This is a genomic window from Rothia terrae, assembly GCF_012396615.1.
Lineage (GTDB): Bacteria > Actinomycetota > Actinomycetes > Actinomycetales > Micrococcaceae > Rothia > Rothia terrae.
Genome location: NZ_JAAXPV010000008.1, coordinates 1 through 115,343 on the forward strand (window position 1 = coordinate 1; position 115,343 = coordinate 115,343).

Annotated in this window: 100 protein-coding genes, 2 tRNA genes, 1 pseudogene and 1 riboswitch (1 of these 104 running past the window's edge); of the genes and pseudogenes, 34 read left to right on the forward strand and 69 right to left on the reverse strand. The window is 53.3% G+C overall.

Translation table 11 applies throughout. The features are described 5' to 3' along the window. The first annotated feature begins 192 nt into the window (after positions 1 to 192). Positions 193 to 1,128 carry an alpha-1,2-fucosyltransferase gene (locus tag HF984_RS05590; protein ID WP_168614701.1) on the forward strand — a complete coding sequence of 312 codons (936 nt, stop codon included), beginning with the start codon at positions 193 to 195 and terminating at the stop codon, positions 1,126 to 1,128. After that, positions 1,121 to 2,080: a glycosyltransferase family 2 protein gene (locus tag HF984_RS05595; protein ID WP_168614702.1), complete on the forward strand. Its 960-nt coding sequence runs from the start codon at positions 1,121 to 1,123 to the stop codon at positions 2,078 to 2,080. The genes HF984_RS05590 and HF984_RS05595 overlap by 8 nt, the downstream gene beginning before the upstream one ends. A 26-nt stretch (positions 2,081 to 2,106) precedes the next feature. Here HF984_RS05595 and HF984_RS05600 read toward each other — a convergent pair whose 3' ends face one another. From HF984_RS05600 to HF984_RS05625, 6 genes are all read right to left on the reverse strand, one after another. Continuing rightward, entirely contained in the window at positions 2,107 to 3,918 is a 1,812-nt protein-coding gene (locus HF984_RS05600; RefSeq protein ID WP_168614703.1) for an ATP-binding cassette domain-containing protein, read from the reverse strand. Positions 3,919 to 3,928: 10 nt separating this feature from the next. Next, complete coding sequence (locus HF984_RS05605; protein WP_168614704.1) at positions 3,929 to 5,017, reverse strand: acyltransferase family protein; 1,089 nt, start codon at positions 5,015 to 5,017, stop codon at positions 3,929 to 3,931. Next, complete coding sequence (locus HF984_RS05610; protein WP_168614705.1) at positions 5,014 to 5,979, reverse strand: glycosyltransferase family 2 protein; 966 nt, start codon at positions 5,977 to 5,979, stop codon at positions 5,014 to 5,016. Before HF984_RS05610 ends, HF984_RS05605 begins: the two co-directional genes overlap by 4 nt. Before the next feature lie 259 nt (positions 5,980 to 6,238). Further along, a complete protein-coding gene (locus tag HF984_RS05615; protein WP_168614706.1) occupies positions 6,239 to 7,225 on the reverse strand; it encodes a ribose-phosphate diphosphokinase in 987 nt (328 codons plus the stop codon). Further along, positions 7,225 to 8,706: a bifunctional UDP-N-acetylglucosamine diphosphorylase/glucosamine-1-phosphate N-acetyltransferase GlmU gene (glmU, locus tag HF984_RS05620; protein ID WP_168614707.1), complete on the reverse strand. Its 1,482-nt coding sequence runs from the start codon at positions 8,704 to 8,706 to the stop codon at positions 7,225 to 7,227. Before glmU ends, HF984_RS05615 begins: the two co-directional genes overlap by 1 nt. Positions 8,707 to 8,775: 69 nt before the next feature. Next, positions 8,776 to 8,847, reverse strand: a tRNA-Gln gene (locus HF984_RS05625). A 148-nt stretch (positions 8,848 to 8,995) separates the two neighbouring features. Between HF984_RS05625 and HF984_RS05630 the strand changes: the two genes are divergently transcribed. Both HF984_RS05630 and HF984_RS05635 read left to right on the forward strand, forming a co-directional pair. After that, positions 8,996 to 10,825, forward strand: a complete 1,830-nt coding sequence (locus HF984_RS05630; RefSeq protein ID WP_168614708.1) for an ATP-binding cassette domain-containing protein — start codon at positions 8,996 to 8,998, stop codon at positions 10,823 to 10,825. Between the two features lie 9 nt (positions 10,826 to 10,834). Beyond that, entirely contained in the window at positions 10,835 to 11,944 is a 1,110-nt protein-coding gene (locus HF984_RS05635; protein ID WP_168614709.1) for a glycosyltransferase family 4 protein, read from the forward strand. Between the two features lie 23 nt (positions 11,945 to 11,967). Here HF984_RS05635 and HF984_RS05640 read toward each other — a convergent pair whose 3' ends face one another. The 5 genes from HF984_RS05640 to rsmI all read right to left on the reverse strand — a co-directional run bounded on the left by HF984_RS05640 (position 11,968) and on the right by rsmI (position 16,579). Next, positions 11,968 to 12,966, reverse strand: coding sequence for a 4-(cytidine 5'-diphospho)-2-C-methyl-D-erythritol kinase (locus HF984_RS05640; protein ID WP_168614710.1), 999 nt, complete (start codon positions 12,964 to 12,966; stop codon positions 11,968 to 11,970). A 15-nt stretch (positions 12,967 to 12,981) separates the two neighbouring features. Continuing rightward, entirely contained in the window at positions 12,982 to 13,869 is an 888-nt protein-coding gene (gene rsmA / locus HF984_RS05645; RefSeq protein ID WP_400680757.1) for a 16S rRNA (adenine(1518)-N(6)/adenine(1519)-N(6))-dimethyltransferase RsmA, read from the reverse strand. Between the two features lie 43 nt (positions 13,870 to 13,912). Further along, entirely contained in the window at positions 13,913 to 14,509 is a 597-nt protein-coding gene (locus HF984_RS05650) for an arsenate reductase/protein-tyrosine-phosphatase family protein (RefSeq protein WP_168614712.1), read from the reverse strand. Between the two features lie 19 nt (positions 14,510 to 14,528). Next, positions 14,529 to 15,602, reverse strand: a complete 1,074-nt coding sequence (locus HF984_RS05655; RefSeq protein ID WP_168614713.1) for a TatD family hydrolase — start codon at positions 15,600 to 15,602, stop codon at positions 14,529 to 14,531. Positions 15,603 to 15,679: 77 nt separating this feature from the next. Continuing rightward, complete coding sequence (gene rsmI, locus HF984_RS05660) at positions 15,680 to 16,579, reverse strand: 16S rRNA (cytidine(1402)-2'-O)-methyltransferase (RefSeq protein ID WP_343947476.1); 900 nt, start codon at positions 16,577 to 16,579, stop codon at positions 15,680 to 15,682. A 128-nt stretch (positions 16,580 to 16,707) separates the two neighbouring features. On the opposite strand from rsmI, the gene HF984_RS05665 reads away from it, so the two are divergent. Then, positions 16,708 to 18,333, forward strand: coding sequence for a dolichyl-phosphate-mannose--protein mannosyltransferase (locus HF984_RS05665; RefSeq protein ID WP_168614714.1), 1,626 nt, complete (start codon positions 16,708 to 16,710; stop codon positions 18,331 to 18,333). 141 nt (positions 18,334 to 18,474) lie between these two features. Here HF984_RS05665 and HF984_RS11845 read toward each other — a convergent pair whose 3' ends face one another. The 4 genes from HF984_RS11845 to HF984_RS11710 form a co-directional block, all read right to left on the reverse strand. Continuing rightward, complete coding sequence (locus HF984_RS11845; RefSeq protein WP_168614715.1) at positions 18,475 to 19,641, reverse strand: TIGR01906 family membrane protein; 1,167 nt, start codon at positions 19,639 to 19,641, stop codon at positions 18,475 to 18,477. Between the two features lie 88 nt (positions 19,642 to 19,729). Continuing rightward, positions 19,730 to 20,965: an Ig-like domain-containing protein gene (locus HF984_RS05675; RefSeq protein WP_168614716.1), complete on the reverse strand. Its 1,236-nt coding sequence runs from the start codon at positions 20,963 to 20,965 to the stop codon at positions 19,730 to 19,732. A 120-nt stretch (positions 20,966 to 21,085) separates the two neighbouring features. Further along, a complete protein-coding gene (locus HF984_RS05680) occupies positions 21,086 to 21,343 on the reverse strand; it encodes a DUF3499 family protein (RefSeq protein WP_168614717.1) in 258 nt (85 codons plus the stop codon). Positions 21,344 to 21,362: 19 nt separating this feature from the next. Next, on the reverse strand, positions 21,363 to 21,845 hold the full coding sequence (locus tag HF984_RS11710) for a WhiB family transcriptional regulator (protein ID WP_281727787.1): 483 nt from the start codon (positions 21,843 to 21,845) through the stop codon (positions 21,363 to 21,365). A 346-nt stretch (positions 21,846 to 22,191) separates the two neighbouring features. On the opposite strand from HF984_RS11710, the gene HF984_RS05690 reads away from it, so the two are divergent. The 5 genes from HF984_RS05690 to HF984_RS05710 all read left to right on the forward strand — a co-directional run bounded on the left by HF984_RS05690 (position 22,192) and on the right by HF984_RS05710 (position 27,660). Beyond that, a complete protein-coding gene (locus tag HF984_RS05690) occupies positions 22,192 to 22,929 on the forward strand; it encodes a TIGR03089 family protein (RefSeq protein ID WP_168614718.1) in 738 nt (245 codons plus the stop codon). 136 nt (positions 22,930 to 23,065) lie between these two features. Continuing rightward, positions 23,066 to 24,199 (forward strand): 5-(carboxyamino)imidazole ribonucleotide synthase, encoded by a 1,134-nt coding sequence (locus HF984_RS05695; protein ID WP_247596491.1) that lies wholly within the window; start codon positions 23,066 to 23,068, stop codon positions 24,197 to 24,199. Between the two features lie 60 nt (positions 24,200 to 24,259). Then, positions 24,260 to 24,922, forward strand: coding sequence for a 5-(carboxyamino)imidazole ribonucleotide mutase (gene purE / locus HF984_RS05700; protein WP_168614720.1), 663 nt, complete (start codon positions 24,260 to 24,262; stop codon positions 24,920 to 24,922). A gap of 106 nt (positions 24,923 to 25,028) precedes the next feature. Further along, on the forward strand, positions 25,029 to 26,567 hold the full coding sequence (locus tag HF984_RS05705) for an LCP family glycopolymer transferase (protein WP_168614721.1): 1,539 nt from the start codon (positions 25,029 to 25,031) through the stop codon (positions 26,565 to 26,567). Positions 26,568 to 26,631: 64 nt separating this feature from the next. Then, entirely contained in the window at positions 26,632 to 27,660 is a 1,029-nt protein-coding gene (locus HF984_RS05710) for a lipid II:glycine glycyltransferase FemX (protein ID WP_168614722.1), read from the forward strand. Positions 27,661 to 27,733: 73 nt separating this feature from the next. On the opposite strand, the gene HF984_RS05715 is transcribed toward HF984_RS05710, so the two are convergent. Next, complete coding sequence (locus tag HF984_RS05715; RefSeq protein ID WP_168614723.1) at positions 27,734 to 29,485, reverse strand: hypothetical protein; 1,752 nt, start codon at positions 29,483 to 29,485, stop codon at positions 27,734 to 27,736. A gap of 277 nt (positions 29,486 to 29,762) precedes the next feature. Next, positions 29,763 to 30,767, reverse strand: coding sequence for a class II fructose-bisphosphatase (gene glpX / locus HF984_RS05720; protein WP_168614724.1), 1,005 nt, complete (start codon positions 30,765 to 30,767; stop codon positions 29,763 to 29,765). Between the two features lie 245 nt (positions 30,768 to 31,012). Here glpX and HF984_RS05725 point away from each other — a divergent pair, with 245 nt between their 5' ends. The 4 genes from HF984_RS05725 (at position 31,013) to HF984_RS05740 (ending at position 36,094) form a co-directional block, all read left to right on the forward strand. Continuing rightward, positions 31,013 to 31,720: a DUF4245 family protein gene (locus tag HF984_RS05725; RefSeq protein ID WP_168614725.1), complete on the forward strand. Its 708-nt coding sequence runs from the start codon at positions 31,013 to 31,015 to the stop codon at positions 31,718 to 31,720. Positions 31,721 to 31,810: 90 nt separating this feature from the next. After that, on the forward strand, positions 31,811 to 32,440 hold the full coding sequence (locus HF984_RS05730; RefSeq protein ID WP_168614726.1) for a carbonic anhydrase: 630 nt from the start codon (positions 31,811 to 31,813) through the stop codon (positions 32,438 to 32,440). A gap of 100 nt (positions 32,441 to 32,540) precedes the next feature. Further along, positions 32,541 to 33,950: a class II fumarate hydratase gene (locus tag HF984_RS05735; RefSeq protein WP_168614727.1), complete on the forward strand. Its 1,410-nt coding sequence runs from the start codon at positions 32,541 to 32,543 to the stop codon at positions 33,948 to 33,950. 389 nt (positions 33,951 to 34,339) lie between these two features. Next, on the forward strand, positions 34,340 to 36,094 hold the full coding sequence (locus HF984_RS05740; protein ID WP_168614728.1) for a pyruvate dehydrogenase: 1,755 nt from the start codon (positions 34,340 to 34,342) through the stop codon (positions 36,092 to 36,094). Positions 36,095 to 36,171: 77 nt separating this feature from the next. On the opposite strand, the gene HF984_RS05745 is transcribed toward HF984_RS05740, so the two are convergent. From HF984_RS05745 to HF984_RS05755, 3 genes are all read right to left on the reverse strand, one after another. Continuing rightward, the gene (locus HF984_RS05745) at positions 36,172 to 36,657 is read right to left on the reverse strand and encodes an NUDIX hydrolase (RefSeq protein ID WP_168614729.1); all 486 of its coding nucleotides are present in this window, start codon (positions 36,655 to 36,657) and stop codon (positions 36,172 to 36,174) included. 71 nt (positions 36,658 to 36,728) lie between these two features. Then, a complete protein-coding gene (locus tag HF984_RS05750) occupies positions 36,729 to 37,247 on the reverse strand; it encodes a prepilin peptidase (protein WP_168614730.1) in 519 nt (172 codons plus the stop codon). Further along, positions 37,247 to 38,008, reverse strand: coding sequence for an isoprenyl transferase (locus HF984_RS05755; protein WP_168614731.1), 762 nt, complete (start codon positions 38,006 to 38,008; stop codon positions 37,247 to 37,249). Before HF984_RS05755 ends, HF984_RS05750 begins: the two co-directional genes overlap by 1 nt. Before the next feature lie 229 nt (positions 38,009 to 38,237). Here HF984_RS05755 and trhA point away from each other — a divergent pair, with 229 nt between their 5' ends. Beyond that, a complete protein-coding gene (trhA, locus tag HF984_RS05760; protein WP_168614732.1) occupies positions 38,238 to 38,954 on the forward strand; it encodes a PAQR family membrane homeostasis protein TrhA in 717 nt (238 codons plus the stop codon). A gap of 95 nt (positions 38,955 to 39,049) precedes the next feature. On the opposite strand, the gene HF984_RS05765 is transcribed toward trhA, so the two are convergent. Both HF984_RS05765 and mca read right to left on the reverse strand, forming a co-directional pair. Next, positions 39,050 to 39,403: a hypothetical protein gene (locus tag HF984_RS05765; RefSeq protein WP_168614733.1), complete on the reverse strand. Its 354-nt coding sequence runs from the start codon at positions 39,401 to 39,403 to the stop codon at positions 39,050 to 39,052. 12 nt (positions 39,404 to 39,415) lie between these two features. Next, positions 39,416 to 40,387, reverse strand: coding sequence for a mycothiol conjugate amidase Mca (gene mca, locus HF984_RS05770; protein WP_168614734.1), 972 nt, complete (start codon positions 40,385 to 40,387; stop codon positions 39,416 to 39,418). Between the two features lie 155 nt (positions 40,388 to 40,542). Here mca and HF984_RS05775 point away from each other — a divergent pair, with 155 nt between their 5' ends. Together HF984_RS05775 and greA are read left to right on the forward strand one after the other, a co-directional pair. Further along, complete coding sequence (locus HF984_RS05775) at positions 40,543 to 40,950, forward strand: DUF4307 domain-containing protein (RefSeq protein WP_168614735.1); 408 nt, start codon at positions 40,543 to 40,545, stop codon at positions 40,948 to 40,950. A 164-nt stretch (positions 40,951 to 41,114) separates the two neighbouring features. Further along, complete coding sequence (greA, locus tag HF984_RS05780; protein WP_168614736.1) at positions 41,115 to 41,618, forward strand: transcription elongation factor GreA; 504 nt, start codon at positions 41,115 to 41,117, stop codon at positions 41,616 to 41,618. A gap of 255 nt (positions 41,619 to 41,873) precedes the next feature. Here the strand turns inward: greA and ilvA are convergent, their stop codons facing one another. The 25 genes from ilvA to sdhC form a co-directional block, all read right to left on the reverse strand. Continuing rightward, positions 41,874 to 43,124, reverse strand: coding sequence for a threonine ammonia-lyase (gene ilvA, locus HF984_RS05785; protein ID WP_168614737.1), 1,251 nt, complete (start codon positions 43,122 to 43,124; stop codon positions 41,874 to 41,876). Positions 43,125 to 43,169: 45 nt separating this feature from the next. Beyond that, positions 43,170 to 44,423 carry an AI-2E family transporter gene (locus HF984_RS05790; RefSeq protein WP_168614738.1) on the reverse strand — a complete coding sequence of 418 codons (1,254 nt, stop codon included), beginning with the start codon at positions 44,421 to 44,423 and terminating at the stop codon, positions 43,170 to 43,172. 143 nt (positions 44,424 to 44,566) lie between these two features. Continuing rightward, complete coding sequence (locus HF984_RS05795) at positions 44,567 to 45,478, reverse strand: Bax inhibitor-1/YccA family membrane protein (protein WP_168614739.1); 912 nt, start codon at positions 45,476 to 45,478, stop codon at positions 44,567 to 44,569. An 83-nt stretch (positions 45,479 to 45,561) separates the two neighbouring features. Then, a complete protein-coding gene (locus HF984_RS05800) occupies positions 45,562 to 46,446 on the reverse strand; it encodes a Cof-type HAD-IIB family hydrolase (RefSeq protein WP_168614740.1) in 885 nt (294 codons plus the stop codon). Between the two features lie 325 nt (positions 46,447 to 46,771). Continuing rightward, a tRNA-Leu gene (locus HF984_RS05805) sits at positions 46,772 to 46,845 on the reverse strand. Positions 46,846 to 46,918: 73 nt separating this feature from the next. Then, positions 46,919 to 48,304, reverse strand: a complete 1,386-nt coding sequence (locus HF984_RS05810; protein WP_168614741.1) for an NAD(P)/FAD-dependent oxidoreductase — start codon at positions 48,302 to 48,304, stop codon at positions 46,919 to 46,921. A gap of 260 nt (positions 48,305 to 48,564) precedes the next feature. Next, a complete protein-coding gene (locus HF984_RS05815) occupies positions 48,565 to 49,935 on the reverse strand; it encodes a S8 family serine peptidase (RefSeq protein ID WP_168614742.1) in 1,371 nt (456 codons plus the stop codon). Positions 49,936 to 49,952: 17 nt separating this feature from the next. Further along, positions 49,953 to 50,888, reverse strand: a complete 936-nt coding sequence (locus HF984_RS11490) for a Ppx/GppA phosphatase family protein (protein WP_168614743.1) — start codon at positions 50,886 to 50,888, stop codon at positions 49,953 to 49,955. Between the two features lie 30 nt (positions 50,889 to 50,918). Continuing rightward, positions 50,919 to 51,497 (reverse strand): DUF501 domain-containing protein, encoded by a 579-nt coding sequence (locus HF984_RS11495; RefSeq protein ID WP_168614744.1) that lies wholly within the window; start codon positions 51,495 to 51,497, stop codon positions 50,919 to 50,921. A gap of 37 nt (positions 51,498 to 51,534) precedes the next feature. After that, positions 51,535 to 52,164, reverse strand: coding sequence for an FtsB family cell division protein (locus HF984_RS05830; protein WP_168614745.1), 630 nt, complete (start codon positions 52,162 to 52,164; stop codon positions 51,535 to 51,537). A 153-nt stretch (positions 52,165 to 52,317) separates the two neighbouring features. Then, positions 52,318 to 53,598 carry a phosphopyruvate hydratase gene (gene eno / locus HF984_RS05835; RefSeq protein ID WP_168614746.1) on the reverse strand — a complete coding sequence of 427 codons (1,281 nt, stop codon included), beginning with the start codon at positions 53,596 to 53,598 and terminating at the stop codon, positions 52,318 to 52,320. Positions 53,599 to 53,976: 378 nt separating this feature from the next. Next, entirely contained in the window at positions 53,977 to 54,669 is a 693-nt protein-coding gene (locus HF984_RS05840) for a MazG nucleotide pyrophosphohydrolase domain-containing protein (RefSeq protein WP_343947479.1), read from the reverse strand. A 2-nt stretch (positions 54,670 to 54,671) separates the two neighbouring features. After that, on the reverse strand, positions 54,672 to 55,898 hold the full coding sequence (locus HF984_RS05845) for an adenosine deaminase (RefSeq protein ID WP_168614795.1): 1,227 nt from the start codon (positions 55,896 to 55,898) through the stop codon (positions 54,672 to 54,674). Positions 55,899 to 55,992: 94 nt separating this feature from the next. Further along, positions 55,993 to 58,290 carry a midas domain-containing protein gene (locus tag HF984_RS05850; protein ID WP_168614747.1) on the reverse strand — a complete coding sequence of 766 codons (2,298 nt, stop codon included), beginning with the start codon at positions 58,288 to 58,290 and terminating at the stop codon, positions 55,993 to 55,995. A gap of 89 nt (positions 58,291 to 58,379) precedes the next feature. Next, the gene (locus tag HF984_RS05855) at positions 58,380 to 59,684 is read right to left on the reverse strand and encodes a thymidine phosphorylase (protein WP_168614748.1); all 1,305 of its coding nucleotides are present in this window, start codon (positions 59,682 to 59,684) and stop codon (positions 58,380 to 58,382) included. A gap of 83 nt (positions 59,685 to 59,767) precedes the next feature. After that, positions 59,768 to 60,178 (reverse strand): cytidine deaminase, encoded by a 411-nt coding sequence (locus tag HF984_RS05860; RefSeq protein WP_168614749.1) that lies wholly within the window; start codon positions 60,176 to 60,178, stop codon positions 59,768 to 59,770. A 143-nt stretch (positions 60,179 to 60,321) separates the two neighbouring features. Continuing rightward, positions 60,322 to 61,602: an ABC transporter permease gene (locus HF984_RS05865; RefSeq protein ID WP_168614750.1), complete on the reverse strand. Its 1,281-nt coding sequence runs from the start codon at positions 61,600 to 61,602 to the stop codon at positions 60,322 to 60,324. Next, complete coding sequence (locus HF984_RS05870) at positions 61,602 to 62,882, reverse strand: ABC transporter permease (protein WP_168614751.1); 1,281 nt, start codon at positions 62,880 to 62,882, stop codon at positions 61,602 to 61,604. Before HF984_RS05870 ends, HF984_RS05865 begins: the two co-directional genes overlap by 1 nt. After that, the gene (locus tag HF984_RS05875) at positions 62,879 to 64,597 is read right to left on the reverse strand and encodes an ABC transporter ATP-binding protein (RefSeq protein ID WP_168614752.1); all 1,719 of its coding nucleotides are present in this window, start codon (positions 64,595 to 64,597) and stop codon (positions 62,879 to 62,881) included. Before HF984_RS05875 ends, HF984_RS05870 begins: the two co-directional genes overlap by 4 nt. 205 nt (positions 64,598 to 64,802) lie before the next feature. Beyond that, positions 64,803 to 65,900: a BMP family lipoprotein gene (locus tag HF984_RS05880; RefSeq protein WP_168614753.1), complete on the reverse strand. Its 1,098-nt coding sequence runs from the start codon at positions 65,898 to 65,900 to the stop codon at positions 64,803 to 64,805. 282 nt (positions 65,901 to 66,182) lie between these two features. After that, complete coding sequence (locus HF984_RS05885) at positions 66,183 to 67,409, reverse strand: amidohydrolase (protein ID WP_168614754.1); 1,227 nt, start codon at positions 67,407 to 67,409, stop codon at positions 66,183 to 66,185. 237 nt (positions 67,410 to 67,646) lie between these two features. Continuing rightward, positions 67,647 to 68,444 carry a succinate dehydrogenase iron-sulfur subunit gene (locus tag HF984_RS05890; RefSeq protein ID WP_168614755.1) on the reverse strand — a complete coding sequence of 266 codons (798 nt, stop codon included), beginning with the start codon at positions 68,442 to 68,444 and terminating at the stop codon, positions 67,647 to 67,649. Between the two features lies 1 nt (position 68,445). Next, positions 68,446 to 70,209, reverse strand: a complete 1,764-nt coding sequence (gene sdhA, locus HF984_RS05895; protein WP_168614756.1) for a succinate dehydrogenase flavoprotein subunit — start codon at positions 70,207 to 70,209, stop codon at positions 68,446 to 68,448. Positions 70,210 to 70,248: 39 nt separating this feature from the next. Further along, positions 70,249 to 70,734 carry a succinate dehydrogenase hydrophobic membrane anchor subunit gene (locus HF984_RS05900; RefSeq protein ID WP_168614757.1) on the reverse strand — a complete coding sequence of 162 codons (486 nt, stop codon included), beginning with the start codon at positions 70,732 to 70,734 and terminating at the stop codon, positions 70,249 to 70,251. A 3-nt stretch (positions 70,735 to 70,737) separates the two neighbouring features. Further along, positions 70,738 to 71,121 carry a succinate dehydrogenase, cytochrome b556 subunit gene (sdhC, locus tag HF984_RS05905; protein WP_168614758.1) on the reverse strand — a complete coding sequence of 128 codons (384 nt, stop codon included), beginning with the start codon at positions 71,119 to 71,121 and terminating at the stop codon, positions 70,738 to 70,740. A 303-nt stretch (positions 71,122 to 71,424) separates the two neighbouring features. Between sdhC and HF984_RS05910 the strand changes: the two genes are divergently transcribed. Continuing rightward, positions 71,425 to 72,534, forward strand: coding sequence for a mannose-1-phosphate guanylyltransferase (locus tag HF984_RS05910; RefSeq protein ID WP_168614759.1), 1,110 nt, complete (start codon positions 71,425 to 71,427; stop codon positions 72,532 to 72,534). Positions 72,535 to 72,632: 98 nt separating this feature from the next. Beyond that, positions 72,633 to 73,985 carry a hypothetical protein gene (locus HF984_RS05915; protein ID WP_168614760.1) on the forward strand — a complete coding sequence of 451 codons (1,353 nt, stop codon included), beginning with the start codon at positions 72,633 to 72,635 and terminating at the stop codon, positions 73,983 to 73,985. Positions 73,986 to 74,084: 99 nt separating this feature from the next. Here the strand turns inward: HF984_RS05915 and HF984_RS05920 are convergent, their stop codons facing one another. The 3 genes from HF984_RS05920 to HF984_RS05930 all read right to left on the reverse strand — a co-directional run bounded on the left by HF984_RS05920 (position 74,085) and on the right by HF984_RS05930 (position 76,247). Then, entirely contained in the window at positions 74,085 to 74,660 is a 576-nt protein-coding gene (locus tag HF984_RS05920) for a 2'-5' RNA ligase family protein (RefSeq protein WP_168614761.1), read from the reverse strand. A 2-nt stretch (positions 74,661 to 74,662) separates the two neighbouring features. Then, the gene (trpS, locus tag HF984_RS05925) at positions 74,663 to 75,724 is read right to left on the reverse strand and encodes a tryptophan--tRNA ligase (protein ID WP_168614762.1); all 1,062 of its coding nucleotides are present in this window, start codon (positions 75,722 to 75,724) and stop codon (positions 74,663 to 74,665) included. Positions 75,725 to 75,785: 61 nt separating this feature from the next. Next, a complete protein-coding gene (locus HF984_RS05930) occupies positions 75,786 to 76,247 on the reverse strand; it encodes a hypothetical protein (RefSeq protein WP_168614763.1) in 462 nt (153 codons plus the stop codon). Between HF984_RS05930 and HF984_RS05935 the strand changes: the two genes are divergently transcribed. Beyond that, positions 76,246 to 76,395 (forward strand): hypothetical protein, encoded by a 150-nt coding sequence (locus HF984_RS05935; RefSeq protein ID WP_168614764.1) that lies wholly within the window; start codon positions 76,246 to 76,248, stop codon positions 76,393 to 76,395. The two genes, HF984_RS05930 and HF984_RS05935, sit on opposite strands and share 2 nt — an antisense overlap. A 263-nt stretch (positions 76,396 to 76,658) precedes the next feature. On the opposite strand, the gene HF984_RS05940 is transcribed toward HF984_RS05935, so the two are convergent. Further along, positions 76,659 to 77,537, reverse strand: coding sequence for a bifunctional methylenetetrahydrofolate dehydrogenase/methenyltetrahydrofolate cyclohydrolase (locus tag HF984_RS05940; protein ID WP_168614765.1), 879 nt, complete (start codon positions 77,535 to 77,537; stop codon positions 76,659 to 76,661). Between the two features lie 3 nt (positions 77,538 to 77,540). Further along, positions 77,541 to 78,818 (reverse strand): serine hydroxymethyltransferase, encoded by a 1,278-nt coding sequence (glyA, locus tag HF984_RS05945; RefSeq protein ID WP_168614766.1) that lies wholly within the window; start codon positions 78,816 to 78,818, stop codon positions 77,541 to 77,543. Between the two features lie 174 nt (positions 78,819 to 78,992). Here glyA and HF984_RS05950 point away from each other — a divergent pair. Beyond that, positions 78,993 to 79,507 (forward strand): annotated as a pseudogene (locus HF984_RS05950) (gamma carbonic anhydrase family protein). 180 nt (positions 79,508 to 79,687) lie between these two features. Further along, entirely contained in the window at positions 79,688 to 81,382 is a 1,695-nt protein-coding gene (locus tag HF984_RS05955; RefSeq protein WP_168614767.1) for a substrate-binding domain-containing protein, read from the forward strand. 289 nt (positions 81,383 to 81,671) lie between these two features. Here the strand turns inward: HF984_RS05955 and purH are convergent, their stop codons facing one another. Both purH and purN read right to left on the reverse strand, forming a co-directional pair. Beyond that, positions 81,672 to 83,282, reverse strand: coding sequence for a bifunctional phosphoribosylaminoimidazolecarboxamide formyltransferase/IMP cyclohydrolase (gene purH, locus HF984_RS05960; RefSeq protein ID WP_168614768.1), 1,611 nt, complete (start codon positions 83,280 to 83,282; stop codon positions 81,672 to 81,674). 131 nt (positions 83,283 to 83,413) lie between these two features. Next, positions 83,414 to 83,980 carry a phosphoribosylglycinamide formyltransferase gene (gene purN, locus HF984_RS05965; protein ID WP_168614796.1) on the reverse strand — a complete coding sequence of 189 codons (567 nt, stop codon included), beginning with the start codon at positions 83,978 to 83,980 and terminating at the stop codon, positions 83,414 to 83,416. Positions 83,981 to 84,018: 38 nt separating this feature from the next. Here purN and HF984_RS05970 point away from each other — a divergent pair, with 38 nt between their 5' ends. Next, complete coding sequence (locus tag HF984_RS05970) at positions 84,019 to 84,435, forward strand: hypothetical protein (RefSeq protein WP_168614769.1); 417 nt, start codon at positions 84,019 to 84,021, stop codon at positions 84,433 to 84,435. 152 nt (positions 84,436 to 84,587) lie between these two features. On the opposite strand, the gene HF984_RS05975 is transcribed toward HF984_RS05970, so the two are convergent. Then, on the reverse strand, positions 84,588 to 84,935 hold the full coding sequence (locus HF984_RS05975) for a MazG-like family protein (protein WP_168614770.1): 348 nt from the start codon (positions 84,933 to 84,935) through the stop codon (positions 84,588 to 84,590). Beyond that, positions 84,925 to 86,700 carry a cell division protein PerM gene (locus tag HF984_RS05980; protein WP_168614771.1) on the reverse strand — a complete coding sequence of 592 codons (1,776 nt, stop codon included), beginning with the start codon at positions 86,698 to 86,700 and terminating at the stop codon, positions 84,925 to 84,927. The genes HF984_RS05975 and HF984_RS05980 overlap by 11 nt, the downstream gene beginning before the upstream one ends. A gap of 116 nt (positions 86,701 to 86,816) precedes the next feature. Between HF984_RS05980 and HF984_RS05985 the strand changes: the two genes are divergently transcribed. After that, the gene (locus tag HF984_RS05985; RefSeq protein WP_168614772.1) at positions 86,817 to 87,590 is read left to right on the forward strand and encodes an SDR family NAD(P)-dependent oxidoreductase; all 774 of its coding nucleotides are present in this window, start codon (positions 86,817 to 86,819) and stop codon (positions 87,588 to 87,590) included. Here HF984_RS05985 and HF984_RS05990 read toward each other — a convergent pair. Then, positions 87,587 to 88,021, reverse strand: a complete 435-nt coding sequence (locus HF984_RS05990; RefSeq protein ID WP_168614773.1) for a type II toxin-antitoxin system VapC family toxin — start codon at positions 88,019 to 88,021, stop codon at positions 87,587 to 87,589. The genes HF984_RS05985 and HF984_RS05990 overlap by 4 nt on opposite strands. After that, positions 88,018 to 88,224, reverse strand: a complete 207-nt coding sequence (locus HF984_RS05995; protein WP_210729598.1) for a nuclease PIN — start codon at positions 88,222 to 88,224, stop codon at positions 88,018 to 88,020. Before HF984_RS05995 ends, HF984_RS05990 begins: the two co-directional genes overlap by 4 nt. Positions 88,225 to 88,260: 36 nt before the next feature. After that, a riboswitch (SAM riboswitch) is annotated at positions 88,261 to 88,393 on the reverse strand. 376 nt (positions 88,394 to 88,769) lie between these two features. Here HF984_RS05995 and HF984_RS06000 point away from each other — a divergent pair. The 3 genes from HF984_RS06000 (at position 88,770) to HF984_RS06010 (ending at position 94,951) form a co-directional block, all read left to right on the forward strand. Beyond that, on the forward strand, positions 88,770 to 89,567 hold the full coding sequence (locus tag HF984_RS06000; RefSeq protein WP_168614774.1) for a hypothetical protein: 798 nt from the start codon (positions 88,770 to 88,772) through the stop codon (positions 89,565 to 89,567). A 94-nt stretch (positions 89,568 to 89,661) separates the two neighbouring features. Continuing rightward, positions 89,662 to 93,270 carry a DEAD/DEAH box helicase gene (locus tag HF984_RS06005; protein ID WP_247596483.1) on the forward strand — a complete coding sequence of 1,203 codons (3,609 nt, stop codon included), beginning with the start codon at positions 89,662 to 89,664 and terminating at the stop codon, positions 93,268 to 93,270. Positions 93,271 to 93,730: 460 nt separating this feature from the next. Then, positions 93,731 to 94,951: an MFS transporter gene (locus tag HF984_RS06010; protein ID WP_168614775.1), complete on the forward strand. Its 1,221-nt coding sequence runs from the start codon at positions 93,731 to 93,733 to the stop codon at positions 94,949 to 94,951. 233 nt (positions 94,952 to 95,184) lie between these two features. On the opposite strand, the gene rbsK is transcribed toward HF984_RS06010, so the two are convergent. The 8 genes from rbsK to HF984_RS06045 all read right to left on the reverse strand — a co-directional run bounded on the left by rbsK (position 95,185) and on the right by HF984_RS06045 (position 102,838). Then, the gene (gene rbsK, locus HF984_RS06015) at positions 95,185 to 96,102 is read right to left on the reverse strand and encodes a ribokinase (RefSeq protein ID WP_168614776.1); all 918 of its coding nucleotides are present in this window, start codon (positions 96,100 to 96,102) and stop codon (positions 95,185 to 95,187) included. Then, positions 96,099 to 96,353, reverse strand: coding sequence for an aldose epimerase family protein (locus HF984_RS11500; protein WP_247596484.1), 255 nt, complete (start codon positions 96,351 to 96,353; stop codon positions 96,099 to 96,101). Before HF984_RS11500 ends, rbsK begins: the two co-directional genes overlap by 4 nt. Then, a complete protein-coding gene (locus HF984_RS06020; RefSeq protein ID WP_247596485.1) occupies positions 96,350 to 96,925 on the reverse strand; it encodes an aldose epimerase family protein in 576 nt (191 codons plus the stop codon). Before HF984_RS06020 ends, HF984_RS11500 begins: the two co-directional genes overlap by 4 nt. Beyond that, the gene (gene fucP / locus HF984_RS06025; RefSeq protein ID WP_168614777.1) at positions 96,925 to 98,307 is read right to left on the reverse strand and encodes an L-fucose:H+ symporter permease; all 1,383 of its coding nucleotides are present in this window, start codon (positions 98,305 to 98,307) and stop codon (positions 96,925 to 96,927) included. The genes HF984_RS06020 and fucP overlap by 1 nt, the downstream gene beginning before the upstream one ends. Before the next feature lie 253 nt (positions 98,308 to 98,560). Beyond that, positions 98,561 to 99,433, reverse strand: a complete 873-nt coding sequence (locus tag HF984_RS06030) for a sugar-binding transcriptional regulator (protein ID WP_168614778.1) — start codon at positions 99,431 to 99,433, stop codon at positions 98,561 to 98,563. 317 nt (positions 99,434 to 99,750) lie between these two features. Next, a complete protein-coding gene (locus HF984_RS06035; RefSeq protein ID WP_168614779.1) occupies positions 99,751 to 100,794 on the reverse strand; it encodes a DUF808 domain-containing protein in 1,044 nt (347 codons plus the stop codon). 218 nt (positions 100,795 to 101,012) lie between these two features. Further along, positions 101,013 to 102,335: an MFS transporter gene (locus HF984_RS06040; protein WP_168614780.1), complete on the reverse strand. Its 1,323-nt coding sequence runs from the start codon at positions 102,333 to 102,335 to the stop codon at positions 101,013 to 101,015. 197 nt (positions 102,336 to 102,532) lie between these two features. Then, complete coding sequence (locus HF984_RS06045) at positions 102,533 to 102,838, reverse strand: YiaA/YiaB family inner membrane protein (RefSeq protein ID WP_168614781.1); 306 nt, start codon at positions 102,836 to 102,838, stop codon at positions 102,533 to 102,535. A gap of 196 nt (positions 102,839 to 103,034) precedes the next feature. Here HF984_RS06045 and HF984_RS06050 point away from each other — a divergent pair, with 196 nt between their 5' ends. Together HF984_RS06050 and HF984_RS06055 are read left to right on the forward strand one after the other, a co-directional pair. Next, entirely contained in the window at positions 103,035 to 103,883 is an 849-nt protein-coding gene (locus tag HF984_RS06050) for an aldo/keto reductase (RefSeq protein ID WP_168614798.1), read from the forward strand. 110 nt (positions 103,884 to 103,993) lie between these two features. Continuing rightward, entirely contained in the window at positions 103,994 to 104,827 is an 834-nt protein-coding gene (locus tag HF984_RS06055; protein ID WP_168614782.1) for an aldo/keto reductase, read from the forward strand. Between the two features lie 237 nt (positions 104,828 to 105,064). Here HF984_RS06055 and HF984_RS06060 read toward each other — a convergent pair whose 3' ends face one another. Further along, positions 105,065 to 106,099, reverse strand: a complete 1,035-nt coding sequence (locus HF984_RS06060; protein ID WP_168614783.1) for an ornithine cyclodeaminase — start codon at positions 106,097 to 106,099, stop codon at positions 105,065 to 105,067. A 139-nt stretch (positions 106,100 to 106,238) separates the two neighbouring features. Here HF984_RS06060 and HF984_RS06065 point away from each other — a divergent pair, with 139 nt between their 5' ends. Further along, positions 106,239 to 106,670 (forward strand): Lrp/AsnC family transcriptional regulator, encoded by a 432-nt coding sequence (locus tag HF984_RS06065; protein ID WP_168614784.1) that lies wholly within the window; start codon positions 106,239 to 106,241, stop codon positions 106,668 to 106,670. 175 nt (positions 106,671 to 106,845) lie between these two features. On the opposite strand, the gene HF984_RS06070 is transcribed toward HF984_RS06065, so the two are convergent. Further along, complete coding sequence (locus HF984_RS06070; protein WP_343947480.1) at positions 106,846 to 108,405, reverse strand: amino acid permease; 1,560 nt, start codon at positions 108,403 to 108,405, stop codon at positions 106,846 to 106,848. A gap of 337 nt (positions 108,406 to 108,742) precedes the next feature. On the opposite strand from HF984_RS06070, the gene HF984_RS06075 reads away from it, so the two are divergent. Continuing rightward, positions 108,743 to 109,285, forward strand: a complete 543-nt coding sequence (locus tag HF984_RS06075; protein ID WP_168614785.1) for a GtrA family protein — start codon at positions 108,743 to 108,745, stop codon at positions 109,283 to 109,285. Positions 109,286 to 109,391: 106 nt separating this feature from the next. Here the strand turns inward: HF984_RS06075 and HF984_RS06080 are convergent, their stop codons facing one another. Further along, positions 109,392 to 111,755 carry a Tex family protein gene (locus tag HF984_RS06080; RefSeq protein ID WP_168614786.1) on the reverse strand — a complete coding sequence of 788 codons (2,364 nt, stop codon included), beginning with the start codon at positions 111,753 to 111,755 and terminating at the stop codon, positions 109,392 to 109,394. 323 nt (positions 111,756 to 112,078) lie between these two features. Between HF984_RS06080 and HF984_RS06085 the strand changes: the two genes are divergently transcribed. The 3 genes from HF984_RS06085 to HF984_RS06095 form a co-directional block, all read left to right on the forward strand. Further along, on the forward strand, positions 112,079 to 113,422 hold the full coding sequence (locus tag HF984_RS06085) for a hypothetical protein (protein WP_168614787.1): 1,344 nt from the start codon (positions 112,079 to 112,081) through the stop codon (positions 113,420 to 113,422). A 71-nt stretch (positions 113,423 to 113,493) separates the two neighbouring features. Beyond that, positions 113,494 to 114,294, forward strand: coding sequence for an HNH endonuclease family protein (locus HF984_RS06090; protein WP_168614788.1), 801 nt, complete (start codon positions 113,494 to 113,496; stop codon positions 114,292 to 114,294). A 78-nt stretch (positions 114,295 to 114,372) separates the two neighbouring features. Next, a protein-coding gene (locus tag HF984_RS06095) for an MFS transporter (RefSeq protein WP_168614789.1) crosses the window boundary here: on the forward strand, positions 114,373 to 115,343 show its 5' portion. The gene runs 274 nt beyond the window's last position; 971 of the gene's 1,245 nt are visible here — the first part of the coding sequence; its start codon is at positions 114,373 to 114,375; the stop codon falls past the right edge of the window.

The window sequence follows — 115,343 nt, forward strand, 5'->3', positions numbered from 1 at the left end:
GGAGCAACGGTTCTTCCGGTATGGTTTGAGGTTATTTGTAGTGATTTAATCCTCTTATTTTTGCCGCTGGTGGGGCCGTTGTCTAGTTGGTGGGGTGTGGGTGTGTTCCTACTTTTGAATAAGCCTCCAAGTATTATTTATGGTTTTTATTGAATATACAATGTTTGAGTGTGATTGCGAGGACAACCGTTCATGACGGATTCAGCTGCTGAAGCTAAACGTTTAAAACACGTACCCAAAAAATCGTGGCAGGCCCAAAAGTACACTCAGCTTAAAGCCACAGGACGTAAGTATCTAGCAAAACTTCTTTCGAAAGTTCGCACGGGACCCGAACACTATATGTTCTCACCGCCCCTAGCCAGAGGTGGAAACTGGTTATATGAATGGCTTAAAGCCTACGTTATGCAACAGCACGGGGAAAAATACTTCCTGGTGTTTGAAACGAGCATGGAACCGTGGATCGAAGAATTCCCCAAGCTGAAAGAGCTCACTGCATCTAAGGACCACGTTAAATTTAGAAGTCAACGTTCCATTGCCTTCCACCAAAATTTAGAGGAACATTTTCCAGCTGAATTGCATCGCAGATTCATTTCTGAGTATCTGCTGTCTTCGCCTCGATTCTTCGAGAGAGTCACCAACGCTCAAAAGTATCTAGGCAAAAATAGTCTTGTAATAAATATCAGACGCGGAGATTATTATTCGGTACCTGAGATTAAATCGGAATACGGCATACCGACGGTTAGGTATGTTCATACCGCTTTAGAGAAAGCGCTTTCTCTTTATACTCCCAGCTCAATATTTATCGTGTCTGATGACCTCAAATGGTGTTCAGAAAATTTGGATTTCCTCAAAGACATTGCTCCTACTTCTTTTACTAAGTATGGGTCAACGATGTACGACGACTTGGCAATGATGGCGGCTGCCCCAGCACTAATACTGACTAATTCAACGTTTAGCTACTGGGGCGGATACATCGCGCACTGCGTTAACAAGCCCCTTACTGTCGCACCTGCTTTCCACTCAGCAAGTTCTACGAGTCTTTACCAGCCGCAATCCCCTATTCAACATATGCCGGATTGGGTTCAGATTACTTCAATTGGTTCTGCATGGATCGAGCAAGATGATTAATATTTTACAAAAAGCACGTGACCTCAAACATCGTCGTTATCTTGAGTCTCTCAATGCTCAACGCGCAAAACAAGCCCAGAATATTCGTTCTAGCCAAGAATTCAAGAACATCTATTCTTCTTTATCTTCGACTTTTACTATTCCCTTTTTGCCAAATGGCCATAAGATATGGGCAATCGCAATGGTCAAAAATGAGGCGGATATTATTGAACAGACAGTGACCCATCTATTTCACCAGGGCATAGATGCTGCACTGATTGTAGACAACGATTCCACCGACGACACCTACGAGGTTTTAGAACGGCTGAGTGAAAAATATCCGATTTATCTTGGTAGGGACCGTGAAAAGGCCTACTACCAGTCTGAGAAAATGACATGGTTAGCGGATCAAGTAGTCAACGTTGGTGCTGAATGGGTCATTCCTTTTGACGCCGACGAATTCTGGTATGGAGTGAGACAACCGTTAGATACACTACTCCGCAAGAACACCAGCTCAGTTTTGTATGCGCCCATTTATAACCAGTTCCCGCTAGAACAGGGTAGTTGGGCTCTTGATAGTCAGCCTCACGCGGAAGGCAAAATTTGTTTCCGAGCTTTCGAAGGTGCAGTAATTGAGATGGGCAATCATTCGGTGCTGAGACCTGGTCTCCCAGCTAACGGTGAGATAGCAATTTTGCATCGCCCTTGGCGCTCATTTGAACAGTTTAAGCGAAAGCTAAGTGAAGGAGCGCAGAGCCTGAGCTTAACAGATATTGCAGCAGAAAAAGGCTACCACTGGCGTGCCTTGGGGCAATATAGTGATCAAGAGCTAGAGGATGTATGGAATAAGTTGATAAGCGGAGAAGACGTCCCCGATGCGCTCGCTTGGCGCCCAACAGGTACGTTACGCCCTCTAAAAGCCGAAGTTCCTGGTAGCTGGTCAGATCTTGGTATAAGCAACCAGGACCTGTGAGTCCGTCGAACAGAGGGTGTTCCGATTTATCCGAGCTTGCCAAGCTCAACAAGATGAGCAAATTCTGAGTTTGCTTGATAAACCTGCTCAAACGTACCGATATTTTGGATTCTGCCCTGTGAGAGAAAAACTAGCTGGTCTACGTTCCGTACCGTTGAAAGACGGTGAGCAACCACAATGACTGTGATTTCCTGAGAGAGCTTGTTGATAGCCTGCGTAATTTTATGCTCGGTATCATTATCTAACGCAGAGGTGGCCTCATCGAGCACAAGCAAAGAAGGACGACGATAGATAGCGCGAGCGATTCCAAGACGCTGACGTTGGCCACCTGAAAGCCTTGTTCCATGCTCGCCAATCATCTGGTCGAGTCCATGTTCCATGGAGTTCACAACGTCTTCAAGTTCTGCCATACGAACGCATTCCCAAACGCGTTTCTCATCGATTTCCTCGTCTTTAAGACCAAAAGCAATAGCTTCTTTAATAGTCGAATCCCCCAAAAATACGTTTTGAGGTACGTAGCCTACGTGTGAGAACCATCCAGATAAATCTGCACTGATAGGTTTCCCGTTACAGAAAATCTCACCAGCAGTAGGTGTAAAAAGCCCCAGAATGAGATCGACAAGGGTTGTTTTGCCAGAACCAGAGCTTCCGACAAACGCAAGTGAAGAGCCATGAGGAACTCGAAGATTAATATTTGATAGCACCTCTTTATCGCTATCAGGATATCTAAAGTAAAGATTTTTAACATCGAGTGTTACAGGTTGCGATTGTTGATTCACAAGAGCAAAAGACCCAATAGTAGGCTCACCGGATAGCAACTCTAACGGTTCATTCCCGTTCATCCGATGCAGTTCCTCTTCTACGATCTCCATAGCTTTAGAACCGATACGAACATTACCAAGTGACGCTACAAGGCGGGTAAAACTTGGCAAAACGCGCACGCATGCACCGGCGAAGAGAAGCAAATAGGGCGCCGATGAGACGCCATCTTTAGCAACAAGATAGCCTAAAATTAGAGCGATACCTACAATAAAAATAATCTCCAATAGATATTTAGGAACATCTTGATAGAAAGCAGATTTGCGAGATGCATCAACCGCTATTAGGCGCTTCGTCTGGTACTTGTACACATAACGGTCGGTGACACCATGCATCCGGTTTTCACGGAAACCAACGATTGATTCGAGTGCTGTGTTCATAGCTGCCACAGAGGCTTCCATGGTTTTTACACCTTGCACGGTGTTCTTTTTACGCAGGAAGTGTTGAAGCAGAAACGCTACTATTCCAAAGTAAGTAAAGGCTAATAAAGCAGTTGTGGGCATAACAGCAAGTAATAAACCGAGCAGGGTAATGATGCTGAATAGCTCACCACAAGCTGCCAGAACCCCTCCCGCGTAAGCGGTATACGCTTGCCCAGTGGCATCGTTAATTGTTCGCAAAACCTCAGCAGTAGTACGAGTCCGGTATACGAGGTAGGGTTCGTGCATCGTCCTTCGCAACAGGGCAACAGAAGTAGCTGCTTGCTGATGGGAGGTGAAGCCAGTACTCCACCACTTAACGGCGAGAGAAAAGATCCCCTTAAACACAAAGCTCAGTACAAGGAATACGCTCATATAAAGAATAAGCGTTTCGCGCGCAGGGTTGCCAAGCAGCTGAGAAATACGTTGCAAATATCCCGTAAGTTCTTCATCTGTTGCTAGCTGGATAATAGGCATAATGACGGCAATGCCGACCATATCGAGCAGTGCCACACAAAAGAGCGCCAAAACGTTAATAATTAGGATGTAAAATTTTTTACCCGGAAACAACAAGCGCATTCGCTGGTAAATCAAAGACACAGTATTATGCCTACTTTCCAGTATGAAGAACTATAGCTCTATGGGCAGGCTTTTCGATGAGAACGTGAGCCATAGCAGCAATCAATGCGGATAGAATCAGAGCCAAGCATGCTAGCACCATTCCTGATAGTTGCCATTGCGATAAGGACGCTACCCATTCTAAGTTAACAATAACTAATTCATGAGCTAGATAAAACGCAAAGCTTATTTCTCCTGCTTTAACCAGAATTTTATGAAAAATTGGCTTTTTAGAAAATTTATTTCCCTGCGATCGTTTAACATCGTTAAAGGCACACATGGCAATCAGTAAAGCAAATGACGGTGTGCAAATATAACTAGTCATAGTCTGGTTAAGTTGTAAATTAGACAGAATATACACTATCAGCAGGGATACTAAACCAGCGCCCATAATGAGGGCTAAAGATTTAAACCTGGTGATGTCTCCAGCACCAGAGTTCTCCATCAGTTGCCGAACTATGTATGCGGTCGCAACTCCCAATATAAATTCAGGTAAACGTGCAATAGGATGAGCGTATGTAAGGACGTCTACATAGTTAGACTGCACCGATAACATCGTTGAAGCAAAAACGATACAAAGACTAACTGTAAGAAGAGAAACTAAGGGATTCCTCTTACCAGTAGAGCTATACAGATACTTCAAAATAAATGGTGTCAAAGCATAAAAGAACACTTCGCAACTGAGAGACCAGCTTACAGAATTATACGAAAATACATATCCCCAATCAGGAATCCAACTTTGAATTAGCAAGATATTGGGAAATAAGCTGAGAATATTTCTGCTATACGAAATTACAGGCAATAGCAGAGCTAGAAATAGAAAAAACAAATGAAGAGGATAGATTCTAGCTCCTCGGCGAATATAATATGTCTTCGGTTTCATTGAAGGTTCATAAGACCAGGTCAGCACAAAACCTGATAGCACAAAAAAGAGAGAGACACCCACATACCCTACTGAAAATAGCTCCTTGTGGGGAAGCCATTGGGTATTGTGGTTGATGTGATATACAAAGACAAATAGGGCAGCAAATGCTCTGATTTGAGTCAAAGAATCCAAACGTCTGACGGGCACGTTAATCACCGATCTCCCTGCATCATATCAACTACGCCTTGCCAAGTTTTAGCGCGGAGAAAACGTCCAGTTCTCATCGGTCCCTCGGCTTTGAAATGGATTCTTGGCTCAGGTTTTCCCGCCACAATTTTTTTCCATACGTCCGCAATGTCCTGATAGGTAAGTCCCGCTCCAGCTGCCCAATGAGGGGTAATAATACTTGTGTCACGCCCAGTCTGCTCGGCACCTTCAAATCCCTGTGCAAACTTACGACGGATTTGGTCTTTACCTCGGTAAATCAGATGAACGATATCTAGTCCAGTGCTACGACTGCCAAGGCGCGCAACATCATGGTTACCTCGTACTACTACAGCCAAAGGATGCGCACGAAAAGCAATCTTTCCGGGGAATGAATTAGCACTATCCATCATTAATTCAGTATTTATTAGGTCAAATGGAGAATCCTGCGTCGGGACAGTGTGATGAAGATGCGCATACACAACAAAGTCAGGGCAGTGAAGGAAAAAATCTTTCAAAGTGCCATCTTGCGCATACCAAAACTCATCTGCATCAAACGGAACTACCCATCTTGCTCCCCTACTCCACGCAAGGAAAGCAAGGTGCGTCATTTTTTCCGATTGAAGATAAGCTACCGTGCTATCACGCAACACAATAATTCTTGAGTCACGATTAGCAAGATCTACTAGATATTCAAAAGTGCCATCATCAGAGAGATTATCTGCAATAAGTAAATAGTCCACTCCTTGCGCCAGAAGGTGTTCAACAACGTAGGGCAAAACGTCCAACTCATTTTTGACCATAGCAATACCCCAGACAGAGCCGCGGGTGGAAGCAAAAGTTGGCATCCTCGTCTCAGTAATAAAACCGCGTGAAGCCTTTATTTGATCTGCTACGGCGCTCACCGAGGCTCGTTGTTTGCAGGAATAACTTATCTGGCCAAGCTCGGTACGGATGGCGGAAAACTTCAACATACGGAATTACTCTTTTGGGCGGGGGAAATACATAGCGTCGTACTAAGGTGCGCTAAGTGTAAGTTTACTCAAGGTTGAGAAACTTTCAGTATTATTTTCTATTGGTGTCCTGCCGATGCGATATCACCTGCTCAGGTAAAAGATAAGTTACTTTCCAATAACATATCTATTTATCGGCCTAGTCACATAACAAATTCTCTTGGACTATTAATAAGGCCCCCGAGCAATTGAAATGCTCGAGGGCCTTACAGGTAAATAGCTAGTTCGAACGCCCGTTGAACAGGCTGGTCACTGAGCCTTCGTCGAAGACTTCCTTGATTGCGCGGGCAATCAGGGGCGCAATTGACAGGACGGTCAGGTTATCGAACATCTGGTCTTCACGAAGCGGCAGGGTGTTGGTAACAACTACTTCGCTTGCGCCGCAGCTGCCCAGGCGCTCTGCTGCAGGTGATGAGAACACAGCGTGAGTTGCCGCGATAATAACGTCCTTAGCACCACGGTCCTTGAGAACCTTGACAGCGCCAGCGATGGTTCCGCCGGTATCGATCATGTCGTCGATAAGCACACAGACGCGTCCTTCAACGTCGCCTACAACGGTCTTTGAAACAGCCTGGTTGGGTACGTTAACGTCACGAGTCTTGTGAACGAACGCAAGAGGTGCACCCCCCAGCAGTTCAGCCCACTGCTCCGCCACACGCACGCGACCGGTATCGGGTGAAACCACGGTGACGTTATTAACGTCGTCCACGCGGCTCTTGATGTGGTCTGCAAGAAGCGGAATAGCCATCAGGTGATCAACGGGACCGTCAAAGAAACCCTGAATCTGCGCGGTGTGCAGGTCAACGCTCATTAAACGGTCAGCGCCAGCAGTCTTGTACAAATCAGACATGAGGCGAGCTGAGATAGGCTCACGGCCCTTGTGCTTCTTGTCCTGACGTGCATAAGGGTAGAACGGTGAAACCACGGTGATTGAACGAGCTGATGCACGCTTGAGCGAGTCAATCATAATCAGCTGTTCCATCATGGCATCGTTAATCGGTGCCGGGTGAGACTGAATCACGAAGGCGTCTTTACCGCGAACGGACTCTTCAAAACGAACGTAGGTCTCGCCGTTAGCAAAAGTGTAAGCAGAGCTGGGCAGAACCTCGTTACCGAGTTCTGCAGCGATCTGTTCTGCAAGTTCAGGATGCGCGCGGCCAGAGACCAACGCCATCTTCTTTTCGCCCGGATTCGTAATCTCAGTCATTACTGGTTGTCGCTTTCCTTAGCTGAGGACGCTGAACCCTTCGCTTCAGCAGCAAGTGCTGCCTCTGCTGCCTCGGTTCCAGCACGCTTTTCAATTACCCAGCGCTCGATATTGCGCTGAGGAGCTTCATTAATCGCCAGGGCACCAGCGGGGACGTCCTTACGAATTACTGTACCAGCGCCAGAGTAAGCTCCGTCACCAACGTTTACGGGAGCAACGTACATGTTGTCTGATCCCATACGAACGTTGTTGCCAACGATTGAGCGGTGCTTATTGACGCCATCGTAGTTAACGAATACAGATGCCGCACCGATGTTAGAGTTTTCGCCGATAGTGACATCGCCTGCGTATGAGAGGTGAGGAAGCTTAGAACCGTTGCCGATTTCAGTATTCTTAGTCTCTACGAAGGTACCGATCTTGCCCTTAACACCGAGCTTGGTGCCGGGACGCAGGTAAGCAAAGGGGCCAACAGTTGCATCGGCTGCGATTTCTGAGTCAGAACCCTCGGTACGGGAAATCTTGACGTTCTCCCCCACCTTGACGTTCTTGAGGGTGGTGTCGGGGCCGACTACCGAACCAGTTGCGATGTGAGTGGTTCCCTGCAGATGAGTACCAGGAAGAATGGTGACATCGTTTTCGATGGTGACGGTAACGTCAATCCAGGTGCTTTCGGGGTCAACGATGGTCACGCCGTTACGCATATGCATCTCAGTCAGACGCTCGTTGAGCTTACGCCCCAGCTGAGCCAGCTGAACACGATCGTTTGCGCCTTCAACTTCCCAGCGATCATCGATGTCGAGTGCAAGAGTGCGGAAGCCATCTTGACGAGCGATTGCCAGAACGTCGGTGATGTACTTTTCGCCCTGTGCATTGTCGGTAGTGACACGAGTCAGTGAGTCGCGCAAAACCTTTGCATCAAATGCGTAAATGCCAGAGTTAATTTCGGTAATCGCCAGCTGCTCTGGAGTAGCGTCCTTTGCCTCAACGATAGCGGTGACTTCACCAGCTTCGTTACGCACGATGCGGCCGTATGAACCGGGCTGATCCAAGTTGGTGGTCAAAACGGTAACAGCGTTTTTGCCTTCTTCATGAAAAGCAATCAGCTTGCGCAAAGTCTCGGTCTTGAGCAAGGGAACATCGCCATAGGTTACAACGACGGTGCCCTCTACTTCGCTACCCTCAGCGTCCAGACCCAACAGACCCACTTCAACAGCGCGTCCGGTACCGGGAATATCATCCTGATCAACGATGGTTGCAGCTGAGTCAAAAGCTGAAACATGCTCAGCCACCTTATCACGCTGGTGACGCACAACAACAGCCAAATTTTTGGGATCAAGTTCACGAGCAACAGCTACCGCGTGCTCAACCATGGAACGGCCACCAATGGGGTGCATTACCTTGGGAGTTGCGGATTTCATGCGAGTTCCAGCCCCAGCAGCCAGAACGATAACAGCAGATGGAACGTTTGCTGCGGTAGTCACAGTCAAGGAACTCCTATAAATCAGTTGGGAGCACTTGCACGTTATCGGAAGGTAAACGTGAAAGTCTTGCTCCGCCACTAGGACTCGAACCTAGAATAACGGCTCCAAAGGCCGCTGTGTTGCCGATTACACCATGGCGGATTAGCTGGAAAAGTAAGCGGTTACTCAACCAACAGATGAAAATACTACCAAAACATACGGTGTTCCCCAAAGCTTGACTCTCAAAGTCACGGAGGAAACTTATCTCACAGGATGTTTATGCCATAGACATACCTAGTACCCTTAGAGGGTGGCACATCTACTAGGCGGCGAAGCGCTGCACCTCGAATTCCCTACCCGCACTGTATTCTCAGGCATCACCGTTGGCCTCAATGAAGGCAACCGCATCGGCATTGTCGGTCGCAACGGCGATGGTAAATCAACGCTACTCAAGCTTTTGGGCGGACGCTTGACCCCTGATTCCGGCAAGGTCACAGTTCGCGGCGGCACCCGCATCGGCTATCTTGATCAGTCAGACGTTCTTGATAATGAGCACACGGTAGGCACCGCCATTGTGGGAGATACCCCGGAATACGAGTGGGCATCTAACCCGCAGATTCGCGACGTTATCTCCGGTCTAGTATCAGACCTCGACTGGAACGCGTCCGTTGCATCGCTCTCCGGTGGTCAGCGACGACGCGTTGCTCTTGCCGCTTTGCTAGCGGGTGACTGGGATGTGCTCATGCTCGACGAGCCCACTAACCACCTCGATGTTGAAGCAATTACTTGGCTTGCTCAGCACCTCAAAAACCGTTGGAACAAGAATGCTGGTGGCTTGCTCACCGTAACTCACGACCGTTGGTTCCTAGACGAAGTCTGCACTGACACCTGGGAAGTTCACGACGGCATTGTTGAACCTTTTGAAGGTGGTTACGCCGCCTACATCTTGCAGCGAGTAGAACGCGACCGCCAGGCTGCCGCCACAGAAGCAAAGCGTCAGAACCTCATGCGTAAGGAGCTTGCGTGGTTGCGCCGTGGCGCTCCCGCACGAACTTCAAAGCCTAAGTTCCGCATTGACGCGGCAAACGCTTTGATCGCCGATGTTCCGCCGGTTCGCAACAAGGTTGAGCTGTCTCAGATGGCTGTCTCGCGTCTGGGCAAAGACGTTGTCGATATTGAAAACGTTGATGTTTCATACGATGACCCAACGCAACCCAATGGCAAGCGTGACGTGCTCAAGAAGGTCACCTGGCGCATCGCCCCTGGCGAGCGTACCGGCATTATGGGCGTTAATGGTGCCGGTAAATCCACTCTGCTCGGTCTCGTGACAGGTGCTACGCAGCCTTCTTCAGGACGCGTCAAGCACGGCAAAACTGTTGTAGTGGCGACTTTGACCCAGCAGCTTGACGAGCTCAAAGACGTTGAGAACGACCGCGTCTCAGATGTGATTGGGCGTAAGAAAACTTCTTACGTTACCGACGGTAAAGAAATGACCCCCGGACAGCTCTTGGAGCGCCTGGGCTTTACATCGGCGCAGCTTTCTACCCCGGTGAGGGATCTTTCCGGCGGTCAGAAGCGCCGTCTTCAGCTCCTTCTGATTCTGTTAGATGAACCCAACGTACTCATCCTCGACGAGCCTTCTAACGACCTTGATACCGATATGCTCGCGGCAATGGAAGATTTGCTGGATACGTGGCCTGGCACTTTGCTCGTGGTCTCGCACGACCGTTATCTCATGGAACGTGTAACGGATCAACAGTACGCCATCATCGATGGCACCTTCCGCCATCTGCCCGGCGGTGTAGAGCAATATCTGCAGCTTTCTTCAGCAGGTGCGGCAGGACGCGGTGCAGGCACCGTCACCTCATCGTCGCCGCTGGAAAAGCAAGGAGCTGCTCAGGGTAACGCGCCCAAGGCATCCGGTGCTGAAATTCGTGCGGCTCAAAAAGAAATGAACCAGATTGACCGCAAGCTCACCAAACTCTCCGATCAAAAAGAGAAGTTGCACGAGCAGATGGCGCAGCACGACCAGTCTGACTACACCGGGCTGGCAGAATTCAGCACCAAACTTCAACAACTTGATGATGAGGTAGAAGAGCTAGAAACGCGCTGGATGGAGCTGTCGGAGGTTGTGGACTAAAGATTAATCATGTCTTTACCAAGATTAGGAATTTTCTCGCCCTGGGATTTTACGGATGAATATGCGTGGTCCGGGGTTGCGCATCATTCGGTACAAGCATTATCGGCTCACACCAAAGTTTCTGCGGTTCAGGTTCCTAAAACCTCCGATGCTTTTATTGACCGAGGTCTTACTAAAGCCAGCGGAAGTATTCTTCACAAAACTTACCTACCTTCTCACGCGCTAACTACAGCCACTCAACAAAGTCGTCTTACGGCGCAACTTGTACAAAAGAAGCTTAGTGATTGCGATGCGTTGATCTCGCTTGCGGCTTCTTCTCAGAGTTTACTTATCCCTAAAGATAGACCGCTAATACAGGTCACGGATTCATCGTTTGAAGCGATGAGCCGCTCTTACTACCGCAATGGGCAACTCTCAAGGTTATCTTTCTATCAGGGAAAAGCTGTAGATTACCTTTCGTCGCGTAAGAGCGACCATTATGTGGTGGCTAGCGATTGGTCGGCTGATGTACTCATGAGAGACCTCGGCCTTGCTTCAGGGAAAATCACGGTTGCCCCTTTTGGGCCTGGGACTCTCCCTGTTAGCCAGCCTCCTGTTAGAGAAGAACACGAAGAGCTAAGAGTTTTATTTATTGCTTCGGATTGGAAGCGTAAGGGCGGAGACACGGTGCTGACCGCCGTTGCAGAAGCCCGCACTAAAAGAAAAATTACCCTGACTGTTGTGGGGCAAAAACCTGCGAGCGGATTACCCGAGTGGGTAAATTTTCTTGGACGCCTCAGCCGCCAAGAGCTTTCCATACAGTATTTTTCTCACGATGTTCTTGTAGAACCAACGCAAGCCAGCGCAGGCGGGGTGGTTATTACAGACGCTATCGCCCACGGGCTCCCCGTTATCGCCACAAACGTTGGTGGAGTACCTACGCTTGTTCAAGACGGAGTGACGGGCTTTCTCATTGAGAATCTTAGATCGCCGAATAATCATTTATCGCACCTAATGAGTTCACTCTCTCAATCTTCGTTACAAGAGTTCTCAGCTCATTGTCTAAAAGACTATTCTCAACGCATGAATTGGGACTCCTGGTCTCGCGAATTGCTCAATGTGGTTAATGAAATAAATTAACTAAATCAGCGGATTTGAACCCGCTAACCCTCCGCCGGTGTTTTCACCGCTACCGCGTAGCGTCCGCGTCGGCGCAAAGATTTAGCGAGTGCTTCGGCGTCCGCCTCGCTTTCCATGAGCAGGGCGATGGTTGGGCCGGAGCCTGACACGAAGGACGCCACGATTTGTGCGTCTTGAAATCCCAGCGTCTTTGCTAATTCAGGTTGCAAAGTTAATGCTGGTTGTTGCAAATCATTGCGCAAATACCGCGAAATTTCGTGCAAACGAGCAATCGGCGCGCCTGTTGAGGTGAGTGCCTCCAGTAGTTCCTCAGGTACGTTCAGCTCCCCCGGTGCAGGGTACTTATTCTGCTCGCGTCCTGCATCAAGTTCAGCGAAAACAGCTGGCGTTGAAAGCCCGGTGGTCGATGCGACCATCACAAGATTCAAGGCGCTATCTTCGCTACCCTCAGACTCGATGTGCGTGAGTTCATCACCTACGCCCATGCCAATGGCCAGTCCGCCAGCGTATGCGAAGGGCACGTCGGCACCTAAGGTAGCCGCAATTTCAAGGATGCGAGGCTCAGCCACCGGCGCATCCACGAGCCCTGCACGTACCAGGTACTCGTTCATTGCGCGCAAGGTAGCCGCGGCGTCCGCAGAACCACCGCCCATGCCACCGGCAACAGGCACAGCCTTCACCAGGTGAATATCGAGGCTGACATCAAGCACCGTCAGATTCTGCTCCAGCAAAATAAGCTCAGCTGCCTTGGAGGCAAGATTCTTGTTATTCAACGGCACAACGGATAAATCAAACTCGCCTGCTTGCGCCATCTGATCCAGCAAAGAGCCCTCAGCAATAGATGCCGATACAGTGATGCCGCGACGCTGTGTTGGGGTCAGCACCACCCGCTCATACATCGACACTGCAGAATACAGGCTAGCCACCGGGTGGTAGCCATCTCCTCTCACGCCACCCACCGCGAAAAATAGATTTACTTTTCCGGGGGCTAACGCCTCAACGCTGGTACTGTCAGAACTCATTTCGTCTAGCTCTCCTTAGCGAGATTCAGTCTCAGATTGCGAAGGGAAATCATGGGCGGCCTCAGCGATTTTCACAAAATCGTGAATATCCAGCTTCTCACCGCGGAGCGTGGGGTCAATGCCCGAAGCCTCAAGAATCTCACCGGCGCGGGCAGAGCTACCCGCCCAGCCACCGAGTGCTGCGCGCAACGTCTTACGGCGCTGAGCGAACGCGGCATCAATAATGGCAAAAACATCTTCGCGCGGCACATCAGACAGCAACTCAGGGCGACGCTTAAAGGCCACCAGCCCAGACTTAATCTTTGGCGCAGGCCAGAAAACATTGGTGCCGATAACACCCGCCTTCGACACCTCGCAGAACCAGTTAGCTTTGACGCTGGGAACACCGTAAATCTTAGAACCGGGCTTTGCAGCAAGACGGTCGGCAACTTCATCCTGCACCATAACCAAAGCGTGGTCGATGGACGGGAACTGCCTCAGCAAGTGAATGAGCACCGGCACAGCCACGTTATAGGGCAGGTTTGCGACCAAAGCGGTGGGGGTCTTGGGCAACTCCATCACGCGCATCGCATCGTTCAGCACCACATCAATGCGAGCCTCTGAACCTGGACGGAACTTAGCGATTGTCGCAGGTAATTGTTGCGCCAGTGGCGGGTCAATTTCAACAGCAACCATGTCGCGGGCGGCATCCAAAATACCCAGCGTCAATGAACCCAAGCCCGGCCCAACTTCAAGCACAGTTTCGTCACTGTCGATATTAGCCGTTGCAATAATGCGACGAATCGTGTTGGGGTCGATTACGAAGTTCTGACCGAGGGTTTTGGTCGGACGTATGCCCAGTACATCCGCCAGTTCGCGGATCTCCTGTGGGCCAAGAAGTTGCTGTTCTATCACGGGCTCTATTCTAGCTAAAAGTAGGGGTTATTGAGGATGCTGTACTGGTAGCTTATGCTTGCGGCGCGTTACGTGTACCGAGCCAGGGCAACAAGATGTCTAGTCCTGCCTCGACTTCTTCCACCGCTTTCTTCGCGGCTTGCGGGCCGAGCCTGAAGGGGTCCGCGATGGAATCTTCAGGGATTTCGAGCAGGTTGAGAGTGGTGAGATAACCCAGCGCATCGTTGCCTTCACCGCCACCTGCGTACGCCCGCTGAATCTGTTTAAGCAGGACTACTTTGCGGTGAAACTGCGGGAACTCACGGATGAGCCACTGGCGATGGGTACTATCCATCGCTACAATGAGCGCCGCATTTTCTGCGAGCGCACACGTCATCTGCTTGGCACGGTAACCGCGAATGTTGATGCCGCGGTGCACGAGTTCACGGTCAATATCGGGGGCTACGCCGGAGCCGACGACGGCGCCTACGCCTGCACTGTCGAAGCGCCAACCGTCGTTGATATCGCGGTGGCGGGCAATGAGTTCTGCTGATGCGCTGCGTGCGATATTTCCGGTGCACACGAACAAGATAGTGTTGCGGTCTTGGTCGATGACCGGGGCGGGGGCGTCCTTGCGCTTGAGTAAGGACGCAACGTTGAATTTAGACATGCTTGTTTTTCTTTTGCTTTTAGTCTGCCCAGCTGCCGTAGACGCGCTGCGTGTTCTCGTAGATGGTGCGGCAGAGTCCTTGAAGGTCTTGTTCGCGGTGTTGCGCCATAAAACGCACGGTGTAGTTGACCATGTAGGACGCGTTAGGGCGGCCGCGGAAGGGGTGCGGGGTCAAAAAAGGTGCGTCGGTTTCGGCGAGGACGAGCTCAGGACGCGCGATTTTCAGGGATTCTTGAATACCGTGAGAGTTTTTGAAGGTGACGGTACCTGCAAAGCTCATGTACCAGCCGTTGGTATTGCAGATTTCGGCAAGCTCGGCATCACCGGAGTAGCAGTGGAAAACTACTTTCTCTGGTGCGCCTTCTTCGTTGAGGATGCGCACAACGTCATCGTGGGCGTCACGGTCATGGATTTGTAGTGCTTTACCGTGCTTTTTGGCGATGCGGATGTGCTCGCGGAAGCTGTACTGCTGTGCGTCTTTACCGTCTTCGCCAGTGCGGAAGTAGTCTAAGCCGGTCTCACCGATGGCACGCACGCGCTCGTGTGACGCCATTTTTTCGATGGCTGCCAATGCGCGATCGAGTTCACCGGTTTCAGCGAGTTTCGGAGCCTCGTTGGGGTGTAGTGCAACGGCTGCTAGGACGCGTGGCTCTACGGAGGCGACCTTCACGGCATAGAGGCTTGAAGGGATATCGCATCCAACCTGCACCACTGACTCAATACCCAGTGCGGCACCGGTATCAAGCGCGTCGTGAACGGAAACCTCGACCTCGCCGTCCAGCAAGTCCATGTGGGTGTGATTATCCATGATGGGATGCGGCAAGGGAGCCGGTGCTGGTGGGAACACGAGGTTGCGTTTGCGGCCGCCGTCGCCCTCGGTTGAACGACGTCGCGTGCCTTCCCCGCTTTCTTCGCCTTCGACGCTGTAACGCTCAGCTTCATAGGCAGGCGGAGTTTCGCCCTCCTCGACAGTTGCTTTCGTGCTGAAGATGCTCGCGTTGATTTCCTGCTGTGTGGGCAGAGTAAAGCTGAACTGCTCGGCAAGTTGAGTCACATCATTCTCGCTCATGCACGGGTTCTTTGAAGTGCACATATCAATCCTTCATACCGGGTCTTCGGTAGTTATCTCTAACGGCTCAGTGGCAAGTAAATACTTACCCAAGCGTCTGTCTAGTTTCGGGCCGCCAGTGTTGCTTCGTAGAGCTCGCGCTTACTCACACCTGTTTCTGCGGCAACTTGTGCAGCGGCAGCTTTGAGGCGCATACCGTCTTCGACCAGAGCGAGGACGCGGTCGGTCAAACTATCTGCCGACTGCGCTTCTGGTTCGGGCGCGCCTTCAACGACAACTGCAATCTCACCGCGAATACGCTCATTATTTTCAGCCCACTGCACCAATTCAGCCAGCGTTCCCCGAATAATTTCTTCGTGCAGTTTAGTAAGTTCACGGCAAACCACGGCACAGCGTTCCTCGCCAAAAGTCGAGGCAAAATCGCGCAAGGTTGCTTCAAGGCGATGCGGCGACTCATAGAACACCATAGTGCGTTCTTCATTCGCCAACGACGCCAAACGTCGGGCGCGATCTGAACCCTTACGCGCTAAAAACCCCTCAAAAGTAAAGCGTCCAGTAGGTAGGCCAGACACTGCCAAGGCGCTGAGCACCGCAGAAGGACCAGGGGCAACAGTTACCGGTAGATCAGCGTCCGCCACAGCCTGCGCAGCAGCATAGCCCGGATCAGAAACTGTCGGCATACCCGCATCCGACAGCAACAAAACAGTCTTACCAGACTCAACAGCCTCCACGATCTGCGCGCTACGCTCAGATTCATTGTGATCGTGGTTGACGATAGTTCGACCGATCGTTTTGACGCCCAAACCCGAGGCAAGCGTGCGCAATTTGCGGGTGTCTTCAACAGCGATTAGGTCAGCAGTTGCCAGATAGTGTTTGAGACGATCAGTAGCATCGCCCAAATTGCCGATAGGAGTACCGCCAAGCACCAGCACCCCGCCGTCTGCGGTTTCGGTGCTGTATCCGTCATCGAGCTGGTCAAACTCTTCGAGTGTCTCGCTCACTGTTTCGCCCCTTATCGTCTAAAACCTTGTACCCGTTCGATTCTAGTCGGTTGCCACCCCAAGAAGAAAAGACCCGCATCATGCCAGATACCGCTGAAAAATTAGGCGGCTTGATACCATAGGCGGTGATGTCTACTTCCACGCAATCCCCCAATTCTCAGGTGCCACGCGTAGTATCTGCACGCGATGCTTTCACCGAAAAAACCCTGCGAGCGCGTCTTGCAGTTGCCGATATCGCACTACCCGCTAACGGCTGGCTGGCACCGTTCTTGGTTGTCGTACTCGCCGGCGTCATGCGCTTTTGGCATTTGGGCTACCCCAATGCTGTTGTTTTTGATGAAACCTACTACGCCAAAGACGCTTACTCGCTGTTGCACTTTGGTTACGAACGCGGGTGGAGCGAAGGCGCTAACGACAGCTTTGTGGCGGGGCACCCAACAGGGATTTTGAGCTCTGCTGAGTACGTGGTTCACCCACCGGTTGGTAAGTGGATGATTGCCTTTGGCATGATGCTTTTTGGGGATAACAACCCGGTGGGCTGGCGTTTTAGTGCCGCACTCATTGGTACGCTCTCGGTTGCCCTGGTTGCTATTGCAGCGTGGCAGCTTTTTAGGTCGGTTTCAGTAGCCACCGTAGCTGCTTTCCTCATTGCCATCGACGGGCATCACTTTGTGCAATCGCGCTTTGCTCTGCTCGATATCTTCCTCATGTTCTGGTTGCTAGCCACCTTCGTGTTACTTCTGGCTGATAGGACGCATGCGCGGCGAAAACTCGCATCCAAGATTGCGGCAAATGCCCGTGAAAACGGCGGTATTCCCGCTGACAGTTTCATGAAGTTCGGCCCTATACTTGAGTTCCGGTACTGGCGTTTTGCGGCGGGTATTACTGCCGCGCTGGCAGCAGGCGTGAAGTGGAATGCGCTGTTCTTCATCGCCATCTTTGGTATTCTCACCGTTCTATGGGACATGAACGCCCGACGCATTGCGGGCGTGAAAAACTGGCTACTGGCAGGCATCGTTAAAGACGGTATTCTCGCCTTCGTGTACATGATCATCTGCGGCATTTTCTGGTACGTCCTGACGTGGAGCGGCTGGTTAGCATCTTCCACCGCCTACCACCGCAACTGGGCGCAAGAGCACCCAGGTGAGGGCGTCCAGTGGTTGCCCGCTCCCCTGCGCTCCTTATGGGAATACCATGTCAGCGCATATACCTTCCACACGGGGTTGAGTTCTGAACACACCTACATGTCGCCGGCCTGGAAGTGGCTCATTCTTGCGCGTCCCACTTCTTACTACTACGAATCCCCCAAAAACGGCATTGACGGGTGCACCGTTGATAGCTGTTCATCGGCTGTTCTCAATATCGGTAACCCGTTGATTTGGTGGTCGTTTATTATCGCGGCGGTCTTTGCTCTTGCCATCATGGTGATTCGACGCGACTGGCGTTTTACCGCGCTATGGATTGTTTTCGCGGTGGGCTATTTCCCGTGGTTCTTGTACCCGCACCGCACCATGTTCTTCTTCTACGCTCTTTCATTCGAGCCCTACATGGTGCTCATGTTGGCTGGTCTTTTGGGTCTTATTCTTGGCCGCCGTAGCGACAGCGTACGACGCCGAAAGATCGGTTTGTGGGTTGTTGGCATTTATCTGATTGTTGCCCTCCTGCTCAGTATTTTCTTCCTGCCCATTTGGACGGCTCAGGTGATTCCCTACGAGCACTGGCGCTGGCGTATGTGGTTTGACGCGTGGATTTAACCGTTGCGTTAGCTAGCCCGGTAGAAAAAGAGTGACATTATAAAAGCGTCGCGCTCTCCTTATATTCCAGGGGAGCGCGACGCTTTTGTGATGCTGAGGCAGTTATCAACCGCGTGAGCACGGTGTAGTAAGTGCTCCTGCCTAGTCCTGCGAGAGCTTCTGCTTGAGCGCTAAACGATCCGCTGCATTCTTGCGGGCACGTTCACGACGGAACTTCGTGGGCCATGACAGCACCATGACCAAAATCGTGAAGAGCAGAGCCAGCGCCGCTACCGCAATACCCGCGTCCACCCAAAACTGCGGCGGGTAAAGACGAATCAGTGTATCGGATGCGCGGAACATCCAGTTGCCCTGCGGGAAGAAGAGCTCGTGAAAGCGGGTAAAGAAGCTTTCCCAGCCCAGCGCACCGAGAACACCAAGGGCAATCATGAGTACCAGGGTTATCCATGAGCCCGCGAAGATGCTCTTGCGGATAGCACCGGGGGCACGTTCTTTGAGGCTGTGTGAGCTGAAAAGAGCCAGTGCCGTCCACACGGTTGCAAGAATCATCGCTACAATCATCACGTGCTTGACGTCTGTCATGTGCGCAACTTCTTTAGCCAAGAACCACTTGTGTCCCTGAGCGTTGGTGAGGTCAGAGAGGTAGGTACTGGGCGCAAAATTGAGAATGTATTCGAGCCCGTAAGATCCCAGACGCATCCTCTCTGCAGTGTCAAAACCGTAAGAATCAGCGGGGAATCCCGGCCGATGGTAGGCAAGCCACAAGAAACCCGTGGTTGCAATCAGGCGCACTGACAAAGCGAGCGTCACCAGCGGCACAGCAAGTGCGATAATGATCTGTCGCAAACGCAAGAAACGCGGACGGTCGTTCACCGCAATCTCGCGAGCATTGGCACGCTCAGCGGCTTCGGTCTGCTGATCGGCGATGCTGGCAGGAGTTTTGGGAGCAGCGGTAGAAGCTGCCACCGCCGCTACGTCAGATTCTTGCCCGCGATGTTGAATGGGACCTTCTGACACCTCGTCAGCTGTAGAAGCCTCACCGGTCGCTAAGCCATCATTTTCCTCGGCTACCGGGGGCTGCTCAGCAGCAGCATCCACGTCGTGCGTCAATGCCGCCGGGCGGTCAACGGTCTTACCAGACTCCGAAACCGTCTCAGCACGACGAGCGCGCAGAAGCTTATCGGTAGCCCGCGCGCTCTCGGCTGCTTGCTCCTTATCGGCGCCAGCACCAGAGGGAGTATCGGCCTGATGATCATTAATTGCCGGTGCGAGGTTCTCCCACTCGCGTCCTTCATTGTTAGGGGCCACTGCAGTGATTCTCCTTGCTGATTACGCTGATATCTAAAAAGTCTCCCGCGCTAGTGCACGGGAGACCTACAAATGTTATGCGCTTGGTTTACCAGTCACCTTTATAGTTCTCATCCGAGTAGGACGCGAAGGGGATATTCCAGTCGCCGTAGCCGTTGTCCGGATCAGCCATAGGGTAGCCGGTGTTAACGGTTTCAACGATGTCGCCCACATCGAAGGTATCGAAGAAGTACTGGGCATCAGCGGGCATCATACCCAAGCAACCGTGCGAAACATTGCCGACACCCACATATGCGTAAGCTGAAGGCAGAGCCTGGTGCACGAACACACCCGAATTAGTCAGACGAGAAGTGTTGTGAGCGGTAAAGGGCTCGTACCAGTGAGGGTCGCCCTTCTTCAGTCCAAGCGTCGTCGGATCAAACTTGTAGGTAGCCTCTTGCTCAATCACCACGAGCTTGCCCACCACGGACGGCCAGTCTTCGTTACCCAAAGTAATAGGCACAGTGTTCACAAGCTTATCGTTGACGAACATCTGCATGGTCTTGGTGTTGTTATCAGCAAGTGCGTAACGCTTATCGCTCGTGGAGAAGTTCACCACGAGGTTAGAGTTACCAATCATGCCGTTGCCCAAGTCAACACCCAGAATATTGGCTTTAGCGGTAATGGCAGTACGCGCAGGAAGGTAGTCTTCGGTACGCCAGCGTGCAACGGTATCTGAGTACCAGCGAATCTTACCTTCGCCAACACCCTTGCCGGTGACGCTAATGAGCTTCTCAATCGCATCCTTATTGACCACAGGCTCTGAGAAGTGGAACTCAAGAATCTGGCCAACGCCATAGACGCCGCCCTCTTGAACGTTAGGAATCCACGCGTCTGCCTGGTTAGCGGCAGTTACAGTGCCAAAGGTGCTCTCGCCCTTGCCCTCAACCTTTTGGGAATCGATGGCGGTGTACATCAGAGTGTACTGAGTATCGAATTCAAGGTCTTCGCTGGACGTCCACGTAGTTTTATCGTCGCTCAATGTGCCCTTGAGCTCGGCACCAGTAGTGTCATTCACCAGCTTTACCGATTTGAGGGTGGTTCCCTCTTCACCGGTTACAGTCGCCGGATGCGTGGGATTATGCTCGGTTGCTTCGTTCTCAGGAACAACGCTGACCTTACCCGCGTACTTCGGTTTCTCCGACGGAGTTGCAGAGGCAGAGGATGATGCGTTGTCTGCTGACGAACCACACGCTACTAGCCCAAACGCCGAGGTTAAACCGAGCGCCGACAGACCCAATGCCTGACGGCGAGACGCCATGCTCTCTTTGGGGGAAAAAGCCACGTTGAATCCTTTACACGAATAGCTCACAGTAAAAACCGTGAGTACCTGTTCTAGGTAAATCTAAAGAAAAGCGCGCACCGCGATGCGCGCTTAGTAATCTGGGGTTACTTAATACTAGTTCTAAACGCCTCGAAGTGGCGGAAAATTATCTGATGATTCTTGTGATGAAGGCGATGCTGAAGAATCAACCCGTACTACCTGCCAACCCTGAGGTGCAGTCAGACGGTCAGCATGAAACTCGCATAGATCATAAGCGTGAGGTTCGCGATGCACAGAAAGCGGGCCGATCACAGCAGTTGAATCTGCATAAGCGTAGGTCAGCGTAAGCACCGCTTCACGAGTGCAGGTCTGACGGGAGCAAAGACGTTGTTGTGCCATGAAACTAAAGTACGCTTTCCTAGATAGCTTGCTTACGAAGACGGCGGCGCTCGCGTTCGGAGAGTCCACCCCAAATGCCGAAACGTTCGTCGTTCTCCATTGCATATTCTAGGCACGCATCGCGCACGGGACACTCGCTACACACGCGTTTAGCGTCTCGTGTTGAGCCACCTTTTTCAGGAAAGAATGCCTCGGGGTCAGTTTGCGCACAGAGCGCGTCGGCTTGCCAGGCAAGTTCCCCATCGTCGCCGTCGGTGCTGTACAGACCAGCTGCCGCTTCCCACAGGGAGAGAGCGTCGGGGTCATTTGAGAACAGGTCGATATTTTTTGCCTGCTGGCTATTGTGAGCCTTTTTAGCGTCCTTCGCTTTATCGCGCGCATCGGCTGCGGTCAGTAGTGAGGTTGCTTGTTGTTCTAGATACTGTGCAGATTGCATAGTGTAACGCTGGGTTGCTACGGAGAAACTTTCCGCTTCACTCCTGTACTGAGTAAACGAACCCATGTTTCGCCCCTTCGTATCCAATGACGGTGAGTAGTGTGGCTCTTATTGAACACGCACGGTGATGCACACGGTGAACGTAAAGAAGAGCTCCCAACAGCTCCTATTTACTTGTAGGCACAACTGTGTCGCGTAAAAACCCTAGAAACTAATTGAACGTGTGTTTACCCCTGTTCGTCAAGCTGGGTTCTCAAATTAACCGATTTTAGACAACGCATATTTCTAGGATTTGTTATTTTTTATGGTATAAGCTATTAGAGTTTTCACTCAGTTTAGTTAACCAAACAAGAACCACCTAGTCACCCCCTGAAACTTTTCAAAGGTAGTAGCGCGGTCGTACAGTGAGACCATGTCTTCACTATCAGTTTCACGGTTCTTAGAAACCCTCAAAAAACGTCAGTCACCTTCTCTGATTTGGTACTCTGCTCCCGGTGAGCGCGTTGAGCTCTCCGGACGCGTCTTCGACAACTGGGTTGCAAAAACAGCCAATTTTCTGGTTGAAGAACTCGATGTAGAAGTCGAAGACTCTGTGATGCTCCCGCCTCAGCTTCACTGGCGCACCCTTGCAATAGCGGTAGCCGGTTTGCAAGTGGGTGCAACTATTGTTCAGCACGCGGAGGACGCCCGTGCGGCTTTTGCTTTTTCGCCAGAAGATCTTGATGGTGCTGATGCCGAATACGCGGTACTCATTGAGCGTTCAGCTTTAGGGATGCGATACATGGGCGAGGTACCTGCATCCCTCGATCCTGTTGATTATGCCGCCGAGGTGTGCAGTTTTGCCGATGTTTATATGGGGTTCAACCAGCCAGAGACAACCACACCTGCTTTTGAGTCTCTCTCGCACGCAGAGATCCTTCACGCCGCAAATAATCTCGCAGAAAAACTCCCCCAGGCTCTCCCGTCAGCGATCCAAGCCGTTGAAATATCCGGTGACCTCACGCATCCCTCAACTCTCACCCAGTTCTTCGCAGCACAAATCGCAGGCTACGCAACCGTAGTGCTAGACCCAGAAATTGACTTTGAGAGCACCGGCCGTCGAGACAAGATTTTCAGCGACGAAAAAGCCCTGCCTTACCCCTCTCTTTAAAAGTTGCATCACCTCAACCACTTTCCTGTGAGGTAGGTTTCACGAAATGCGTTATAACGGTTACCCTAGAAACGTGACTTCATATCCTGTAACCGGACCAAAAATTGGCGTTGTTGGCGGCGGGCAGCTAGCTCGCATGATGGCTCCTGCAGCCACTGAACTCGGATTTGATCTGCGCGTCCTTGCAGAATCCCCCGAAGTTTCTGCTGTAGCAGCTGCAAAAGAGACACCTGTGGGTGACTACAAAGATTTAGAGGCGCTCCGCGAATTTGCACGCGATGTAGACGTACTCACCTTTGATCACGAGCATGTGCCTGGCGAGTACTTGCAGACCCTGATGAGCGAAGGCGTCAATGTACAGCCTCGCCCCGATGCCCTGCTACACGCCCAAGACAAAATCGAAATGCGTAAAGCAGTAGACCGCCTTGGTCTACCCAACCCGCGCTGGGCTGAGGTAACTACCGTTGATGAGCTGGTGGCTTTCGGCGATTCATCAGGGTGGCCTGTTGTTCTGAAAACTCCGCGCGGCGGCTACGACGGCAAGGGCGTGATGGTTCTTAATGACGCCGCAGAAGCTCGCGGTGAAAAACCTCAGCAGTGGTTTGATGGACTGGCAGAACGCACAGATTTCTCATCACTTTTGGTTGAAGAGAAGGTTGCCTTCTCACGCGAACTTTCCGCCCTGGTAGCACGACGCGACTCGGGCGAAGTACGCCCCTGGCCCGTTGCTGAATCCATTCAGGTGAACTCGGTGTGCGATGAGGTCATCGCACCGGCACCCGGCATTGACGACGCTGTTGCCCAGCGCGCGCAGGACGCCGCCGTCAAGCTCGCATCCGAACTCGGTGTTACCGGCGTTATGGCAGCGGAACTCTTTGAAGTTCCCGGCTCAGAACACGGTTTTTTGGTCAACGAACTCGCCATGCGCCCGCACAACTCAGGGCACTGGACGCAAGACGGTTCCGTCACCAGCCAGTTCGAACAGCATCTTCGCGCGGTACTCAATCTGCCCCTGGGCGATACTGCGCTCAAAGGCGAAGTAGCTCTCATGAAAAACTTCCTCGGCGGCGCCAACGAAGACCTCTTTGCAGTACTGCCCACTGTTTTAGAAACGGACGCCCGCGCCAAAGTACACCTGTACGGCAAGAGCGTGCGTCAAGGTCGCAAAATCGGCCATATCAACATGACGGGCCAGGTAGCTGAACTGGATCAGCTACGCGCATCGGCGACACAGCTAGCCTCCTACTTTACCGACGGCATCGACAACTAACACCTTTACGTTGCAACCTGCGCTACACAGCTTGTTGCACACACCCGCAAGGAGAAAACAATGGGATCACCCTATAACTCTCAGCAGCCCATCGTTGGCATCGTCATGGGATCAGACTCCGACTGGCGCGTGATGGAGGCCGCCGCCGAAGTTCTCGAAGAATTCGGCATCGCCTACGAAGCAGACGTTGTGTCCGCACACCGCATGCCCGAAGACATGGTCGAGTACGGCCATAAAGCGCACGAACGCGGCATCCGCGTAATCATCGCAGGTGCTGGCGGCGCCGCACACCTTCCCGGTATGCTCGCGTCCCTCACTCCCCTGCCCGTGATCGGCGTACCCGTCAAGCTCAAGAGCTTGGACGGTATGGACTCCCTACTCTCTATCGTTCAGATGCCTGCCGGCGTCCCCGTAGCAACCGTCTCTATCGACGGCGCACGCAACGCAGGCCTGCTGGCACTGCGTATGCTCGGTAGCGGCAACGACGACTTCGCAGCTCAGGTACGCGCGGATCTTCAAGAATTCGCATCCTCACTGCGTCAGACCGCAATGGACAAGGGCTCTGTTCTGCGCTCACGCGTTGAAGAACGCCGTGAAGACTACGAAAACGAGTCCTCACAGCGCACCACCATCGCATCAGCATCAGGTAAAGCAACTACCCCCAACAATGAGAATCTTCTTCCTACCGCAGATGAAGACTATGTTGGACCTTATGCTCCCTAGCATGCAGATTTAGGAAGATTCCCAGTTTTCTTCGCTACAGTGGTCAGGTAGATAAAACACCTGGCCACTGAAGCATTTAAACGCCCAGAATAAGGACGTTAGAGTTATGGACACACCCAAAAGAACAATCAGCGCAACACGCGTAAAGGGCGATAAACTCACCCAAGCGCGTTATACGGATCCCCTTCACCATCCCGAAGTTGCCTCTGATTCTATTAAGGTGCGTCGCGCCTGGGTTTTTGTGCTGCTCACCCTGTTAGTTCCCGGATCGGTTCAGCTGATCGCTGGCGATAAGAAGCTGGGACGGCGAGCGCTCGCTGTGACTCTTATAGTGTGGGCCTGTATTGCGTTGATTATTGTTGGCAGTTTTACAGCCCGTACCGCGGTGCTTTCGCTCTTTACCAACCGATTTTTGTTGTTGGTTTTTATTGCTGTGCTTATTGCGCTGGCGGCGCTGTGGATTTTTCTATTTCTCAACACCCTCAAGATTATTCAAGTGCGGTCACTGCCGTCTCGCGCTAGGGTTCCTGTTGTTTTGGGGCTGGTGGCGCTCACCGCTATTACCAGTGGCGGGTTGGCATACACCGCCTATATCGCTTCGGTTGGACGCGGCGCGCTGGGCAAGGTCTTCGCTGGTTCGGGTACTTTGACTCAGCATGAGGGACGCTACAACATTTTGCTCATGGGTGGCGATGCGGGTGCTGACCGCGTCGGGCGACGCCCCGACTCTATGACGGTCGTGTCAATCGACGCGTCCACCGGACAGGCGGTCACTATTTCGGTTCCGCGTAACCTGCAAAATGCCCAGTTTTCGGAAGATTCGCCGCTGTGGCAGATTTACCCCGAGGGTTATAACTGCGGTGACGAATGCATTCTTAACGCGCTCTACACCGATGTCACCGCCAACCACACTGACTTGTACCCTGATTCCAACGACCCCGGCGCTGAGGCGACCATGGACGCGGTGTCCGGCTCCATCGGTTTGCAGATCGATAACTACATGTTGATCGATATGGAGGGTTTCGCGTCCCTCATTGATGCTTTGGGCGGCATCACTATCGATGTGGGTGGACGCGTACCGATCGGCGGCGGTACTGACCTCATCACCGGTGAGAAGAACCCGATTGATGGTTACATTGAACCGGGCGTGCAGCACCTCGATGGCTTCCATGCCCTGTGGTACGCGCGTTCCCGTGAGGGTGCATCGGATTATGACCGCGAGGCACGTCAGCGATGTGTGCAGGCAGCAATGCTCAAGCAGTTAGAGCCTGCCAACGTGCTGACCAAATTCGCTGACATTACAGCAGCTGGCGAGCAGATCGTAGAAACCAACATCCCCGAATCTGGGTTGAGTGAACTTGGTGACGTTGCTATTAAGTCGCGTCAGCACGATCTGATTCAGTTCGCTATCGCTCCCCCCTACTTTGAAGATATCTTCCCTACCTACCCGGATTACGATGAGATTCACTCGCGTGTTCAGCAGGTAATTGCAGACTCTGCAGAGGGTAAGACGCCTGAGGCAACAGTGGCTATGGCACCGAAGTCTGAGGCACCTCAGCAGGTCTTCCAAAGCGTAAGCGGTGAAGTAACGACCATCGAATCAGCCGCCGAGCTGACCTCAAACGGTACCTGCTCCGTTCCCTAAAACACTAACGCCCGCCGAGTTTTATACCCGGCGGGCGTTGTTTATAACCGATAGACTAAAGCACATGAGTAATATTCTGCAGTCTTCCATTTGGGCAAAGTTTCAAGAATCAAACGGCCACAAGGTCTTCACCGGTTCAGGCACCGGCTGGAGCTACATGGCTACATTAGAGGGCGGCAAAACCGGCCGTTACCTTTACTGCCCCTACGGCCCCGTCGCATCCTCAGCTTCTGCATTTGATGAAGCTATTGCAGAACTCACCCGCGTAGCCCGCGACAACAAGTGCCTGTTCGTGCGTATTGAACCCACTAACGATGAAATTTTTGAGGGCACTGTGCCTTCCGCTTTCTTGCGCGCACGCGGTTATAAAATTTCACCGCGCCAGGTACAGCCTTCACATACTCAAATCATTGATCTGAACCAGGATGAAGAAGCAATTCTGAAGGATATGAAGTCCACCAACCGCAACCTTCACCGCAACATCCATAAGAAGGGCGTGACCTTCGAAACCTCCCAGAACCCTGCGGACCTCGATATCCTGCTTAAGTTCTTGGACGAGACCGCAGGCCGCACCGGCTTTAACCGTCAGCGCGACGAGTACCTCAAGCAGGTGGCAAAGGTGCTCATGCCCGCCGATGCCGCTACCCTTTACCTCGCTAAGGTTGAGGACGAGCCCATCGGCGCCGCTTTTGTCTACGACTCCAATGACACCCGCACCTACGCGCACGCGGCAACTTCTTTCGAGCACCGTAAGCTCTCAGCTGGCATCCCCCTGGTGACTAACCTGATTGTGGATGCGAAAGCTAAGGGACTGAAGTACGTTGACCTCTTTGGCATCGCACCGAACGATGATCCCAACCACGAGTGGGCGGGCTTCACCAAGTTCAAGAAGTCCTTCGGCGGCCAGTCCGTAGAATTCCCCGGCACTTGGGATGTGCCCGTCAACGCCACCGGTTACAAGGCGTACACCGGCGTCTACGCGGCAAAGAGCAAGGTACCGGTTGTTAAGTCCAAGCTGATGGACGCCAAGGCTAAAGCACTGCCGGTTGTAAAGAACACCGTAGCTAAAGTACGCGCAAAGATCGGTAAGTAAAACCGACTGCGCTTCATAAGAAATGCGTCCTCGAGGCTGATGCCGCGAGGACGCATTTGCATTACGTTAGATCTTAGCCGTTAACAGCAGGAAGCTGAGGGTCATTCGCAGTTAAGCGCGCCTCGCCCAAGGCGTTCAAAGTGATCTCTACCTTTGAATCATCAGATTCAATGAGCCGTGAAGCGGGTACGGCCCATTTGATACTGCCACCTTCAAAGTCCTGGAGGTAGTACTTCTGTCCGTTCTCTTCTACATAGCGACCGTCAGCCAAAGGCAGACCAAGTGCTCCAGCGTTGGTAATTTCATCAGTATAGGGACTACCGTAGACCCAGGCTGAAGCGAAATTGTGGTCCCAGCGACCGTCAAAACGGGTCATCTGGAAACCTAGAACATCAGAGCGAACAGCTTTAGCACCCATCTTTGGAGTACCATCCGGGTTAGCTGCAATAATCAAGGCTGAGTCACCATCTTGAAAGTACAAGGCTTGCTGGTTACCCATCAAAGTTGCATACTTTGACCAGTCAACGGTTGCAGGATCGGTCAAAGAAGCAAGTTCAGGCTCGTTATCGATGATGTAATTGCCGTCTCTGTCAGAGGATACAGTTACAGATTTCGTCATAAAACCGGTAACTTGCGTTTCTCCGCCTTCAGGTTCATCGAAATAGGTAATCATGTAGTTGTAGATGGGGCCACCGCGACCATCGCCGATACTTCCCGAGTACTTAATAGTGCCAAATCTGTCAGGATCTTTAACAAACTCATCGAATACCCTAGGATCCATCCAACCCGCGGTATCTGCTTTGGAGTCGTAAACAAAGATGAACTCAGATGTTTTCTCAATCAGAAAACGGTCATCCAACGGAGTTAGGTTTCCGGTGTAACCTTCTGCGCGAATATCGTATCCGTGTACCTGCGCAGCAGATTCGAGCTTTACAGTACCTTCTTGGGTCAGCTCAACCGTAGGTCGCTCCGAACCTCGAGTCCATGTCACAGTGCCGTAGTCAAAAGTCTGAGTCGAGGTATTGCCGTTCCACGTAGCGGGTGCAATCGGTAGCCCCAGCAACGACAGCTTACCTGAATTATAGTTTTCCCAAGTCCACACCTGACGGGCAGCCTCATTGGTCTTCAACCACTCCACCTCGTACACAGGAGCATTAGCCACGCGAACACCGTTAGCGTCAGCCGCAGTCACATACGCAGTGGTATCTGTCTGCAATAGTAGAGCGTTTTTATACTGAACGTAAGTCGCCTTTGACCAGTCCAAATTAGCAACAAGATTCTCAGGCTGAGCAGGATCAGTCGGCTCAGTCGGCTGATCAACAACCGGAGCATTATCAGGGAAGCATGCATTAGTTTTGACGCGGTCCTTCTTCCACTGGTTACCCTCAGCACTATTGAGATCAACCGATGATGACGGCTGGGTTTTCGCATCAACCACAACCATCCAACGAGTCTTACCGTCGAAGGTGGTCACTGACTGACCACAGAACGTATTGTTCCACGAGTCACTTTCCAAAGCACCAAACTTCTCAACACCACCGGCATTCTTGAATGCCTGAATTTCCTGGGCGTTGGTGAGAGTACGAGTACCGGTGCGCTGACTGTAAGTCACCAGACCGTGCTCAAATTCCTGGGCGGACGCGCCGTTGGCAAACTTCTGCTCATCAGTCACCGGATTGCCAAGTTCCCCTTGATGCGCTTGACCGTATTTACCGATGGCGGTTGATGCATTGATGGTAGCAGCGTTTGCTACGCCGGGCGCTGCGCTGAGCAACATGGCTGCCGATAGGAAGGCAACGCCTAGTTTTTGGGTGGTTTTCCCCATTGTTTTCCCCTAATGATGAAAGTGTGCGAGAGCGGTTCACTTTAAGATGGTGGCTCTCAATAACTACCGAGGGGTAGCTATACTGCTAGCGTATGAAAGCCAGCATAGTTTTACTGAGCGTTCAGCTTCCTTTCAGCATTTTGTCCCCATAACTGTTGGAATAAAACAGTAAATGAGGCTTCATATTACGGGGAGAACAAAAATGCTCCCGCACACAGTACAGGAGCATTTTCATCGCGACTCTAAAATTTAGTCTTCACAATAACTAAATGGAAAACTAATTATTCGGCATGTTCTTTTCGAGAATGCTTTCCCAGCGTGCCAAGTTGTGCTCTGCGTCGACGGTTCGGATAGTGCCTGACTTTGAGCGCATAATCATTGACTGGGTAGTGATGGTGTTGCGACCGTAGCGCACACCGCGTAGCAGCTTACCGCCGGTGATGCCGGTTGCGGCAAAGTAGCAGTTGTCAGAAGTAACGAGCTCATCGGTGGTTAGCACCGCATCAAGATCATGTCCGGCGTCCAGTGCCTTCTGACGTTCCGCGTCATCGGTGGGAGCCAAGCGTCCCTGTATGATGCCGCCGGTTGCTTTGATAGCACACGCAGCCACAATGCCCTCAGGGGTGCCGCCGGTACCGAGCATGAGGTCGATACCTGAATTTTCACGGCAAGCAGCGATGGCGCCAGCCACGTCGCCATCAAGAATCATGCGGGTACGCGCACCGGTTGCACGGATTTCTTCAATGATTCCGCTATGGCGCGGACGGTCAAGAACACAAACGGTCAGCTGGTTAATCTTCTTGCCTTTAGCTTTCGCCACAAGGTGCAGATTCTGTTTAACAGGCAAACGCAAGTCGACCAGATCAGCAGCCTCAGGGCCGGTCACCAGCTTTTCCATGTAGAAAACAGCTGAGGGGTCGAACATTGAGCCACCGTCTGCAACAGCAATAACGGAAAGTGCGTTGTCCATACCTAGAGCAGTCAGTCGGGTACCGTCAATAGGGTCAACAGCTACATCCATCTTGGGGCCGGTTCCATCACCAACAGATTCACCGTTGTAAAGCATGGGCGCTTCATCTTTTTCGCCTTCACCGATGACAACGGTGCCGTTGAAGTTCACGCTTGAGAGGCGGTAACGCATGGCATCTACTGCCGCGCCGTCTGCCTTATTTTTGTCGCCTGCACCAACCCAGGGTGCGGATGCAATAGCCGCCGCTTCCGTTGCGCGCACGAGTTCTAGCGCGAGGTTGCGACCAAAGTTTTCGTTTTTAGCTGCTGACATTATCTCCCCTTTGAGTGTTTTCAGCCCTGCGGTGTCTACCGGTCTCGCGGCGCATCGTTGCGCGCGATATTTCAACAATAACCATTTTCGGGGCTTTGGCGCAGTTTCTGCAGAGCTTTACCGGAAAGATTACCTGTGTCTTGTTTCACTTCTGCTCAATATGACGGGCTAGTACTTGCACCTTTTATCACCTTATTGCGGTTATCGCTTTGGCAACCGCACCATTTGTACGTGACAATAGGGAGGTGACTTCATCGCAGCATCAGAATTCTTCTTCAGCCGGTTCCGTGTCAGCTGCGGAGCAACAAGCTCCCGCGACCGTTGCGGACGGTGTGAAACCGCAGATTACCGCAAAGCAGGCTCAGCGCATCAACGCGCCGGTACGTAACATGATTATCTCCATGGTGGTGCTCGTTGTATGCATTGTTCCCGTTTTGTGGCTGATGCCCCAGCCCAACAAAGACCCGTACCAGGCAGAAGTTGATTTGCCAAAGGTCGCGTATGAGGCGGGTGAAGCATCTTCCTTTGCTGTTGCTGCACCGGAACTTGAGGGCTGGCACTATAACTTTGCGCGCTGGAATTCTAACCAGGCAGACAAGATTAACTACTGGGAAACCGGTCAGATTACCGGCTCAGATCACTTCATTACCCTCAAACAGGCAGATGCGTCTAAGACCAATGACAGCTGGATTGCGCAACAAACTAACAATGCAGCGCCCCAGGGCAACGAGAGCGTGAGTGGCGTAAATTGGGACGTTCGCACCGGTCAAAACGATAAAGATGAAACCGTTACCTATTACATCGGTGAGGTCTCAGGAACCACCGTCATTATGTACGGTAGCGATGTTCCTGGCACCGACTTCGCTCAGTTAGCTGACGCTGTGGTGAACTACCAAAAGCAGCCCACAGCAACAGCCTCTCCCACATCAACTTCCGACACCGGAATTCAATAAGACACAAAATCTGGCACAAGAAATACTCTTGTGCCGCTTTTGAATGCGCTTATAATGAAGCTCACTTACCTCAAGTTTGAAAGGCTTTTGATGAATACCTCAATCACCACCCCCGCTGAGGCTTGGCATCGACTTGAAGAAGGCAACGCCCGTTTCGTGTCCTCTTCATCTGAGCACCCTAACCAGGACGCCCTGCACCGCGCGTCCTTGGCATCCGGTCAGGCACCGTTTGCCGCCATTTTTGGATGCGGTGACTCGCGTCTAGCCGCGGAAATCATCTTCGACCTCGGCCTGGGTGATGCCTTCGTTATTCGAACAGCGGGGCAGGTTATTGATAACTCGGTGTTGGGCTCTATCGAATACGCTATCGATGATCTGAATGTTCCCCTCGTGATGGTGCTGGGTCATGACTCCTGTGGCGCTGTTACTGCGGCAAAGACAGCGCACGATACCGGAACTATGCCTCACGGTTTTGTACGTAACCTCGTTGAACGCATCCTGCCCTCAGTCATCTCACCGGCGCTACCGGCAGAGCCAACCGTCAACGACATGGTGGTGGAGCACACCCGTCAAACAGCTGCCCGCATCGCAGAGCAGTCACACATTATTGCTCAGGCGGTCGCGGCAGAGAACACCGCCGTGATTGGCGTCTTCTATCACCTTGCAGACGGTAAAGCAGAGCTGGTGTACTCTTCATCGCCTGAAATTACTGCGTCCTAAGATTTTATCCCCTCAAGACCGCATATCTCCATGCCGCAATAAACCTACATATTTTCAGCTCGATGAGGTTCACCTCACGCATGGGGTTTATGCTGGTTATATGGCAGAAAACACTGAATACCGTATTGAACACGACACCATGGGCGAAGTCCGCGTTCCCGCTAACGCACTCTACAGCGCGCAGACTCAGCGCGCCGTTGAGAACTTCCCCATCTCAGGTCAGACTCTAGAGCCCGCACACATTCGCGCACTCGCTCTGGTTAAGAAAGCAGCTGCTACAGCTAATGAAGAGTTGAACGTGCTCGACGCTGAGCGCGCGCAGGCTATCCGCACCGCAGCGGACGCTGTTGCGGCGGGCAAGCACAACGATGATTTCCCGATTGATGTTTTCCAGACCGGTTCGGGCACCTCATCAAATATGAACACCAACGAGGTACTGGCAACCCTGGCAAACCGTGAGCTCGAGGGCAAGGGCGTCAACGTTCACCCCAACGACCACGTCAACGCATCGCAGTCATCAAACGACGTTTTCCCGACCTCCGTTCACGTTGCAGCTACCGAGGCCCTGATTAACGACCTCAAGCCTGCGCTGGACTACCTGGCAACTTCACTGGAGAAGAAGGCTAAGGAATTCAAGGACGTCGTTAAGTCCGGCCGCACCCACCTCATGGATGCGACCCCCGTAACCCTGGGCCAGGAATTTGGGGGCTATGCAGCGCAGATTCGCTACGGTATCGAGCGTATTGATGCGTCCCTCCCCCGCGTCGCTGAGGTTCCCCTCGGTGGCACCGCAGTGGGAACCGGCATCAACACCCCCGACGGCTTCTCAGCACGAGTTATTGAACTGCTCGCCGAAGAAACCGGCCTGCCACTGACCGAAGCACGCAACCACTTCGAAGCACAGGCAAACCGTGACGGTCTGATTGAAGCATCAGGTCAGTTGCGCAACATCGCGTACTCACTGATGAAGATCAACAACGATATCCGCTGGATGGGTTCAGGCCCCAACACAGGTCTCGGCGAACTTCATATTCCTGACCTCCAGCCCGGCTCATCAATCATGCCCGGTAAGGTCAACCCCGTAATTTGTGAAGCTGTTATTCAGGTAGCTGCACAGGTTATCGGTAATGACACCACCATCGCGCTGTCCTCCACCAATGGCGCATTTGAGCTCAACGTCGGTATTCCCGTCATGGCTGCAAACCTCTTGCAGTCCATCCGCCTGCTCTCCAACGCAACCCGCGTCATGGCAGAGAAGATGATTGACGGTCTGGAAGCTAACGAAGAACGCGCACGCTTCTTGGCTGAAGCTTCACCGTCAACCGTTACCCCGATGAACAAGCTCATCGGCTATGAAGCAGCAGCGAAGATTGCTAAGTACTCAGTGGCTAACAAGACTACGGTGCGCGAGGCAGTTATTGCTCTTGGCTACGTAGAACGCGGCGAAGTCACCGAGGAACAGCTGGATTCAGCTCTCGATGTTACCAAGATGCTGGGTAACTACTCCTAAGAATCAGCGGCTAAGTTAGAGAGGAATCGAGCGCCGCCTTGTTTCTACTCAATCACTAACGATTTTTCCTTCCAGGTCTTTCGCGCGCACTTGTTGTGGGCGAAAGACCTGGGAGGAAATTTTCGTTTAAAGACTCTGCCGGATAGAGGACGACTCCCCTGTGATCCATTTCTATGTTGCTGCACGTTTACCCCCCATTTTTCGCATCTTTGAGGGCGAGCAGAAGCACCGGAGAAAACTGGTTTCACCGCCTTTATATATCGTTGACATCACATTCAACAGATAGCAAGCTCACTGATATTTCACAGGTGATGACCTTGAAAAGCTTGGCTAACCAGACAAGAATGAAAAGGTAAGAATTACTTGAACTCAAAAGTTTGGGAGATAAAGTGAAGCTCGCAGAGCAAATTGTGAGCCAGCTAATCGAAGCTGGCGTTTCACGCATCTACGGTGTCGTAGGTGACTCATTGAACCCTATCGTTGACGCGGTACGCGCATCCGGTGGCTCGGCCAAGGGCGGCATCGACTGGATTCACGTGCGCCATGAAGAGGCAGCAGCATTTGCGGCAGCAGCTGACGCTGAGATTACCGGTGAGCTCGCCGTCTGCGCTGGCTCATGCGGACCGGGTAACACCCACCTCATCAACGGTCTGTACGATGCTAATCGCTCGCACAACCCCGTGCTCGCTATCGCATCGCACATTCCTTCTGCTCAGATTGGCTCAGGCTACTTCCAGGAGACCCACCCCGAGCGCATCTTCGAAGACTGCTCCGTTTACAACGAGATGGCTGTAGCTCCGGCTCAGACCCTGCGCATCATCAACTCCGGTATCAAGCACGCTATCGCGCTGAATGGTGTTTCAGTGGTGACAATTCCCGGTGATATCGCGGACGCGGACGCTGTTGATCAGGTACCCGCACTTGGCGACCTGCGCCGTGGCGTCCTCACCCCCGATGCGGCAACTATTCAGGAAATCGCTGACCGCATCAACAAGGCTGAGAAGGTCGCTATCTTTGCTGGCGCCGGTGTTAAGGGAGCTCACGATGAGGTAATCGAGCTTGCGGATCTCGCAGCAGCACCCGTTGGTCACTCGTTGCGCGGTAAAGAATTCATTCAGTACGACAACCCCTTCGATGTGGGTATGACCGGTCTGCTGGGTTACGGTGCTGCGGCTGAGGGGCTTAAGGATGCGGATCTCATGCTTCTGTTGGGCACTGACTTCCCTTACGACCAGTTCTTGCCCGATACCGACACCATTCAGATTGATACCGCAGCTGAGGTTATGGGACGCCGCACCAACGTTGGTCTGCAGGTTGAGGGCGATGTTCGCGCAACTATCGCAGCTGTTCTGCCGCTAATCAAGCGCAAGAAGAACCGCAAGTTCCTCAAAGGACTGTTGAAGAAGCACAACACCGTAATGTCCAAGGTTGTTGGCGCATACACCACTAAGCCCAGCAAGTTCCAGAAGATTCACCCCGAATACGCGGCCTCAATCTTGAACGATGTTGCAGCTGACGACGCAATTTTCACCGCCGATACCGGCATGTGCAACGTGTGGACCTCACGCTACATCGAGCCCAACGGCAAGCGCCGCCTGATTGGCTCATTCTTGCACGGCTCAATGGCTAACGCACTGCCGCACGCTTTGGGTGCGCAGTTCTCACAGCCTAACCGCCAGGTGATTTCTGTGTCGGGTGACGGCGGTCTGAGCATGCTGATGGGTGAGTTGCTCACCGCTAAGATGTACAACCTGCCGCTGACTGTGGTTGTTTTCAACAACTCAACTCTGGGTATGGTCAAGCTCGAACAGCTGGTTCAGGGCTTTGAGGACTACGGCGTGGATGTTCCCCTGGTCAACTACGCTGACATCGCGACCGCCGCTGGATTCCAGGCTCAGCGTGTTGAGAAGCCTAAGGATCTTGAGAAGGCTTACCGTAAGGCGCTGGCTCATAACGGCCCGTCACTGGTTGAGATCATTACTGATCCCAATGCGCTGTCCATGCCTCCCGAGGTCGAAGCTAACCAGATCGTTGGTTTTGCAACTTCTATGAGCAAGATTGCGCTCAACCGCGGTGCGGGTGAGGCTGTCGCAATGGCTAAGTCCAACCTGCGTAACGCTCGCGCATGGCGTCAGTTCTCCTAAGGATTTAGTTCTCCTCTAGAACGCGATAAAGGTGCGGCACTCCTTCGTTGGAGCGCCGCACCTTTTTGCTTTTCGTCTTATACCTGTTCGAAGCCGAAGCGAGTGTGGCCGGTGTAGTTCAGCGCTGAGTCGATGCGCTCGCGCATCCTTTCGTTGACCAGGCCGTCTAGCTCATCTACCGAAACCCACTGCACCGCCGAGGATTCCTCATCGTTCACGCGAGCCACACCGCTGACATATTTACACAAAAAAGTGTGATCTAAGAACTGGCACTGGTCGCCATTACCGAAGGTCTGCGGCGGGTCAGCCTTGAGCTGGGTGAGCGCAACAACCTCTACTTCGACGTTGGCTTCTTCTTCAGATTCACGTAGCACGGTCAGCGCCGGGTTTTCGCCGGGATCCACGATGCCGGTGATGGGCGTCCACAGACCGTTATCGCTACGGCGTACCAGCAGGATTTTCTGGTCTTCATCGCGCACGATGACCGCGGTTGCGCCCGAGAGCCACAGCATGTCGTGACCAATTTTGCTACGCAACTCGGTAATAAATTCTGGGGTAGGCATAAGGTCAGTTCCTTTCGCGGAGAATCGTTAGGGTGCGGTGGCGGAGAAGATATCAGCAGGGGAAGGCATTTTTATGCCGGAAAAACCAAAGCGACGGTAGCTCCAGCGAGCATGAAAGGCCCAAAAGGTATATGGGATTTGAGGCTGGCTTTCTTGGTCAGTACTAGATACAGGCCGTAGCAACCACCAAAGACGAAAGCGAGCGTGGTGCCCCACAGTATATTGAGCGCTGAGAAATAACCCATTAGCATCCCGAGCACCCCGGCTAACTTTACATCACCTAGCCCTAAAGAGCGGCGCGAAATCATCCTGAATACCCAGTAGATTCCCAAAAGCACAACGGCACTGTATGAGGTTCTTCGCAGACCTTCAGCGCCTTCCGTCAGCACGAGAACCGTAAACAGGGCAACCCCAATAACGGCGTACATGGGCAGGACGATTTTGTCGGGAAGTCGGTGGATGGCTACATCAATACGCCACAGTTTCACGGCGCAAACCGCAAAATAAACGCTGGTAAGGATCAGCAGTGCGGCGCAGATCCAGCCGGTCGCATTTCCGTACGATGCGAACTCGTAGATACGAGCAAACATTAGGACCCAAAGCGACGCTGACGGTTAGCGTAATCGCGTAGCGCACGCAAGAAATCAGTACGACGGAAGTCCGGCCACAGTGCTTCGCAGAAATGAAATTCGGAGTAAGCGGACTGCCAGGTCAAAAAGCCTGAGAGACGCTGTTCGCCAGAGGTGCGAATCAAAAGGTCAGGATCAGGAAGACCGCGTGTGTAAAGATGACTTGAAATATCTGAAATCTCAAGGTTTTCTGCCAGCTCGCTCATGTCTTTACCTTCGGCCACCGCACCGAGAATGAGGTCCCGCACCGCGTCTACAATCTCCTGGCGTCCGCCGTACCCTACCGCAATATTGACGTGCAGGTCGCTAATGTCCTGGCTCTTCTCCACGGCATCTTCTAAAGTGCATCGCAACGACGAGGGCAGAGCTTCCAGTTTGCCAACACCCTGAATCTTAGCGATGCGAGCGTCCGACAACTCGGTGATAAATCCTTCGATGACTTCAAGAAGGTCTTTCAGCTCTTCTTCCGAGCGCTTTAGATTCTCGGTAGAGAGCATGTACAGGGTGACCATCGGTATTTTGAGTTCGCGGCACCAGCCCAAGAACTCAATGATGCGTTCGGCTCCCGCTTGATGCCCGTGCTTAGTGGTTTCGCCAAGCTGAGCAGCCCACCGGCGGTTGCCGTCGACCAGCACACCAATATGTTGCGGAAGGCGTTGCACAGGAATCGACGAGGTCAGCGCATGCTCGTAGACCTTGTACACCGGCTGCGGTACCTTCATCGTTCCCCTAATGTTCGATGCTCAAAAAGTTCTTGTTTCATTCTATAGGTAGCTACACGCGTTTTCATGATGCGGGCGCTGATCTGCTTCATCGAACACTGGAGTGCGCGAGGTTTATCAAACCTAAAAGTAGCTGATGATTTATTTAATATGCTGGGCTGATTCGCCGAGAGGGTTCATAATTAAAGAAGTGGAAGCAAGCTTCCTTCTTACCGATAAGTGAGCTCTCATGAAAGGTACTGCCATTACAGCCTCAACGCGCGCTCGGCCGGAGGTTCATTCTTTCCTCTCCCCCGACCATCCCTATTATGAGAAGAAGCCGCTGATGCGCGGCTGGCTTCACGCCGGTTTCGCACCCATCGTTTTTATAGCGGGAATCGTGCAAATTGTTCTCGCGGGTGGTGGTTGGCTGAGTCTTGCGTGCGCAATTTTTGCACTCACAGGCATCCTTCTCTTTGGCATCTCAGCGATTTATCATCGAGCCTACTGGTCAGAGCGTCTGCGTATGCTCTTCAAGCGCCTTGATCACGCCAATATCGCACTTGTGATTGCTGGAACGTATACGCCAATCGCTCTGACCTTGTTACAGGGTAGTCAAAGAAAACTGTTGCTGTGGATTATTTGGGGATGCGCGATAGGCGTGGTGCTCTTTCGCGTTTTGTGGACTGCCGCTCCTCGCTGGCTGTACACCCCGATTTACGCAATTATGGGCTTAATTGCGGTCTTTTTCTTGCCCGAATTTTGGCAGATTTCACCGGTTGCTACTGTGCTCATTGCAACGGGTGGAGCAATCTATATTCTTGGTGCGGTTTTCTACGGCACCAAGTTTCCACAACTTTCCCCGCGTCATTTCGGCTTTCATGAGCTTTTTCACGCTTGCACCATTATGGGCTATGTTCTGCACTACATTGCGATCATGTTCGCAATTTTTGCGGTGCGCGGCTAGCCACTGAGCGGGCTATAGGCAGAAGCCACTTAGCGCAAAGCCCGGATGCTGGTTCAACCAGCATCCGGGCTTTTGCATATACAACTAATGAGGCTTTAGCGCTTCTCGGCTCTACGCGATGAACCACTAACGCCGCCTTGAACAGTGTTACGATCAGGCTGGGCAGTAGACTCAACACGAGACTGAGAATTCTTACCCGCGGTTTCACCGTGAAGCTCGGCCTCACGCGCCTTGGCGTAGTCAACACGGTAGCGCAGACGACGCTGGCGGCGAGTCAAGTCCAAGCCCAGCAGGATAATAACGATACCCAGAACCATAGTCACCAAAAAGCCAGTAATGCCCGGTGAACCCAGCGGCGAGCCATCCTGGTTGTATTCCTGAATGGTACTGGTTGCTGTTGAAAGCTCAGCTGCCACAGGTACAGCCACAGTCAGAACAGATGAAAACATAGTTACAACCCTTTATTGTTGGGACGAAAAGTCGATACCGCTGGCAAAGTCATGCTCAGGCAGTGAAGTTTCTACCTTCGAATCAATCAGCACGTAATCATCGGTAGGCCATACTTCTTGTGACTGCACGGGAGTCAGCGCGAAGAACAAATCTTCTGGCCCAACCTGGGTTGCGTGCGCCAACAGCGCCTTATCACGCAACTCAAAATAGTCCTTAGACAAGATGCGCGTGGTCGTAGAGTGGCGCGATACAGGAGGCTGATGACCATCAACATCATCTTCCATACGGCGGGCAATCCACTCAGCAAACGGGCTCTCAAGACCGTTTGCCATCAAGTACTCATGCATAGCGTTCAGACGCTCAGGATTAAAAGCTCGGTCGTAGTAGAGCTTAAGCGGCTGCCAGGGTTCGCCCTCACCCACGTAAGCGTTCGCGTCACCAGCTTTTTCGTAAGCTTCAACAGCTACCTTATGCGACATGATGTGGTCGGGATGCGGGTAGCCACCAATTTCGTCGTACGACAAAATAACGTGCGGCTTGAACTTACGCACTAAACGCACCAGAGGGGCACTAGCTTGTTCCAACGGCAACGACGCAAAGCAGCCAAACGGAAGCGGCGGCAACGGATCGCCTTCAGGCAAACCTGAATCCATAAAACCAATCCAGCGGTGCTCAATACCCAGAATCTCGCGGGCATTCGCCATCTCTTGACGACGTACCGACGGCAAGAAGCGGTAAGCAGCCGGGTTCTCGCGTCCTGCCTCACTCAAAATATCGCCGCGTTCACCGCCAGTCATTGAAGCAACCAGCACGCGGGCACCACGAGCAGCGTAAGCAGCCATCATCGCAGCGCCCTTTGACGACTCATCATCAGGATGCGCGTGCACCGCAAGAATACGAAAACCCGTGTAGTCTTCGTTTAACGGCTGTACGTTACCTGCCGAGTCCTTGACGATAGTGGGGGTATTCTCAACGTCACTCACGTTTGCACTCCGCTTAAATTCGATACAGTAGATAGGTGCCCTAATCTAAGGGCTCACTGTCTTTACAGATAAAAGACAACATCTCTAGTGTAGCGAATCGTTGAGAATGTACTTCTTTCGGCGAAATATACTACGAACAACGGCAAGGAGTGCTCATGAGCAATCAAATGATGGTTGATCGCTACGGCGAAAAACGTACTCGAAAGCCTATCCCTGCGCGGTTTTGGTTCATCATCACAGCCCTAGTTGTTGTTCTAGCAGTCGCTTGGGGCATCTGGGTTCAGAGCACTCAAGACGCCTCGAACCCTGAGTTCCAAAACACAGGTTACGACCTCATGAGCTCTAACGAAGTCACGGTCTCCTTTGAAGTCGTCAAAAAGCCCGAGGCCACTGCAGTGTGCGCACTCAAAGCAATGAACGCATCCGGTGCACCCGTGGGCTGGAAAGAAGTGACCATTGGCCCTCGCGACGACAATGCACAGGTCACCGCACGCACCGAGCACCTTTTCATCACTTCAGCCGCTCACACCGCAGTTGTCGACTCCTGCTGGGGCAAAAATTAACGGGCAACCTTCGTCGATAAGCCAACTTATTGCCCCGCAAAAGCCCGAATCGTTATGATTAGGTCTCATCAGACCGTACAATAAAAATCAGACTTTCTTCAGCAGGCACTGAGCCGCTGAAAACTGATAGAAAGGACGCCCACGCGTCTTTGAAAGGAAAACGTATGACTGAAGAACAGCACGAAGGCGCTTGGCTGACCCAAGAAGCGTACGACCGTCTCTCAGAAGAACTCGAACGCATCTCAGGCCCCTACCGCCAAGAAATCGTTGACCGCATCTCAGCAGCACGCGATGAAGGCGACCTCAAAGAGAACGGCGGCTACCACGCAGCACGCGAAGAACAAGGTAAGAACGAAGCTCGCATCGCACAGCTCAAGCACCTGCTCGAAAACGCACAGGTCGGCGAAGAGCTCAAGGACAACGGTATCGTAGAATCCGGTATGGTTGTTGACGCTGAAATCGCAGGCAAGGCAATGAAGTTCCTGTTGGGTTCACGCGAAGTTGCAGACACCCTCGTCGGCGACTCAGACCTGCAGGTCTTCTCAGAAAAGTCACCCATGGGCGCAGCAATCCACGGCCACAAGGTAGGCGACACCGTTTCTTACGAAGCTCCCAACGGTAAAGAAATCACCGTAAAGATCATCGAGGCTAAGCCTTTCCAGGGTTAATTTCTTCGAGAACTTCGCATACAAAAACCGGGTGGAACGTTTTCACGTTCCACCCGGTTTTTTATCTCTATAGGGTGCTGAAACTTACGTCTACAGCTTTGGAGTGCGGGGAGCGCCAGCTGGCATCAGGTCTGGCGTGAATCACTTCCGAGCGCCCCGCGCGAATGAAGTGAGAGGGACTGCTGGCGCTCTCCGTACTCCAGAACTCCCCAGTACTTTCCTAAAAATAATCTCTGGAAAGCTCTGAAATAACTTTTAGTACACCACGATTGGCTGGTAGCCCGCGTCCTTGAGTGCCCCGAGTACTTCTTCACAGTGCTCGTGCCCCTTGGTTTCCATGTCGATAGTAATGAATACTTCGCCCATCGACAGGGCACCGGATGCGCCGGTGTAGTTCACGCCGGTAACGTTGGCTGAGTTAGCTGAAATGATGCTTGAGATGCTGGTGAGTTCGCCGGGGCGGTCGGTGAGCATCAGACGCACGGTCAGGTATCGTCCGGCTGCACTGAGACCTCGCTGAATGACTTTGAGCATCAGCATGGGGTCGATATTGCCGCCCGACAGCAGACAAACTGTAGTGCCCAAGTCGCCGTATTTTTCTTTGATGGCGGAGTTCATCACCGCCGCAACGGGCACAGACCCTGCGGGTTCTACCACAAACTTATTGCGTTCCATCAAGAAAATCAGAGCACGCGCAATATCGTCTTCAGAGACCGTATGAACATCGTCCACCAGCTCTTTGATGATATCGAAGGGCATTTGACCGGGACGTCCCACCGCAATGCCGTCGGCGATAGTAGTAACTTTTTTGAGCGGTACGAGCGCATCCGCCGCCAAAGAAGGCGGGTAAGCAGCAGCATGCTCTGCTTGCACACCAATGATGCGGATTTTCTTACCGAGCTGCTTCTCTTTAGCGCGGACTGCTACCGAGAGGCCCGCTAACAAGCCGCCACCGCCAACACCTACAAGAATGGTGTCAACGTCAGGCACCTGCTCAAGAATTTCCAGACCGAGAGTGCCCTGGCCGGCGATAATATCGGCGTTATCGAAAGGATGCACGAAGACCGCGCCGGTCTCATCTGCGTAGCGTTTGGCTTCAGCCAACGCCTCATCAACAGTTGATCCGTGCAGAACAACCTCAGCGCCGTGACTACGAGTAGCTGTCACCTTAGGCAGGGCAGCTCCCATCGGCATGTAGATGCGAGCATCGATGCCGAGTTTGGACGCCGCCAAGGCAACGCCCTGCGCATGGTTACCTGCTGAAGCGGCGACAACACCGCGGGCTTTCTCCTCAGCAGACAGCTTGGCCATGCGCACGTACGCACCACGAACCTTGAAAGATCCCGAACGCTGAAGGTTTTCTGCCTTGAAGAATACCGGCGAGCCCAAAGCTGTCTCCAGCGCGCGCGAGTGCGCAACGGGCGTCCTTTCAATAACACCGTCTAAAAGCTCATGCGCTTTTTCGATGTCGTGAAGTTGAACAGGAAGTTCTTCAAGGCGTGTCAACGTAAAATCTCCTCCAAGATCTAAAAGATGTGTATCAGTTTAGAACTACTGAGCCACTTTCTCAGTGTTAGTCTCAGATTCTGATTTACGGTTACGCTTCATGTGTTCCTTCATCTTTTCGTGAATCGCCTTCTTCTTGCGGCGCTCAACTTCGTGAGGGTACAAGAATTCTTCGCTACGAATTTCATCGTCGTTCTCCCAGCCGCGTGCAGCGAGGTAACGTACCACGGTGTTCAGCATCGCCAGCAACGGTACTGAGAACAGCGCGCCGGTGATGCCGAAGAGGATGCTGCCGCTAGCAACAGCAACGATTACAGCGAGGGGGTGCAGTGAAACTGCCTTACCCATGACCAAGGGTTGCAAAATGTTTGACTCGACCTGTTGAACCAGCAGAACCATACCAAGCATAATGAGTGCGTTCACGGGACCGTTAGCAACGAGTGCCAACAGAACGGCGATTGCGCCACTGGCAAGAGCACCCACCACGGGAATGAAGGAGCTCAAGAACACGAGTACGCCCAGCGGGAAGGCCAGGGGAACGCCCAGGAAGAAGGCTGCAAGACCAATACCCACCGCGTCAATGAATGCAACGAAAACCTGAACGCGAGTGTAGTTCACCATGGATTTCCAACCGCGGCGGCCTGCACCGTTGACGGCACGACGCGCAGCACGAGGGAACATACCAACGATGAAGAGCCAGATCTTCTCGCCTTCCATCAGGAAGAAGATGAGGGTGAAGAGGCAGATTACCAGACCGGTTGCAAAGTTACTTGCGGTTGAGCCAACGTTAGCCACACCCGTGAGCACCTTGTCAGCATTGTCTTTCAGGGTGTTCAGACCGTCGGAGAGCACCTGATCAAGCTGACCAGCACCAATATTAATCGGCAAGTCATTGAGCAACGCAATGAGCTGGCGGTAGCCTTCCATCGCCTGGTCAGAAAGCTGGCTGAAGCCAGAAATCATCTGCTGACCCACCAGCGTCAAAAGACCAATCACAATCGCAATAAAACCGATTTCGGTAATAGCGGTTGCAAGGCCGGGCCATAGACCGTACTTACGCAGTACGAATACAACGGGAGACAGCAAACCTGCCAACAGAGCCGCCACCATAATGGAAACGACAATCAGGCTGATGCTACCCAAAATCTTAGAAATACCCCAGGCTACAACCGCTGTAACAATCAGTCGCCACGACCAGGATGCCGCGATCTGAAGTGCATAAGGCACGTCACGGCTTGTTAAATTTTTGTCTCTCACCGATGAAACCACCGACTGGACTTCCATACTCTTTTCGCTCATAGGTTCAATCTTGACATACCACCAAACACACAGGGGGCTTATCGATAATTTATTTAACGGTTGTTCACCACATTTTTGTGAAAAGAGCATATAAAAACTGCCGGCTCTTACACGGGTAAGAACCGGCAGTATAAATACTTTATTTAGTTATCTGAGAGCTGGCGTACAAAGCCGAGTACACGCAGAATCTCGATGTACAGCCAGACCAGTGAGACAGTTAGGCCAAAAGCCAATCGCCATGCTTCACGCTTGGGAGCGCCCATGCGCACAACCTCGTTGGTGTTGGTGTAGTCCATCAGCAGCGAGTAGGACGCAAGCAGAACAGCAAACAGTGAAATGATCAGACCGATACCGGGGTTAGCAGAGTACAGGCTGAAACCTGCAAAGAGGCTCAGTGCCAGATTCAGCAGCAAGAAGATACCGTATGAGATCGTCGCAATTATGAAGAAGCGAGTCAGCTTAGCGGTGGTACGAATCTTACCGTTAGAGTACAGCACCAAGATAGTGGCTGCCACAATCATGGTTGCCACCACTGCCTGAATCACGATGCCGGGGTAGCTCTGCTCGAAAAGCAAGGAAAAACCGCCCAAGAGCATACCCTCAGAAACTGCATAAGCCATCACCAAAGCCGGTGATACCTTGCGCTTGAAGGAGTTAACCAGACCAAGCACGAGAGCCGCTACGAAACCAACGAACATCAGCGGCGGGTAAATGAACCAGGTAACGAGCGCACCGAGAACTACCAGACCCAAGTTGAGCGCAGTCTTGCGCACAACGTCATCCATGGTCACGCGTCCAGCCTCAAAATTAGAAGCGGACGGCGCGTTGTACATGTTGTTCAGATCTTGAGCGTTCGGCTGCGCATAGCCGTAGGGGTTCTGCTGCTGGGCATAAGGGTTACCGTATGCCTGCTGCCCATACTGCTGAGGGGCGCCATAAGGATTACCCTGCTGACCGTACTGAGCGGTTGACGTACCGCCAGCACCGAACTGGCCAAAACGGGGATCGCCTTTTTGCTGGTTGCCCATTGAATTGATAAGGGGGTTACCTGCCACAGGTGTCTCCTAGGTCGTGTTCTAAATGTTCTTACTACCCTATAGTAAAGTTACTAAAATTTTTAGGAGTTTAGCCCAAGGCGTTAAACACGGCCCTCGTCCACCAGTTCAAGAATCTCTTCGAGGTAGGCAAGCACTCCCCCGTCGTTGTTATGACCAATCACAACATCTGCGGTAGCTTTCAAAGCCGGAGTCGCGTTTTCCATGGCCACGCCGGTGCCCACGTAGTTCAGCATTTCAGCGTCGTTCGCGGCATCACCAAACGCCACCATTTCTTCAGGCTTAATGTTGAGCTGCTCGCCCAGCCACTTGAGCGCACTACCCTTGTTGACGCCGCGTGAAATCAAGTCAATAGCGCCAAAGCCAGAGGTCACCGGTACAACGTTCGGGGGCAACTGGTCGATAAGCTGCGCCAGGATCTGTGCGGTCTCGCGGCGCTTAGTCTGCAGTGCAAACTTCACAATCGTGTCTTCACTGAGCACATCGTAGTTGTCAATGTAGACAGCGTTCGGGTACCAGGTACGAATAAAGTCCATAGCACTCACATCGCCGTTGTAGTCAGCGCCCAAAAAGTCCAGATAGTCCTTCATCAAGGATGCGATAGGCTCAGCTCGTTCGATCGGCAAGTACGCGTTCTTATGGCCGGAGAGAATAACGCCTACCTGCGGAAAGTTCGCCAGCGTAGCGATGACCTGGTTAACGGTTTTCTCAGAGAAACCCGAAATCAGAATATCTTTTTCCTGGTCAGCGATGTACGCACCGTTTTCAGCAATGTAGGTGAGAGGACGCTTGCGGTAGCTATCCAAGTAGTGATGCAGCTTGGGCAGCTGGTTACCCGAGGCAACCACAAACTGGATGCCTCGCTCGTCCATAGCATCGAGGATGCGGTTGAAACGCTCGGTGTCGAAGGTTTTGTCGTCCCTCAACAGTGTTCCGTCCATGTCAGTTGCAACGAGTTTGATAGTCATCGGAAAGACCTTTCCCCTGAATAAGTTTAATCAGCTCACTTCTAAGCCTAGCCAATCAGGTGAGTGAGGTCTCTTGGAATCGAGTATGTGACGCCAAAAGTACCTTCAAACGTTGCCCGGAATTAGGGTGATAGCAAACATGTACCCTTGTAAAAAGTACTCCCTAAGTGCGTTTGTACTGACACTAGCGTCAGTACAAACGCACTTAGGGAGTATCTTCTGCCGAATGAGGACGCATCGCTCAGCCACGCGAGCGTGCGAGCGAACTCCCCACTGCTGGCACTAAAAACGCCGCTTCATCGAAGACGAAACGGCGTTTTGAGGGTGCCCCCAGTGGGACTCGAACCCACACTGGGCAGATTTTAAGTCTGCTGCCTCTGCCAATTGGGCTATAGGGGCTGGACGGGCTCACATATATTATGCGAGCACGTACCTAGCTATTTATACCAGAGCTTGTCTCTAAAGTAGAAATTTAGAGCTTTGCCTTGGACTTTTCGGGTGCGGTACCGGTTGCCTGCTGGAATGCAAGACGCGGTGAGCGCTGGTGACGTACCGATGAGGTATCACGACCGAATACCTGGTTGAGTGCCCAAGTTGCCATCACGCGTACGGTGCGTTCGGTGGTGGGGATTGCAGTACCGTGGTATGCGCGGTGCATCATCCATGCAAGGGGGCCACCAATGGTCTTGCCCTTGAAGTTTGCAACGCCCTTCCACAGACCGAGGCCTGCAACAACGCCGATGGTCTCGTGGTAGTAGTCCTTGAGCGACTCGCCGTTGCGTGATGCAAGCAGGTTGTTCGCAAGAGTTACGGCCTGGCGTGATGCGTGCTGTGCGTTAGGTACGCAGAAGCCGCCTACGCCGCCACCGGTGAGGTCGGGAACAGCTGCGTTGTCGCCTGCTGCCCATGCGCCTTCGATAACACCGTTGTCGCCGGTTACGCGGAGGTCTGCGCCTACGCGTACACGACCGCGCTCGTCGATCGGGAAGTCGGTTTCCTTGAGCATGGGTGATGCTGCAACGCCTGCGGTCCAGATAACGGTGTCGGTGTCGAGTTCACCAGCGGGTGACTTGTCGCCCATGTTGATGAGCTGCAGGTGACCGTCGGTCGCATCTGCCAGTGAGGTGTTGAGCAGTACTTCGATGCCGCGTGCGCGGAGCTCTGCAACAACCTTTTCTGCGCGGTCTGCAGGTACCTCGGGCATGATGCGGGGTGCTGCTTCAACGAGAACGAAGTGAAGGTCTGATACGCGCAGACGGTTGTTACGGCGTACTGCTTCACGTGCCATGTCTTCGAGTTCTGAGATGGTTTCGATACCTGCGAAGCCACCACCGACGATAACGAAGGTCAGCGCGCGGCGACGCTCTGCCTCGTCAGCGGTGAGTGATGCGGTTTCGATGCGCTCGAGAACCCAGTTGCGCACTGAGACTGCTTCTTCAACGGTCTTCATGCCGATAGCAACGTCTGAGAGACCGGGAATCGGGAACGCGCGGGTAACAGCACCTGCACCGAGAACGATTTCGTCGTAGCTCAGTTCGAAGGTCTCGCCAGCGTTGATGGGCTCAACTACAGCGGTCTTTGCTGCGTGGTTGATTGAAACGATGCGGCCACCGACGATTTCGGTGTCGCGCAGGTGCTGACGCAGCGGAACAGTTGCGTTGCGACCTTCCATTGAGCCTGCAGCTACCTCGGGCAAGAAGGGCTGGTAGGTCATGTAAGGGTTGGGATCAACGATGGTTACTACGCCGCCGGCGTCCTTGATAACCTTCTGGATCTTCTGAGCTACGGTGAAACCAACGTAGCCGCCGCCAACAATGAGGATGCGCGGGCGGTCCTGCGCCAACTTGGTGAATGCCATTAGAATTGCTTCTCCCTTTGTACTGTGCACGGCTGCGGGTGAGATATTGAAAGTATCTGCTGTAGTCGTCAGCCGTTTATGTCAAGATAACTGCGCAAAGGCAGTAAATCTTGTAGTCCTCTTACTGGGTAGTCCCTGAGCAAGTGGACAAAAAGCTTCATTCTTATTGTGCCATTGTTCTGCCTTTAAAGCTCAATAGCTACTTATTTTCGCGAATTTTTATTGATATGTCACCTATTTTGACGGCGATTTATCACTGTTTACCGCTGTTTTTCGCTATGAACGATACGGTTGAGCTTTCCGATGCTACCGGTGGTGATAATCAGCACCCATAGGGCAAACCCGCCAATAATGATGAACGGTAAGAGACCTGAGTCTTCGGGCGGATCGGTGGGAACAGGGGCTGAGGCGTCTTCGATGGTTTCTGCATCTTTGTGCACCGGCTCAGCTGAGGAGCTTTCAGGAGCCGCCGTTGACTTACGGTGAATAGAGATCCATTCCCGCACTGATCCCAGCGGATTGGTATCAGTGTCATCCGGCGTGTCAGCGGCGAGCGCTTTCTCCGGGTTGAGCACACCGTAACCGTAGAGGGCATCGCGTCCTTTTTCTCCTTCATCATCAGCCGACTCGATAATGCGCTGAATAATTTGGTTGGACGTAAGATCCGGGTATTTTTCTTTGATAAGGGCGGCAGTGCCGGTGACCAGCGGGGCGGCCGCTGAGGTACCGCTCCACACCGCGTAGCCGTCATCGGGAGTGGCTGCAATGAGTTGTTCGCTGGGTGCTGCTACCGCAATGGAAATCCCTTGAGATGAAGATGACCAGGAGTCTTTGCGGTTTTGGTCTACACCGCCCACCGTCAGGACGCCTGGAATGGTAGCTGGTGCGCCGACTTGAGTAATGCCTGAGCCGCGATTGCCAGCAGAAGCTACGATGAGCACACCTTTTTCTTCGGCGTAAGCAAAAGCATCGTCCCAGCTTTGCGGCCACTGAGTCTTTGATGAGCCCACCGAAAGATTGATGATGTCAGCATCGTGATCAACCGCGTATTTCACCGCTTCAGGCAGCTGTTCATCAACGCTTTTAGCGTTGGGGTCAACTGTTCCCAGCTCCAAAGAAATGGGGAGAATAGTTGCCTCGGGCGCAACTCCAATAATGCCGTTAGGGTTTTGTTTCGCGATGGATGCTTTCGATGAGTTGCTCCCCTGCCCGTGACCGTGCCCCGCAATCAAAGATGCGACTAAAGTACCGTGTTCGGGCTCAATGCCCAGGCCTTTCCAGCCATTCGTCGAACCTGCCTCTGACGCATCGTAGCCCTCCTCTACGTTGCCGGTGAGGTCTTGATGCGTGCCGTCGACGCCGGTATCAATCACCGCGACGGTCACGCCTTTACCGGTGGCTTGCTTCCACGCATCCTCAAAACCATAGGACGTCAGCCAGTACTCGCGAGCCCGGATACTATCGCCGGTCGGTGCCTGAATCGTAGGAATCGAAGGCAGGACGCCGGGGCTAGCAGGCGCAGTAGCGGCCGGTGTGGCACCGGTTGGTTGCGCATCCGCTGGCAATAACCACGGCACAGAGGCGAACGCTGCAAGAGCAAGAGTCAGAACTACGCGAGAAGTCTTCTTCATATGATGTAGGCAAGGGGTTAGCGGGTAAGGGACAAAGCTAAACCATCAAGAATATCGTGTTCACTTGCGATAACGGAAGTAATATCGTGTGAGCTTTCCGCGCGAAGGCGGTCAACGATGCGCGACCAAATCGTTGCACCGGTACCGATGACATCCACGCGTCCCTCGTGCATAAAACCTGTTGCCATGCGCTGATTGCGAGTCATGGATGCGAGTTCTTGGGCGCCCTGCATCACCTCGTCAATGGACCGTTCGCTACCGTTGATAGCATCCGAATCGTAGCTGGTGAGACCGAGGGTTTGCGCCATTACAGTGGTCACAGTGCCCGCTACCCCCACGATACGCTGAACCTCAGCAAGATTGAGGTTCTCAGCCACCTCGTCCAAAGCGGTATCAACGTCAGCAAGAATCAAACGTTCTTGCGCCTTTGTCAGCGGAGTATCCACACTGTGACGCTCGGTGAGGCGCACGCATCCAATATTCAGAGAAATCGCCTGCTGAACGCCGTTATCGTTACCCATCACGAACTCGGTAGAACCACCACCCAGGTCAATAACTACGGTATTTTCCTCGGTGTTTCCCACAGAGCTCACCGCGCCTGCAAAAGACAGATTAGCCTCTTCAACACCGGTAATAACCTCCGGAGTTACACCGAGAATCTGCTGAATCCCGCTGATAAACACCTCACGGTTAGAAGCATCACGGCTCGCGCTAGTAGCCGCAAAACGCACCGCAGTAACACCGTGTTCTTCAAGAAGATGCGCGTACTCACGAGCTGCCGCAAACGTGCGATCCAGCGCCGCCTGCGAAAACTGGCCGGTAGCGTCCACGCCCTCGCCCAGACGCACCACCTTCATTTCGCGCACGACGTCCGTGAGCGTACCGTCCAACGCAACATCTGCAATGAGCAGACGAATGGAATTAGTACCGCAGTCAATTGCACCAACGCGCATCTTCTTACCTTCTAACTTTTAGACGGGTTCTTACGCTTCTTCACGCCATGCGGGGTCGCACGCGCACTGCTCAGGAGTCCACCACTGCGCAATCAGATCAAGGGTCTCATCACCCATGGGGTTGATGCCACGACCTACAGACAGGGTATGACCCAAGACAGCGTGCAGGCACTTGACGCGGGTAGGCATACCGCCTGCAGAAATACCCTCAATTTCAGGCACCTCACCGGTCTCACTTTCAACGCGAATACGCTCGCGCTCCGCCAAGTAATTCTCATGAGCAGCCGCATACTCAGCCGCCAACTCTGAATCCTCAGCAATACGATCGGTCATACCGTACATCACGCCATCTGCCTCCAAACGAGAAGCAGCGGCAGTAATAGCAGGATGCGCTAAGTAGAAAACCGTCGGGAAAGGAGTACCGTTCGATAGGCGCGGCGCAGTTGCTGCAACCAGCGGGTTACCGCACACGCAACGCGCAGGAATCTCAGCTACGTCACGCACTTTGCGTCCCAGCTGGGCTGACAGCACGCGGACGTCCTGCTCAGTAGGTTTAACGGTCTGCGCAGTGACGTTGAAACCGCCGGGAACGCGCTCAGATGAAGTCATGATGTCCTCGATTGATTGAAACGAAAAAGTATAAAAATTAGGGGGCGCCAGGTGCAGATTCAGTTGCGGATGCGCTAGCACCGGCAGTCGATTGGTCAGTGCTCTTTTGCTCTGCCCCTTGCTGATCAGTGCCCTGCTGTTGTGCGCCTACGGGGTTACCGTTGACCGCCGACATCTGGAACGAATCCCACAGCTTCTTAGTCCACGAATCTTCCGGTGCGGTCATCGCATCAGCACTGGTCTCATCGGGAATACCAGAGGTGAAATCAGTACCAACCACCACATACGGGGTCTCCCCCTCATTCACGTAGAACAGGCGTCCTTTAGCTTGCTGTTTGACGTAATTATCGTCCTTCCACCACGACTGCTGCTGCTTGAGATCATTATTCTCATCCTGCAACGATGAAATGCTTTCTTGCACCGAAGCCATCTCAGCCGACTGATTGAAATACCGGCTAATAGTGCCAGAAGCCGCCAGCACGCCAATAATCAAAACCGCCAACGTCGCAAGCCACCGGGCAGAAAAGACACGAGCCGCCACAGGCGTCGGACCGGACACCGGCTGCGACTTACCCCGAGACTTTGCAGTACGCGAGCCACGAGACCCAAAAAACCCAGCAAGACGCTCACGGTTTTTAAAAGTATTCCGCTGTTTCTTCTTAGACATACTCACCCTCGCGCCTGAAAATAGATTCGCAACGAACCCCCATTGTACCGCGTCCACCCCACCAAACTAACGCACGAAAATGCCCCGCACCATATCGATGCGGGGCATTTACTGCTAGCTTCAGTCAGAAACTAATACGTTTATCGCGAAGAATTACTTCTTGAAGCGAGGGAACGCTGAAGCACCTGCGTACTGAGCTGCCTCACCGAGTTCTTCTTCGATACGCAGAAGCTGGTTGTACTTAGCAACGCGCTCTGAACGTGCGGGAGCACCGGTCTTGATCTGGCCTGCGTTGGTTGCAACTGCGAGGTCAGCAATGGTGACATCCTCGGTCTCGCCTGAACGGTGTGAAACCATGCAACGGTAATCGTTACGCTGAGCAAGCTCCATAGCATCGAAGGTCTCGGTCAAAGAACCAATCTGGTTTACCTTCACGAGCAGAGCGTTAGCTGAGTCGTTTTCGATGCCCTTAGCAAGACGCTCGGGGTTGGTAACGAAGAAGTCGTCGCCAACGATCTGAACCTTGTCACCGATCTCAGCGGTGAGCTTCTTGTAGCCGTCCCAGTCGTTCTCATCCAGGGGATCCTCGATGGAAACCAAGGGGTAGTTAGCTACGAGATCAGCGTAATAAGCTGACATTTCTTCAGCTGACTTCTTCTGGCCCTCGAAGGTGTATGAACCGTTTTCGAAGAATTCTGATGACGCTACGTCAAGTGCCAGTGCGATTTCTTCGCCGGGCTTGTAGCCAGCCTTCTTGATAGCTTCGATGATGAGGTCAAGCGCTGCTGCGTTTGACTCAAGGTTGGGTGCGAAACCACCCTCATCGCCAAGACCGGTTGCAAGACCACGGTCGTGCAGAACGCTCTTGAGTGCGTGGTAAACCTCAACGCCTGCCTGCAGTGCGCGTGAGTAGGTATCGAAACCGATCGGCGCAATCATGAATTCCTGAATATCAACGTTTGAGTCAGCGTGTGAGCCACCGTTGAGGATGTTCATCATGGGAACTGGAAGTACGTGAGCGTTGGGGCCACCGAGGTACTTGTACAGGGGCAGGTCAGCTGACTCAGCTGCTGCCTTAGCAACTGCCATTGAAACGCCGAGAATAGCGTTTGCGCCGAGCTTGCCCTTGTTGTCGGTGCCGTCGAGCTTGATCATTGCTGAGTCAACTGCGCGCTGGTCAGTTGCATCGATGCCGATGATTTCTTCAGCGATTTCTTCGATAACAGCGGTAACTGCGCCCTGAACGCCCTTACCCAGGTAAACCTTCTTATCGCCATCGCGACGCTCTACAGCTTCCCATTCACCGGTTGATGCACCTGAGGGAACTGCAGCGCGACCGAATGCGCCGTCTTCAAGCAGAACCTCAACCTCAACGGTCGGGTTGCCACGTGAGTCAAGAATCTGACGTGCGTGTACAGCAGTGATTACAGCCATGAAAATGCTCCTTATTGTTTGTGAAGGAATTGAAGTGGCTTCAATCATTAACCGTAGCGAGTTCGTAGTGCTACGAAAACCCTTCAACGGCTAAATCTTGATTAACATTCTACCAAAAATCCCACACAAACACAGGGGGAATGATGAGAAACTCCTGTGTTTTGGTGGGAATCTGCTGGCGATTTTCGATATTTTTCCCACGCGTCCCCACATAAGATGAAGAAGCACGAACCTTAGGAGCATCTACGACGCTTATGAGGGACGTTCCCCGCCAGCAGTCCCTCTCGCGGACTCGCGCGGGGCGCTCGCCGCGATTCATGCCAGCCCCAAGCCAGCTGACGGGGAGCGTCCCTCACAAGCTTCAAGAAGGCAGCGACTTTATTCTAAGTCTCGACGATCCTCGCTGAGTCGCATCATTTCTTTGGTGTAATTGCGCAGCGCTTTCTCAGGATCAATTCCCTGAGCACGAGCCTCCTGCACGAGAGCGAAAACGGTTGCCGCCCAGACTGATTCTGTGTCAGCTTCATCTGCATCAGGCAACTGAACGGGTACGTCAGCTGCGGTCGCTTTTGAGAGTGCTTTATCGGTAAAGGCAAGTGCCGGCAGATGCGGCGGTACGCCATCAAAAATCCCGGTACGCTCGGGTTTCTCGCTCTTTTTAAGCTCATCCCACGCATCGTAAATCTCTTGGGCGCTGAGCTGAGATGCTGTGTCTTGGGCGCTTCCGAAAACGTGAGGGTTGCGGCGGATGAGCTTTTGCGAGAGCCCCTCCACCACATCGTTAATATCAAAGCCGCCTTGGTCGCTCGGGATTTCGGCTGCCATCCGGGCATGGAAAATCACGTTGAGCAACACATCGCCCAGCTCTTCGCGAAGCAGCGGGAGGTTAACCCCGCCCTGCGATTCCACAGCTTCAACGACCTCGTAGGTTTCCTCTACTAGGTAGTGCATGATGCTCTCGTGAGTTTGTGCTACCGTCCATGAGCATCCACCCGGTGAACGCAAAGTATTCATCAGGCGCACCAGTTCGGTAAACGAAGCTCCGGGCTGCTCATCGTGATTTTTTGACACGGCTACTCCCCTGCTTTGCTATCTTCCTGCGGGTTCTGGGCTGCTACGAACTCGTTGTAGTAGTCCTGCAAAATCTGCTTGAGCGAACGCTTTTGTTCAATCTGCATGAAGGACGCGTCGACCGCGTTCATGGTGAGCTCAAAGAATTCGGGCCAGTCGTAGCGGAAGGTTTCATGCAGTTTGATGAACTCGCTAGTGACTGACGTGTTGCTCATCAGGCGGTTGTCGGGGTTGATAGTGACCGCAAAACCGCTACGGTAGAGCAGGTCAACGGGATGCTGAGCGTAGGCGCGAGCGCGCTCCTGTTCACCGCCGTTGACGCGTCCGATGCTGGTGGTGGATGCGGCGGCGTCGGTCTGCAGGTTTGAGCAGGGGCAGACTTCTAGCGGGATCTGGCGATCTTTAATCCATGCGCTCAAAAGACCGAGTTTCATGACTTCTTGGTCGGGGTCAGCACCCTGTTCAACAGCTTCGGGGCTTGCCTCGGCAATCTTGAGGATCGAAAAGTCGTCGGTAATTTGTACGCCGTGTCCCAGTCGTAGCGCGCGTCCTTCGTGGATGGCTGATGCAATGGATTCGAGGGAATCTGCTTCGCCCGCATGCAGGGTGATGGGCATGTAATGCTTAGCCGCATAATCTAGAGCTTCTTGGTGCTGGGCAGGCAAGAATCCTTTTTCGGGGCCGGCAAGGTCAAAACCTGCAACGCCAAGACCGCGGTTAGCGACCGCTAGCTTAGCGATTTCAAGGGAATTGTTGTTCTGACGCATAGCGCACAGAATCTGACGTGCCATTACGGGCTTGCCCATACGGTCGCGCGCCACGGCGGCGCCCTGAGCAAAGCCCTCTGCCACAGCTTCAACAGCGTCTTGCAAAGAAAGACCAGCCTGCAGATGCTGTTCCGGTGCCCAACGAACCTCACCGTACAGTACACCGTCAAACGCCAGCTCAAGTACGTGTTCAGCTGCTACGCGTACCAAATCTTCGCGGCGTTGCATAACAGCAACAGTGTGCTCGAAAGTCTCAAGGTAACGAACCAAAGAACGAGAATCTGCCGCTTCTTCAAACCATTTTTTGAGGTCCTCTGCGTTATCTGCGGGAAGCTCATGACCAATTTCTTGTGAGATATCAATAATGGTCTGGGGCGAAACGCCGCCGTCCAAGTGGTCGTGCAAACATACCTTGGGTAGCTGTTCAATCCACTTGTACGAGGGGGTAGCTGTCTGACTCATCATGTCCTTTGCGTTGTGTTTTCTATGGCCTTTAAAAGAAAAAGAACCGGCACTTCCCTATCGTACGGGCAGTGCCGGCTCTTTTACAGTTGGTTTACAGTGTCCAGGATGCAAGTGCCTCGTTCATGTGCGCCGGGATGTTGGCGCCGGTGCGCGGGAACATGCGCAGCTCTTCAACGTACTGCTGTGCGGGCAGGTGGTCGGTGTACTGCACGAAGGCTTCTTCGTTGGCGTAGTCGAAGGACGCTTCTACCGGCACGCCGGGGGTAAAGCGGAACATCATTGCCAGGGGTGAGCCAAAGCCTTCACGGTAGGAGTCGCTCTTGAGCTGCAGAATATCTAGGATCTCTTCAGGTACGAGCTCGAAGGTTTTCTGCTGATCCCAGAAGCCATCGCGACGCACGTGGGTAAGAGCATCGTAGTACGAGCCCAAGGAACGCACGCGAATCAGAACAGTTGAGACGTCGCGGGCGGTGCCGTTTTCACCAAACAGGGCGTCCTGCGCCTGCTTGAGTCGCTGAGCAACCTCAGCCTCGGTAAGAACCATGTTGCCGGTTGCAAGCTGAGTCTTTGACGGCATCGATACGCTGGTGTTCTGCGCGCCGCTGAAGGATGAGGAAACATCGAGGTTGGTGCCTGAAGTAGGCGCCGACTGGTCAGCCTTTTGCGTTGCCGCGTAGGTAGCACCGGCAACAGCGGTTCCTGCCGTTGCGTCACCGGTTGCAGCAAACGCGTCCTGCTCCCATTCCTGATCATCAACAAGGCTAGGAACAGCAGCTTCACCCTGAACGTCTACGTCATCGCCGTGCGTCACATCAGCCAGCGGAATAGCTTCAGTTTCAGCGGGTGCGGATTCGGTCGCTACCTCATCAGCGGTGTCAAAGTCGGTGTTCGCAAACTCGGTGTTCTCAAACTCAGTGCTGGCAGCGGTATCTGAGAAATCGTCGGTTGCGAGTTCAGCCTCAGCAAGAGCGTCTTTTTCATCAGTCTCGGGAACAATGCCGTCAGTCTGAGCCAAGAAGTCATCATCGGTCAGCTCATCTTCGCGAGTGAACTCTTCATCGAAGGTGTCTTCTTCGTCATAGGGTTCTGCGGATTCCTGCTCGCCAGTGAGCTCAGCCAGTTCCTGATCGTCAGAGAAGTACTGAACGTGGGTTGAGTCTTCGGCATAGGGATCAACATTTGCCAGTGACTCATCGGACTCTACAACCGGTTCATCATCTGACAATGCAGTAAGGTCGCTGTCAGTGGGCTCCTGTGCCTCTAGCGCTTCGTCCTCAACATCAAATTCACGGTCGTTGAGCTCCGCATCGGTAAGAGCAGGCTCTTCATGAACGTAAGTCTCGATCTCAGCGTCGGTTGCCTCGGCATTCTCAACATCAAGTGCCTGACCGCCGGTCTGAGCGATCAACCCGGTGTCAGTTGCTGAGTAGTCGTTGTAGCTCTGCTGAGCAGCTTCTACAGCGTCCTGGTGGGTAAGTTCGTCAGCGGAGTCAGCTTCTTCAGTCGCGCCCTGGACAGTCTCCGCTGATGCATCAGAACCGAAACGAGCGAAGTCAGAAGTTGACTTGGGTTCGGGGTCACTGGCAAATGCAACCTCTTCGAAACTGGGCAGTTCCTGAGGGTTATCCTTATCTTCTTCGATGCGCTTCATGATGCGGTCAAAGCGGTTCTGGGCATCGATATCGCTTGAGTCCGAGCTGACTTCGTTCTCATCGCTCAACAGACTACTGGCCGGTGCTACAGAATCAGCTTGCACAAAGGGATCGTAATCGTCTTCAACCGCTGAGGACTCTTCAAAACCTGCGGGGTTGGTATCTGCAACCTCGGTATCGGTCTGAACGGGAGTGTACTGTTCAGCAATGTAAGCCGACTCTGCCGATTCTGATTGTTCATCTGCCAAGTCCAGCCCGGGCTGCGCCAGTGAGCTTGAAATAGTTGAGACTTCACCCGATGCAGCATTGGTAAAGGACGCGGTAACGGCGCCTTCTTCGCCCAGCGTTGAGCCGGTGACAATCTGAGCGCTCTTCCATGCGCCTCGCTCTGACTTTTCCTCATCGGTGTAGAGTTTGGCTACAGCGTCGAACCAGTCACCGTCGGGGGTTACTACGCCGCGTTCAAGTTCTTCGTGATGATCGCTCAGCACATAGTTCATGTCGTTGCCGTGCTGATTCAATTCAAGGGTGAGGTTGTCAGCACCGTAGCTGCGCATACGTTCGATGACCTGGTGCAGGCCACTGCCCAGTTCGATGCTGAAGGACGGCTGAACTACCTCAACACTCTCGTTGTGGTTTTCAGTTTCCTGAGCAGGTACCGACTGCTGAGTAGGCTCAGCGTGCACCGGCGTGGTCTCTTCTTTAGCACGGTTTTTAAAACGGTCTAACAAACCCATGTTTTTCACTCTTTCTTGGGGGAAGGGGCGTCATGCAACAGTATCTCTATCAACGATACGCCACACAACGCCCCACACCAGATGTTTAATTATCGTGAAGACACAATTCGGTCAATAATAAGCGGATTGTTTTTCTGCTCTCCCCCAATGGTGAAGGCTTCTTGCACCAGTTCTTCTGCACGTTCAAAGCGTTCGGGAGTGTCAGTCATGAGTGTCATCAGAGGTTGACCTTCTGCGACGGTGTCACCGGGTTTCGCGTGTAGTTTGATACCGGCGGCGGCCTGAACCGGATCTTCCTTGCGCGCGCGTCCTGCGCCCAAACGCCAGGATGCGACGCCCACCTTGTACGCGTCCAATTCGGTAAGAACACCAGAAGACGGTGCTTTGACGGTGAGGGTTTCTTTGGGTTGCGGCAGTCGAGTATCAGGGTCACCGCCCTGATCCGCGATCATGGTGCGCCACACGTCCATCGCCCGGCCATCTTTCAGTGCTTCGGCAGGATCAACATCAACGCCCGAAGACAACAGCATCTCGCGAGCCAGCGCCACAGTAAGTTCCACAACGTCAGAAGGTCCACCGCCAGCAAGTACCTCTACAGCTTCTTCAACTTCGCAAGCATTACCCACGGTCAGACCCAGTGGAGTGTTCATGTCCGTTAACAAGGCTGTAGTTTTCACACCGGCATCTCTACCCAGCTCAACCATAATCTTCGCCAACTTGCGCGCGTGGTCCTCGTCCTTCATGAAAGCGCCAGAACCGACCTTCACATCGAGCACCAGTGAACCGGTTCCCTCAGCAATTTTCTTCGACATAATCGAGGACGCAATCAGCGGAATCGCCTCAACGGTGCTGGTCACATCGCGCAGGGCATAGAGTTTCTTATCGGCGGGAGCAAGCCCGTCACCTGCTGCGCAAATCACCGCACCGGTGGAACCAAGAATCTCCACCACACGTTCATTTGAGAGTTTAGCTTCCCAGCCAGGAATCGACTCCAGCTTATCCAAGGTACCGCCGGTGTGCCCCAACCCGCGTCCGGATAACTGCGGTACCGCAACGCCGTAGGCAGCAACCAGCGGAGCCAAAGGCAGCGTAATCTTATCGCCTACACCACCGGTAGAGTGCTTATCAGAAGTTGCAATCTTCTTGCCCTCACCCACAATTGACTCAAAGTTTAACCGCTCGCCCGAAGCAATCATTGCCTTCGTCCAACGGAAAATCTCACGGTGCTCCATGCCGTTCAAAAAGATCGCCATAGCCAGCGCGCTCATTTGCTCATCAGCCACTACGCCACGGGTATAAGCATCAATCACCCAGTCAATCTGCTCATCAGTTAGCTCACCGCGATCACGCTTGGTACGGATAACATCCACTGCATCAAAAAGTTCAGCAGTCATGAGAAAGCTCCTTGGCTTCTTATTTCAGATTCTTATCTTCAGTTTAAAGGACGCGATATTTACGCTAGCGCCAGCTTGGGTAGCTACAAACGCTCCGGCCCAAAAGCATCCGGTAGCATCTGCTCAATCGTCATAATTCCGCTCACCGACTTCAACAGCATTCCCGGTGCAGCGTGTTCGTACAGGAGCTGGCGGCAGCGTCCGCACGGCATCAGTGCATTGCCTTCTTTATCAACGCAGGCAAAAGCAACTAGCTTGCCGCCACCGGTACGAAAGAGGTCAGACACCAAGGAGCACTCAGCGCACAGGGTAATGCCCAGTGATGCGTTTTCAATGTTGCAACCGCTCACAATGCGCCCATCAGAAACCAGTGCCGCAGCGCCTACCGCATAGTTAGAATACGGTGAATACGAATGCCGCATAGCTTCTGTAGCGTGGTCTGTCAGAGTCTGCCAGTCGATAGTGGCTTCTTCAGCAGAAGGCTGGTGCACCATGTGCTCTCCTTTAGTCAGTGGACTACTGAGTTTACTCTGTTCTTTAGGTTTGCGGTGCCTTCTTCAGACAATATAAAAGCTCCCCGCATCTTGCTCGGTGTTACCCGTTGATGATGCGAGGAGCGTGCAAAAGATTGCTAGGTTTACCCCTTGATGTAAGGCTTACCGGATGCGGCTGGGCCGCGTGATACGCCAACCAAACCTGCAACTGCAAAGATAGTTACCAGGTAGGGCAGCATCGCCAGCAACTCGGTGGGTACCGAAGTTCCCAGCAATGACAGTACGAAGTTGAGCTGCAGAGTAAAGCCGAACAGCAAGGACGCGAACAGCGCGCCGAATGGCTTCCAGCGTCCGAAAATCAACGCAGCAAGCGCGATGTAGCCCTGACCCGCAGTCATATTCGCGTTGAATGATGACACCGAAACGAGGGTAAAGAACGCGCCACCCATACCGGCAACGACGCCTGCGAGCAGAACGTTGGTAAAGCGCAGACGGTTGACGTTGATGCCCAGAGTGTCAGCTGCCTTAGGATGCTCGCCCACTGCTCGGGTGCGCAAGCCCCACCTAGTCTTGTTCAGCGCAAACCAAATCAGGGCCACGGTGATGTACATGATGTACACCAAAACCGACTGGTTGAATAGCACCGGGCCAATCACGGGAATCTGTGACAGAACGGGGATTTCAAAAGTCGGAAGCTTAGGCGCTGAGTTAAGGTGCGCAGGGTCTGCCTGCAGGACGCGGGAGTACAAGAAGCCGGTCAGACCTGCAACTAGTACGTTCACCACAACACCAACAATGGTCTGATCGACCAGGTACTTGATAGCGAAGACGGCAAGAATCAGAGAAACCAGAACGCCACCGATCATCGCTGCCAGAAGACCTACCCATGGGCTACCGGTCATCGACGCCGCAAGCGCTGCGGTGAATGCACCCAGCAGAAGCTGAGCCTCAATAGCGATGTTCACGATGCCGGAACGTTCGCACAAAAGGCCACCGAACGAGCCGAAAATCATCGGAATTGACAGGGTAAGTGCACCGGTCAGCAGAGTAACCAGTGAGAGCTCTGAGGAGCGTGCAGCGCCGATAACCCAGACCAGCATACCGGTGATGAAAAAGAACCAGAACAGTCCCTGAAGTCCGCGAGGGATCTCGCGTCCTTTATTCATGGTGATGAATGCGAAGGCAGCGATAGCGACCATAGCGACAACTGATATCCAGCCGTACACACCGGCGTTGAGAGAAAGGTCAGGAATGCTGAAGTTCTTCAGCCCGTCGGATAGTCGGAAGACAACTGTCTTATCGGGTGCGTTCAGGCCGATGAGGAAGAAGGACAGAGCTGCCAGTACCGCATAGATGATGGGGTTCTTCCAGCGACGAACAACAGCGGTTTCTTCAGTTCGTGAGGTATCAAGTGCAACTGACATTACTGTGCTCCCTGAAGTGAGTTGTTCTTAGATGCCTTCTTCTTGCGCGGGTTGGCAGGATCAGGCAGACGGAAGATGGTGCGTACCAGCGGAGGAGCTGCGATGAACAGGACGATGAGTGCCTGGACAACAGCCACGATGTCGATGTTGGTACCGGTGGTAGCCTGCATCATGACGCCGCCTGCGCGGAATGCGCCGTAGAGCAAAGCCGCGAAGAAGGTACCCCAAGGCTTAGCGCGACCCAGCAGTGCAACGGTGATAGCGTCAAAGCCGAAGGACGCTGCAATACCGGTGGTCAGGGTCTTTTCGGTACCCGCTACCTGGGCAACACCAGCCAGACCAGCGAGTGCACCTGCAATTGCCATGACGATGATGTAACCGTTTGCCACGTTGATGCCTGCAGTGCGTGCCGCGTTGGGGTTAGCGCCAACAGCGCGCAGTCGGAAGCCAATGGTTGAACGTTCAATCAACCATGACGCGAAAATAACCGCGATGATAGCTAGAACAAAGCCCCAGTGCAGACGGAAGTTCAGGTCTGATCCCGGGAAAATACGAGGGAGCAAGGCGCTATCGGGCAGAATCGGCGAGATGGGGTTAGAGCTACCTTCGCGCTGGAAGGTAGGGGTCTTGAGCAGAAGCAGAATCAGATTAGCTGCAATGTAGTTGAGCATAATCGACAGAATTACTTCGTGAGCTCCGGTCTTAGCTTTGAGAAGACCGACCAAACCGCCCCAGATTGCACCACCAATGATACCGCCGATAATCACCAGCACAAGGTGAAGGGCAAGCGGCAGGTTGTAGGCAAAGCCAACGTAACCTGATACCAGTGCACCGAGAATAATCTGTCCTTGCGCGCCGATGTTAAAGAGACCGGCACGGAAGGGAAGTGCCACAGCCAAACCAGCAAGAATCAGCGGGGTCGCAACGGTAAGAGTTTCAGTGAGCGGACGAATCTGGTCTGCGAAGGTCTTACCCTTCGGGTTGAAGATTGCGCCTTCGAACATTGCCTTGTACGCGCCAGCTGCAGCTTTCCACGCGGCAGAAAGAGTATCCGTAGGACGCGCGAAGAAGTACCCTGCTGCTTTTTGGGTTGCGGGGTCGGTGGCTGCAATCAGCAGACCGCCCAAGAACAAGGCCGCAATCAATGCACCGAGTGACAGTCCAAAACCGCCACCAGCCAGTCGAGTGGCGAGCGATGGTTTAGCGTGCTCCCCCATCTGGGGGTTAGCAGGTGCTGCGGTAGCTGCGGGTTTTACCGCTTTAGGCTTCTCAGCGCTCATGCTTTCTCTCCTTTGGATGCGTCGGTGTTATCTGCCCACGGTAGGTCTTGGGCTGCCGCTACAGAACCGCGGTATGACGTTGATGCTTGGTCTGTTGCAGTCTGAGCAGAGGAGGACTCAATGATGCTCTGAGCGTGCTGTTCAGAGACAACGCCTTCAGCAGCGTCCTGCTTAGCGAGCAGGACTTCAGGGTCCTCATGCTGATTTGCAACTGCTTCTTCGTAGCTCGCGCCAGCCATCATCTGACCGAGCACAGAACGCGGAGTGTCCTTGGAAGCAATACCCATAAGCTCGCCGTGGAAGAACACAGCGATGCGGTCAGCCAGCGCGTAAATCTCATCAAGTTCAGTGGAAACAATGAGAACCGGAACTCCCTTATCGCGCTCAGCCACAATACGCTTGTGAATGAACTCAATAGAACCAACGTCCACGCCACGAGTGGGCTGAGATGCCACGAACAACTTGAGGTCGCGGGAAAGTTCACGCGCTACCACAATCTTCTGCTGGTTACCGCCAGAGAGAGTAGACGCCGCGTCCTCTTGAGAGCCCATGCGAATATCAAATTCACTACCGGCGCGGTCGGCGTTAGCAGAAATTGCTGCGCGTTTGAGGCTACCACCTGAGGCAAAGCTCTTAGTGTCGAACAAATCAAGAATCAGGTTCTCAGCAATGGAGAATGAGCCTACCAAACCGTCTTTGCTGCGGTCTTCAGGCACAAAGCCCACCCCGCTGTGCAGAACCTGCTTGGTGCTTCTGCCCAGCAGTTCTTCACCGTTCAAACGCATAGAACCGGTCGCCTTGGGGTGCAGACCAATAATAGATTCTGCCAGCTCTGTCTGGCCGTTACCCTGCACACCCGCTACCGCTAGGATCTCGCCACCGTTGACGGTAAAGCTCACGTTTTTCAGAAGGTGCACACCGTTGGACGCCACCAAGCTCAGGTTCTCTACCTCAAAAGCGTTGGAGTTCAAGCGCGGCTCGTCCTTATCGACGGTCAGCTGGACAGCCTTACCCACCATCAAGGACGCGAGCTCGTTGGTGGACGCGCTAGGATCAGCGCTACCGACCACGCGTCCGCGACGAATCACGGTGATGTCATCAGAGATCTGACGTACCTCACGCAACTTGTGCGAGATAAACAATAGCGATTTACCGTCTTTACGCAACTGATCCATGATGCCCAGTAGCTGATCGGTTTCAGCAGGAGTCAGTACCGCAGTGGGCTCATCCAAAATCAGAACCTCAGCATCGCGCACCAACGCCTTAATGATTTCAACACGCTGCTGCACGCCAACCGGCAAATCTTCAACCACGGCATCAGGGTCAACATGAAAACCGTAGCGGTCAGAAATCTCACGAATTTTCACGCGAGTCTCTTCAAGGTTTAAGACGCCACCGCTGGTTTTCTCAGAACCCAGTGCAATATTTTCAGCCACGGTAAAAACAGGAACCAGCATAAAGTGCTGATGCACCATACCAATACCTGCAGCCATAGCATCTGAAGGACCGTTGAACTTAACGGGCTGATCGTCAACGAAAATCTGACCTTCAGTCGGCTGGTAGAGACCGTAAATGACGTTCATGAGGGTTGATTTACCCGCGCCGTTCTCACCCAAAAGGCAGTGAACGGTACCGGGGCGAACCACCAGGTCAATACTGTCATTAGCGGTGAAATCACCAAAACGCTTGGTAACTTCTCGCAGTTCGAGTTTCATCGATGCGCTTTCTGTGAACGATGTTCGAGTGGAAAACTAGCCACGGTGTGTATGAGCACAGACGCGGCAAGAAGATAGATTGCCAGGACTTGCCGCCCTAAAAACTATCTCAACAAGTGTACACATCTTGTCTGTACACCTACATACGAAACAAACCCGCAACCGGTGAAAACTACCGGTTGCGGGGAGATATGTTTATCAGCTGTTATGCCTTGGGCGAGCCTTCGGTCTCAACCTTGATTTCGCCGCTGATGATCTTGGTCTTGATGTCGTCAAGAGCGGTCTTGGTTTCTTCTGAAACCTGATCGTCAAAGTTGTGGAAGGGAGCCAGGGTAACGCCACCGTTTTCGAGGGTACCGATGTAGGGCTCGTTGGTGAAGTTGCCTGCAGCGTCCTGCTTGAAGGTATCAAGCACAGCTTCCTTCATCAGCTTCTGCACTGAAGTAAGGATGATGTCCTGGTAGTCAGGGTTGGTTTCGAAACCGTCTGAGTCAACCCAAACCACTGATGCGGGCTTATCTGAATGTGAGGAGTTGTATTCCTTCACAGCTTCGAGAGTACCGCCACCCACAGGGCCAGCTACGGGCATGATGATGTCAGCCCCCTCTGAGAGGAAGTTCTGGGTGTTGGTCTTGCCCTTTGCCTGGTCTTCGAAGTCACCGGTGAAGGTACCGCTCTTTGACTTGGTGTCCCAGCCAAGAACCTTGACGTCCTTATTGTTCTGCTGGTTGTAGTACTCCACGCCCTGAGCAAAACCGTCCATGAAGATGGTAACGGTCGGGAAGTTCTGACCACCGTAGGTTGCTACCTTGCCGGTCTTGGTCTGAGCTGCGGCCAGGTAACCTGCCTGGAATGCTGCCTGAGCGGTGTCGTATACAATCGGGCGAACGTTATCTGCCTGGATGGAGTTGTCGTCAACAATTGCGAAGTGGCTATCGGGGTTAGCTGCTGCTGCTTCCTTAGTAGCATCTGCCAAACCGAAGCCAACGGTAACGGTCAGGTTGCAACCCTGCTGAACCATGGAGTTCAGGTTGGGGCCGTAATCGGTTTCTGAGGTTGATTCAGCTTCTCCAACCTGCATGCCGAGCTCTTCCTCAGCGGCCTTCAGACCATCGTGGGTGTTCTGGTTGAATGACTTATCGTCAAAGCCACCAAAGTCAGAAACCATGCAACCCTTGTAGTCGCTGTTTTCGCCGGACGAGCTTGAGTTCTCTTCAGGTGCAGCGCCGCAACCGGCGAGAAGAAGTGCTGAGATGCCGAGAACTGAGCCTGCGCTTGCCATGTGCTTGCGTGAGAATGCCATGGGGATCCCTTCAAAAGATCAGGATCTGAGGGTCAATAAGCTGTGTGTGCTTTATAAAAGGTAAGACCATCAGGATTGAGCAATACAGAACACATTCTAATAGCTTTTTCAGCACTGAGCGAAATTTTTAGAGGTTGTTCCTATCTTCGACACAAAGTTCCTCCGCGCACTTTTAAAGCACCTACCCACAACCCTTAAGACCGCGTTTTGTTACTTTGAAGTAATAGTAAATAGCAGACAATACGATGCGTACTCTTATGGGGCTAAGCTACCGGGCAGGTATTACTGCGCACTAGAAAGATGCCAGCGAATTACACGCAAAGCAGTAGAGGTCATCACGCGCACGCCCACACCAATAGCGTCCTCCTGAGGATTATAATCACCCTGGTGCAAATCAAAAGTCTCACCACCTGGAGCACGAGTACCCAAGCGAATCATAGTGCCGGGAACCTCTTGCAGCATCCATGAGAAGTCTTCACCGCCCATTGATTGTTCAACGAGGACCACGCAGTCCTCCCCCAGCTCAGCTCGCGCCGCGTTTTCAATCAGAGCGGTTTCATCTTCGGTGTTTACCACAGGCGGCACACCGCGTTCGTGTTCCAAATCGACGGTAACTCCATAAGGAGTAGCAACTTGTTCCACTACATCGTCAAGAATCTGTCCCGCCTTGTACCAGGCGTCGGCATCCAAACAGCGCATGGTGCCAGCCAACATACCGGTAGAAGGAATAGCGTTAGAGGCCACACCAGCCTCAATTTGCCCCCAAACCACGAGGACGCCGGAGCGAACATCAGTCAATCGAGAAAGTACTGCCGGCACGTTAATAGCAATCTGGCTCATCGCGTAAATCAAATCTTCGGTCAGGTGCGGACGCGAAGTATGACCCCCGTGACCGCTGAGATTAATGCGGACGGTGTCAGAAGCCGACGTAATCGCGCCGATGCGAGTACCAATCTTGCCGACATCCACCTTAGGTTCGCAGTGCAGGGCAAAAGCACGCGGCACGTCCTTGAGCCATCCTGCTTCAATGACGCGCAGGGCACCACCTGGCTGCTGCTCTTCAGCAGGCTGGAAAATCACCCGAATAGTGCATCCCAAAGGCTTGTCATCATTAATTTTCGCAAGACCAAGCGCAACACCGAGCATAACAGTGAGGTGGATATCGTGACCGCACGCGTGCATCACATTAGCTGTTTGCGATGAGCATTCCAAACCTGTCTGCTCCTGCACAGGCAACGCATCAATATCAGCACGGAAAGCCGCTGCCGCAGGACCTTCACCGATATCAACGCGCAGACCGGTCGTTCCGGGCAACGCAACAGGTTCTAGCCCGGCTTGACGCAGACGTTCCGCCAGCTTCTCGGTAGTCCGAAACTCCTGAAAAGACAGCTCAGGGTGCGCATGAACATCACGACGGAACTCAATAAGCTCCGGCAGAAACTCTTCCACCAGGTTTCCCACCGAGGGAACTTTGCCGGACAACTGTGACTCTGCGAATGATGAAACCATATTTCAAGGATAGTGCGAGTTCGCGTTAGCGTCATTTTCGTGTCTGGGAGTGACGATTCCACCCGCTTGTTACGAATTATGACGTTCATATCCCGAATGGAACACAGGTGCACTTTCAATAGCCCTGCACCTGATGTTTACTGCGGGAGCTGACAAGAATCATCCGGAACGCCGCTGAGACGCGCAAAAGGCGGAGTCACTTCTTCAGTGACTCCGCCTTTATAGAGACTCGATTCCTTAGAGTGATCGAGCGATAATTGCCTGCTTTACCTCGGCAATAGCCTTAGTAATCTGGATGCCGCGGGGGCATGCCTCGGTACAGTTGAAGGTGGTACGGCAACGCCACACGCCTTCTTTATCGTTGAGAATCTCAAGACGCATATCGCCAGCATCATCTCGTGAATCAAAGATAAAGCGGTGCGCGTTCACGATTGCTGCCGGACCAAAGTACTGACCGTCAGTCCAGAAAACGGGGCATGATGAGGTACACGCAGCGCACAAAATGCACTTGGTGGTGTCGTCAAAACGCTCGCGGTCTTCTACCGACTGGTAGCGCTCACGTTCAGGCTCATGTCCATCGTTCATCAAGAAGGGCATTACCTCGCGGTAAGCCTGGAAGAAGGGCTCCATGTCAACGATGAGGTCCTTCTCGCAGGGCAGACCCTTAATAGCCTCAACAGTGATCGGCTTGGTGAGATCCAAGTCTTTGAGCAAGGTCTTGCATGCCAAACGGTTGCGGCCGTTAATACGCATAGCGTCTGAACCACAAATACCGTGCGCGCATGAGCGGCGGAATGACAGCGAACCGTCAATCTCCCACTTCACCTTATGCAAGGCATCCAGCACGCGGTCAGTGCCGAACATGGTCAGCTTAAATTCATCCCAGTGAGCTTCTTCTGAAATCTCAGGGCTGTAACGACGAACCTGAAGGGTGATGTCGTAGGTAGGAATAGCGTCAGCGCCGCCTGCCTCAGACTTCAGTTCAACCTTTGATGCCGGTTCGTTGAGTTCTTCAGTAGCTTTTTGACTAGCCATTTTAGTACTTACGCTCCATCGGCTCGTAGCGGGTAAAGATAACAGGCTTGGTATCGAAACGCAGGCCAGCGATTGATTCAGTTTCAGCCTCGGGGTCAAGGTAGACCATGGAATGCTTCATGAACTTCTCATCATCGCGGTTGGGGAAGTCCTCGCGGAAGTGACCACCGCGTGACTCCTGACGGTGCAGTGCAGCAACTGACATCACCTTTGCCAGCTCGAGCAAGAAGCCAAGCTCAACAGCCTCAAGAAGGTCAAGGTTAAAGCGCTTGCCCTTGTCCTGAACTGAGATGTTCTTGTAACGCTCTTCGAGGTTAGCAATAACATTCAGCGCGTTCTTGATGGTGTCAGCAGTACGGAACACCTGCATATCCGTATCCATGACGTCCTGCAGTTCCTTGCGAATAGCGCCGACCTTTTCGGTGCCGGTGCCATCGCGAAGCATACCCAGCAACTCGAGAGTGCGGTTAGCCGCATCCTCAGGAATAGGCAAGAAATCTGCGGTCTGCGCGTACTCAGCAGCTGAAATACCTGCGCGCTTACCGAAAACGTTGATATCAAGCAGTGAGTTGGTACCCAAACGGTTTGAGCCGTGAACAGACACACAAGCTACCTCGCCAGCTGCATACAGACCGGGGATGGTTTCTTCTGAGTTTGCGTAAACTTCAGCTTCGATGTTGGTGGGAATACCGCCCATTGCGTAGTGCGCAGTCGGGAACACCGGAACGGGCTCGGTGTAGGGCTCAACACCCAGGTAAGTACGAGCGAACTCGGTAATATCCGGAAGCTTCGCATCGATGTGAGCGGGCTCCAAGTGGGTGAGGTCAAGAAGAACGTAGTCCTTATTAGGACCGCAACCGCGTCCTTCGCGAACCTCATTAGCCATCGAACGAGCAACGATATCGCGAGGAGCCAAGTCCTTAATGGTCGGAGCGTAACGCTCCATGAAGCGCTCACCCTCTGAGTTACGCAGAATACCGCCCTCACCGCGAGCAGCCTCAGACACCAGAATGCCCAGACCTGCAAGACCGGTCGGGTGGAACTGCACGAACTCCATGTCTTCCAAGGGAATACCGTTACGCAAAGCAATCGCCATGCCGTCACCGGTCAGAGTATGTGCGTTAGAGGTGGTCTTGAAGATCTTGCCACAGCCACCGGATGCGAAGACGATTGACTTGGCCTGGAAAACGTGAACATCGCCGGTTGCCAAATCATAGGAGACAACGCCAGCAGGACGCTTCTTGCCGTCTTCATCCTCAACCATAATCAGGTCAAGCACGTAGTACTCGTTGAAGAACTCAACGTTGTGCTTTACACAGTTCTGGTAAAGGGTCTGCAAAATCATGTGACCGGTACGGTCAGCTGCGTAGCATGCACGACGAACGGGTGCCTTACCGTGATCGCGAGTGTGACCACCAAAACGACGCTGGTCGATGCGTCCCTCGGGGGTACGGTTGAAGGGAAGACCCATCTTCTCAAGATCGAGAACCGCGTCGATAGCTTCTTTAGCCATAACCTCAGCGGCATCCTGGTCTACCAGGTAGTCACCACCTTTAACGGTGTCAAAGGTGTGCCACTCCCAGTTATCTTCTTCAACATTCGCAAGAGCTGCACACATACCGCCCTGCGCCGCACCGGTGTGTGAACGGGTGGGGTAAAGCTTGGTAAGAACAGCAGTGCGAGCACGCTGACCTGACTCAATTGCCGCACGCATACCAGCGCCGCCTGCGCCGATAATGACAACGTCGTACTTATGTACCTGCATTGGAAAAATGCTTCTTTCTCTAAAACTTAGATGTAGCTATTACGGAGCCGGGCAGAAAGACGGCAGCAACTCAGCTGCAGCACCGGTGGGGCAAGGATCAAAGGTGAAGATAACCAACGTGCCCACAAGAATGATGAACGCAGAAGCCAAGAACAAAATGACCTTCAAGAAGGCACGAGTCTTGTCTTTCTGTGCGTAGTCATCGATGATGGTGCGAATGCCGTTGGTGCCGTGCAACATTGCAAGCCACAGCAACAGCATGTCCCAAACCTGCCAGAAGGGGTTAGCGAGCTTACCGCCCACGAAACCGAAGTCAATGCGATGCACGCCCTCGCCCGTCATGAGGTTCACAAAGAGGTGACCGAAGATGAGGATAACGAGCGCAACGCCTGAAAGACGCATGAACAACCACGCAACCATCTCAAAGTTATTGCGCTTTGAGGACGAGCGGTTGTACTTAACACCCTGAACAATGTTGTCGTTGCTACGGGGAGCTGCAACTTTAGCTTTCAAGGGAGTAGCCATAGTTTAGTGACCTCCGAAAATGATAGGAAGGTGACGGAACAGGAAGCCTGCCATAGCGATTGCCCAGAGAATCAATACGCCCCACAACAGAGTCTTGTGGTTTTTGGTGCCACCGCTCCAGAAGTCAACGAGAATAATACGAATACCGTTGAAAGCGTGGTAAACGATAGCTGCCACGAGCGCCGCTTCACCAAGACCCATGATGGGGTTCTTGTAAATGCTCATCACTGCGTTGTATGCCTCGGGAGATACGCGAACCATCGCGGTATCCAGCACGTGGACCAACAAAAAGAAGAAAATCGCAATACCAGAGATGCGATGGGCTACCCACGACCACATGCCTTCACGGCCGCGGTAGAGAGTGCCATTTTTGGGTGTATTCGGCACTGAATAACCTCCTGCGCGCTAATAACTGCGAGTGATCATCTATATATTTTTAGATTCGCACGGCGCAGTTAATCATTGAGTGTTGTTCTTCTTCACAGGTTACCAGCATCACGCGATGTTAAATGACAATATGTCAGCGCCCTAGAGCCCTGAGATTACGGCATATTTTTATTTCCTTAATGCCTTTTTGACCGCTATATAAGGGTTCTAGTCAGTTGCACCTGTAAGTAATGTGAGAAGTATCTGCGCAAAATACTTCTTTATTCATGTCATTTATGACAAACAATAGGTATTCTTTAGACGATGAAAACTCCGATTGAACGCTTTTACCCGCTCATTCCCGCTGGTGGCGTAGGCTCCCGACTCTGGCCGCTCTCACGCGCCACTGCCCCGAAGTTCCTACTCAACCTTACCGGTGGTGAAGAGTCACTCCTGCGTTCGACATACGACCGCCTCACCTCGCTGTGTAACGGTCCAGTTATGGTGGTTACCGGAGTAGCCCACGCCAACCGCGTGACGCAGCAACTGAGCGAACTACGCGCATCCGACCTTGTCCTTGAGCCTTCACCTCGCGACTCAGCGGCTGCAATTGGCCTTGCCTGCGCTATTATTTTTGAACGCGACCAGGACGCTATTATCGGCTCTTTCGCGGCTGACCATGTGATTGAACCCGTTGCAGAGTTCCACAAGGTAGTCACCGAGGCCGTCAACACTGCAGCAACCGGCAAGATTGTCACTATTGGTATCACCCCAACCGAGCCCTCCACCGCGTTTGGCTACATCAAGGCAACAGAGTCGTTGCACCTTGAGGACGCGCCTAACGCTATGTCGGTTGATGAGTTTGTAGAAAAGCCCGACGCTGATACCGCCAGCCAGTACCTGGCTACCGGGGACTACACCTGGAACGCTGGAATGTTCGTGGCACCGGCATCCCTCATGCTGGAGCACCTCAAAAATAATGAGCCGGAGCTGTACGCCGGCGTCACCGCGATTGCAAAAGCATGGGACACCCCCGAGCGTGACGAAATCATGAACAACCTGTGGGAAACTCTGCCTAAAACCGCCATTGACTATGCGGTTGCCGAACCCGCCGCAGCAGCAGGTGCGGTGGCTATGGTTCCCGGCTCATTCAGCTGGGATGATGTGGGAGACTTCGACGCGGTTGCCCGCCTCAACCTTGAAAAAACCGATGATGGCCTGTTTGTTCTCGGCGATGAGCATCAGGTACTAGATCAGAAATCCACCGGCATCGTGGTTAGCGGAACCGACCGCAAGATTGCAGTGATCGGCATGGACGATGTTGTGGTAGTTGATACTCCCGACGCTCTGCTTGTTACCACCCGAGCGCAAGCTCAGAAGGTAAAAAGCACCGTTGCTGAGCTCAAAGATCAGGGACTTCAAGAACTTTTGTAGGAACGTTTTCCTCTCCAGAAAAGGCAGGGCACTCATGTTCTGCCTTTTCTTATACCTTTAGTGTGCAAATGATTCTCATTTAAGTTAGTCTGGTGTTCATGAAAAGCACACGTTCCTCCCTCCTGACAGTGACCGGCATTGCAGGCATCCTCCTACTCTCAGCCTGCGGCGGTCAAAGCTCACCAACCGCAGACGCGTCATCAACCTCAGCCAGCGCATCTGCCTCTTCACCAGCATCAGATTCATCAGAAGAAACCGAGGTCTCAACCCCGACCACTCGCGTAGCACTCAGCTACGACGGCGGCATCATGATCGTTGACGGACGCACCATGGAAATGGTCGATACCGTCGAAAAAGACGGCTTCCTTCGCCTGAGCCAGGCCGGTGACAACCGTCACCTCGCCGTCGCAAACGGCAACAGCTACAGTCTGCTCGACATGGGCCACTGGGGCCAGGCACACGGCGACCACTCACACTACTACTCAGCAAAGCCCACCCTCAGCGACTGGATCTGGGACTCAGAGGAAACCAGCCACGTCATCTCTGACAACGGCAAGACCGCTTTCTTCTCAGACGGCTCAGGCTCCTTTGAGGTTGTAGATCCCCTGACGCTGACCGGCGATGACAAGAAAACCGCCGCTAAAGACTCCATCGAAACCAAGACCGTCACCCTTCCCGAACCTCACCACGGTTTCGCAATTCCGCTGCCTGATGATCAGTACATGGTTGCAGTGGGTAACGAAGACCAGCGCACCGGCGCCGCAATTGTTGACGAAAATGGCAAAACGGTCACCAAAAACAATCAGTGCCCCGGCGTCCACGGTGAGGCAATAGTTGCAAACAATACCTTCACCGTTGGCTGTGAAGATGGCGTACTGATATACAAGAACGGTGAGTTTACCAAGGTTCAGGCAGAAGAGTCATACGCGCGTTTGGGTAACCAGGCTGGTTCGCACGACTCCCCCATCGTTCTGGCTGACTACAAGACTGACAAGGAAGCTGAACTCGAACGTCCCGAGCAGTTCTCACTGGTCAACACCGAGACCGACAGCATCCAGAAAGTACAGCTGCCCGAAGGCGTCAGCTACACCTTCCGCTCCATTGCGCGCGGCCCTGAAGGCGAAGCCCTGTTGCTCACCACCGATGGCAAGCTCCGCGCTTACGACGAAGAAACCGGTGAAGAACTAGCAAGCGTTGACCTCATGAACTCGTGGACCGAGTCAGAGGTATGGCAGGAACCCCGCCCCGCAATCTGGGTACAGGATGACACAGCATACGTAACCGACCCCGCCACCAAGAAGCTCCACGCGGTATCACTTGCCAATATCGCTAACGGTTCAATGGAAGACTTCGCACAGCTCGAACTGCCCGAAACTCCCAACGAAATCAACGGCGTGAGCGCCCGCGACGGTGTAGCTCCCGAAGCTGAAGGCGATGAACACGACCACTAGGACTTAGCCACCTAGATTAGATGTACTTGCAAAGGATGCGGGCGGATAGTGAAAACTATCCGCCCGCATCCTTATATCTACAGGGCAGACGCATGAGGTCTAAAGGTCGATAGAACCGATGCCCCGCCACATCTGACCATCAAATTCATAGACGCGAAGCGTATCAATCTCAAAATGTTTGAGGCGCTCAGGAATCTGCGCAAAATGCTCTAAAGACCGCAGGATAACGTTTTCAGGAACATGCTGGGCAAGGGTGATATGAGGGTGATAGTCAAAAGGAGATGCGCTAGCGCCCGCCGCGTGCTCACTGATTGCATTTAACCGAATGAGCTCGTCAGCGCCTTCATCAATCGTCAGATAGCTCACCGCGGTAATGGGCGAGAAGGACGCGGGTTCCCCTACCGTCACGGGAATGGATCCGGTGCCGCTGAGAGCGTTTCGCAGGCTTTCAAAAACATTGCCCATGTTATCGGGTTCCGGTGAGACCAGAACCGTGATGTGAACACTACCGGAATCATCGATCTCGGGCTGAGCATCGCGCCAAGCAAGCACATAGTGCGCGAGTTCGTCGGGCACTTTGGCCAGAATACTCACGTAACGTTGCTGTGCTAACAGGGTAGGCGAAACAGGTACTGACTGTGTTTCGTCAGCATTCAGCTCCGAAGAAGACGTCATAATTACAGTTTAGCCGCCGGCAAGAAACCTACGCGTTCATACACGTTTTCTACGGTGACGCTTGCAATCTCGCGTGCCTTGGATGCGCCGATAGCTAGCAGGCGATCAAGCTCTGCAGGGTCAGCCATCAGCTCGTTGACGCGCTCACACATCGGGCCGAAGGTCTCAGCGGCAATCTCTGCCAAATCGACCTTGAGGTGACCGTACATCTTGCCCTCGTAACGCGCCACAATCGAGTCGATGCTCTCACCGGTAATCGCCGAGTAGATACTCAGCAGGTTAGACACGCCCGCCTTATTTTCGCGGTCAAAGCTGATCTCGCTACCCGCGTCCGTCACTGCGGACTTAATTTTCTTCGCGGTCTTCTTAGGCTCATCCATCAACCAGATAATGCCCTTATCGGTCTCAGCTGACTTCGACATTTTGGACGCGGGATTCTGCAGATCGTAAATCTTAGCGGTTTCTTTCATGATGCGTCCTTCGGGCACCACAAAGGTATCGCCAAAGCGAGCGTTGAAGCGCTGCGCCAGGTTACGGGTAAGCTCAAGGTGCTGACGCTGATCTTCGCCTACAGGCACCTGGTCAGCTTGGTACAGCAAAATATCTGCCGCCATCAAAATCGGGTAGGTGAACAAGCCAACAGAGGCTGAATCTGCGCCCTGCTTAGCTGACTTGTCTTTGAACTGAGTCATGCGAGAAGCCTCACCAAAACCGGTAATGCAGTTCAGAACCCATGCCAGCTGGGCGTGCTCCGGAACATGTGACTGTGCAAAGAGCGGAGTCTTCTCGGGGTCAATGCCAGCCGCAATGTACTGTGCCGCAGTCATGCGCGTACGCTGAGTCATGATCGCCGGATCCTGAGGCACGGTAATCGCGTGCATATCGGGAATGAAGAAAAGGCAATCGGTGCCCTGCTCATTCTGCATGTTCACCCAGTTGCGCACCGCACCCACATAGTTACCCAGGTGCAACGAGTCAGCTGAAGGCTGCGCACCTGAAAAGACGCGCGTAGCGCCCTGCGAGGCATTGGGGATAACTGACTTGAGGTTCTTTTCTTCACTCATGTTCTTTACTTCTTTTCACTCACGATATTTGTGTGGTTCTACCGAATGCGGCGGTACGCTTTTAGGCTTTACCGGCGGCTTCTTTGACCATGCTCATGCCGTTTTGCGCGGTCACATCAATGGTGTCAAGCGCACGAGAAATCATGGCAGGTGACTCAGAGTCGTTCTTTTCGATTTCCTCTTTAATAACTTTGGACTGAACCAGCACAATCTGGAAGCTGTGCGCAAGCTTGTCATCAAGCATCGCGTCTTCTTCTTCTAGGAACTGGCGCATGCGAGCAGCATTCTGATCCTGTTGAACGTTCAAAGAGCGCGTCACGGTCATCGCAAGGTACACAGCAACACCCAGCCAGCCAGCGATTACAGCCGTCAAAATCCAGCCAAGCACCGATACTTCGTTGGCAGAAGTAATAATCGCCCAGATGAGCAGTATGACGAGGATAGCCATACCAATGCCAGCACCAATCAGTGCTTTTTTGGTGCCGGGGCTGTTTTCGGGGGCAGTGCGCTGTGGAATAGACATGGCTTCTATTATGTCAAAGAACTATGGGACGCGCGAAGTTGTGGTTGAGGCAGTGGGCAACAAGGCACCCTTTGGGCACGTTAAGGATTCCTTGTTGCCCTCAACTTCCCTTAAACGCCAGCCCCGAGCCAGTCGAAGGCAACATTAAGCATTCTCTTTAGCAGTATTAACTTCCAGCCAACTGGTGCCAATACGGCTTCGCCCTTCGGCATCAGCCTCCCCCAATAAACCGCGTCCTCAAACCTCGACCTAAACCGCTGAGATCCTGATTAATCAGGATCTCGGCGTAAGTAGGATACGAGTTAGATGTTGGCTCCCGCATCCATGACTAAGCAGAATTTCTCTCAGTAGAGCCGGCACAAAAAATCCCGCACAGATTATCTGTGCGGGATTTTCTTATGACGCTAGAGACTATGCGGCGTGACGTTCAGCGGTTTCCACCACGTTGACCAGCAGCATTGCGCGGGTCATCGGGCCAACGCCACCGGGGTTCGGTGAAACCCATGATGCTTTTTCAGCGGCTTCGGGGCTGATGTCGCCGGTGAGCTTCTTCTTGCCGGTTTCGGGGTCTTCAATGCGTGAGACTCCGACGTCCAGCAGAATTGCGCCGTCCTTGACCATGTCAGCTTTGACGATGTGCGGCTGACCAACAGCCGCCACGATAATGTCAGCTTCGCGGAGCGCCCCTGCAACGTCCTTGGTGCCGGTGTGCACCAGGGTGGGGGTGGCATTCACGTTCTTGCGAGTGAGCAAGAGACCCAGCGGGCGACCCACGGTGACACCGCGGCCGAACACAGCAACGGTCTTGCCGTTCAGATCTAAGCCGTGGCGTTCGATGAGTTCGATAACGCCGTTGGGAGTACACGGAAGCGGTGAATCGATTTCGCCGCCAGCGTTGAGCACCAGGCGTCCTAAGTTGGTGGGATGCAGACCGTCTGCGTCCTTGTCGGGGTCAACCAGCTCAAGGATGCGGTTGGCGTCGATGTGCTTGGGCAAAGGAAGCTGCACGATGTAGCCGGTGCATGCCGGGTCATTGTTCAGCTTCTCGATTTCTGCTTCGAGTTCCTCTTGAGTGGTGTTCTCAGGCAGATCAACGCGAATAGAGGCGATGCCTACTTCTGCGCAGTCCTTGTGCTTACCGCCCACGTAAGAATGCGACGCGGGGTCGTCACCCACGAGAACAGTGCCCAGGCCGGGAGTGATGCCCTTTGCTTTGAGTGCTTCTACACGCTCTTTCAGCTCTGCTTTGATGGCAGCTGCTGTTGCCTTGCCGTCCAGAATTTCAGCCATAATTTACCACTTCTCGATTCCGTCGTAGAGGGGGAACTTTTCGCACAGTGCGGTCACGCGAGCGCGCTGCGCTTCTACGTCAACACCGGGCTTGAGGGTTTCAGCGATGATGTCTGCTACCTCTACGAATGCTGCGGCGTCGAATCCGCGGGTTGCGAGCGCGGGAGTACCGATGCGCAGACCTGAGGTGACCATGGGAGGACGCGGGTCGTTGGGGATTGCGTTGCGGTTAACGGTGATACCGGCTTCGTGTAGCAAATCTTCAGCTTCGCGTCCGTTGAGTTCAGCGTTTGCCAGTGAGACGAGGACCAGGTGCACGTCGGTACCACCGGAAATCAGTTCTACGCCGGCATCCAGCACGTCGGGCTGGCTGAGGCGCTCAGCGATGATCTGTGCACCTTCGAGGGTACGCTTCTGGCGGTCCTTGAATTCTTCTGAACCTGCAATCTTGAAGGCGATTGCCTTACCAGCGATAGCGTGCATGAGCGGGCCACCCTGCTGGCCGGGGAATACTGCTGAGTCAATCTTCTTCTTGAGCTCTTCGGTGCAGAGAATAAAACCTGAGCGGGGGCCGCCGATGGTCTTGTGCACGGTTGATGAAACAACGTGTGCGTGAGGAACGGGGTTGGGGTGCAGACCTGCAGCAACGAGACCTGCAAAGTGCGCCATATCAACCCAGAGGTATGCGCCAACTTCGTCTGCGACCTTACGGAATGCTGCGAAATCCAGCTGACGGGTGTACGCCGACCAGCCAGCAATGATGACCTTGGGCTTCTCAGCCAAAGCGAGCTCGCGAACCTCGTCCATGTCAACGCGTCCGGTCTTCTCGTCAACGCCGTAGGCAACAACTTCGTACAGCTTGCCTGATACGTTGAGCTTCATGCCGTGAGTCAGGTGACCGCCGTGAGCCAGTGACAGACCCATGATCTTGTCGCCGGGGGTCAGCAGTGCGTGCATCACAGCGTTGTTAGCCTGAGCGCCAGCGTGAGGCTGAACGTTGGCGTGCTCAGCACCGAACAGTGCCTTAGCGCGCTCGATTGCCAGGTTCTCAACGATATCTACGTACTCGCATCCACCGTAGTAACGACGTCCGGGGTAGCCTTCTGCGTACTTGTTCGTCAGTACTGAACCCTGAGCTTCAAGAACCGCGCGGGGCGCAAAGTTCTCTGACGCAATCATTTCAAGGGTGTTCTGCTGGCGTCCTTGCTCTAGCGCGATAGCTTCTGCTACTTCGGGATCTACTTCTGCCAAGGGAAGGTTGGTGACAGAGGAGGTGGTCATGCAACGTCCTTTTTCTTCTGTGGAGTGCGCACTCTCTAGCGGAGTGCGACGTGTTCGTTCAGACATCATCAAGTTTAGGTTAGTTACACCTGATTATGCAGGGTTTGAAAACGCGTGTGGGCTGTTTTAGAGCATTTTCTAGGGACTAAACGTGGTTGGTGATACAACTTCTTTATGAGCACTCTTGAATTCGATAATTTCTCACCGGAAATCGCTGCCGATGCCTACGTGGCTGATAATGCGCGTTTGATAGGACGCGTGAAGGTCGATGAAGGTAGCGGCGTTTTCTTTGGTGCTGTTGTACGCGGCTATACGGAGCACATAACGGTGGGGCGCTCCTCAAATATCCAGGATACCGCTGTGATTCATGCTGACCCCGGCGAGCCCGCGGTCATTGGTGATCATGTGTCTATTGGGCACGGCGCGGTGGTTCACGGGTGCACTGTTGAAGACGGCTCGCTAATCGGTATGAACGCAGCGGTTTTCAATCGCGCTGTGATTGGTGCTGGTTCTTTAGTGGCAGCTGGCGCCGTAGTGCTAGAAGGCAGCATTATCCCCCGCCGGGATCGCTGGTAGCAGGCGTCCCCGCAAAAGTGCGCAGGCCACTCACCGCTGAAGATCAGGAGGGCATCCGTCACAACGCGGAACGCTACGCCAACATCGTCCACAAATACCTGCAACTAGGCTGAGTTGCGATAAATACTTATACAAGAACCTCAATATTCATCACACTTACCACTTGTCAGTAATCGATGCTTGATAATATTTCACACAGCAACTACTTTTAGTCAGGCTGCAGGCGTCCCCCAATCAGCGCCCCATGCATCATCTCTTGCGTGAACCGGCAAGAAGAAAGCACAAACGAACACATGACAAACACTATGTCGCGACGCGAAGCACTTGATCAGCGACGTAAAAAAGACTTTAGAAAATGGATGGCTACCGGCGGTGCTACAGCAGTATTTCTCGGCGGTGGAGTCCTAGCCGTTCATTCTTTCCAGGGCGATCAAAACCCCGAATCAGAAGATGTCTCTACCGAGATTCCCGCAGAATGTTCAACCAGTCAGCACATCAATGTAGTTGCAACGGGAAAAATTGCCGACATCGTCAAAAAAATTCCTGTAAACGCTGAGGACTGTATTTCTCTCAACGTCAGTGAAAGCGCATCCGATAAAACTGCCTCTGACATTATCAGCGGAATCAACGTACCTCATATCTGGATTCCGGACTCTTCGACCAGGGCTAACCTCTACCTGGACAACAAGGCAAAAGTCACGACTGTTTCTGACTCTTTGGCCAACACGCCGGGCGTTATTGTCTCACGCGATTCGAAAGACTTTCAAACATGGTCGGATGTGCTCAAAGACAGCGAGACCATTGGCATGAGCGACCCCAAAACTGAAAGCGCCGCGTTTTCTTCTCTCGTGTCGGTTGCCGCAGAAGTCAACGAAGATAAGGTGTCGCGCGATCAGCTCACGACCGGCTCAGCTATTCGCGCGCAAACTATCGGAGTCACCGGTCCGGTTCTATCCCCCACAGACCTTCTCGATAAGGTTGTAGACGGTGAACACGAAAGCGCTATTGTCACCGAAGCTGACTTCGTGAAATACAAAGATGAGCATCAGGATGCCTCACTGAATGTTGCTGTGCCCAACAGCGGAACCACGGAACTCGATTACCCGCTTTTAGTACCTGAAGAAAACGCATCCAACGACACCGTCTCTGTAGCGGCTCAAAAGATTTCGGATTATTTGGGCTCCGATGCGGGCCGAAGCGCGTTGGAGTCTGAGGGGCTTCGCACCTCGTCAGGGGAAAAGCTCAGCGATGTCTCTCCCCTTAATCAGCCTCTGGAATTGTCGCAGGGCGATTCAAAGATGCTCTCAGATTTGTGGAAGTCGTACGTTACGCAGGCTGCTCCCCTGAATGGTCTGGTGGCCATTGATTCTTCAAGTTCGATGAGCCAACAGGTTGAGGGCACAGATCAAAGCCGTATGCAGATTACCGCTGATGCTGCTTTGGCGGGTTCTCAGCTTTTCCCGTCGCGTGATTCTTTGGGTATTTGGGCTTTTGCGCGCGATATCGGTAAGGATGCGACCGGTCAGACCGTTGATTATAAGGAGCTTGTTCCTATTCGCGGTGTTGACGAGGACGTTGATGGTCGTTCACAGCGTGATCTTGTGCAGGAGGCTATTACCGAACTTGCGGTCTACCCGAATTCTCAGTCTGGTTTGTATGACACGATGCTTGCTGGTTTTCACACTGTGAAGCAGAATTACAAGCCCGGCGCTACGAATGTGGTCATTATTATGACTGACGGTGTGAATGATGATGAGAATTCCATCGATAAGCAGGAGCTGATTTCAACTATTCAGCAGGAGCAGGATCCTAACAATCCGGTGATGTTTTTGCTGATTGGTGTGTCTGATGATGCGGATATGAGTACTTTGCATGAGATCGCACCGCAAATTGGTGGTGAGGTATTTGAGGCTGAAACGTCTGCTGATATTCAGCGAGTTTTCCAGGACGCTTTTGGTGAAGGACCTCATAAGCAATCGGCTCAGTAGATAGAGGGTTTTTAAGTGACACCTGCGTTTGTGCAGGACTTTAGGCCCTTATGAGTAAACCTCGTGATTAGGTTTTAGCGCAGAAAAGCGCCGAGGCCTTCCGGAGTTGTGTCCGGGGCCTCGGCACTTTTTTATGTATTCGCTACCTTGTGTGAGAAGCGACTTAGTGGAAGAAGTGGCGGGCTAGGCAAAGATTTCCCGAGCGCGCGAGGAACCAAGAAACCTTTGTCTAGAATCGCGCGCCAGCGCGAACGGTGGTCGCCACTTCTACCGCTTGAAGCGAAGCGACTTAGTGGAAGAAGTGGCGAGCACCGGTCAAGTACATTGTCACTCCCGCGGCCTTTGCTGCTTCGATGACTTCTTCGTCGCGGATGGAGCCGCCAGGCTGTACGACTGCTCGTACGCCTGCGTCCAGGAGGACTTGGAGGCCGTCTGCGAAGGGGAAGAAGGCGTCGGATGCTGCTACGGAGCCGCGTGCGCGTTCGTTGCTCTCGCCGCCGAGGGTGTTGGCGCGTTCTACGGAGAGTTTGCAGGAGTCTACGCGGTTGACTTGGCCCATACCGATGCCTACTGCGGCGCCATCTTCGGCCAGGAGGATGGCGTTGGACTTTGCTGAGCGTAGTGCACGCCATGCGAAGGAGAGGTCGGCAAGGGTTTTTTCGTCTGCGGCGTCGCCTGCTACGAGCTGCCAGTTTTCGGGGTTGTCGCCTTCTGCGTGGAGGCGGTCTGCGTCTTGGAAGAGCGCGCCGCCTGATACCTGGCGGTATTCGATGGCTTCGCGTGCGAAACCTTCGGGGAGGCGCAGGATGCGCAGGTTCTTTTTGGTCTGTAGGATTTCGAGTGCCTCGTCGGTGAAGGACGGTGCGATGATGACTTCGGTGAAGATGCCCTTGACGGTTTCAGCCATTTTTGCGGTGACTTCGCGGTTGGCTGCGATGACGCCGCCGTATGCTGAGAGAGGGTCGCAGGCGTGTGCTTTAGCGTGTGCGTCTGCGATTGCGTCGTCGGCGTCTGCTGAACCTACTGCGATACCGCAGGGGTTGTTGTGCTTGATGATGGCAACGGCGGGCTCGTCGAAGTCGTAGGCTGCGCGCAGTGCCGCGTCGCCGTCAACATAGTTGTTGTAGCTCATTGCCTTGCCGCCGAGCAGCTCTGCCTGTGCGATGCCGGGGGCAGCTGCGGGGTCGACGTAGAGCGCGCCCTGCTGGTGCGGGTTCTCGCCGTAGCGTAGTGATTCTGAACGCTCGAATGAGAGGCCTGCGAACGGGGGCCAGTAGTTAGCGTCCTCGTCCTTTTCGAACTGGGCTGCGGTCCAGGTAGCCACGGCGGTGTCGTACGCTGCGGTGTGGGCGAATGCTGCAGATGCCAGACGGCGACGTTGCGCCAAGTTGAAGCCGCCAGCCTTGGCAGCGTCCACGACCTCGCCGTACTTGGCGGGGTCAACGACGATAGCTACTGCGTCGTGGTTCTTAGCCGCCGCACGAACCATGGAGGGGCCACCAATATCGATCTTTTCGATGATGGCGTCCTGGTCAGCACCGGATGCGACGGTATCGACGAAGGGGTAGAGGTTCACGATGACGAGGTCGAATGCTTCGATGTCCATCTCGCGCAGGGTATCAATGTGCTCCTGCTTGCGGCGGTCAGCCAAAATACCTGCGTGAACGCGAGGGTGAAGGGTCTTCACGCGTCCTTCAAGGCACTCGGGGAAACCGGTGATATCTGAAACTTCGGTAACGGGCACACCGGCTGATGCGATGGTCTGCGCGGTTGAACCGGTAGATACGATAGCAACGCCTGCTTCGTGCAGTCCCTGCGCCAGCTCTTCAAGGCCGGTTTTATCGTATACAGAAATCAGTGCGCGCTTGAGCGGTACGCGATCGAGCTCAATGAGACTCACTTATACTCCAATGCTTATGCCCCTCGTTTTGTTGTCTTAGATACGGGGCAGGTGGATGGGTTGTCGTGAGCCGGTTTTAGCCCCGGCCCGTGGCCGACCTGTCGGTCAAACTTATGGGGCTATTGCTGGGACTAGACGGTGGGTACGGGCAGGTTAGCGATGGTCTGCACCAGAAGCTGTCGCTCTTCTACCTTGATGCGTTCGTGCAGGGTTTCTTCGGTGTCATCGTCGAGAACGGGAACCGCTGCCTGCGCGAGAATGGGGCCGGTATCAACCCCCGAGTCAACAAAGTGAACGGTGAGGCCGGTAATTTTCACGCCGTGGGCAAGGGCGTCGCGCACACCGTGAGCTCCGGGGAACGACGGCAATAGCGCCGGATGCGTGTTGATAATGCGGTTGGCAAAACGGTCAACAAGCTGGGCATCGACAATGCGCATAAAGCCTGCAAATATAACGTAGTCAGGTGAGTAGGAGGCAATCTTTTCTTCCAAAGCGCGATTCCACTCGGGACGGCTCTCAAAATCTGCCGGGGGTACGATGAAGGTCTCGATGCCCGCTTTTTCAGCGCGCTCAATACCGGTGCAGGGCTTGTCAGCTCCCACGGCAAGAATCTCAGTGTTGAGAGTTCCTTCTGCTACCGCGTCCATAATGGACTGCAAATTAGTACCCGACCCAGAAACCATGACCACAATACGCATGAACTTAAGAATACATGAGGACGCGGTAAGGTAGGTATATGTCTTTACCACCCCCACCTCACACCCCGGCAGTGGATGCTGAAGCGCAGTCCGAGAAGGTCAAAATCTGGCGACGTGCCACATGGCTCAGTATTCTGATTGGCTTCGTCGTACTTACCAATACCACTGCCTTTGCGTGGGTGGGTTCTATCTTCTTCACGCTGGGCATTGTGTGTGCGTCCATCACCATGGCTAAAATCTCAGCTCTTAAACCGCCTGCGACGGTTTATGTGCTGTACTCCATGGTGATTGTCTTTTGTGTGATGATGCTTCTGTCATCGCTCGTGACAGCTATTTTCTCGGGTGTTAGCACCCAGTACCAGGACTGCATTGAGCAGGCAACCACGATCACGCGTACTCAGCAGTGCAGCGGAAAAATGGAAGATAATTTGCTCAATACTCTGACAGGTAAATAATAAAAGCCGACCAATATCTGGTGGCTCAACGTGGTACTGAGCCTGCGATAGATTGTCGCCAATTCTCGTTACTATCTGCACGCAAAATCAGCGGTGGTCTTCACATGGATTGTGAAGACCACCGCTGTTTTTCTTGAGGGGCTTTTAGACCTTTATGAGGAGACCTGCAAGTCAACGCGTTCTAAGGTGGCGCGCAGTTTAGCGTCAAAAGCCTCCATGCTAGAACCGTCATTGCCGCGTAGGTGTTCCAGCACAGCAAGCGCGGTAACAGCCACATCGATGAGTTCACCTTCCACATCGTGCATAGTGTGGGTGGTTCCCTTCCGCGGATTCTGCCCGGTAGCACCGATGTAGGCGGCTACGGTCTCCCCCGCTTCTTCGGTGATTTTGGCGATTCGTGCCCAGGTGGCTGCTTCGTTGTTTCGATCGCTGTTGGCATCGTCGATCCACGCGCTCAAAGTGGCGATGTTCTTACCGATACGTTGCAGATCATGACTCATGCGATGACGGCTTTCTCTTGGCCTTCGGACGGCGGATAACGGCACGCTTTTTGGGTGCTTCTTCTACCGGCTCAGCGGTTTCTTCAGCCGTCTTTGAGGTACCTGACACTTGTTCTTCGGCATCGAACACAGTGTCTGCGGTTTCAGGCTTCTCATCTGTACTGGGAGACTCTGAAGTTTCTTTGCTCTCATCACGCGCTTGGACGTCACCCGCCGAGGCAACAACTGAGGACGCGGTTTCTTCAGCTTTCTGCTGGTCTTCTGCAAAGAGTCGGCGCAGGGCATCGGATGAGGCAGATACTGACCCGCCACTGACGATTTCGCCGTTAATCACCGGGCTTTCAAGAGCATTCACGTCCTTGCCAGACTTTTTCTGTTGCTCACGAAGAGCACGAGCCTTCTGACGCTCCGCTTTCTTAGCTGCCTTACGATTAGCACGAGTTTGCCCGGCAAAGCGCTCGAGCTCAGGGGAATTATCGGGCTCAATCAGGGGTGCCAACGCGCGTCCAAGAATCACTCCTACAGCCAGCAAACCTGCGGCATACAGACCAAATTTAAGAGGGTCAGGACCAATAGCGGTCAGACGTCCCAAACCCAGTGAACCACGAGAGAACTGGCCAAGAGCAACACTGATCAACCCGCCAAGAAGTCCGATAAGAAGAGCTAAGAAAAGTACAGAAATCAGCCAGGAGATAGGACGGATGCGGATTTTCAAAGAAACCCACTCGTCGAAGTGGTCTTCACCTTCTCTGAAGAACCACCAGCCAGCAACCGCACCCGCAAGAATCGGGATAATGCAAGCAATAAAGCTCCACGGCTCTACAGGGTTAGGTAGAGCGCCAAACATGGGCAATGCAGGAAGAACTCCAACATCGGTACGCGTCAAATCAACAGCGGTGCCCTCGCCCAGAGAGAACCCGGCACCGGATGACCAGGCCATAGCGTACACCAAAAGGTTAGGGACAAAACCAAACTGTAAAAGCGTCAGCGCGGTATCACCGACAGCTCCTGCGTGCAGGCTCTGATAGATGCTCACAACATCATTCCAGTTGTAGAACAGTGCGCCCGCAGCAAGGAGTGCGCCACCTGCCATGAAAGCAATAGCACCTACTCCGGCTGCTCGAACCACAGCCCACGCGTAAGAACCGGCCCACCGCGAATACTGGCTGAAACGTGAGACCACCGTTGCCGCGTTGACACCGATCATGCGCACCAGCGACCGTGACTCATAGTAGCCGCCCAAAATCGCCCCGAGCAGAGCAACACCGAAAGGCATCAGCATTGAAAACCATAAAGATGTAGCCACGCGCGAGGTATCTGATACATAGCTCACCGCAGTTGTCAGGGCAATATAAACGAGCAAACCGGCAACAATGGGCTGCCAGAACTGCCCCTCGTACGATGCTTGTGCCAAGCGTCGTCCGGCACGGAACGTGAGATAAAGAGGCAGTAGCGTCAGGCCCAAAGGAGTGAGACTGACTGTTCCTGCAATGGCGTCGAAGATTCCGTTAACCGGAATATTGAGGTTCAACGGAACACCGTGCATGAGCAGCCAGATATTACCCGAGAGCTTAGCCGCCGAGGCAACATCTTGTTCCTTGTTAAAACCATTCGTCAGCGAAATCGCGCCGATGAGCACGAACACAGCGACAAATGAAATTAACGCTGCCACTAAAAATTCAACAGCACCTTGCAACCACAAAGGCATAGGGATGCCGCGTGAGCGCGGTGCGCGTACCGGGGGTGCAGAAACAGTGGTTTTCATCGTTTCTCATCTTGTCACGAACTCGTGGGCTTTGTTGACCTCTGACCTCTGTTTAGCGCGAAATAAGGTGAGATTTTGTGCAAGTTCACAAGGACGCGTGTTCTACAGTGGAGGGTATGAGTCTTTCATCTTCTTATGCGCTGATTACGGGCGCTTCATCGGGCATCGGTGCCGAGTTTGCTCGCCAGTACGCTCAGCACGGTTATTCGCTGGTTATCAGCGGCCGAAATCATGATGCCTTAGAGAATTTAGCGCAAGAGATTCGTCAGGAGCACTCCGTGGACGTTGAGATTATGAGAGCAGATTTGTTGCGGGAAGATGATGTACAGGCGCTGGTAATTCGCATCCGTAGCGCAGAACGCCCCGTGGAAATTCTTGTTAATAATGCGGGCTTTGGCTTAGGAAAAGAATTTTTGAAGGCTTCTGCTCAAGCGCACATGCAACAGGTGGATGTTCTTGCCAAGATCCCGCTCCAGCTCATGCACGCGGCTCTTGAGGTCATGGTTGAGCGGGGTCGCGGGCGCATTATTAATGTTGCGTCGGTTGCCGCGTTTATGCCGAATGGAACGTATTCGGCGGTCAAACGTTTTGTTGTGACAATGAGCGAGTCGGCTCACCTGCAGTACAGCCCCGTTGGAGTGTCGGTCACGGCCGTGTGCCCCGGTCTCACACGCAGTGGCTTTCACCGGACAATGGGAGTCGATGAGCCCCAGCTACCCGCTATTTTTTGGCTGTTGCCCAAGAAGGTAGTTGCCGATGCCATTCAGGCAAACTTTCGGAACAAGGCTTTGATCATTCCCTCAGCAACCTATAAAGCACTGGTGTTCGCTCAACGACTGATGCCGCCAGCGCTCACCACCGCTATCGTGGGACGCACCCGAAACTATTAGTCCTCAGCAAAGGGGTTCGACGCGGTGATTCCCCACTGCTTGTAGACCTCAGCTTTTGAGCTGACAATCTCAAGATCGTGGACGCTAGCCGTAGCCACCATAAGACCCTCAAGTGCGGCAGTTGGAAGCGGCGTTGTCTGCACCGAACCGACAGTGTGCAGTCGAGGTTCGGCGTGGCGTCCTGCCCATTCCAGGGCAACCGCGGCATCGACCTCAAGAACATGAGAGCCAAAACGCTCGCGTAGCTCCGCAATCCACCGCTCAGTTTCTGGGTAAGGATACAAGCCTTTAAGCTCGCCCAAGCTCAACACTGAAACGTAGAGGACGCGGTAAGAACGCCGTCTTAGAAAGGCTACAACTTGCGGGTTAGGCGCTGACTTACGGGTTTCCGCAAGCACATCTGAATCAAGAAGAAGACCTGCTTGGCTCATGCTGCTTTCAGAACACCGTAGTCAGTAGCCGGTACACCGTTGGGATTAGGAGTCAGAAGAAAGTTCAAGAATTCACCGCGCGCATTTGAGATGCGGGTGTAATCCTGGATGCTGATTGCGGCGTATCCCCCACGAGCAGGAACAGACGCTGCAACAAATTCGTTGGTGAAAGATTCGGTGGGGCGGGTGATGGTGTTGGACATAGCCACGCTGCGCTAAAGTAGCGCATTCCTTTCGAAATACTGCTCTTGTCTGTACCAAACTCAAATGCACAAAACGTGCGAATACAGACCGCTTCGTCATCCGAGCCACCCGTGAACATGGGGTTGGCGTTCAACTAAAGTCGGAGCTTGTCAGTTGAAACTCTTGAAGCTGGTTAAAACTATGACAAGAGAGCTAACTTTTTGCAACCCTCTTTTCTGAAAAAATTTTTTGTCTCACGTATCGGTCATTTTCGAAAAATATTTTGACCAGTCATCACCTGGGAATCATCGCTGAACCCACCGCAGCTACAGAGCCACCGTTGACATGTAGAAATGGCTTATTTTTCGCTGTGGTCATACCTTTAACGCAAAATTTTAGAACCGCAAAATATCAGCCCAAGCAGCCTTGTCGATCCCTCGAAACGAGACAGTTCTCACGCACTAAAGCAGGGTGGTGAGCCCCGCAATAGTTTTTCTTTGCGCATATTATTTTTAGACTGATAAACGAGTACACAAAGAACCACAGACATGATGGGCACATAACTGTGAATGTAACCTGCAAATATTTGGGCGTAGCTCTGGGAATTTTCTCACTACTTGGACTTCCTGCATGTAGTGGAGGTTCGGCTACCTCCAAGTCATCAAACTCCCCCGCCATCGCACAGGCGTCCTCGGAGCAACTTGCAGATGTTTTGCCTACTCAAAAACAAATTTCAGATGCCCAAACTTTTACGTATCTGATGGCGAACCCCACCGTCACGCACTTTGACACCCGCCAGTGGCTCACCTCGGTGGAACGCACCGAATTGTGGGAAGGCGGTAGCCCTGTCGATGATCAAGAAATCGTAGACACCGTCAACGAACGGTGCGCCCCCTACGAAGAGGTAACGCCCGGACTGCTTGCCACCCAAGCAACTAACTGGAGCGTCGCATCCGGTGAACGACGCAATATTTTGATTGGTCAAAATGAAGAAGACCAAATCGAGGGGTACAGCACCGTTCTTGAAACAGGCTCAGAAGCAGAAGCCACTGCTCTTTTCAACAGGTTTAAAAACCAGACCACATCCTGCACTAAGGCGCTGCAAAATCTTTACGCAGAACATTCAGATGAGTACAAGCTAGATGCTCCGCACAACGATTTAGATACCAACACCACAACGCTCAACGGCACCTTCAGAAATCACCCGTTCAGCGTCAAAGCAACCCAACAAGACCGTTTTCTCATCGTGACATGGTTTCAAACTAAAGTCTCTCAAGATGCCGATGTCATAGACCCGGCTGCAACCGTTCACGGCATAGCGTTAGAAAACGCAGAGTCCATCAAGCCGGCGAACGCCACCTAGCTCTTCAATGTTGAGGCACAGCACAGGCGTAGCGATGCGATGTGCGGTAGCGTTAATCCGTTAGGCACCGCGCATTTTGGTGAAAGGTCAACGCTTGTCTGAAAATTCCTCAGCTTTTCCCGACATTCCCGTCACTGCACCTGAAATTCTTCGGCAAGTAGGGCACGGGGCATACACGCGCGGGCAAAAGTATATGCGCGAGGCAAAAGTTGCCCGCTACAGCTACGACGAATCAACGCGCACGCTCTCAGGAACAGTTGAAGGTAGCACCGCGCTTCCTTACCAGTCTCAGGTAATATTTCCGCGCGTTAAAGCGGCAGGATCTCTCGCTTTCTCATCGAACTGTACCTGCCCGGTCGGCTACGACTGCAAGCACGCCGTCGCCCTCATGCTCACCGCCATTGACCGCTCAGCAAAAGCCAAAAAAGCACTCACTGCGTCCTCTAATACGTGGAAAAGTGCTGCCTCTACCGCGGCCTCGCTCGGATTGCAGACCGCCTCAGAACTCGGCGGGCAGGACGCTGACTCCCAGCTACCAGCGTGGCGACGCGCTCTTTCGCATACTCTGGCAGCGCGTCCAGCAAACGGTGTGAACGAATCAGCCAAAGTTCCCGGCGCACTCGAACTAAAAATCACCGTGGCATCAGCTTTTGGCGCTTCCGGTATGCGCGCGGGCAAACCGGCGCAAGCAACGCTTTCAGCCCGCCCGGTCATGAAAGGCTCACGAGGCAAATGGATTAAAGGCGGTCTGAGCTGGGAATCCTTTATGCAAAGCGGTATTCACGGTTTTGCGAAGACTGATCTCTATACCGAACATGAACAGTGGTTTACTGATTTTTATGCCATTGTGCGCCCTTCTCAGTCGTCCTACACCTCGCACCGCGACTGGGTAAACCTTAGCTACGCGGGGTCTGCGTTACTCTGGCAGATACTGGCGCGCGCCGAAGATATCGAGCTTCCTTTTGTGATGGACGGGCAAGAAATCTCGGTAGATGTGGCGTCTTCACCCGAGGTCTTGGTGCAGGCTTCCCTCACGCAAGACTCGGATGATGAGAGCACCCAGTCGCTCGCGCTAAACCCCGTTCTGGTGTGGAAAGACCTTGCTCTTTCAGCGCAGAACTTCCACAAAATGGGTGAACCTCGACGCGGTTTTATCGCCCTCAATAACCACGCACAAAAAACCTATGAAACCGAAGCACAGCACGCTCAACGCGACACTATAGTGGCTAGCGCGCTTGCTGCAGCGCCGCCCAGCATTACACAGGACTCATCTCTACCCCGCTGGTACAACGCTCAGGCAGATATCATTTTTATTCCGCTGGATGCGCCGCTCAACCCGGTTACAGAATCACTTGTCAGCACTGAGCCACTCAGCGTTCCTGCCAGCGAGCTTGAGGAGTTTTACTCCGAGTTTTACGCGCAACTCTCACGCTCAGTTGATATCACATCGGTGGATGAGCAGCTTGAGTTGCCTGCCGTCCAAAAACCTGAACTCGTGCTCTTTGTAGATTTTGATGAGGCGAACCCGCTCTCAGCTCGTACCGCCTGGAAGTGGGCTTATCCCGCGCAACCGGTGGAGGGCATCGCATCGGGCGCCGAGGGCACAGACTCCAACGAGCATATTTTCTTGCCAGCCCTCGGCTACCCCGGTGAAACACACGCCGAAATTCGCGACGCTGACTTTGAAACCCGCGTCCTGCGCGCCGTAAAAAAGGTGCGCCCCACGGTGCCTTTTACCCGTCGCCGCTGGGAAAACTGGGATACGCGCGCACTCGTTGAAGACGCCCTACCGGAGCTAGCTGACATTGCCGGTGTGCACATTGAAGTCACCGGTGAAGTGCCCGAATTCAAGGAACTCACCGGTGAACCCGAAATCACCGTACGTGTGGATGAGACCCGCAAACGCGACTGGTTTGGCCTAGCTATCGCGGTGAAAGCAGAGGGCTGGTACGTAGGATTCAGCGAAATCTTCGAAGCCCTCAACCGCGGGCAAACCCACATGCTTTTAGGCAACGGCACCTACTTCTCGCTGGATCGCCCCGAGTTTTTGAAACTACAAGAACTCATCACCGAAGCGCGAACCCTCAACGAACGTGGCAAGGGTAAAGAGCTCACCATCACCCGCCATCAGGCCGGTTTGTGGGAGGAGCTAGAGGAACTCGCGTCGTCCACCGAAACCGTCGCCAGCTGGGACACCCATGTGCAGGCACTGCTGGATGCGGGAACCCACAACGCCCCAGCCGTGCCGGCAGAACTGGACGCAACACTGCGCCCCTACCAGGTCGAAGGCTTCAACTGGCTCACCTTCCTCTGGCGTGCAGAACTCGGCGGAGTGCTAGCCGATGATATGGGTCTGGGTAAAACCATGCAGACCATCGCCCTTATGGTGCATGCCCAGCAAGAGCACCGGAAGAACAACCCCGATGAAGACTTCGCGCCGTTTTTGATCGTTGCACCGACATCCGTCGTACCCAACTGGGTGCACGAAATCCAGAAGTTCGCGCCGTCACTGGATGTGGTGGGCATTTACGAGTCACAGGCCAAATCCAAAACTCCGCTGCCCCACACCATTGCCGGTGCCGACGTAGTAGTCACCAGCTACGCACTCTTACGCATCGACGAGCAAGCCTATATAGATGCGGGCACACCTACCCCGTGGAACGGGCTGATTCTGGACGAGGCACAGTTTGTTAAAAACGCCAAAACCAAGGCGCACCGGGTGGCCCGCGAAACCCCCGCGCGCTTCAAGCTCGCCGTCACAGGCACGCCGCTCGAGAACAATCTCATGGAACTGTGGTCCATGTTCTCTATAACTGCACCCGGGCTCTTCCCCTCGGCACGCGCTTTCAAAGACTTCTATGCAACGCCCATTGAGTCCGGCGAAGAAACATCCGCCCTTGCCAAGTTGCGCGCGCGTGTGCGTCCACTCATGTTGCGTCGCACCAAAGAAGTGGTGGCAATTGACCTGCCAGAGAAAACCGACCAGCGCGTGGATGTGCCGTTGGCGCCCGCCCACCGACGCGTCTACGACACACATCTGCAGCGCGAGCGCCAGAAGATTCTGGGACTCGTTGAGGACTTCGACAAGAACCGCTTTACCATCTTCAACTCGCTCACCACCCTGCGTCGACTGGCGCTGGATGCGTCCCTGATTGACGGCAAGAAGTACGAGGGCGTGGCGTCGTCCAAGCTGGACTATCTTGAAGAGAACCTGCCCGAGGTTGTGGGCGAAGGCCACCGCGCACTGATTTTCAGTCAGTTCACCGGCTACCTGAAACTCATTGCCGCCCGCCTGGACGAAATGGGCATCAGCTACCTGTACCTTGACGGCGCCGCCCGCGACCGCGCTGCACTGTTGGACGCGTGGGCGCGCGGGGACTCCCCCATTTTCCTGATCTCGCTCAAGGCAGGCGGCTTTGGTCTCAATCTCACGCAGGCTGACTATGTGTTCATCATGGATCCCTGGTGGAACCCTGCCGCCGAGGAGCAGGCGGTTGACCGCGTCCACCGCATTGGCCAGTCCAAGAACGTCATGGTATACCGACTGGTGTCAGCGGGCACGATTGAGGAGAAAGTCATGGAACTCAAAGAATCCAAGGCCGCACTCTTCGACGCGGTCGTGGATGACGGCGAGTTCTTCAGCTCCCAGCTGGACGCCGAGCAGGTGCGTCAGCTGCTCATGGATGAGGACAGCGAGAGCTAGAGATCTGCGGACGTTAGGGGTGAGCCAGGCGGTTGATGCACAGTCGCCGGCGCCCCAGCGCATCAGCCCGCGTCCTTTCGCTAAATACACCAGAAACCTTCAAAACCGGGTGCAAAACTACCCTGTTTTGAAGGTTTCTGACGTATTTACGAACGATGGTGAGGGCTAGGGTATGCAACCATATCTCTCACTCAGTGATTGTCACCACCATTTTCAACAGCTACTCTTAATGCAAGATTTTGCCTACAACACTCCAGGAGCAAACATGGATCTCATGATTGCTTTATTGGGAGTAGCAACATTGACGGCTAGTGCATATGCCTCCGCCAAATGGAGCTACTCTGATAAGGAACACACCTAAAACCTCAGAACTTATAGTTGCCGAGGACCTCCGCTACCGTTTGCGAATTCCACTTCGTCAGACGTCTTATTCCCTTTCACAAAACTTTGAGGTCCTCCCATGAAAAAACACGCCACAACATCACTGGTGTGGACAGAACGATTTTTATTGCCGCTCGCTGTTGCTACTGTTGCTACAGGCTTTTCTTTCTATGTTCCCGTCAGCGCCTTATTTCTCGCATCACGTAGCTTATCCTTACAAGATATCTTTCTTTTAGAAAGTATTTTGCTCGGTAGCATACTGGCTACTGAGATTCCCTCCGGCCTCGTATCGGACAGAGTAAATAGACGCTGGATAATCCTCACTGGTTTTATTCTCAATGCTGTCGCCGAAGTGCTCTTTGCTGTGGGACATTCCTTTGGCATATTTGCGGCATCGTTTATGTTCAGTGGATTTGGCATTGCCATGCTTACCGGTGTGCAGGACGCATATATCTACGATTCCTTGAGAGAGCATGCTGACAAGCTCTCAGTCGGAGTATGGGGACATTTAAGCTCCTTAGAGCTAGGAGCCGGAGTCCTAGGTTCCATTTCGGGTGGCCTTCTTGCTACGCAAGACGTCTCTTATCCGGCTTTTGCAAGTGCTGGATGCGCGATCTTAGCTGCGAGTGCAGTAGCTTTTCTGCCGAATCAGCACCCACAGGGTAAGAGAAGTAAAAACTCCGAAACGACATGGTTGAGCTTCAAAAGGGCCGCCGAGTTGCTCTTTACGTCTCCGCTGCTGTTGTATACAGCGGTTGCATCGAGCGCTTCTTTCGTCATGTTTAATGCCGTTTTTACAATCAACCAGCCATTGTTCCAAGCAACCGCGGTACCAGTTGCATTCTGGGGTTTCATTGGAGCAACAGCACAGTTGCTAGCTGCTGTTTACAACCATTTTGCTGGGTCAATCGTTGATAGTTTTGGTCGGAAGACTAGTTTGCTCTTAGCCCAGGGTTACGGAATCTGTGGTTTTGTTCTGATGGCAGTCCCGCATCCTGTAGCTGTTATCGCGGGATTCATACTCACTGTGCTAGGGATGAATGCTCGAGGTCCTATTATTAGAGCGGTAGCAAACAAGGTAATACCTGTACATCGCCGAGCGACTGTCCTCAATATTGCCAGTACTGTCGGTAGTCTTGTTGGAATCGCGATGAACCCAGTTATTGGGTGGGGTGCAGAGACCAATTCACGGAACACGGTGGTCATCATAGCTGTAGTTTTGACGCTGATGGCTCTTGCATGGATACCGATTGCCAATCGATACCTCACAGAGGATAGAGCAGAACAGTGTGTGAGGTAGTTGAATCCTAAAAAGTACGCAGTCGCCAGCTGGCTTGGGGCTGGCATTAATCATGGCGAGCGCCCCGCGCAAGACCATGGGAGCGATCGCCGACGACTGCGTGCTGGTTAGGTTTCCTCCTGCGTGCACTAAATACGCCAGAAACCTTCAAAACCGGGTGCAAAATTACCCTGTTTTGAAGGTTTCTGACGTATTTACGGTGACTAGCTCCGTCGTTAGTGCCCCACCAGGCTCTAGAGCTTGTCTGTATACTTCTCCTTGAACTCGGACGCAGTCGCGTACGAGGTTTGCGTACCGTACTTGGTCACGGAGTCACCCGCGTAGAGGTTGGCGATGCGCAAGGACTCCTCAATGTCGCCGGTTTCAGCCCAGTAGTGGCTGAAACAACCAATGAAGGCGTCGCCTGCTCCGGTGGTATCAATCGCGTCCACCTTGTTGCCTTCAATCAGTTTCTCGCCCTCGGCAGTTATCCACAGGACACCACGCACACCCAGGGTGACGATCACGTTCTTAATACCGACGTCCAACAGTACGTGAGCCGCATTTGAGATGTCCTCGATGCTCTCCACCGGCATGCCCGACAGCAGTGAAAGCTCGGTCTCGTTAGGCATAATGAACTCCACGGACTTCACACGTTCCAGCGACAACTCGGGTGCAGCAGGTGCAGGGTTGAGCAGAACGGGAATACCCAGTTCCTTGCCCAAATCAATCGCCGCGTAGACGGTCTCAAGCGAGATTTCCAACTGCAGAACAATCAGCTGGCACTGCTCAATGTCGGCACGAGCGTCCTGCAAATCCTGTGGCGAGAGCAGCGCGTTGGCGCCCTTGATAATGATGATGGAGTTGTTTGATTGCTCATCAACAAAAATTGGGGCAACTCCGCTGGAGCCCTCGGTACGCAGAATGTACTTGTCGTCGATGCCGTTTTCTTTGAAGTTGGCAATGGTGTTCTCAGCAAAGAGATCAGTGCCGACGCGAGTGACCATCAAAATCTCGGAGCCAAGACGTGACGCCGCGACGGCCTGGTTAGCGCCTTTACCGCCGCATCCGAGACGGAAATCGGGTGCCTCGATGGTCTCGCCCTGCTCGGGCATGCGGTGAATGTAGCTGATCAGATCAACGTTGTTGGAACCAATAACTGCGATTTTCATGAGTGCGCTTCTTTCAGTTCGTCGGCGTTCTTCAAACCGGTGGGGACGGTAAAGCTGCGGGTTTTGCCCGGTTCTAATTCAATCAGAGTGCCAGCTTTCTTGGCTGCCAGGAATCCTTCGGGACGCGAGGTGCCGGGTAGCGCGAAGGCTGAGACTGACAGGTCGGGGTTGTGCAGAATCCAGCGGGTTGCCACGGGGAACTCGTCGGTGCTGAAGCTGGTGACGAACGCCGAGCCGTCAGGTCGCGTCAACTTGAACTCTGCGCGTTCTGCCTTGGCGGGCAGGTTATCGGCGAAGTAGACGATTTCGGGTTGGTGACCGACAGCGAAATATCAAAGACACCGGAGTCAGGGGTTACTGTCACCTCGGGAACAGCTACATAGTGATGGCCGAAACCCTGAATGTAGCGGTAGCGCGAGCGCACACCTAAGCGTCCGTCCTCGTGCAGAATAAGCTCGGCATCGTCCATGCGTGCGCAGGGGAACTCGCCATGTAGCGGGTGGGTGTCCTCTGGCGCCGGGCATCCATTCGCTAGAAGACCGGAGTGGAAGGCGAAGCAACCGTAGGTGTCTTGGATGGTGCTCACTGGGTAGGGCTGCGTAAACATGTTGTCCATGCGCAGGTTGATGCCGTCTACTTCTGCATCCCAAATCATCTGGCCCAGGTAGGGCAGGATTTCCAGCGTCAAGCGGTGGTTTTTGATGGTCAAGGACTCCACGCCGGAGGGGTACTTTTCTGCAGTAACCTGCCAGTGCTGGTTAGAGAAAATATCGCGCGGGGTATCCCCAAAGGTTTCGCGGTGCAGTGCTATACGAGAAAACATTATGCCGCTACCTTGCCTTTCTGAGCCTGGCGGTGAATGTCCCAGAAGTACAGTGCCATGGTGCCAAAGCAGAGGATGTTGATGATGAAGCTGAACTGCATGGACCCGGTCAGGTCAGAAATCAGGCCCTGAATTACCGGGATCACTGCGCCACCGATAATTGCCATGACGATGATTGCGCCTGCAGTTTCGGTAAAGCGCTTATCTTCAACGGTGTCGAGAGTACGCGCGTAGATGGTCGCCCAACCGGGGCCAAGCATCGCTGATGCGAAGACTGCCGCCCATACCGCTGAGAAGTTGGGAACACTAATCACGTAAACGAGCGCAACCATGCCCAGTACCGAGTAAGCGATAAGAACCATGTCTTGGTTGAAGCGGGTCATGAGGAAGTTTGCGAGTATCTTGCCAATGAAGAAAGCAATGAACGCAAAAATCATGTAGTTGGAGGCGCTGCGCTCGTTGATGCTGGAATCCATGTGCAGTGCCAGACGGATGGTGAATGACCACAGTGCGGTCTGCACGCCAACGTACATGAACTGGGTGATGATGCCCTTGATGAACGCAGGGTTCTTGGAGAGGTAGCGCAGGGTTTCGCCGATGGACGAGGGCTTTTCTTCGTGCGCTTTATTCAGCGGCTTGCAGTGCGGGTACTGGGTGATTGCAACCAGCAGAACGAGTACCACCAGCACCATGATAATCAGGCGGTAGGGCTCCAAGGTGCGTTGCAGTGCTTCTGCGGCCAGGGCATGACGGTCAGCTTCGTTCAGGCCTTCGAGTTGCTTGTGCAGGGCATCGCCATCCGTGAAAATCAGGTACTTGCCCAACAAAGCGCCTGACAAGAAGCCGATAGGCGTGAAGGTCTGTGAGATGTTCAGACGTAGCGTCGCGGACTCCTTGGGGCCAATCATGGACGAGTAGGTGTTCGCTGAGGTTTCCAAGAAAGAAAGACCAACTGCAACCGAGAAGATAGCCGCCAAAAAGATGGTGTAGGTGGCTACGTGAGATGCGGGGAAGAAGAGCAGACAACCCACAATGTAGATGCTCAAGCCAAGCAACAAACCGACTTTGTAACTGAACTTGCGGATGACGCGGGATGCCGGGATAGCAATAACGAAGTAGCCGCCGTAGAAAGCAGACTGCACGAATGCGGATGCCACATCGGAAAGCGTAAACAGTGCCTTGAACTGGGTAATCAGAATGTCGTTAAGGCTCGCCGCTGCACCCCACATGGGAAAGCAGATGGAGAGCAGAATGAACTGAAAGAGCGGAATTTTGCTGAGGTAGCCGTCACGTTTTTGAAGCGTGCGGTCTTTGATCAATCCCCAGCTGGTGTTGGGTACGCCTTCATCCTCGAGATGATGCGCCGTTGCATTCACACTCATAGTCTTATCCCTTGCGGTAGCTCTGTCGTCGGTGACAGAGTGTGCGGTTATACGTTTTGAGAAGACTCATGGCTTTTCACGGGGTAGCGATGGTTCGCGGTAAAAGACGCCCTTGTCCCTCTCTCACAACCGATATTAGGACGCGGCATGGAAGTTTCTACAGGATTTTTTGGCACATATGTTCCAAGTTGAAATGTTTTTAGAGGGATACAAGGTTCATAAGTTCTCTTATTTACTGGCGTGCCATTCGAGTCTACCTCGCGCGTCCTCCGCCAGAAGAATCGTACCGAGACAGCGCAAGCGCCGTTTTCGCATCCACCACCAACCGATTTGTATAGCCCCACCTCAAGGTAGCGTGCATGACCTCAATTTTCTCGTCCCCACCGGCGACCAGTATCTTCTGCTCCACCTTACGCAAATCAGGCAAAGACAGTCCTGCCACCCGACTATTCGCATCCGGCAGGCAAATACGCGCGTTTGCATCAACATAGTGCGAACAGATGTCTCCCACCGCGCGTTGAGCAAGCAACTCTTTTTCAGCTGCGCTCAATAGCTGCGACCGGAAAAGTCTTGACGTCTGCGTGCACGTACCCGGCGAAAACACAACGACGCGGCACTCCTGCGAACGCGCCAACAACTGCGCAACAGCGCTCCTATGCTCGGGCAGGTAGCGCTCTTCAAGAGTAGAAAAGATAACCGGCACATCCGTTATATAACATTCAGCATTCAGCGCTACAGCCAACTTCTCGTGTGCTTGCCTCATACGATGAGCATTCAAATCATCGCCAAAAGATCCCGGAAGCTGCACCACAGAAATATCCGAAAGCGATGTCTGCTCACAAGCGTCCGCCATCTCATGCACAGTTTCAGACCACACCACACCCAGGCTGTCACCAGGCGTTAAAACCTCAGCCAGCACAGTCCACGCACGCCGTCCCAACGCCCTACGCAAATCAGTGGGTCCCAGCCCGAGCGGTGACACAATATGCACACTATTTAGCCCGTATGTCTCGCACAACTGCGCAGAAAGACGCTGGTCATTCTCGCGCGGGTCGCGCACCTCCACATGCACAAACCCGCGGTCCTTAGCGTGGCTCAATAACTTAGAAATCGTAGGGCGCCCCATATGCAGCTTCTTCGCCACTTCATCTTGTGAAAGACCCGACTAGTAGAGCTTGGCAGCATCCAGCGCCAGCTCATCACGTCGCGTTAGCCCAAACTCATTGGTCTTCATGGTGCAAGCTTACGCACACGCCGCGGGCAGATAAAAATACCCTCCCACCGCGAGAAAGGTGAGAGGGTAAAGCTTCGTTAGAAACGACTACTAGCCACAAGCAGGAACGGGTGGTAGCTGCCAACTGGCTCGGGTCTGGCGTTTAGGGATGTTGGCTGATGCCACCCGTTCCCTGCCGTAATCGAACTTATGATCTTCTGTTGCGGAAACTATGCACGCACGGACGCGCCACCGGAATTACCGCGGTGGGCAGCGTCCTTCGATTCAGCTACAGTCTTTGATTCTGAGTGACCGTGAGCGTCATCATCGTGCTTCTTGCCACCGTGGCCCAGCGGGGTAAAGTGCAAAATCGCAACGATAATCGCACCAACAATCAAACCGAAGATGAGTGAGAGACCAGTATTCGTAAACCACGCCAAAACTGCGCCAATGAAACCGGGGATCGCGTGCTCAACGATGTGCTCCATATGGTGCACAAATTCGTAGAGAGGATGGAAGCCTAGCTTATTCATACCGTCCAGCAGAATATGACCGCCAACCCAGAGCATTGCCAACATACCGACAAAGGAAATAATTGACATTACGGTCGGCATAGCCTTCACAAGACCGCGCCCGAACGACTTGGTAGCGCTCCCCTTGCCCTTCTTAGCCAAGAACAGACCAAAGTCATCCATCTTGACGAGCAAGGCAACCACACCATACACACCAATAGTCAGCGCAACACCCACAACAGCAAGAATCAAGGCGCGGTTCATGAGAGTTTCAGATGCTACTTCGTTGAGTGAGATCACCATGATTTCAGAACTCAAAATGAAGTCTGTGCGCACTGCACCAGAGATAATCTTCTTCTCGTCCGCCTCATCAGGAGTGCCAAGAGGAGATTCCGCATCTTTATCCTTGGTATTAATAATTTCGATAACTTTTTCAGCACCTTCATAACACAGGAAAGCGCCACCGCACATCAAAAGCGGGGTTAGAAGCCACGGAATGAACTGGCTCAGCAAGAGCGCAAAAACAAGAATAATCGCCTTATTGCGTAGCGAACCTATCGCGATTTTCTTGATGATAGGGAACTCGCGCTTAGGCTCAATACCCTGAACGTACTGTGGGGTCACAGCGGTATCATCAACTACCACGCCTGCGGCTTTAGCGGACGCGCGTCCAGCGGCTGCCGCCACGTTGTCCATATTTGCCGCGGTGAGTTTTACGAGTGCAGCGACATCGTCCAAAAGTGCGGCCAAACCACCGGCCATGTGTATCACATCTTTCTAGGTGCGCTATACCCGCCAAGAGGTATAGAAAGTAGAGTTACTTAATTTTAGGGGACAGTTAGCTTCTTTGGGGTATCTCCCGCACGTAATGTGCGCCCCACCGCGCTAGCATCCACTACGCCCCTCACATTCCGTGGATTTGCGCTGTAATTTCCGTGTTTTTACAGCGCAAATCCACGGAAAGTGCGTGAGGGCGGGTTTTATTCCGGGTGGATTTGCGGAATCATCGCGGTATCTTCAATAGGTTTGGGTACATAGCGCCACAGAGCCGGGATTGCCACCGTAATTCCAGCGATTGCAAGGATGCAGGTGAGCCCGCCCGCCATCGCCGCGACGGGCGCGCCGAGGACGTTTGCGGCACCGCCAACCAGGCCGGTGCCCAGATTAGGACCGCCCGTAACCGTGACAATAAAAAGCCCCTGCAAGCGTCCGCGCATGTTATCCGGCGAGGCAGTCTGCAAAATAGTGGATCGATAGATACCGCCGAGTGCATCGCACCAGCCGGCGAATGCCAGGGCAGCCGCACCACCTAGAATGGGCAACAGATTTTCGAGGACGCTGTCGCTGGGTTCTCTGCCGAGAAGCATGAAGGCGATGAGCCCGAAGGTAAAGAATCCTAAGCCCCAGCCCACGTAGCTGAGGGTGAGAAAGCGTCCCTGCCGTTCAATGTTTTTCAGCCAGCCCGAGAGCGATACACCTAGCAAAGCGCCAATAGCTCCCGCAGAGAGCAAAATACCTGCGCCACTATCGCCGCCGCCAAAGGAGACCACCACTAGCGCCGGAATGATAGGGCGGGCTTGGGCAAAGAGCATACCGATGACATCAACGATAAATGACATTCCCACGACGGGTTGGCCTTTAACAAATCGAAGACCTTCGGCAACGGATGACAGTCCTCGTTTTTGCTCCTGCGCATGGTCGCGATGCGGAATCATGGGCGGTAGCTTATACAAGGCCCACAGCCCCACCATCATGGCGAGCACGTTGATAGAGTACGTCCAGTTGTAGCCAACGCTTGCAACGAGTGCGCCGCCGAGCATCGGGCCGACGCTCATGCCGAGGGTTCCAACCGTCATGGTAAGCGCGTTGGCGCTGGGTAGAAGCCTGCGTTTGATGAGTTTGGGAATAATGGCGCCACGCGCAGCCTGATTGATAGGTTGAAGCAGTGATTCGACGGCGATAAGTCCGTAAAGCACCCATACGTTGTGAACGCTCGCCCACGCATGAATTGCGATACACAGGGTTACTAGCCACATTCCAATGGATGCGGCCAGGGCGACTTTTCTGCGGTCGTAGGTGTCTGCGATAACTCCACCGTAAAGACCACCAATAATGAGCGGCCCCACTGCTACCAGCCCAATAGCACCGGTGGCTGCGGTTGAGCCTGTCAACGCGAAAATCTCTAACGTCATGGCGATAGAGGTGATCTGGTAGCCCATCGTTGAGAACAGCCCGCCCATCCAGATGCGACGGAACTCTGGACTAACTTTAAGCGGGGTGATATCCATCAGGAGTTTGGGCATGCTACCTATTGTCAGTCAAACGTTGGATGCGGGCAAGAGGATTTTTTCTTATTTTGGGAGCATAATTCAATAAGGAAAATTCTTGCTCTATCTCACCATTTGTTTTCTATTGAAAATTTATTTCCCATGCCATTGACTATTAAATAAAAGAATTCCGGCGCTCTTGAGAGTGTCGGAATTTTTAGTCAGTCTAAAACTTAGCGAGCTTCGTACTGACGAGCCTGCTGTGAGCGAACATTCTGCACAGCTGCAGCGTCCTTGATAATCTGCTCGTACATTTCGTTGTCTTCCTGGCTGTCGCGAACCACCTTTGCAACGGTGAATGATGACGAAATCAGGCCCACGGAGCCCATCAGGTAGTAGCCCTTAACCATGAGCGGTTCTTTCAGGGTGTAAAGACCAACCAGCATCAAAACGACAAAGAATCCAAAAGATACCCAAGCCAGCAAAACAAATGCTGAATTATTGCGGTAGGCCTTTTTCTTTACATTAGGCGAAGACATCAGTAATAAACCCTTTTTATAAATAACGGTGAGCATTAAAGAAATTACCACAGTCACAAAAAGAGTTAACTTTATGACGCTTATCTGCGGCGGCGGTCCATGCAACGTGAGGTCGTAGACTTAAGACTGCCCTTTGTTTTCGTAGAGGAGTTTTATCGTGCCCCACGTTTTTCCTACCCCGTCACCCACTATCACCATGAACGATGGCGAAGGCATCCCTCAGCTAGGTTTTGGTGTCTGCGCTATTTCTCAGGATGGCACTGCCCCGGCTGTAGAGGCAGCGCTAGAGGCTGGTTATCGCCATATTGACACCGCGACAATCTACAAGAATGAGCGTCAGGTCGGCGAGGCGGTGCGCGCCAGCGGTATCGCGCGTGAAGATGTTTTCGTCACCACTAAGCTGTGGAACACCGACCAAGGACGAGACTCCGCACTTGAGGCTTGCGAAAAATCCCTTGAACTTCTGGGAATGGACTACGTTGATCTCTACCTCATTCACTGGGCACAGCCAGGTCAGGCTAAGTACCGTGAATCTTGGGAATCGTTGTTGGAGCTTCGCGAGCGCGGTCTCGTCAAATCTGTAGGTGTTTCTAACTTCACCAGCTCGCAGCTTGATGAGATTATCGCCGACACTGGTGTTACGCCCGTGGTCAACCAGATTGAGACGCATCCTTTCTTTAACCAAGCACAGCAGCGTGCTGAGAACGCTGCCCGCTCTATTTTGACCGAAGCGTGGTCACCGCTGGGGCAGGGTTCGGCGTTAGAGCATCCTGATCTTGTGGCGATTGCTCAGGTTCATGATGCGACGGTGGCGCAGATTATCGTTGCATGGCATTTAGCCGCCGGTAGCGTCGTCATTCCTAAGTCGCAGACTCCGCAACGCATCGCGTCCAACCTTGATGCTCTCAAGGTCACGTTGACGGCACAGGATATCGAGCTCATCGATTCCCTCACCCGCGCTGACGGACGCTTGGGCGGCGACCCTGCGGTGGGCGACCTTGGCGCACCGTTCTACTCAGATCGCCCCGGTGTTATGCAGAAGTAAGCCGCTTCTAAGATTAACTTTCGTGGCCTGCACCGCAGGCACAATTGATTCTGCACTGTGTAGGTGATTGAGTAGAAATACATCTAACCACGATCGAAAGGATGGCTAGCATGGCACAGGCGCCACTAGTGAAGTTCAATGACGGCAATGAAATCCCTCAGCTCGGCTACGGTGTATGGCAGGTTGAAGATGAGGTTGCTGAAAAGGTTGTAGGCCTGGCACTGGACGCGGGCTTCCGCCACATCGACACCGCTAAGATTTACGGTAACGAAGAGGGCGTAGGACGCGCACTTGCGGCTTCATCAGTTGACCGCAACGATGTTTTCATCACCACCAAGGTCTGGAACGAAGACCAGGGTTACGATGAGGCACTGGCAGCTTTCGATGCATCACTCAAGCGCCTGGGTATTGAGGAACTTGATCTCTACCTGATTCACTGGGCAGCACCTCACCGCGGCAAGTACTTGGAGACCTGGAAGGCTCTGATTGAGCTGCAGAAGTCAGGTCGCGTCAAGTCCATTGGTGTTTCGAACTTCCCCGAAAAGGAACTGCGCGAAATCATCGAGGCTACCGGTGTTACCCCCGCAATCCACCAGATTGAGCTGCACCCTTACTTCAACCAGACTGAACTGCGCAAGGTCAACGACGAGCTCGGCATTAAGACCGAGGCATGGTCACCGCTGGGCCAGGGCGGCGAAATCCTCAAAGACGAAACCGTCCTAAAGATTGCTGAAAAGCACGATGCTACCCCCGCACAGGTTGTTGTGGCATGGCATCTAGCTATCGGCAACGTCGTTATCCCCAAGTCAGTCACCCCCGAGCGCATCACCGAGAACTTTGATGCACTGGGTGTTTCCTTGGATTCTGAAGACGTTGAGGCTATCAACGCACTCTCCCGCGAGGACGGACGCCTCGGCCCCGACCCCGCAGACATGGATTTCTAAGACTCAACAGTGAGTTTTAAAGCCGAATAAAAATCGGTGGTATGCAAGGTGAGCGCGCCACCGATTTTTGTATGTCATTAATTCATACGGCGATAAGCGACTTCTGGCGGTGAGTTCTCAGGTGCAGTGGTCAAGTTGCAAGAAGAGTTATTCCCGTTAAAACACTTCGCCCCGGCACACATTGCGCATATGTGCCGGGGTGAACCGTTTACCAAGACTTATGAGCGTCCTTGGAATTTAGCCGACGGGGCTGTTGACCTTGATCAGCGAGAAGAGGTCGCGGGGATCCTCAGGCTCAGCGATGAGGTCGATGAAGGTCTGTAACTCGCTACCCTGGGTAGCGGCGCGTGCGTAACGCAGTGCTGAGAAGTCAGAGATTGCGAAGCCGACGGAGTCGAACAGGGTGATTTCCTGATCTGAAGTACGGCCGGGCTTGTCACCGGTCAGCACCTGCCAGAATTCGGTGACGGGGAAGTCCGGGTCCTTCTGCTGAATTTCGCCTTCAATGCGGGTCTGCGGCGGGAATTCAACGAACACCGTGGAGCGGTCAAGAATTGCGCTATCGAGCTCGGTCTTACCGGGGCAGTCGCCACCAACAGCGTTGATGTGTACGCCGTCCTTGACCTGCGCGTTGTTGAGCACATGGTTCTGTGCCTTGTCAGCGGTGCAAGTGGTGATGATGTCTGCATCAGCAACAGCCTCGTCAACGGAGCTTGCGATATGAATATCGAAGCCCAGCGGTTCGAGGTTGCGGCGGAACTTCTCGCATGCTTCGGGTTCAACGTCGAAGACTGAGAGCTTTTCAATACCGAGTGCTGCACGGAAGCCCAGTGACTGGAACTCTGACTGTGAACCGGCACCGATGAGTGCCATGTGCTTTGAGTCGGGGCGCGCCAGCTTGCGTCCTACCATTGCGGATGCGGCAGCGGTACGCAGCGCGGTCAGCAGGGTCATCTCGGCCATGAAGACGGGGTAACCGTTGTCGACATCAGCCAGCATGCCAAAAGCAGTAACGGTCTGGAAACCACGTGCGGGGTTTGACGGGTGACCGTTCACGTACTTGAAGGAGTAGGTCTCCATGTCGGAGGTGGGCATCAGTTCGATGACACCAAAGGGGGTGTGGCTAGCCACACGAGGAATCTTATCAAAACGCTCCCAGCGCTTGAAGTCTGATTCAAGGTATTCGATCATTCCGCCGATGATGTTTTCTACGCCGTCTCGCTGGATCCAGCGAGCCATGCTTGCAACATCTACGAATTCAACTTTGGTCATACGTAAGTCCTCTCTGACTTAGTGCACCGATTATCTCCTTGAACAGAATAGAGAAGAATTGTATAGACGGCTATAGGAATAATGAACGAATATTTCGCTAAATATGTACATTTTGAGCAGATAAAGTAACATTTTGCTTATGCCCCACCTCACTTCTGCTGAAAATCAGTTACTCACAGCACTTCGCAAGAACGCGCGTGCCACGGTTTCTTCGCTCGCTACTCAACTCGGCGTCACGCGAGCCACCATTACCCACATGATGGCGCGTCTAGAATCGCGCGGAATCATCCTGGGGTACACCGTGCGGGTGTCTGATGAAGAAATCAACAAGAGCATGAGGGCTGTAGCGATGCTTGAGGTGGACAATCACGCCACCCGTTACGCTGTTCAACAGTTGAGGCTGATGCCTGAGGTCGAAGAAATTCATACCACCAACGGCGTATGGGATTTAGTGGCTCATATTCGGTGCAGCTCGCTGAGTGATTTCGATGCTGTCCTACAGAAAATCGCGGCAGTCAAAGGTATCAGCAACTCGCAGACCAGCATCCTTTTGACGCAGGTGGGGCCGTAAATCTCTACAGGCTCTACGATATTTTGGCCAACCGCCGAAGTGTCAGGCATACACCAATAGTCTACTGACTATGGGGTATGCCTGCCGCTGGTATCGCACAGCAACAGAATAAAGCCGTGGGCCTCAACGATTGTGTTGAGGCCCACGGCTTATAGACGCAAGAAGTTAGCGGATTCTAGCGTTCGTCGTCGAAGGTGTTTCTCACCGACCCGCGGAAGGTGCGTCCTTCACTGTGAGCGGTATCGACGCCGGGACGGTGTGCCAGAATCGGGACAGCACCGGTGTAGCCTTCACGCACAGCAGCTGCCTCGTAGACGCGCTTGCGAACCACAAACCAGCCGCCGATAAGAATCGGAACAACCAATGCCATAGATGCCAGGGTGTAGGTACCGGTCGGGTAATCCAGAGCAATGAGTACCATCACGACGGCGAGGAATGCCATCACAGCCCAGTCGCTAAAGCGTCCGCCGGGTGCCTTGTAGCCGGGGCGGCTGTAGCGTCCTGCTTTGACTTCTTTCAAGAACTTCTGGTGTGACATGGCGATAGCTGCCCAGCTTGCCATCGTTCCGATTGCCGCGATGTTCAGAACAATCTCAAATGCCTGCGCAGGCACGATGAAGTTGAGAACCACACCGATTAGCGCGATAACAGCGGTAAGCAAGATACCTGCAACGGGCACGCCACCCTTTGACATCTTGGCAGCAATCTTGGGGCCTGAGCCAGCAACCGCCATAGAGTGCAGGATGCGTCCGGTGGAGTACATGCCCGCGTTCATCGATGATGCCGCTGCGGTAATAACAACCAACTGCATAATGGGTGCAGCGTAATCAACACCGATTGAATTGAAGAACGTAACGAAGGGTGATTCGTTAGCTGAGTAGGTGGTGTAAGGCAGCAGCATGCACAGCAGCAAAACGGTACCAACGTAGAACACGGCAATACGGATAATCACTGTGTTGATGGCGCGGGGAATGATTTTCTCAGCGTTTTGAGTCTCACCTGCGGTGGTACCTACGAGCTCAATACCTGCGTAGGCAAAGACAACACCCTGAACCACGATCATGGCGGGCAAGAGCCCGTTGGGCAAGAAGCCACCGTTATCAGTAATGAGCGAGAAACCAGTGGGAGTTCCGCTGGGGTTTCCGAAAATCAAGAAGCCGATACCGACCAGCAAGAAGATCACAAGCGCACCGACTTTAATCAGCGCAAACCAAAATTCAAGCTCGCCAAAGACCTTGACCGATAACAGGTTGAGCGAGACCACCAGAACCACAACGATTAGCGCGATAACGCCCTGGTTGAGCCCTGCGATGAAGTCGCTGTACTGCCCGAACCATTCAATGTAAATCGCGATAGCGGTCGCATCGGCAACCGCCGTCATTGCCCAGTTAAGCCAGTACAACCAGCCCGAAACGTATGCGGCTTTTTCACCGTAAAACTCGCGGGTATAGGAAACGAAGGATCCCGATGATGGGCGGTGCACAATCAGCTCGCCCAGAGCACGCAGAATTAGGTAGCCAAAGAAACCACAGATAGCGTAGACGAAAGCTAGCGAAGGCCCGGCGGTTTCTAGGCGTCCACCGGTGCCCAAAAACAGACCGGTACCGATTGCTGAACCGATTGCAATCATCTGAAGCTGACGGGCACCTAAGCCCTTGTGGAATCCCTCTTGCTCGTGGGCAAAAGGATCAGCAGCAACATCTATGTTCTGCTGAGAAGAAGTATGTTCTTGCACGATAGCCTCACCTAAATTTTTATGAGGTATTTACGCACGCGCCGCGTCGTTGCGGTGAAGCGCGGGTACGTAAACACAAATGACAGAGATACTCGGTGCAGATGAGTTCTTGCTCTATCACTAGATTTACTCAGCTATACAACCATAGAAGGTTTGGAAAGTAATTCACAACACACCTTTAAGGTAAAAACTGAAGCAAACTGTCAATTTACCTGATGTTTGGTTGACATATTTCACTCACGCCGGTTATCAACAACTGCAAAGAGAAGGGTGATACTGTAATCAGGCATAACTTTGCTGGACGGTCTTGGGCGCAGGCGCGCAGTCAGGGGGGAAAATGAAAGAGTTCATAAAGGATCCTAAGTTTAGGTTCCTAATGGTGGGCGGTTTCTGCTTCGTTCTGACGATGGCGATTAACTACGGACTGAAGTACACGGTACTCACCGATAAGCCGACGACTGCGCTGTTGATTGCTACGGCTATCGCATCTATCGTGAGCTATTACCTATCATCGCGGTGGACGTGGGAGCACACCTCCGGCGCAGCTCGCCCCAAAGAGTTCGTTGGCTTTGTGATTGTGACGATTTTGGGCATTATCGTGAACGCTACCCCGCAGTGGATTTCACGCTACGTGTTCCATATTGAAGAGCCGCACGTGAGCTTCTTGGTGCAGGAAATTTCTGACTTTATTGCTGGCCCCATCCTGGGTACACTGCTGGCAATGGTTTTCCGTTATTGGGCACTCGATCGCTTTGTATTCCATGGCAAAGAAGCACGCAAGAACGCGGAGCATTCCGAAACTCTACCGCCGTTCACTTCTAAGTTCCCGGTGATTGAGCCCGCGCGTCCAGCCCCAGGCTCGGTTGACAAGATCGCTTAGATTTCTCGATAACCGCGAGAGGTTAGACGTGGCGGATGCGAGCTAGCGAACGCACAAAGAGCCACGGCTAGAAATCTCTTCCTACAATTTGCTCAAGCTGGCGCTTCTACGCCCGCTGACCGTACCTGTGCTTTTTGCCAGCAGGACGCTTGCCCGCAGGCTTTTTTGGCGCGGTTTCCTCATCCAAAAGCAGGCTCAGCGAGATGCGCTTTCGCGCCGGATTCACATCCGTCACGCGCACCGTCACTACGTCGCCTGAGCGCACAATATCGTGCGGATCATTCACAAAGTCGCGGCTCATCTCAGACACATGCACCAGGCCGTCCTGGTGCACACCAATATCAACGAAAGCGCCAAAGGCTGCTACGTTAGATACCGTACCTTCTAACTTCATACCGACCTTGACGTCCTCAATTTTTTCAATGCCCTCCGCGTACTTGGCGGTCTTGAAGGCAGGACGCGGGTCTCGCCCGGGCTGTGCAAGCTCGGCAAAGATATCGCGCACGGTGGGCAGGCCAAAGGTGTCAGTCACATAGTCTTCAGGCTCGAGCTTTAACAATGCGGCAGCCGGAACAGAAGTACCTTGCAATCCCCCGGCGTCCTTCACGATAGCCCGCGCGATGCTGTATGCCTCAGGATGCACAGCCGAGGAGTCCAGCGGCTCATCGCCGTCGGTGATGCGAATAAATCCTGCGGCTTGCTCAAAAGCTTTAGGCCCTACGCGCGGCACATCGAGTAGTTGCTTGCGAGAGGTGAACTCGCCATGCTCATTACGGTAGGCCACAATGTTCTCGCTCATGGTGGTGCTCAGACCGGCCACGCGCGCCAGCAAAGCCGGCGAGGCAGAGTTCACCCAAACACCCACCGCGTTCACGCAGTCCTCCACCACCGCGTCCAAAGTTGAGCTCAACAGGGACTCAGAAACATCGTGCTGGTACTGCCCCACACCAATCGACTTGGGGTCAATCTTCACCAGCTCGGCCAGCGGATCTTGCAAGCGGCGCGCAATGGACACAGCACCGCGCAAAGAAACATCGAGCTGAGGCAGTTCGGCAGAGGCAAGTTCTGAGGCTGAATACACGGACGCGCCCGCCTCAGACACCACAACCTTTTGTAGCTGATGCGCGCCGATACGAGCTATAAGCTCCCCCGCCAGACGGTCTGTTTCGCGTGAGGCGGTGCCGTTGCCGATAGCAATCAAATCTACAGAGTACTCGGTGCACAAACGCTGCAGAGTATCGAGCGCAGCGTCCTTCTGATGATGCGGGGCATGCGGGTAAATAACGTCAGTCGCTAGCACTTTTCCTGTGCCGTCCACTACCGCAACTTTCACACCGGTACGCAGCCCCGGGTCAAGCCCCAGTACCGTGCGAGAACCCGCTGGAGCACCTAAGAGCAAATCTCGAAGGTTCGAAGCAAAGACGGCAATGGCGTCCTCCTGCGCCTTTTCAAACAGAGCATTGCGAATATCGGTCGCAAGACGCGGTAGCAGGCGCTGACGCCAGGTTTGGCGCACGGTGGTGGCAAGCCAGGACAGCACGCGGTCATCATCTTCGCTCACAGTGTTGAGAACCTGTACCGGAATGCCAAGATCGATAGCAACCTGAGACTCGTACCCGGCACGGACGTGGTCATATTCTTCGGCTTGAACCAATGCCTGAGCGAGCTCAGCGCCGCGAAGCTTAGAAACAGCCGGTGCGGGCACAGCCCCGTCGATGCTCACTTTCACCGCACCGGATTTTTCAGCGCGCAACAGTGCAAGTACGCGGTGCGAAGGGATGCGTCGAATCTGCTCGGAAAAATCGAAATAGTCAGCAAATTTGGCGCCGGATTCCTCGCTACCTGCCACCATCTTGGAGCTAATAACGCCGGTTCGCCACATTTTATCGCGTAGTGCCTCCACCAGCTCGTGATCGTGCACCGCACGATCCATCAAAATAGCGCGGGCGCCGGCGAGCGCATCCTCGGCAGTTTCGACCGCGGTGTCGGCGGGCATGCCTTCTTCTGCCGGGTGAATGTAGGCGGATGCGATATCTCGCAGGCTCGCCAGTGGTACTTCGAGGAGGTCCTCAACGAGGTCTTCAAGCCCCGCTTCATAGGCAATTTGCGCCTTGGTACGGCGCGTCATCTTGTACGGTGCGTACAGGGTTTCTAGCGTATTTTTGTCTTCTGCGCTGAGTAGCGCGGCACGCAGAGACTCATCGGTGACGCCTTGAGCATCCAGCGCGCTGAGAATAGCTCCGCGGCGCTCTTCAAGCTCACGTAGATAGGTCAGCCGCTGTTGCACCGTGCGCAACTGGGCATCGTCCAAAGACCCCGTCTTTTCTTTGCGGTAACGCGCGATAAACGGAACGGTTGAGCCAGCGTCCATCAGCTCAGCTGCAGCCTTCACCTGCCATACGTGCACGCCAAGTTCATCGGTGATCCGTTGAATGATTGCGGTATCGCGGGAGGGGCTTTGGGTAGTCATAATCTATAGTCTCTCACGATGTTGTACGCTGCAGTAATTAGGCACAGTCGCAGGTGGGATTACGAGAAGATGTCCCGCGTAATGTTTGGCATCACGAGCGTTTATCTTTGGTCTTGTGCCCCTGCAGTTTTAGAGTTGGTATATCCAAAATTTAGCCACAAAAGTGCGCGCACCCACGCTTTTGTAGTTACTCCCCTACGGTGCACTTATTGAGGAGATTCTAATGCTCACCACCAGCGATTCGAGCTACGAGGACTTTTTGTCTTCTTACTCGTCGGTCATTGGTGAAATGGCAGCGATGGGTCTTGCCCCCCAGCGAAGCTATGTCACGCTTTCGTACTATTTTCCCGGACGCTCCCATTGATTATTTGAACCACGCGATTTCTACCGGTGAGTGGATTTTTGTCGGTCGCAGAGAGCAGCCGATTAACAACGTGATGATGGCATCTGCCCTGTGGTATGCGGTGGCGTACACCTTGGATTTAGAGCCGGATTACAGCTACACCGTTGTCAATATTGATCCCACGATTATGCAGGATGTTCCTCGCATGCTTGAGATGGCGCAGGTGAGCCCCGAGAGCATTGCGCTGGTGATGTCTAAGATTGGTGCTGCGCTGGATTATCTTTCTCAGCACCCGTACACCATGGTCGATGAGGCCACCTACGATGAGATGTTAGAGAATCTGCCGCCTGAGTTGGCCGAGGTTGATCAGGACGCGGTGGCGTGGCCGCCGTCGCGTCAGGTGATTACTGACCGCCTGGGTAATGGTTCGTGGAGTAGCGCTCTTCTGCGCATTGGTATTTGTCCGCCTGATATTGATGAGATTGAACCGTCTGTTGATCCTTCATCTATTTCAGAGCGCGAGTTCCGCAATGTGCTGGCTGATTTCTTGAGCTACTGCATCCGCTACGATCGTAAGCCCGCTGTTTTGCTGTACGGTACGTGGTCAACGGATCGTGATCACTACGGTAAGGTGCCCACGGTGAGTGCTATTCGTGCACGCTTCGGTTCGTGGCATAACGGTTTGCAAAAGGGCCGTAAGCTCATCAACGATGCGGTGTCTATGGGTGCGGGTAAGGCTCTGCCGGTGTCTTCAACCAAGGACTGGAACACCTCGCTCTCTATTGAGGAGCTGGCAGCTGAGGGTATTGGCGTTGTTGAAAGCGCGGGCACCTCAGCGGAAGATTTTTCTGCATCAAAACGATGGGAAAACCTGGTGAATGTGATGGTTTCTCGTCTTGAGGAACTGCCGTGGATGCAGACCTTGCGCATCTACTACCTCAGCCCCGAGGTTGTGGAGGCAGAGGAGTACACTCCATTTGTGAGTGTTCTTCGTGCGCCCAGCGGCTACCTCTGTCAGCTCACTCCGGCGGATGCTTTTGAGAACCTTCAGCTCACGCAAGATACCGATTACCTGTTCGCTCACGGTTGGTCTGCTCCCGATGAGTCTCGCCCATCGTGGACCCACAATTTCTTGAACATCCACGAGGCAGCTCACGCCGTCATTAACGCTATGCACTTTAGCTGCGGCGCTGATCAGGTGGACTACTACCAGTCGGACGATCCCGTAGCCGCTCCCGGTGCAGATGTGATTCATCCCGGAACTGGTTCAATTCCCATGATTGTGGTTCCTGAACCCACCGTATCTATCGATACTGAGTCCTAAAGAAATTTACCCCGCCCCACCGTGCGCAGGCAGTGAATCTGCCGCCCAGCTAGGCGGGGTAAACTCTACCTATGCCCAGAAAGTCCCGCTCTTCTTCTACTCTGTTCACGCTCATCGCTACCGTCGTTGTTGTTCTTACGCTGGTGCTTGGTATCTCGTGGCTGCGCAGCGCCAATTGGTCGCTAGAAGCGGCGCTACAGAAAATCCCCGACAATGTGTGGGGCGCAATTGTTGGGCAAGAGCCCACCAAAACTATCGACAACACCGGGTTCGACCTGTCGCATCCCAAAGAATACTCCACAGCGCTAACGGTGCTTTCAACGCTAGAAGTCAAAGACAAGGGTAGCCAGAACGGTTACTCACGCGATAAGTTCGGCAGGGCGTGGACAGATACCGACCGCAATGGATGCGACCAGCGCAATGACATTTTGGCGCGCGATCTTAACAACGCTGTCGAAGACTCACGATGCCGCGTGCTATCGGGTGTCCTCGATGACCCCTACACGCTCGGTACCGTTGATTTTAAACGCGGTGAAAACTCTTCATCGCTCATTCCTATCGACCACGTGGTGGCGCTGAGCAATGCGTGGACCACAGGCGCGTCATCGCTCAACGACGTTCGACGCCAACAAATTGCCACCGACCCGCTTAATTTGCAGGCAACCTCCCGTGAGGCTAATACGCAAAAGTCTGATCAGGACGCCTCAACCTGGCTACCGCAACCCGGTTACCGTTGTGAATACGTGGCGCGACAGGTCTCTGTCAAAGCAGCCTATGGTTTGTGGGTCACTCGCGCCGAAAAATCAGCCATGGAGGATGTGCTGAACTCCTGCCCGGATCAGCCGGCATACCGCTCTCAGTTCGTGGGGTAACACTACTTCACGCATCCCCTCTGACCTACAGTTGCCTCACGCAACGTGATACAACAAGAATGACGCGGGAGGGCAAACATGAGCGCACAGGGGCAACAATTTTCCGGGTTCACTCAGGGCAGTCGCGAATATGCGCGGTTACTGATGGCGATGTTTTGTGCCGGTATGGCGGTTTTCGCTCAGCTCTATTCGCCGCAGGCAGCTTTGCCCGCTATGGCACGTGATTTATCAATTAGCGCTGATGCTGCGGCGCTTTCTATCTCTGCGGCGACTGCAGGTCTGGCTCTCGCCTCTATTGTTTGGGCATTTGTGGCTGATGCGTGGGGACGCGCCCGCACCATGATCCTCGGGCTGAGCCTCGCAACTCTACTGGGCCTGTGCCTGCCGTGGGTTTCGTCCTATCCCCTGCTTTTAGGGCTTCGCGTGTTCGAAGGAATTTTTCTCGCCGCAGTCACCGGCGTAGCGATTTCTTTTATTGTCTCGGTGACCCATTTTTCAGCGCAGGTCACAGCAACCAGCCTGTTTATTTCGGGCACTTCGCTCGGCGGATTAGTCGGACGCCTAGTTTCGGGTGTTTTAGTGGAGCTGGTGGGCTGGCGGTGGGCGCTGATGGCCGTATCAATTCTGGCAGCGTGCGCAGCTAGCTTCTTCGCGGTGTTGTTATCGCGCGGTGCATTGGCTCAAGCGGCAGCATCTTTTAACTCGCTCACAAAACCTCATGCTACAAAAGACGGCTTTTCTCTCACGTACCTTGTTCAAAAGCTCTGGGTCAACCTCAAACACCCGAAACTGCTTCTTTTGTATTTCGCAGCGTTCTCCCTCATGGGTGCCTTCGTGAGCATCTACAACTACATTGGTTTCGTACTCGAAGCACCGCCCTATTCTCTTCCTGTCTCACTCATCTCTTTCCTGTTTCTCACCTACCTGTTTGGCACCTTCTCATCAGCGACCGCGTCCAAACTTGCCCGTAGATTCTCAGCGAAAAAAGTTCTTGTGGCCTGTTCGCTTCTCATGGCCGGAGGTATCGCCCTCACGGCGCTCTCTCCCCT

Bases quoted from the DNA above. Each gene is read 5' to 3' on its own strand.
- HF984_RS05695 (WP_247596491.1), top strand. From the start codon at position 23,066: ATGATGGCTCCTGCAGCCACTGAACTCGGATTTGATCTGCGCGTCCTT.
- HF984_RS05765 (WP_168614733.1), bottom strand. From the start codon at position 39,403: ATGTTTTCATCTGTTCTGACTGTGGCTGTACCTGTGGCAGCTGAGCTT.
- HF984_RS05595 (WP_168614702.1), top strand. From the start codon at position 1,121: ATGATTAATATTTTACAAAAAGCACGTGACCTCAAACATCGTCGTTAT.
- HF984_RS06080 (WP_168614786.1), bottom strand. From the start codon at position 111,755: ATGACTACCCAAAGCCCCTCCCGCGATACCGCAATCATTCAACGGATC.
- trhA (WP_168614732.1), top strand. From the start codon at position 38,238: ATGAAAGGTACTGCCATTACAGCCTCAACGCGCGCTCGGCCGGAGGTT.
- purN (WP_168614796.1), bottom strand. From the start codon at position 83,980: ATGCGTATTGTGGTCATGGTTTCTGGGTCGGGTACTAATTTGCAGTCC.
- HF984_RS05900 (WP_168614757.1), bottom strand. From the start codon at position 70,734: ATGGCTACTCCCTTGAAAGCTAAAGTTGCAGCTCCCCGTAGCAACGAC.
- rbsK (WP_168614776.1), bottom strand. From the start codon at position 96,102: ATGAAAATCGCAGTTATTGGTTCCAACAACGTTGATCTGATCAGCTAC.
- HF984_RS06065 (WP_168614784.1), top strand. From the start codon at position 106,239: ATGCCCCACCTCACTTCTGCTGAAAATCAGTTACTCACAGCACTTCGC.
- HF984_RS05610 (WP_168614705.1), bottom strand. From the start codon at position 5,979: ATGTTGAAGTTTTCCGCCATCCGTACCGAGCTTGGCCAGATAAGTTAT.
- HF984_RS06020 (WP_247596485.1), bottom strand. From the start codon at position 96,925: ATGTTTTCTCGTATAGCACTGCACCGCGAAACCTTTGGGGATACCCCG.
- HF984_RS05775 (WP_168614735.1), top strand. From the start codon at position 40,543: ATGAGCAATCAAATGATGGTTGATCGCTACGGCGAAAAACGTACTCGA.
- HF984_RS05955 (WP_168614767.1), top strand. From the start codon at position 79,688: ATGACAAACACTATGTCGCGACGCGAAGCACTTGATCAGCGACGTAAA.
- HF984_RS11490 (WP_168614743.1), bottom strand. From the start codon at position 50,888: ATGCGCGTTGGTGCAATTGACTGCGGTACTAATTCCATTCGTCTGCTC.
- HF984_RS05975 (WP_168614770.1), bottom strand. From the start codon at position 84,935: ATGAGTCATGATCTGCAACGTATCGGTAAGAACATCGCCACTTTGAGC.
- eno (WP_168614746.1), bottom strand. From the start codon at position 53,598: ATGGCTGTAATCACTGCTGTACACGCACGTCAGATTCTTGACTCACGT.
- glpX (WP_168614724.1), bottom strand. From the start codon at position 30,767: ATGTCAGCAGCTAAAAACGAAAACTTTGGTCGCAACCTCGCGCTAGAA.
- HF984_RS05865 (WP_168614750.1), bottom strand. From the start codon at position 61,602: ATGTCAGTTGCACTTGATACCTCACGAACTGAAGAAACCGCTGTTGTT.
- HF984_RS05935 (WP_168614764.1), top strand. From the start codon at position 76,246: ATGGCTTCTATTATGTCAAAGAACTATGGGACGCGCGAAGTTGTGGTT.
- HF984_RS06010 (WP_168614775.1), top strand. From the start codon at position 93,731: ATGAAAAAACACGCCACAACATCACTGGTGTGGACAGAACGATTTTTA.
- HF984_RS06090 (WP_168614788.1), top strand. From the start codon at position 113,494: ATGCCCAGAAAGTCCCGCTCTTCTTCTACTCTGTTCACGCTCATCGCT.
- HF984_RS05800 (WP_168614740.1), bottom strand. From the start codon at position 46,446: ATGACTATCAAACTCGTTGCAACTGACATGGACGGAACACTGTTGAGG.
- HF984_RS06075 (WP_168614785.1), top strand. From the start codon at position 108,743: ATGAAAGAGTTCATAAAGGATCCTAAGTTTAGGTTCCTAATGGTGGGC.
- glyA (WP_168614766.1), bottom strand. From the start codon at position 78,818: ATGACCACCTCCTCTGTCACCAACCTTCCCTTGGCAGAAGTAGATCCC.
- HF984_RS05755 (WP_168614731.1), bottom strand. From the start codon at position 38,008: ATGAAGGTACCGCAGCCGGTGTACAAGGTCTACGAGCATGCGCTGACC.
- HF984_RS05910 (WP_168614759.1), top strand. From the start codon at position 71,425: ATGAAAACTCCGATTGAACGCTTTTACCCGCTCATTCCCGCTGGTGGC.
- HF984_RS06040 (WP_168614780.1), bottom strand. From the start codon at position 102,335: ATGCCCAAACTCCTGATGGATATCACCCCGCTTAAAGTTAGTCCAGAG.
- HF984_RS05615 (WP_168614706.1), bottom strand. From the start codon at position 7,225: ATGACTGAGATTACGAATCCGGGCGAAAAGAAGATGGCGTTGGTCTCT.
- HF984_RS05635 (WP_168614709.1), top strand. From the start codon at position 10,835: ATGTCTTTACCAAGATTAGGAATTTTCTCGCCCTGGGATTTTACGGAT.
- HF984_RS05940 (WP_168614765.1), bottom strand. From the start codon at position 77,537: ATGGCTGAAATTCTGGACGGCAAGGCAACAGCAGCTGCCATCAAAGCA.
- sdhA (WP_168614756.1), bottom strand. From the start codon at position 70,209: ATGCAGGTACATAAGTACGACGTTGTCATTATCGGCGCAGGCGGCGCT.
- HF984_RS05930 (WP_168614763.1), bottom strand. From the start codon at position 76,247: ATGTCTATTCCACAGCGCACTGCCCCCGAAAACAGCCCCGGCACCAAA.
- HF984_RS05730 (WP_168614726.1), top strand. From the start codon at position 31,811: ATGAATACCTCAATCACCACCCCCGCTGAGGCTTGGCATCGACTTGAA.
- HF984_RS05970 (WP_168614769.1), top strand. From the start codon at position 84,019: ATGTCTTTACCACCCCCACCTCACACCCCGGCAGTGGATGCTGAAGCG.
- trpS (WP_168614762.1), bottom strand. From the start codon at position 75,724: ATGAGTGAAGAAAAGAACCTCAAGTCAGTTATCCCCAATGCCTCGCAG.
- HF984_RS11495 (WP_168614744.1), bottom strand. From the start codon at position 51,497: ATGACTTCATCTGAGCGCGTTCCCGGCGGTTTCAACGTCACTGCGCAG.
- HF984_RS11710 (WP_281727787.1), bottom strand. From the start codon at position 21,845: ATGGGTTCGTTTACTCAGTACAGGAGTGAAGCGGAAAGTTTCTCCGTA.
- HF984_RS05655 (WP_168614713.1), bottom strand. From the start codon at position 15,602: ATGTGCACTTCAAAGAACCCGTGCATGAGCGAGAATGATGTGACTCAA.
- HF984_RS05665 (WP_168614714.1), top strand. From the start codon at position 16,708: ATGTCTACTTCCACGCAATCCCCCAATTCTCAGGTGCCACGCGTAGTA.
- HF984_RS05920 (WP_168614761.1), bottom strand. From the start codon at position 74,660: ATGACGTCTTCTTCGGAGCTGAATGCTGACGAAACACAGTCAGTACCT.
- HF984_RS05590 (WP_168614701.1), top strand. From the start codon at position 193: ATGACGGATTCAGCTGCTGAAGCTAAACGTTTAAAACACGTACCCAAA.
- HF984_RS05815 (WP_168614742.1), bottom strand. From the start codon at position 49,935: ATGAAGAAGACTTCTCGCGTAGTTCTGACTCTTGCTCTTGCAGCGTTC.
- HF984_RS05890 (WP_168614755.1), bottom strand. From the start codon at position 68,444: ATGGCTAGTCAAAAAGCTACTGAAGAACTCAACGAACCGGCATCAAAG.
- HF984_RS05875 (WP_168614752.1), bottom strand. From the start codon at position 64,597: ATGAAACTCGAACTGCGAGAAGTTACCAAGCGTTTTGGTGATTTCACC.
- HF984_RS05710 (WP_168614722.1), top strand. From the start codon at position 26,632: ATGAGTAATATTCTGCAGTCTTCCATTTGGGCAAAGTTTCAAGAATCA.
- HF984_RS05750 (WP_168614730.1), bottom strand. From the start codon at position 37,247: ATGTTTGCTCGTATCTACGAGTTCGCATCGTACGGAAATGCGACCGGC.
- HF984_RS05995 (WP_210729598.1), bottom strand. From the start codon at position 88,224: ATGTCCAACACCATCACCCGCCCCACCGAATCTTTCACCAACGAATTT.
- HF984_RS05705 (WP_168614721.1), top strand. From the start codon at position 25,029: ATGGACACACCCAAAAGAACAATCAGCGCAACACGCGTAAAGGGCGAT.
- HF984_RS05860 (WP_168614749.1), bottom strand. From the start codon at position 60,178: ATGGTGCACCAGCCTTCTGCTGAAGAAGCCACTATCGACTGGCAGACT.
- greA (WP_168614736.1), top strand. From the start codon at position 41,115: ATGACTGAAGAACAGCACGAAGGCGCTTGGCTGACCCAAGAAGCGTAC.
- HF984_RS05845 (WP_168614795.1), bottom strand. From the start codon at position 55,898: ATGAGTCAGACAGCTACCCCCTCGTACAAGTGGATTGAACAGCTACCC.
- HF984_RS05980 (WP_168614771.1), bottom strand. From the start codon at position 86,700: ATGAAAACCACTGTTTCTGCACCCCCGGTACGCGCACCGCGCTCACGC.
- HF984_RS05870 (WP_168614751.1), bottom strand. From the start codon at position 62,882: ATGAGCGCTGAGAAGCCTAAAGCGGTAAAACCCGCAGCTACCGCAGCA.
- purE (WP_168614720.1), top strand. From the start codon at position 24,260: ATGGGATCACCCTATAACTCTCAGCAGCCCATCGTTGGCATCGTCATG.
- HF984_RS06085 (WP_168614787.1), top strand. From the start codon at position 112,079: ATGTCACGCTTTCGTACTATTTTCCCGGACGCTCCCATTGATTATTTG.
- HF984_RS05810 (WP_168614741.1), bottom strand. From the start codon at position 48,304: ATGGCATTCACCAAGTTGGCGCAGGACCGCCCGCGCATCCTCATTGTT.
- HF984_RS06030 (WP_168614778.1), bottom strand. From the start codon at position 99,433: ATGGGGCGCCCTACGATTTCTAAGTTATTGAGCCACGCTAAGGACCGC.
- HF984_RS05985 (WP_168614772.1), top strand. From the start codon at position 86,817: ATGAGTCTTTCATCTTCTTATGCGCTGATTACGGGCGCTTCATCGGGC.
- HF984_RS05735 (WP_168614727.1), top strand. From the start codon at position 32,541: ATGGCAGAAAACACTGAATACCGTATTGAACACGACACCATGGGCGAA.
- HF984_RS06055 (WP_168614782.1), top strand. From the start codon at position 103,994: ATGGCACAGGCGCCACTAGTGAAGTTCAATGACGGCAATGAAATCCCT.
- HF984_RS05790 (WP_168614738.1), bottom strand. From the start codon at position 44,423: ATGAGCGAAAAGAGTATGGAAGTCCAGTCGGTGGTTTCATCGGTGAGA.
- HF984_RS06045 (WP_168614781.1), bottom strand. From the start codon at position 102,838: ATGTCTTCGCCTAATGTAAAGAAAAAGGCCTACCGCAATAATTCAGCA.
- fucP (WP_168614777.1), bottom strand. From the start codon at position 98,307: ATGAGTGTGAATGCAACGGCGCATCATCTCGAGGATGAAGGCGTACCC.
- HF984_RS05745 (WP_168614729.1), bottom strand. From the start codon at position 36,657: ATGCCTACCCCAGAATTTATTACCGAGTTGCGTAGCAAAATTGGTCAC.
- HF984_RS05690 (WP_168614718.1), top strand. From the start codon at position 22,192: ATGTCTTCACTATCAGTTTCACGGTTCTTAGAAACCCTCAAAAAACGT.
- HF984_RS05680 (WP_168614717.1), bottom strand. From the start codon at position 21,343: ATGGCACAACAACGTCTTTGCTCCCGTCAGACCTGCACTCGTGAAGCG.
- HF984_RS05640 (WP_168614710.1), bottom strand. From the start codon at position 12,966: ATGAGTTCTGACAGTACCAGCGTTGAGGCGTTAGCCCCCGGAAAAGTA.
- HF984_RS05885 (WP_168614754.1), bottom strand. From the start codon at position 67,409: ATGGTTTCATCATTCGCAGAGTCACAGTTGTCCGGCAAAGTTCCCTCG.
- HF984_RS06035 (WP_168614779.1), bottom strand. From the start codon at position 100,794: ATGGCCGGTGGTTTGGCCGCACTTTTGGACGATGTCGCTGCACTCGTA.
- HF984_RS06060 (WP_168614783.1), bottom strand. From the start codon at position 106,099: ATGACCAAAGTTGAATTCGTAGATGTTGCAAGCATGGCTCGCTGGATC.
- HF984_RS05915 (WP_168614760.1), top strand. From the start codon at position 72,633: ATGAAAAGCACACGTTCCTCCCTCCTGACAGTGACCGGCATTGCAGGC.
- HF984_RS05830 (WP_168614745.1), bottom strand. From the start codon at position 52,164: ATGTCTAAGAAGAAACAGCGGAATACTTTTAAAAACCGTGAGCGTCTT.
- HF984_RS05715 (WP_168614723.1), bottom strand. From the start codon at position 29,485: ATGGGGAAAACCACCCAAAAACTAGGCGTTGCCTTCCTATCGGCAGCC.
- HF984_RS05850 (WP_168614747.1), bottom strand. From the start codon at position 58,290: ATGGGTTTGTTAGACCGTTTTAAAAACCGTGCTAAAGAAGAGACCACG.
- HF984_RS05855 (WP_168614748.1), bottom strand. From the start codon at position 59,684: ATGACTGCTGAACTTTTTGATGCAGTGGATGTTATCCGTACCAAGCGT.
- HF984_RS05990 (WP_168614773.1), bottom strand. From the start codon at position 88,021: ATGAGCCAAGCAGGTCTTCTTCTTGATTCAGATGTGCTTGCGGAAACC.
- HF984_RS05650 (WP_168614712.1), bottom strand. From the start codon at position 14,509: ATGTCTAAATTCAACGTTGCGTCCTTACTCAAGCGCAAGGACGCCCCC.
- HF984_RS06050 (WP_168614798.1), top strand. From the start codon at position 103,035: ATGAACGATGGCGAAGGCATCCCTCAGCTAGGTTTTGGTGTCTGCGCT.
- HF984_RS05880 (WP_168614753.1), bottom strand. From the start codon at position 65,900: ATGGCATTCTCACGCAAGCACATGGCAAGCGCAGGCTCAGTTCTCGGC.